At 44.4% G+C, this 115,343-nt stretch carries 102 protein-coding genes and 2 tRNA genes (1 of these 104 only partly in view); 67 read left to right on the top strand and 37 right to left on the bottom strand.

Features of this window, described 5'->3' with window-relative positions:
• Window positions 1-984 carry the final stretch of a TonB-dependent receptor gene (locus tag D1614_RS07780; protein ID WP_119437320.1) on the top strand. Its footprint begins 1,389 nt before the window's first position, so only the last 984 of its 2,373 coding nucleotides appear in the window; its start codon lies off the left edge, out of view; the stop codon is at window positions 982-984.
• Between the two features lie 231 nt (window positions 985-1,215).
• Here the strand turns inward: D1614_RS07780 and D1614_RS07775 are convergent, their stop codons facing one another.
• Window positions 1,216-3,543, bottom strand: coding sequence for a TonB-dependent receptor (locus D1614_RS07775; protein ID WP_119437319.1), 2,328 nt, complete (start codon window positions 3,541-3,543; stop codon window positions 1,216-1,218).
• Between the two features lie 179 nt (window positions 3,544-3,722).
• Here D1614_RS07775 and D1614_RS07770 point away from each other — a divergent pair, with 179 nt between their 5' ends.
• The gene (locus tag D1614_RS07770) at window positions 3,723-4,622 is read left to right on the top strand and encodes a DUF8429 coiled-coil domain-containing protein (RefSeq protein WP_119437318.1); all 900 of its coding nucleotides are present in this window, start codon (window positions 3,723-3,725) and stop codon (window positions 4,620-4,622) included.
• A gap of 35 nt (window positions 4,623-4,657) precedes the next feature.
• Window positions 4,658-5,437, top strand: coding sequence for a radical SAM protein (locus D1614_RS07765; RefSeq protein ID WP_119437317.1), 780 nt, complete (start codon window positions 4,658-4,660; stop codon window positions 5,435-5,437).
• 67 nt (window positions 5,438-5,504) lie between these two features.
• On the opposite strand, the gene D1614_RS07760 is transcribed toward D1614_RS07765, so the two are convergent.
• Window positions 5,505-5,948 (bottom strand): DUF2147 domain-containing protein, encoded by a 444-nt coding sequence (locus D1614_RS07760; RefSeq protein WP_119437316.1) that lies wholly within the window; start codon window positions 5,946-5,948, stop codon window positions 5,505-5,507.
• 223 nt (window positions 5,949-6,171) lie between these two features.
• Between D1614_RS07760 and D1614_RS07755 the strand changes: the two genes are divergently transcribed.
• From D1614_RS07755 to D1614_RS07710, 10 genes are all read left to right on the top strand, one after another.
• Window positions 6,172-8,568 (top strand): penicillin acylase family protein, encoded by a 2,397-nt coding sequence (locus D1614_RS07755; RefSeq protein ID WP_119437315.1) that lies wholly within the window; start codon window positions 6,172-6,174, stop codon window positions 8,566-8,568.
• Window positions 8,569-8,788: 220 nt separating this feature from the next.
• Window positions 8,789-9,664 (top strand): pyruvate, water dikinase regulatory protein, encoded by an 876-nt coding sequence (locus D1614_RS07750; protein WP_119437314.1) that lies wholly within the window; start codon window positions 8,789-8,791, stop codon window positions 9,662-9,664.
• Window positions 9,665-9,727: 63 nt separating this feature from the next.
• Window positions 9,728-10,540, top strand: coding sequence for a DUF4405 domain-containing protein (locus D1614_RS07745; RefSeq protein WP_119437313.1), 813 nt, complete (start codon window positions 9,728-9,730; stop codon window positions 10,538-10,540).
• A 39-nt stretch (window positions 10,541-10,579) separates the two neighbouring features.
• Complete coding sequence (locus tag D1614_RS07740; protein ID WP_119437312.1) at window positions 10,580-11,161, top strand: RNA polymerase sigma factor; 582 nt, start codon at window positions 10,580-10,582, stop codon at window positions 11,159-11,161.
• A 47-nt stretch (window positions 11,162-11,208) separates the two neighbouring features.
• On the top strand, window positions 11,209-11,643 hold the full coding sequence (locus D1614_RS07735; RefSeq protein ID WP_119437311.1) for an anti-sigma factor family protein: 435 nt from the start codon (window positions 11,209-11,211) through the stop codon (window positions 11,641-11,643).
• A gap of 2 nt (window positions 11,644-11,645) precedes the next feature.
• Complete coding sequence (locus tag D1614_RS07730; RefSeq protein WP_119437310.1) at window positions 11,646-12,179, top strand: Spy/CpxP family protein refolding chaperone; 534 nt, start codon at window positions 11,646-11,648, stop codon at window positions 12,177-12,179.
• Window positions 12,180-12,262: 83 nt separating this feature from the next.
• Window positions 12,263-12,769: a Spy/CpxP family protein refolding chaperone gene (locus D1614_RS07725; RefSeq protein WP_119437309.1), complete on the top strand. Its 507-nt coding sequence runs from the start codon at window positions 12,263-12,265 to the stop codon at window positions 12,767-12,769.
• A 55-nt stretch (window positions 12,770-12,824) separates the two neighbouring features.
• The gene (locus D1614_RS07720) at window positions 12,825-13,577 is read left to right on the top strand and encodes a DUF2202 domain-containing protein (protein WP_119437308.1); all 753 of its coding nucleotides are present in this window, start codon (window positions 12,825-12,827) and stop codon (window positions 13,575-13,577) included.
• Window positions 13,578-13,688: 111 nt separating this feature from the next.
• Complete coding sequence (locus tag D1614_RS07715; RefSeq protein ID WP_119437307.1) at window positions 13,689-14,381, top strand: DUF2202 domain-containing protein; 693 nt, start codon at window positions 13,689-13,691, stop codon at window positions 14,379-14,381.
• Between the two features lie 10 nt (window positions 14,382-14,391).
• Window positions 14,392-15,408: an acyltransferase family protein gene (locus D1614_RS07710; RefSeq protein WP_162304446.1), complete on the top strand. Its 1,017-nt coding sequence runs from the start codon at window positions 14,392-14,394 to the stop codon at window positions 15,406-15,408.
• A gap of 3 nt (window positions 15,409-15,411) precedes the next feature.
• Here the strand turns inward: D1614_RS07710 and D1614_RS07705 are convergent, their stop codons facing one another.
• From D1614_RS07705 to D1614_RS07675, 7 genes are all read right to left on the bottom strand, one after another.
• Window positions 15,412-16,203, bottom strand: coding sequence for a T9SS type A sorting domain-containing protein (locus D1614_RS07705; protein ID WP_119437305.1), 792 nt, complete (start codon window positions 16,201-16,203; stop codon window positions 15,412-15,414).
• A 107-nt stretch (window positions 16,204-16,310) separates the two neighbouring features.
• The gene (locus tag D1614_RS07700; protein ID WP_119437304.1) at window positions 16,311-16,937 is read right to left on the bottom strand and encodes a tetratricopeptide repeat protein; all 627 of its coding nucleotides are present in this window, start codon (window positions 16,935-16,937) and stop codon (window positions 16,311-16,313) included.
• Window positions 16,925-18,244, bottom strand: coding sequence for a hypothetical protein (locus D1614_RS07695; RefSeq protein ID WP_119437303.1), 1,320 nt, complete (start codon window positions 18,242-18,244; stop codon window positions 16,925-16,927). Before D1614_RS07695 ends, D1614_RS07700 begins: the two co-directional genes overlap by 13 nt.
• Entirely contained in the window at window positions 18,217-20,448 is a 2,232-nt protein-coding gene (locus D1614_RS07690) for an urea transporter (protein ID WP_119437302.1), read from the bottom strand. Before D1614_RS07690 ends, D1614_RS07695 begins: the two co-directional genes overlap by 28 nt.
• A gap of 6 nt (window positions 20,449-20,454) precedes the next feature.
• Window positions 20,455-21,795 (bottom strand): alanine racemase, encoded by a 1,341-nt coding sequence (locus D1614_RS07685; RefSeq protein ID WP_119437301.1) that lies wholly within the window; start codon window positions 21,793-21,795, stop codon window positions 20,455-20,457.
• A gap of 14 nt (window positions 21,796-21,809) precedes the next feature.
• The gene (locus D1614_RS07680; protein ID WP_119437300.1) at window positions 21,810-22,856 is read right to left on the bottom strand and encodes an ATP-grasp domain-containing protein; all 1,047 of its coding nucleotides are present in this window, start codon (window positions 22,854-22,856) and stop codon (window positions 21,810-21,812) included.
• A 5-nt stretch (window positions 22,857-22,861) separates the two neighbouring features.
• Window positions 22,862-23,125: a PqqD family protein gene (locus D1614_RS07675; protein ID WP_119437299.1), complete on the bottom strand. Its 264-nt coding sequence runs from the start codon at window positions 23,123-23,125 to the stop codon at window positions 22,862-22,864.
• Between the two features lie 389 nt (window positions 23,126-23,514).
• Between D1614_RS07675 and asnS the strand changes: the two genes are divergently transcribed.
• Genes asnS through D1614_RS07660 form a run of 3 tightly spaced genes read left to right on the top strand, consistent with a single transcriptional unit; the run spans window position 23,515 to window position 27,069 of the window.
• The gene (asnS, locus tag D1614_RS07670) at window positions 23,515-24,951 is read left to right on the top strand and encodes an asparagine--tRNA ligase (protein WP_119437298.1); all 1,437 of its coding nucleotides are present in this window, start codon (window positions 23,515-23,517) and stop codon (window positions 24,949-24,951) included.
• A gap of 59 nt (window positions 24,952-25,010) precedes the next feature.
• Window positions 25,011-26,462: an RNA polymerase factor sigma-54 gene (rpoN, locus tag D1614_RS07665; RefSeq protein WP_119437297.1), complete on the top strand. Its 1,452-nt coding sequence runs from the start codon at window positions 25,011-25,013 to the stop codon at window positions 26,460-26,462.
• Window position 26,463: 1 nt separating this feature from the next.
• On the top strand, window positions 26,464-27,069 hold the full coding sequence (locus D1614_RS07660; RefSeq protein WP_119437296.1) for a hypothetical protein: 606 nt from the start codon (window positions 26,464-26,466) through the stop codon (window positions 27,067-27,069).
• A 414-nt stretch (window positions 27,070-27,483) separates the two neighbouring features.
• Here D1614_RS07660 and D1614_RS07655 read toward each other — a convergent pair whose 3' ends face one another.
• Both D1614_RS07655 and D1614_RS07650 read right to left on the bottom strand, forming a co-directional pair.
• Window positions 27,484-28,185, bottom strand: a complete 702-nt coding sequence (locus tag D1614_RS07655; RefSeq protein ID WP_119437295.1) for a response regulator transcription factor — start codon at window positions 28,183-28,185, stop codon at window positions 27,484-27,486.
• Between the two features lie 92 nt (window positions 28,186-28,277).
• Window positions 28,278-29,318, bottom strand: a complete 1,041-nt coding sequence (locus tag D1614_RS07650) for a sensor histidine kinase (protein ID WP_119437442.1) — start codon at window positions 29,316-29,318, stop codon at window positions 28,278-28,280.
• Window positions 29,319-29,929: 611 nt separating this feature from the next.
• On the opposite strand from D1614_RS07650, the gene D1614_RS07645 reads away from it, so the two are divergent.
• The 3 genes from D1614_RS07645 (at window position 29,930) to D1614_RS07635 (ending at window position 35,594) form a co-directional block, all read left to right on the top strand.
• Window positions 29,930-32,206, top strand: a complete 2,277-nt coding sequence (locus D1614_RS07645) for an inorganic phosphate transporter (RefSeq protein ID WP_119437294.1) — start codon at window positions 29,930-29,932, stop codon at window positions 32,204-32,206.
• Window positions 32,207-32,472: 266 nt separating this feature from the next.
• A complete protein-coding gene (locus D1614_RS07640) occupies window positions 32,473-34,743 on the top strand; it encodes an inorganic phosphate transporter (protein WP_119437293.1) in 2,271 nt (756 codons plus the stop codon).
• Window positions 34,744-35,147: 404 nt separating this feature from the next.
• The gene (locus tag D1614_RS07635) at window positions 35,148-35,594 is read left to right on the top strand and encodes a hypothetical protein (protein ID WP_119437292.1); all 447 of its coding nucleotides are present in this window, start codon (window positions 35,148-35,150) and stop codon (window positions 35,592-35,594) included.
• Between the two features lie 38 nt (window positions 35,595-35,632).
• On the opposite strand, the gene D1614_RS07630 is transcribed toward D1614_RS07635, so the two are convergent.
• Window positions 35,633-36,946: a beta-helix domain-containing protein gene (locus D1614_RS07630; RefSeq protein ID WP_119437291.1), complete on the bottom strand. Its 1,314-nt coding sequence runs from the start codon at window positions 36,944-36,946 to the stop codon at window positions 35,633-35,635.
• 11 nt (window positions 36,947-36,957) lie between these two features.
• Complete coding sequence (locus tag D1614_RS07625) at window positions 36,958-37,953, bottom strand: porin (protein ID WP_119437290.1); 996 nt, start codon at window positions 37,951-37,953, stop codon at window positions 36,958-36,960.
• 303 nt (window positions 37,954-38,256) lie between these two features.
• On the opposite strand from D1614_RS07625, the gene phoB reads away from it, so the two are divergent.
• The 6 genes from phoB to D1614_RS07595 all read left to right on the top strand — a co-directional run bounded on the left by phoB (window position 38,257) and on the right by D1614_RS07595 (window position 46,057).
• On the top strand, window positions 38,257-38,934 hold the full coding sequence (phoB, locus tag D1614_RS07620) for a two-component system response regulator PhoB (RefSeq protein ID WP_119437289.1): 678 nt from the start codon (window positions 38,257-38,259) through the stop codon (window positions 38,932-38,934).
• A gap of 15 nt (window positions 38,935-38,949) precedes the next feature.
• Window positions 38,950-40,713, top strand: coding sequence for a sensor histidine kinase (gene phoR, locus D1614_RS07615; protein ID WP_147384103.1), 1,764 nt, complete (start codon window positions 38,950-38,952; stop codon window positions 40,711-40,713).
• A 313-nt stretch (window positions 40,714-41,026) separates the two neighbouring features.
• Entirely contained in the window at window positions 41,027-43,672 is a 2,646-nt protein-coding gene (locus D1614_RS07610; protein WP_206609944.1) for a TonB-dependent receptor, read from the top strand.
• Between the two features lie 51 nt (window positions 43,673-43,723).
• Window positions 43,724-44,842 (top strand): beta-helix domain-containing protein, encoded by a 1,119-nt coding sequence (locus D1614_RS07605; protein WP_119437286.1) that lies wholly within the window; start codon window positions 43,724-43,726, stop codon window positions 44,840-44,842.
• Window positions 44,843-45,084: 242 nt separating this feature from the next.
• On the top strand, window positions 45,085-45,549 hold the full coding sequence (locus tag D1614_RS07600; RefSeq protein WP_162304445.1) for a toxin-antitoxin system YwqK family antitoxin: 465 nt from the start codon (window positions 45,085-45,087) through the stop codon (window positions 45,547-45,549).
• 160 nt (window positions 45,550-45,709) lie between these two features.
• Window positions 45,710-46,057 carry a carboxypeptidase-like regulatory domain-containing protein gene (locus tag D1614_RS07595; RefSeq protein ID WP_119437284.1) on the top strand — a complete coding sequence of 116 codons (348 nt, stop codon included), beginning with the start codon at window positions 45,710-45,712 and terminating at the stop codon, window positions 46,055-46,057.
• A 73-nt stretch (window positions 46,058-46,130) separates the two neighbouring features.
• On the opposite strand, the gene D1614_RS07590 is transcribed toward D1614_RS07595, so the two are convergent.
• Window positions 46,131-47,126, bottom strand: coding sequence for a helix-turn-helix domain-containing protein (locus D1614_RS07590; RefSeq protein WP_162304444.1), 996 nt, complete (start codon window positions 47,124-47,126; stop codon window positions 46,131-46,133).
• A gap of 7 nt (window positions 47,127-47,133) precedes the next feature.
• Window positions 47,134-47,691 (bottom strand): hypothetical protein, encoded by a 558-nt coding sequence (locus tag D1614_RS07585; protein WP_119437282.1) that lies wholly within the window; start codon window positions 47,689-47,691, stop codon window positions 47,134-47,136.
• A gap of 184 nt (window positions 47,692-47,875) precedes the next feature.
• Between D1614_RS07585 and lplA the strand changes: the two genes are divergently transcribed.
• Window positions 47,876-48,823 carry a lipoate--protein ligase gene (lplA, locus tag D1614_RS07580; protein WP_119437281.1) on the top strand — a complete coding sequence of 316 codons (948 nt, stop codon included), beginning with the start codon at window positions 47,876-47,878 and terminating at the stop codon, window positions 48,821-48,823.
• 76 nt (window positions 48,824-48,899) lie between these two features.
• Here lplA and D1614_RS07575 read toward each other — a convergent pair whose 3' ends face one another.
• On the bottom strand, window positions 48,900-50,276 hold the full coding sequence (locus tag D1614_RS07575; protein ID WP_119437280.1) for a TrpB-like pyridoxal phosphate-dependent enzyme: 1,377 nt from the start codon (window positions 50,274-50,276) through the stop codon (window positions 48,900-48,902).
• A 485-nt stretch (window positions 50,277-50,761) separates the two neighbouring features.
• Between D1614_RS07575 and ybaK the strand changes: the two genes are divergently transcribed.
• Window positions 50,762-51,235 (top strand): Cys-tRNA(Pro) deacylase, encoded by a 474-nt coding sequence (gene ybaK, locus D1614_RS07570; protein WP_119437279.1) that lies wholly within the window; start codon window positions 50,762-50,764, stop codon window positions 51,233-51,235.
• Window positions 51,236-51,365: 130 nt separating this feature from the next.
• Window positions 51,366-52,367, top strand: a complete 1,002-nt coding sequence (gene trpS, locus D1614_RS07565; RefSeq protein WP_119437441.1) for a tryptophan--tRNA ligase — start codon at window positions 51,366-51,368, stop codon at window positions 52,365-52,367.
• 61 nt (window positions 52,368-52,428) lie between these two features.
• On the opposite strand, the gene D1614_RS07560 is transcribed toward trpS, so the two are convergent.
• Window positions 52,429-53,439, bottom strand: a complete 1,011-nt coding sequence (locus D1614_RS07560; RefSeq protein ID WP_119437278.1) for a LacI family DNA-binding transcriptional regulator — start codon at window positions 53,437-53,439, stop codon at window positions 52,429-52,431.
• A 272-nt stretch (window positions 53,440-53,711) separates the two neighbouring features.
• Between D1614_RS07560 and rbsK the strand changes: the two genes are divergently transcribed.
• Both rbsK and D1614_RS07550 read left to right on the top strand, forming a co-directional pair.
• Complete coding sequence (gene rbsK, locus D1614_RS07555) at window positions 53,712-54,617, top strand: ribokinase (RefSeq protein WP_119437277.1); 906 nt, start codon at window positions 53,712-53,714, stop codon at window positions 54,615-54,617.
• Window positions 54,618-54,667: 50 nt separating this feature from the next.
• Window positions 54,668-55,669 (top strand): GRP family sugar transporter, encoded by a 1,002-nt coding sequence (locus D1614_RS07550; RefSeq protein WP_119437276.1) that lies wholly within the window; start codon window positions 54,668-54,670, stop codon window positions 55,667-55,669.
• Window positions 55,670-55,741: 72 nt separating this feature from the next.
• Here D1614_RS07550 and D1614_RS07545 read toward each other — a convergent pair whose 3' ends face one another.
• The 3 genes from D1614_RS07545 to D1614_RS07535 all read right to left on the bottom strand — a co-directional run bounded on the left by D1614_RS07545 (window position 55,742) and on the right by D1614_RS07535 (window position 59,442).
• Complete coding sequence (locus tag D1614_RS07545) at window positions 55,742-57,217, bottom strand: glycoside 3-dehydrogenase (RefSeq protein ID WP_119437275.1); 1,476 nt, start codon at window positions 57,215-57,217, stop codon at window positions 55,742-55,744.
• A 199-nt stretch (window positions 57,218-57,416) separates the two neighbouring features.
• On the bottom strand, window positions 57,417-58,040 hold the full coding sequence (locus tag D1614_RS07540) for a fasciclin domain-containing protein (RefSeq protein ID WP_119437274.1): 624 nt from the start codon (window positions 58,038-58,040) through the stop codon (window positions 57,417-57,419).
• Between the two features lie 1,325 nt (window positions 58,041-59,365).
• Window positions 59,366-59,442 (bottom strand) — tRNA-His (locus D1614_RS07535).
• A gap of 177 nt (window positions 59,443-59,619) precedes the next feature.
• Here D1614_RS07535 and D1614_RS07530 point away from each other — a divergent pair.
• From D1614_RS07530 to D1614_RS07505, 6 genes are all read left to right on the top strand, one after another.
• Window positions 59,620-60,174, top strand: a complete 555-nt coding sequence (locus D1614_RS07530) for an RNA polymerase sigma factor (RefSeq protein ID WP_119437273.1) — start codon at window positions 59,620-59,622, stop codon at window positions 60,172-60,174.
• A 10-nt stretch (window positions 60,175-60,184) separates the two neighbouring features.
• On the top strand, window positions 60,185-60,691 hold the full coding sequence (locus tag D1614_RS07525; RefSeq protein WP_147384101.1) for a hypothetical protein: 507 nt from the start codon (window positions 60,185-60,187) through the stop codon (window positions 60,689-60,691).
• Between the two features lie 16 nt (window positions 60,692-60,707).
• Entirely contained in the window at window positions 60,708-61,796 is a 1,089-nt protein-coding gene (locus D1614_RS07520) for a DUF4097 family beta strand repeat-containing protein (protein ID WP_147384099.1), read from the top strand.
• Between the two features lie 145 nt (window positions 61,797-61,941).
• Entirely contained in the window at window positions 61,942-62,661 is a 720-nt protein-coding gene (locus tag D1614_RS07515; protein WP_147384096.1) for a head GIN domain-containing protein, read from the top strand.
• A gap of 4 nt (window positions 62,662-62,665) precedes the next feature.
• A complete protein-coding gene (locus D1614_RS07510) occupies window positions 62,666-63,157 on the top strand; it encodes a hypothetical protein (protein WP_147384093.1) in 492 nt (163 codons plus the stop codon).
• A 98-nt stretch (window positions 63,158-63,255) separates the two neighbouring features.
• The gene (locus tag D1614_RS07505; RefSeq protein ID WP_119437268.1) at window positions 63,256-63,906 is read left to right on the top strand and encodes a hypothetical protein; all 651 of its coding nucleotides are present in this window, start codon (window positions 63,256-63,258) and stop codon (window positions 63,904-63,906) included.
• 44 nt (window positions 63,907-63,950) lie between these two features.
• Here D1614_RS07505 and D1614_RS07500 read toward each other — a convergent pair whose 3' ends face one another.
• Complete coding sequence (locus tag D1614_RS07500; protein ID WP_241558091.1) at window positions 63,951-64,865, bottom strand: sugar phosphate isomerase/epimerase family protein; 915 nt, start codon at window positions 64,863-64,865, stop codon at window positions 63,951-63,953.
• A 123-nt stretch (window positions 64,866-64,988) separates the two neighbouring features.
• Here D1614_RS07500 and D1614_RS07495 point away from each other — a divergent pair, with 123 nt between their 5' ends.
• The 5 genes from D1614_RS07495 to D1614_RS07470 all read left to right on the top strand — a co-directional run bounded on the left by D1614_RS07495 (window position 64,989) and on the right by D1614_RS07470 (window position 68,567).
• Window positions 64,989-65,924, top strand: coding sequence for a DMT family transporter (locus D1614_RS07495; protein ID WP_119437267.1), 936 nt, complete (start codon window positions 64,989-64,991; stop codon window positions 65,922-65,924).
• 39 nt (window positions 65,925-65,963) lie between these two features.
• Complete coding sequence (locus D1614_RS07490) at window positions 65,964-66,467, top strand: YkgJ family cysteine cluster protein (protein WP_119437266.1); 504 nt, start codon at window positions 65,964-65,966, stop codon at window positions 66,465-66,467.
• Between the two features lie 89 nt (window positions 66,468-66,556).
• The gene (locus tag D1614_RS07485; RefSeq protein WP_147384090.1) at window positions 66,557-67,051 is read left to right on the top strand and encodes a hypothetical protein; all 495 of its coding nucleotides are present in this window, start codon (window positions 66,557-66,559) and stop codon (window positions 67,049-67,051) included.
• 125 nt (window positions 67,052-67,176) lie between these two features.
• The gene (locus D1614_RS07480) at window positions 67,177-67,500 is read left to right on the top strand and encodes a hypothetical protein (protein ID WP_119437264.1); all 324 of its coding nucleotides are present in this window, start codon (window positions 67,177-67,179) and stop codon (window positions 67,498-67,500) included.
• Between the two features lie 242 nt (window positions 67,501-67,742).
• Window positions 67,743-68,567, top strand: a complete 825-nt coding sequence (locus D1614_RS07470; protein ID WP_119437262.1) for an alpha/beta hydrolase — start codon at window positions 67,743-67,745, stop codon at window positions 68,565-68,567.
• A gap of 131 nt (window positions 68,568-68,698) precedes the next feature.
• Here the strand turns inward: D1614_RS07470 and D1614_RS07465 are convergent, their stop codons facing one another.
• Window positions 68,699-69,571, bottom strand: a complete 873-nt coding sequence (locus D1614_RS07465; protein ID WP_119437261.1) for a PIG-L deacetylase family protein — start codon at window positions 69,569-69,571, stop codon at window positions 68,699-68,701.
• 515 nt (window positions 69,572-70,086) lie between these two features.
• Here D1614_RS07465 and porQ point away from each other — a divergent pair.
• The 11 genes from porQ to ahpF all read left to right on the top strand — a co-directional run bounded on the left by porQ (window position 70,087) and on the right by ahpF (window position 83,115).
• The gene (gene porQ, locus D1614_RS25950) at window positions 70,087-71,115 is read left to right on the top strand and encodes a type IX secretion system protein PorQ (protein ID WP_119437260.1); all 1,029 of its coding nucleotides are present in this window, start codon (window positions 70,087-70,089) and stop codon (window positions 71,113-71,115) included.
• A 54-nt stretch (window positions 71,116-71,169) separates the two neighbouring features.
• The gene (cmk, locus tag D1614_RS25945) at window positions 71,170-71,865 is read left to right on the top strand and encodes a (d)CMP kinase (RefSeq protein WP_119437259.1); all 696 of its coding nucleotides are present in this window, start codon (window positions 71,170-71,172) and stop codon (window positions 71,863-71,865) included.
• A complete protein-coding gene (locus D1614_RS07450; protein ID WP_119437258.1) occupies window positions 71,862-72,725 on the top strand; it encodes a 4-hydroxy-3-methylbut-2-enyl diphosphate reductase in 864 nt (287 codons plus the stop codon). Before cmk ends, D1614_RS07450 begins: the two co-directional genes overlap by 4 nt.
• Window positions 72,726-72,784: 59 nt before the next feature.
• Window positions 72,785-75,256, top strand: coding sequence for a replication restart helicase PriA (gene priA / locus D1614_RS07445; protein ID WP_119437257.1), 2,472 nt, complete (start codon window positions 72,785-72,787; stop codon window positions 75,254-75,256).
• 139 nt (window positions 75,257-75,395) lie between these two features.
• The gene (locus D1614_RS07440; protein WP_119437439.1) at window positions 75,396-76,346 is read left to right on the top strand and encodes a bifunctional heptose 7-phosphate kinase/heptose 1-phosphate adenyltransferase; all 951 of its coding nucleotides are present in this window, start codon (window positions 75,396-75,398) and stop codon (window positions 76,344-76,346) included.
• A gap of 121 nt (window positions 76,347-76,467) precedes the next feature.
• Window positions 76,468-77,271 carry a ParA family protein gene (locus tag D1614_RS07435; RefSeq protein WP_119437256.1) on the top strand — a complete coding sequence of 268 codons (804 nt, stop codon included), beginning with the start codon at window positions 76,468-76,470 and terminating at the stop codon, window positions 77,269-77,271.
• Between the two features lie 9 nt (window positions 77,272-77,280).
• Window positions 77,281-78,150, top strand: coding sequence for a ParB/RepB/Spo0J family partition protein (locus D1614_RS07430; protein WP_119437255.1), 870 nt, complete (start codon window positions 77,281-77,283; stop codon window positions 78,148-78,150).
• 58 nt (window positions 78,151-78,208) lie between these two features.
• A complete protein-coding gene (locus D1614_RS07425; protein WP_119437254.1) occupies window positions 78,209-78,835 on the top strand; it encodes a DUF5683 domain-containing protein in 627 nt (208 codons plus the stop codon).
• 1 nt (window position 78,836) lies between these two features.
• Window positions 78,837-80,459 carry a lytic transglycosylase domain-containing protein gene (locus tag D1614_RS07420; protein WP_119437253.1) on the top strand — a complete coding sequence of 541 codons (1,623 nt, stop codon included), beginning with the start codon at window positions 78,837-78,839 and terminating at the stop codon, window positions 80,457-80,459.
• Between the two features lie 435 nt (window positions 80,460-80,894).
• Window positions 80,895-81,458 (top strand): alkyl hydroperoxide reductase subunit C, encoded by a 564-nt coding sequence (gene ahpC, locus D1614_RS07415; RefSeq protein ID WP_119437438.1) that lies wholly within the window; start codon window positions 80,895-80,897, stop codon window positions 81,456-81,458.
• Window positions 81,459-81,525: 67 nt separating this feature from the next.
• Window positions 81,526-83,115 carry an alkyl hydroperoxide reductase subunit F gene (gene ahpF, locus D1614_RS07410; protein WP_119437252.1) on the top strand — a complete coding sequence of 530 codons (1,590 nt, stop codon included), beginning with the start codon at window positions 81,526-81,528 and terminating at the stop codon, window positions 83,113-83,115.
• 119 nt (window positions 83,116-83,234) lie between these two features.
• On the opposite strand, the gene D1614_RS07405 is transcribed toward ahpF, so the two are convergent.
• Window positions 83,235-84,029, bottom strand: a complete 795-nt coding sequence (locus D1614_RS07405; protein WP_119437251.1) for a hypothetical protein — start codon at window positions 84,027-84,029, stop codon at window positions 83,235-83,237.
• A 76-nt stretch (window positions 84,030-84,105) separates the two neighbouring features.
• Here D1614_RS07405 and D1614_RS07400 point away from each other — a divergent pair, with 76 nt between their 5' ends.
• The 7 genes from D1614_RS07400 (at window position 84,106) to D1614_RS07370 (ending at window position 89,955) form a co-directional block, all read left to right on the top strand.
• Complete coding sequence (locus D1614_RS07400; RefSeq protein WP_119437250.1) at window positions 84,106-84,621, top strand: TrmH family RNA methyltransferase; 516 nt, start codon at window positions 84,106-84,108, stop codon at window positions 84,619-84,621.
• A 94-nt stretch (window positions 84,622-84,715) separates the two neighbouring features.
• On the top strand, window positions 84,716-85,657 hold the full coding sequence (locus tag D1614_RS07395; protein ID WP_119437249.1) for a LysR substrate-binding domain-containing protein: 942 nt from the start codon (window positions 84,716-84,718) through the stop codon (window positions 85,655-85,657).
• Window positions 85,658-85,787: 130 nt separating this feature from the next.
• Window positions 85,788-85,868, top strand: a tRNA-Leu gene (locus D1614_RS07390).
• A gap of 82 nt (window positions 85,869-85,950) precedes the next feature.
• Window positions 85,951-87,303 (top strand): trigger factor, encoded by a 1,353-nt coding sequence (tig, locus tag D1614_RS07385; protein WP_119437248.1) that lies wholly within the window; start codon window positions 85,951-85,953, stop codon window positions 87,301-87,303.
• A gap of 132 nt (window positions 87,304-87,435) precedes the next feature.
• Window positions 87,436-88,113, top strand: a complete 678-nt coding sequence (gene clpP, locus D1614_RS07380) for an ATP-dependent Clp endopeptidase proteolytic subunit ClpP (RefSeq protein WP_119437247.1) — start codon at window positions 87,436-87,438, stop codon at window positions 88,111-88,113.
• Between the two features lie 17 nt (window positions 88,114-88,130).
• Entirely contained in the window at window positions 88,131-89,345 is a 1,215-nt protein-coding gene (gene clpX, locus D1614_RS07375) for an ATP-dependent Clp protease ATP-binding subunit ClpX (protein WP_119437437.1), read from the top strand.
• Window positions 89,346-89,391: 46 nt separating this feature from the next.
• On the top strand, window positions 89,392-89,955 hold the full coding sequence (locus tag D1614_RS07370; protein ID WP_119437246.1) for a molybdenum cofactor guanylyltransferase: 564 nt from the start codon (window positions 89,392-89,394) through the stop codon (window positions 89,953-89,955).
• An 8-nt stretch (window positions 89,956-89,963) separates the two neighbouring features.
• Here the strand turns inward: D1614_RS07370 and D1614_RS07365 are convergent, their stop codons facing one another.
• Together D1614_RS07365 and D1614_RS07360 are read right to left on the bottom strand one after the other, a co-directional pair.
• A complete protein-coding gene (locus tag D1614_RS07365; RefSeq protein WP_119437245.1) occupies window positions 89,964-92,663 on the bottom strand; it encodes a cytochrome b family protein in 2,700 nt (899 codons plus the stop codon).
• 1 nt (window position 92,664) lies between these two features.
• Entirely contained in the window at window positions 92,665-93,051 is a 387-nt protein-coding gene (locus D1614_RS07360) for a QcrA and Rieske domain-containing protein (RefSeq protein ID WP_119437244.1), read from the bottom strand.
• A gap of 552 nt (window positions 93,052-93,603) precedes the next feature.
• On the opposite strand from D1614_RS07360, the gene D1614_RS07355 reads away from it, so the two are divergent.
• The 7 genes from D1614_RS07355 to D1614_RS07325 all read left to right on the top strand — a co-directional run bounded on the left by D1614_RS07355 (window position 93,604) and on the right by D1614_RS07325 (window position 99,891).
• Entirely contained in the window at window positions 93,604-95,859 is a 2,256-nt protein-coding gene (locus tag D1614_RS07355) for a molybdopterin-containing oxidoreductase family protein (protein WP_119437243.1), read from the top strand.
• The gene (locus tag D1614_RS07350; protein WP_119437242.1) at window positions 95,856-96,389 is read left to right on the top strand and encodes a 4Fe-4S dicluster domain-containing protein; all 534 of its coding nucleotides are present in this window, start codon (window positions 95,856-95,858) and stop codon (window positions 96,387-96,389) included. The genes D1614_RS07355 and D1614_RS07350 overlap by 4 nt, the downstream gene beginning before the upstream one ends.
• A 19-nt stretch (window positions 96,390-96,408) precedes the next feature.
• Complete coding sequence (nrfD, locus tag D1614_RS07345; protein WP_119437241.1) at window positions 96,409-97,350, top strand: NrfD/PsrC family molybdoenzyme membrane anchor subunit; 942 nt, start codon at window positions 96,409-96,411, stop codon at window positions 97,348-97,350.
• Between the two features lie 20 nt (window positions 97,351-97,370).
• A complete protein-coding gene (locus tag D1614_RS07340; protein WP_119437240.1) occupies window positions 97,371-97,907 on the top strand; it encodes a YeeE/YedE thiosulfate transporter family protein in 537 nt (178 codons plus the stop codon).
• 105 nt (window positions 97,908-98,012) lie between these two features.
• The gene (locus tag D1614_RS07335; protein ID WP_119437239.1) at window positions 98,013-98,615 is read left to right on the top strand and encodes a YeeE/YedE thiosulfate transporter family protein; all 603 of its coding nucleotides are present in this window, start codon (window positions 98,013-98,015) and stop codon (window positions 98,613-98,615) included.
• 4 nt (window positions 98,616-98,619) lie between these two features.
• Entirely contained in the window at window positions 98,620-99,231 is a 612-nt protein-coding gene (locus D1614_RS07330; RefSeq protein ID WP_119437238.1) for a rhodanese-like domain-containing protein, read from the top strand.
• Between the two features lie 24 nt (window positions 99,232-99,255).
• On the top strand, window positions 99,256-99,891 hold the full coding sequence (locus D1614_RS07325) for a rhodanese-like domain-containing protein (protein WP_119437237.1): 636 nt from the start codon (window positions 99,256-99,258) through the stop codon (window positions 99,889-99,891).
• Between the two features lie 398 nt (window positions 99,892-100,289).
• Here D1614_RS07325 and D1614_RS07320 read toward each other — a convergent pair whose 3' ends face one another.
• The 6 genes from D1614_RS07320 to D1614_RS07290 all read right to left on the bottom strand — a co-directional run bounded on the left by D1614_RS07320 (window position 100,290) and on the right by D1614_RS07290 (window position 108,165).
• On the bottom strand, window positions 100,290-101,507 hold the full coding sequence (locus D1614_RS07320) for a hypothetical protein (protein ID WP_147384087.1): 1,218 nt from the start codon (window positions 101,505-101,507) through the stop codon (window positions 100,290-100,292).
• A gap of 118 nt (window positions 101,508-101,625) precedes the next feature.
• Entirely contained in the window at window positions 101,626-102,201 is a 576-nt protein-coding gene (locus D1614_RS07310; protein WP_147384084.1) for a hypothetical protein, read from the bottom strand.
• 143 nt (window positions 102,202-102,344) lie between these two features.
• A complete protein-coding gene (locus D1614_RS07305) occupies window positions 102,345-103,250 on the bottom strand; it encodes a TlpA family protein disulfide reductase (protein WP_206609942.1) in 906 nt (301 codons plus the stop codon).
• Between the two features lie 122 nt (window positions 103,251-103,372).
• The gene (locus D1614_RS07300; protein WP_119437232.1) at window positions 103,373-104,674 is read right to left on the bottom strand and encodes an HIT domain-containing protein; all 1,302 of its coding nucleotides are present in this window, start codon (window positions 104,672-104,674) and stop codon (window positions 103,373-103,375) included.
• Between the two features lie 168 nt (window positions 104,675-104,842).
• Window positions 104,843-105,847, bottom strand: coding sequence for a DUF4062 domain-containing protein (locus D1614_RS07295; protein ID WP_119437231.1), 1,005 nt, complete (start codon window positions 105,845-105,847; stop codon window positions 104,843-104,845).
• 1,463 nt (window positions 105,848-107,310) lie between these two features.
• Window positions 107,311-108,165 carry a sulfurtransferase gene (locus D1614_RS07290; RefSeq protein WP_119437230.1) on the bottom strand — a complete coding sequence of 285 codons (855 nt, stop codon included), beginning with the start codon at window positions 108,163-108,165 and terminating at the stop codon, window positions 107,311-107,313.
• A gap of 547 nt (window positions 108,166-108,712) precedes the next feature.
• On the opposite strand from D1614_RS07290, the gene D1614_RS07285 reads away from it, so the two are divergent.
• Window positions 108,713-109,876, top strand: coding sequence for a sigma-54-dependent transcriptional regulator (locus D1614_RS07285; protein WP_119437229.1), 1,164 nt, complete (start codon window positions 108,713-108,715; stop codon window positions 109,874-109,876).
• A 549-nt stretch (window positions 109,877-110,425) separates the two neighbouring features.
• Here D1614_RS07285 and D1614_RS07280 read toward each other — a convergent pair.
• The 6 genes from D1614_RS07280 to rsfS are packed head-to-tail and all read right to left on the bottom strand — an operon-like array spanning window position 110,426 to window position 115,329.
• Complete coding sequence (locus D1614_RS07280; RefSeq protein ID WP_119437228.1) at window positions 110,426-111,172, bottom strand: CDP-alcohol phosphatidyltransferase family protein; 747 nt, start codon at window positions 111,170-111,172, stop codon at window positions 110,426-110,428.
• A 3-nt stretch (window positions 111,173-111,175) separates the two neighbouring features.
• The gene (locus D1614_RS07275; protein ID WP_147384081.1) at window positions 111,176-112,006 is read right to left on the bottom strand and encodes a phosphatidate cytidylyltransferase; all 831 of its coding nucleotides are present in this window, start codon (window positions 112,004-112,006) and stop codon (window positions 111,176-111,178) included.
• On the bottom strand, window positions 111,999-112,211 hold the full coding sequence (locus D1614_RS07270; RefSeq protein WP_119437226.1) for a putative signal transducing protein: 213 nt from the start codon (window positions 112,209-112,211) through the stop codon (window positions 111,999-112,001). Before D1614_RS07270 ends, D1614_RS07275 begins: the two co-directional genes overlap by 8 nt.
• Window positions 112,212-112,256: 45 nt before the next feature.
• Window positions 112,257-112,874: a LutC/YkgG family protein gene (locus D1614_RS07265; protein ID WP_119437225.1), complete on the bottom strand. Its 618-nt coding sequence runs from the start codon at window positions 112,872-112,874 to the stop codon at window positions 112,257-112,259.
• Between the two features lie 2 nt (window positions 112,875-112,876).
• Window positions 112,877-114,952 carry an ATP-dependent zinc metalloprotease FtsH gene (gene ftsH, locus D1614_RS07260; protein ID WP_119437224.1) on the bottom strand — a complete coding sequence of 692 codons (2,076 nt, stop codon included), beginning with the start codon at window positions 114,950-114,952 and terminating at the stop codon, window positions 112,877-112,879.
• A gap of 8 nt (window positions 114,953-114,960) precedes the next feature.
• Window positions 114,961-115,329 (bottom strand): ribosome silencing factor, encoded by a 369-nt coding sequence (rsfS, locus tag D1614_RS07255; protein ID WP_119437223.1) that lies wholly within the window; start codon window positions 115,327-115,329, stop codon window positions 114,961-114,963.
• Between the last annotated feature and the right edge of the window lie 14 nt (window positions 115,330-115,343).

The following is a 115,343-nucleotide window of genomic DNA, read 5'->3' as shown; positions in this document are numbered from 1 at the left end:
CTGGTTGCAGATCAAAAGATAAGCACTAATGCCGGATTTGTGCAGGCAGAGTGGAAAACGAAAAAGGTGGTTTTTAGCACCGGGGTGAGGTACGACCATTATCAGATAAGCGAGAAAACGGGTGAAGGTGATGAAATTTCGGGCAATGTATTTAGTCCCCGGGTGAGCCTCTTGTACAACCTGTCGCATCACTTGCAGTTTCGTACCGGGTTTGCACGTGGATTCCGGGCCCCGCAGATCTTCGACGAAGATTTGCACATTGAGACTTCCGGTTCCAGAAAAGTAATCCATAAAAACGCACCCGGTCTGAAACAGGAGTCGTCCAACAGTATCACGGCCTCGCTTGATTTTAGCCGGGAAATCGGCAAATGGCAGTTCCAGTTGCTGGCAGAAGGTTTTTATACGCACCTCGACAATCCCTTTGCCAACGAATACGGCGTGCCCGATGAAGAGGGAACCGTTATATACACGCGGGTAAATGCCGAAGACGGGGCTACCGTAAAAGGCGTAAATATTGAATTGAATGCATCACCGTCCGGGAAATTCCAGTTTCAATCGGGGTTTACCTTTCAGAAAAGTGAGTTTGAAACACCACAGGAATTTAACGAAAAGCGTTTTCTGCGTACTCCCGATTCCTACGGCTATCTGAGTATGAATTACAGCCCGGTTCCGGTGTTCAACATTGCGGCAACCGGAAATTTCTCAGGGCCTATGCTGGTGCCTTATTTTGGCCCTGCCATTGAGAAACCCGAAGTAGGTGAGTTGCGGAAAAGCAAATCCTTTTTCGACGCGGGAATCAAGTTTAGTTACGATATTAAAGTGGCGGATAATGCACGGGTGCAGTTAAATGCCGGGGTGAAAAACATTTTCAACAGTTATCAAAAAGACTTTGATTCGGGAGTGGATCGCGATCCGGGTTATATGTACGGCCCGCTTACGCCGCGAAGCATTTACTTTGGGCTAAAAATTGGTAATCTGTATTAGATAGTTCTTTTATCTGAACATTGAATATGGAGGGGGCTGTCCCAAAAGTTCTTTTGTGTTAGACTGAACTTACGATTTGTAAGTAACCACTAGGGTTTTCACCCCTAAATCCCCTATAGGGGACCTTAAGCCTCCCCCTTTAGGGGAGGTTTGGAGGGGTAAAATGAAAGCCGATCATAAATTGTAAGTTTCTTTTAAAATAATTTGACTTTTGGGACAGCTTTTTCACTTTTAGTTAAATAACTTAATTCCGAAGTAAAAAGTGCGTGGTTTCGACGGGCCGTAAACAAATCCGCTGTCACGGTTTTTGCCGCTGTCAAAATCATCCTGGTAGTTGTCAAAAAGGTTGCTGAAACCACTAAACAACTGAATGGATGAATCGATGCGCTTGAGCTCGAAGGTGTAAGCTACTTTCAGGTTTGTTTCGAGGAACGAATCCGACTTAAACAGTACGTCCTCTTCGGGCGTGCCGGCATCTCCGGCCAGTCCGTAGTGAGGAACCAGCATGCTTCCGGTGTAAACTCCCGACAACGAAGCGCTGAATCTCTGCCCGGGAGTCCAGCTGAGGGTATAGTAGCCATAGCTTTCCGGTGTGCGCAGGTAATCTTTTATTCCGGGCAGCTCTTCCGACCAGGCAACCGCCTCGTCGTAAGTGCTTTTTTGCAGGGTTAACCCGGCTTCCATTTGCAACTTACGGTCGAAGTTGGCGCGGGCTTCAAGCGTTGCTCCGTAAACCTGGCTGTTACCGCCGTTTCTTTTTTCGAGAATCGAATTTCCTTCTTCATCACTGCCGGTTTCTTCCAAAACAAAGGCATTTTTTAGTTGGGTGTAAAATCCTTCCAAGGTAAATCCAATGATGTGTTTTTGGGTAGGGCGGTCCCAGTTAAGCGAAGCACTCCAGCTTTGCGATGTCTCTTCTTCTAGTTGATCGCCCAATTCAACTTTTTGAATTCCTCCGCCGGCAAAGGCAATGTGCATGTCGGCGTCAAATGCTTGTGGTGCCCTGAATCCGGTGGACCACGACAAACGCAATTGCGTGTTCAGGTTGGGTTTTACCAGCAGCGAAACACGTGGATTGACAATCAGTTTGTCTACAAAATTGTGTTTGTCGGCTCTTACTCCGGCAAGCAGTGTAGTTTTGCGGGTCAGCGACCAGTCGCTTTGTACAAACGTCCCAAAATTGCGGGTGTTCTGATCGATGAGGTAATTGTAGGTCTCAATCTGGTCGTAAACATCGTCGACAACATATTCGGCTCCGAAGGTAAAAATATTCGTCCCTGTATTCAGAAAGTCATTTACGGCATGGTTTAGCTGTGTGCCAAACTGAAAGGTGTGGTTTTTTGAATGCCCGTATGGTGGATTGTTGTTATAGTTGGTCAGTGCCTGTTCTCCGTCGGGAGCTATTCCTGTAAAATGCTTTCGTTTGGTATACTGACCGGCGGTGTACAACACAAAGTTGGTTCGCATGCTCAGGTTGTTCTCGTAATCAAGGCCGCCCATAATAATGTCGTGGGTGCGTTCTTCCGATTGCCGGGCTTTAAATGCGGGGCCGTCAATCATTTCACCTCCGTAACGGTATTCGTGGGTGCTTGAAAAGTTGGCCTCTATTTTTTCGTCTTCGTTTATTTTGAAGAAGGAATTAATGCCAAACGAGTTGTTGCTGATTTCCGGCAGTTCAGAAAAATTATCGTTGTTGTGGTCGTAGGCATCTCTGTTTCGGTGAAAAGCATACATCGCCATCCCGGCGTTTCGTTTTTGCGACAAAGCAGTGAGTGTGGCATTTACGTTGTAATCCAGGGCATCGCCCGAAATAACCTGATTGTTCGAAGTTACTTCGTAAGAGTTTCGCTGCGGGAGTTTGGTAATGATGTTGACTGTTCCGCCAATCGCACTCGAACCATACAGCGCCGAAGCGCCACCTCGTACCACTTCAATACGCTCCACCAGCGCGGTGGGAAGTTGTTCCAGCCCGTAAAGCCCGGTAAGAGGACTAAAAACTGCCCGGCTGTTGATCAGTATCTGGCTGTAAGCACCGCCCAGTCCGTTCATTCGCAACTGGGTGTAGTTACAGGTTTGGCAGTCGGTTTCCATGCGTAACCCGGGTTGAAAACTCAGGGATTCAGAAATGGTTTGCGCCGCCACTTTGTCAATGGTTTTTCCATCCAGCACATTCACGATCACCGCACTTTCGGTTTGGCGTTTGAATGTTTTGGTGCCGGTAATTACCACCTCGTCCATGTGGATAACGTCTTCTTCCAGGTCGAATTTTACTTCCAGCGTTTCACCTGCTTTTAAGATTACTTTTTCCTTTTTCTCTTTGTAACCTACCATTTTGGCCACCAGTGTGTATTCTCCGGTTGGCAGGTCAACCATCATATAATGCCCGGTAACATCGGTGGTGGTTCCGTAGCGGGTACCTTCGAGGTAAATGTTCACAAAGGGAATATGTTCGCCTTTGGAAACGACGTGTCCGGTGATTACCACATCGTTATGGTCTTGTGCTATAGCTGTAACAACAGATAGCAACAGTATGATAAATGCAAGGACTAATTTGTTCATAATATAATTTATTTAAAAAAGGCAAATGTACGGTCTGGGCGCAATATTGCAAATTATTTAGAATAGTTCTAAATAAATTAATGATTTCTTCATAATTTAATTGTATTCTGATCGTTTTTGTTTTGTTTGCCTTAGCTTAAAAGATTACTAAATTTGCCTCTCAATTTATACTTCGAAATATGAGTAATGAAATGAATACCGGTCAGCAAAAGAAGAACCTAAGAAATAATATCATCGTTATTGCGCTTGCTGTCGTTTTGGTGATAGTGATTGGCTTGTTTTTTATGCAGCGGCGCGAACACAGTGCTGTTGTAACGGAGATAAAAGCCGAAAAAGATTCCATTCAGTTTGAGTTAACACAGATCGCGGCCAGCTACGATTCGATGAGAACAGAGAACGACACGCTGAACGAACAGCTTTTTGTGGCACAGGCTAAGGTGAAAGATCTTCTGATAGAAGTGGAACAAACCAAAAAAGTGAGCTATTCAAAAATAGCCGATTACCAAAAACAGGTGACCACTTTGCGGGGCATCATGCGCAATTTTTATGTTCAGATTGATTCTTTAAACAGGAAGAACGAACAATTGATGGCGGAAAACCTGGAGGTAAAACAACAGTACAAACAGGTGGAGCAAAAAAATCAGCAGTTAAGCGAGGAAAAGCAACAGCTGCAACAGAATTTGAAAATAGCGGCAAAACTGGAAGCCAGAGACCTGGTGGCGGAGCCGTTGAATTCGAGAAGCAAGGTGACAAAATTTACCAACCGTACCGAAAAAATACGGATCTATTTTGTGCTAGGGCAAAACCAGGCCACGCCACGAGGCGCCAAAAACGTATATGCGCGTATTATGCGCCCCGACCAGTTGTTGATGACCAAGTCGGAAAAAGACCTGTTTCAGTTTGAAGACCTGAAAATTCAGTATTCGGCCATGCGCGAAGTGGTGTACGAAGGCAAAGACTTGCCCGTAGCCATTTTTTGGGACAACACCAGCGAGCCTGAATTGATGAAAGGTACCTATACCGTCAACCTGTTTGCCGACGGAAACGAAATTGGCGCAACAACTTTTACTCTTCAATAAATCCACTTTCCGGCTTAGAAAACCGGTGATCGTTTATGGCAACTTTTTTATTTGATAAAATAATATTCGGCCCGGTAAAAAGCCGCCGGCTGGGTGTTTCCCTGGGGGTAAACCTGCTGCCTACGCAGACAAAGGTTTGTTCGTTCGACTGTATTTATTGCGAGTGTGGTTTTACACCCAAAGAATACGAAGAGAAAGTATCGCTTCCTGCGCGGGAGGAGGTAAAAGCCCGGTTGGAAACAAAGCTTAGGGAAATGGGTGCCGAAGGACAGTTGCCCGATGTAATTACTTTTGCCGGAAACGGGGAGCCAACGCTTCATCCCGAGTTTGCCGGGATAATCGACGATACCATTGAGCTGCGTAATTCGCTGGCGCCGGAGGCCCGGATCGCGGTACTTTCGAATGCTACCATGATCCACCGGAAACCGGTTTTTGATGCCTTGCTGAAAATCAAAGACAACATCCAAAAGCTGGATTCGGCATTTGAAGAAACGGTAAAAATAATCGACTGTCCCAAAGGTTCTTTCAATTTTCAGCAAACGATTGAGCAGTTGATTGCTTTCAACGGAAAAGTGATCATTCAAACCATGTTTATCCGCGGAAGCTTTAAAGGGCAGGCTTTGGACAACACCACCGAAGCGGAAATTTCGGCATGGCTCGAGTTACTAAAAAAAATCAAACCACGCCAGGTAATGATCTATACCATTGCCCGCGACACCCCGGTTGATACGCTTCAAAAAGTTTCGTTAAAAGAACTGAATGCCATTGCAGAGCGTGCCCGAAATGCCGGACTCGATGTGCAGGTATCGGGGTAAATGAGTTTAGTGTTTAAAGTTCAGAGTATTTCGGAACAACTTTGAACACTGAACACAAAACTTTGAACTATAGCGTAGTCCGATACCATTCCGAGCTTTTGCCCATCCAGCGGATGCCGGCAACAAAACCTTTTAGTTTGAGCAGATTGTCGTTTTCAAACCAGGCATAGCAATCGTAGGTTTTTCCTGACTTCGGATCGTAAATGCGTCCTTCTTTCCACTCTTTGTTATCGGAACTGTACACAAAGCCATCCAGGATCTGAACTCCAACAAGCGGCCGTTCACGAAGGCTTTCTTCCGGGTTTTTATCGTCTTTGGGTGCTTCCCCGTTTTTGTATTTTTCCGGAATCATGTACACGATGGTGCCAATAAACTTTCCGTCTTTCTTTTCGATCTGAATTTTCGAAGTTTTCTCTTCATTCCACCAGATCCCGAGGATCTTATCGGCTTCCTGGGCAAAGCCTGCAAGGGCGTAAGTTGCCAGGAAAAAAAGGATAATTAATTTCTTCATTCGTTTTTGATCTAATTTTAAGGTTGAACGAACTTAGGATTTTTTCATTAAAAATCTGAATTGTCAAATGAAAAAAATCTGAGAGTGAGTGAGTCAAACGGCAAACGGCGCCCGATGCAAAGCTGATTTTTGTAGGTTTTTATTCAAAAATTAGTTTCCTTACGGTGTAAATTTTAAAATTATTCAGGATTCACTTATCAGTCAATAAACTAACTCACTGTTTATGAAAGTCATTAAGCGTGTTTTACTCTCTCTGCTTATTCTGATTGTACTTGCACTTATCGCAGGTGTTTTTTTTGTTCAATACCTAAAAAAGGCAGCAGTTCCCGACTACAATAAAAGTTTTGTTTTGTATGGTTTGCAGTCGGAAGTTGAAATATTGCGCGATGCACACGGGATACCTCATATTTACGCGAAATCGGATTCTGATTTGTACCGTGCAGTTGGGTTTGCCATGGCGCAGGACCGTTTGTGGCAAATGGACCTGTTGCGGCGGGTAACACAGGGGCGTTTGTCCGAAATACTGGGGAAAGACCAGGCTGAAACCGATTTGTTGATGCGTGCTTTGCGGATACAGGAAAAGTCAGCGAAAATTCTGAAAAATTCCGATCCTGAGATTGTATCGGCACTTCAATCTTTTGCCGACGGGGTGAACCAGTACATGGCTCAGTTTCCGCTTCCGCCCGAGTTCAAGGTGTTGGGCTACCAGCCCGAGTGGTGGGAGCCGGTGCATTCCATTAACCTGATCGGTTACATGTCGTGGGACCTGTCGATGGGATGGGGCACTGAATATTTTCTGCACCAGCTCCGGGCCGAGGTGCCTGATTCGATGATCGCAGAAATGATACCCGATCTGGCTCAGCATAAAACAAGTGTTTTTGAAGCATTCGGAAACAACCGGATTGATGCAGCTTCTACCTTGCTTTCAGCTACTCAAAAGTTAAAGGACTTAGGCATTGAAGTATTTAACGGCAGCAACAACTGGGCGGTGGCCGGTAAAAAAAGTAAAACCGGGATGCCTTTGCTGGCCAACGATATGCACCTTGGCCTGTTTGCTCCGGGAATTTGGTACCAAATGCACCAGGTGGTTGACGGCAAGCTGGATGTTAGCGGCGTGGTAGTTCCGGGGCAACCCTTTGTAATTGCGGGCCACAACGACCGGATTGCCTGGGGAATGACCAACGTAATGCTTGACGATCTGGACTTTTACCAGGAAAAATTGAACGAAGACTCAACAAAATACTGGTTCGACGGAGCCTGGAAAGACCTGATCATTCAGCCCGAAACCATAAAAACCAAAGAAGGAGACTCCATTCAAACCGAACTGAAGTTTACCCATCGCGGCCCGATTGTGAACCGCATGAAAAAGGAAAAGGAAATGCCTTTGTCGATTCGTTGGCTGGGGAACGAAATGAGCAACGAAATCCGAACGGTATACCTGGTAAACAGGGCAAAAAACTGGGATGATTTTCGTGCTGCAATGAGCACTTTTATTTCGGTTAGCCAGAATGTGGTGTATGCCGATGTGGATGGAAACATTGGTTTGCAGTGTACTGCCGGAATTCCTGTTCGGGAAGGTTCAGGCATCGAAATTTATCCCGGCGACAGCAGCAAATACGACTGGAAGGGACTGGTTCCTTTTGACGAACTGCCTTTTGAATACAACCCGGAAAGAGGCTACGTTTCTTCGGCCAACAACAAAACCGTTCCCGAAGGATTTCCGCATTACATCAGTCACTGGTTTGCCACGCCAAGCCGCATCGATCGTATTCGCGAGATGCTGGAAGAAAAGGAGAAACTGGGTGTGGAAGATTTCAAAGCCATGCAAGGTGATGTAAAATCGAAAACGGCGGAACGAATGACCCCGGTTTTTCTGACATCCTTGCAAAAGGAAACGACCTGGCCGGCTGCTGAAAAAGCAGCCTTGGATAAATTGCTTTTGTGGAATTTTGAGTTAACACGCGAAAGTCAGGCAGCAACGGTGTTTGAAGTGCTGTACCGGAAAGTGCTGGAGAACCTGGTAAAAGATGAGCTTTCTTCCGAATTGTTTGAAAAGATAAAAGGTGAGCGCATGCTGCTGGAAAACCTGCTGATGAATGTGCTTGCTGACCGGAATTCTGCGTGGATCGATAATAAAAATACCGCTGAGAAAGAAACCCTCGACGATTGTATACAACAGTCGTTTGTTGAAACAGTGCAGGAGCTTTCGGGAGAACTGGGAGCCAATGTGGATGAATGGCAGTGGGGAAAACTGCACACTTTTACCATGAACCATCCGCTGGGAGTGGTAAATGCATTGAACAAGGTATTGAAACTGAACCGCGGACCTTACCCTGTACCGGGAAGTTTTCACACGGTTTGTCCGTATACTTATTCGTACCGAAACCTGTACAAGGCAAACAACGGGGCTTCGGAGCGCCATATTTTTGATGCCGGCAACTGGGATCGTTCTGAAACGATCATCCCAACCGGGACAAGCGGAATTCCGGCCAGCGGCTTTTACCTCGATCAAACAGAGATGTATTTGCAGAATCAGTATCATGCCGATCCTTTCAGCAGAGCAGAAGTAGAAAAAGCAACAAAATTTAAAATGACGCTCAATCCTGATGAATCTCTTTAAAAAAGACCGGAAAGAGAGCCATTTTTGTAAAACACTGCATTGATCTGCGTGTTTTATATGAACAGACAATAAAGCCATGCAACGGACATGAGGATGGAACAGATCCTGCTGGATTTCATTTCACATAAAGCTGAACGATTGACAAAATGTGGAAAGGATTCCGGGAAATGAGGTGGAGATAATTTGATCCGAAGCCGTTGAAATAAAACAATTATAACCGATGAAAAAGAGAAAGAATGCCCCTATTTTTGTGGTTTCCGGTGGTCGCGGGATTGCCGGAAATAATTTGCTCCAATCAATTCTGATACAGTATCCTGATAATAAGATCCCGGTAGAAATTATTGGCGGAGTTAGTACCGAAGACATGGTTTTTGACGTGGTAATGCGCGCCAAGAGCGAAGGTGGACTGATTACACACACCATGGTAAATCCTTTTCTCCGGAAAAGGATCAACGAACTGGCCAGCGAGTTTAACGTGGAAGTGATCGACCTGATGGGCGATTTGGCCCGTTACCTCGACCGGACGCTGAATGTGGAACCCTTGCAGCACCCGGGTTTGTACCGCGAATTAAACCAGCAGTATTTCGACCGGATTGAGTCCATTGAATATACGCTTTCGCACGACGATGGCATGGGACCTCAAAGACTGAGACAGGCCGAAATTGTGCTGACCGGTGTTTCCCGGGCCGGAAAAACGCCGCTGAGTGTTTACCTGGCCATGTATGGATGGAAAGTTGCCAATGTACCGTTGGTGCCCGGTGTTCAGCCGCCGGACGAGCTGTTTGAAATAGATCCGAACCGGGTGTTTGGACTGCACATCGGAGCCGGGCAACTGATTGCCCACCGTATGAAAAGGATACAGGGCTGGAACAACCACCGGAGTGATTCGTACGTTGATCAGAACGCCGTGCGCGAGGAAATACGGAATGCCATGTTTGTGTTCGACAAGGGCGGCTTTACCGTTATCAACGTTTCGAATAAACCCATTGAAAGTACGGCCAACGAAATTTTGAAACTCATGTCGGAGCGATTTATATTCCAGGGAAGAAAGCTTGAATCGCCTTATCACGATCAAAAGAAAGATTCTTCAAAATAAGAACGCAAGTTTTTTGAAGAGCCGGTGTCTTACGATTAATATGAACTTAATCTCAATTGTAAGATGCGAAAATTTAGCTGGCGTGCGTTTATAAGTTTTGGGCTTAGTTACGCAATGATTGTACTCCTTGTTTCAGGAATCATTTTATATGTGGCGCCTCCCGGGCGTTATGCACATTGGGTAAACTGGGCTTTGTGGGGATTTACAAAAGATGAATGGCAATCCATTCATACCATTTTCTCACTGGGATTTATCGTTTTGTCAGTTTTTCATCTTTTCTCGGCCAACTGGAAAGTATTTTTATCTTATTTCCGGTCGAAGGCAACAGGTACTTTTCGCCGAAAACGCGAGTTGTTGCTATCCTCTGCCTTTATGCTGGTGTTCTTTTTCGGAACAGTGTTTTCGCTGCCTCCTTTTCAAAATGTGATGGCATTTGGCGAAACTCTTACCGGCTCGTGGGAAAAAACGGAAGAACGCGCACCTGTGCCACATGCCGAATTGCTTACCCTGGCTGAGTTGTCGGAGCAACTGCAACTGGATTCAGTAGAAGTAATCACCCGAAAACTGAACAACCACAAAATCAGTTTTGAGAATGTTCATTCACAATCGTTACAGGAAATAGCCAGTGCCAATAATGCCACTCCATCAGATATTTACGGGCTCATTTCAAAACCTGCCGGGAATGCCATGCAGGGAGCCGGGGTTGGACGCAAAACACTGGATGAATTTGCTTCGGAACTGGGAAAAAGCACCGATGACATTCTCGAAATTCTGAAACAAAACAACATTGAAGCCGAAAAAGGCCAAACGCTTCGTACGATTGGGGAAAACAACAGTATTCCTCCGCGCGATGTGTACAACTTGATTTCAAAATAAGTCCAACCAACGTTCATTTGTTGTAATTTTCACGTCTTAATGTCGGATCAGGAAATCATAGAACAACTAAAGCAGGGTAGCGAAGCAGCTTTCCGAAAACTGGTTGAAGGCCATCAGAAGTTGGTGGTGAACACCTGTTTCGGGCTGGTCCACAATCGCGAAGATGCCGAAGACATTGCGCAGGATGTTTTTATTGAGGTGTACCGTTCGATTCAGCAATTCAGGGCCGACTCCAAACTTTCTACCTGGTTGTACCGGATTTCGGTGAACCGTTCGCTGAATCACATCCGCGACAATAAAAAACACAAATGGTTTCAGTCGTTTGAAAAAGATGTGGAAGCGCGGAACCGGCAGATCCTCCAGGTTGAATCTTCTCCGACAGATCATCCCGGCTTTGAGATGGAGAACAAACAACGCGCAGCGATATTGCAGGAGGCCATCAACAGTTTGCCCGAAAACCAGAAGGTAGCCTTTAGTTTGAATAAGTACGAAGATCTGTCGTACCAGGAAATTTCAGAGGTGATGGAGATGTCGGTATCATCGGTGGAGTCGCTTTTGTTTCGGGCAAAGAAGAACCTTCAGAAAAAATTATACAAATGCTACAAAAAGAAGTGTATGTAGCGCAAGTTTTTGAGAATGAATGTGTCATATAAACAAATGCTGATAAAATGAAGTGCAAGGCAGTACATAGCAAACTAATTTTCTTTCTCGAAAGAGAGCTTCCGGAGCCGGAGATGAAAGCGGTTCAGGAACACCTGGCTGCTTGTCCGGAGTGTGCTCTTTTTGCGGAAGAAATGAAAAAGACGCTCAGTATTTTGGAAACAGAGAAAGTTTCGGAAGTCAATCCTTATTTCTATACACGCGTAAAAGCAAAACTCGATCGCCAATCAGAAATTCAGCCAAGCGGAATCCGCAGCTCGGTATTGGCTCGGGTGCTTCAGCCCGTGGCTTTTTCCATTATTTTGATTTTGGGAATTTACGGAGGAGTAAAAATGGGAGCTACCGGAGCAAAGACCGCTTCAACATTTACTGCTGAGCAGGAAATGGTGCCTTATCTGAATGATATGGATGTGGAGCCGCTGGAAACCTTTTTAATGGAATAGTTATGAGAAGCAGGAATACATACCGCACGCTTATCTGGATCATCGTGATTCTGGTGGCAACCAATCTTTCCATGGCTGTTTCGTTCTGGTACCACCGGCATCAGGAAACAAAAGCCGCCACAGAAGTTAGCGCGCAGCAGCAGGAAATTCCGTCGGAACAGCGAACAAGGTTTTTCAGGGAACAGCTGAACCTGAGCCCGGATCAGTTGGATGTTTTCCGGGAACTGAACCGCGAATTTAACCGGAGTGCACGCCGGGAGTCGGACGAACTGGAGGAATTGCGTCTTCAAATGGTTGAGGAAATGGGGAAAGATTCGCCTTCTCAGGAACGGCTCGACTCCATTGCTCAGGAAGTTGGAGGGCATCATTCAGAGCTGAAAGAAATTACCATGAACTATTATCTGCAGATGAAAGCAGTGTGCGACAGTGCGCAGCAGGAGAAGCTGAAAGAGATCTTTATGACGGTTTCCAAGTCGAAAGAGGAAATTGCATTGCCGCAGCGCGGACACAGACATCGGGGAGGAAAAGGTCAATAAAATAAATCATATAAAGTATCAATAGCCGTTTCGAAACGACGTAACGGAATCAACAAAAATCATAATTCTTAAATCGTAAAACAATGAAAACGAGCAACTTAAAAAAGATTGCCTGGGTGCTCTTTGCCCTGGCGCTAAGTGCCTCAACTGCATTCGCTCAAGGAGGTAGACAAGGAAACAGGAACGTAAACCAGCAAAAAGGAACCTGTTTGAATTACATTTCGGATTTAACCGAAGATCAACAGTCCCAGATCAACGCTTTGAATGAAAAGCACATGGGAACAATGGATGAGCTGCGGAGTAAACGCCGTTCCACCGCCAATGCTGTTGAAAAAAGCGAGATCAGAACCGAGATGCTTAAAACCGTGGAAGCGCATCGCAACGCGGTAAGGGGGCTTCTTACCGAAGATCAGCAAAAAAGATATGATCAACTGCAGGCCAATGCCGGAACCGGCATAAACCAAAACGTTGGCCGGGGAAACGGCAACGGTGGCAAACGGGGCCGCGGCCAGGGAAACGCCTGTGTTAATGGGCGGTCGAACCGGGGCTGGAACCAGGCCGGGCGCGGAACGTGCCGCTTCAATAACTAAAAACTTACTACCGGATTGATAAATAAATCATTAATCATTTAAAAACGAATTTATTATGAAAGCAAAAAATGCATTTCTGATGGTGGCAGGTTTGGCTTTGATTGCCGGTGCCTGTTCCAAATCGGATGATCCGGTTGAAGAGTTATTGACGCTGGAAAACGAGGTGAAAAGTACGGAAATGGCAGGAGTACTTGGCGACAGCTGTGTATTCACTGCTGATCTGTCGGCTGAAGAAGAAGCCGGTTTACTCTTGATGCGTGAGGAAGAAAAGCTGGCGCACGATGTGTATGTGACTTTCTACGGTAAGTTTGGACACATCGTCTTTAAAAACATCTCCAATAGCGAAAGCGCCCATGCAAATGCCGTTGCCTATTTGTTGGATGGGTTTAATGTGGAGGATCCGGCGCTTGACGGCGTGGGAGAGTTTGCAAATGAAGCATTTCAGACCATGTTCTCCGATCTGGTAGAGAAGGGAAATGTAAGTCTGGCAGAAGCGTTGAAGGTAGGTGCTTTGATCGAAGAAACAGATATTGCCGATTTGCAAAATCTGATTGAGGCGACAGACAACGAAACCATTAAAAGAGTATATGGGAATCTTTTGAGGGGATCCACTTTCCATCTCAAAGCTTTTACCGGAATTCTCAGCCGTTACGGAGTAACTTATGTTCCGACAGTGCTTAGCCAGGAAGATTTTGATGCGATTTTGGCAGGTAGTTCAACCGGAGATGAGGAAGATTCGGGAACTTCAACCGGAACGTTCACACCCGGAACCGGTGTTTGCGACGGAACCGGTCCCAATGCAGGATAAATTTCATACAATTAACAGTTAGTTTCAAAAGCTTCGGGTAGAAATCCGGAGCTTTTTTTTGCACAAGTTTTTCAGAATTAGAGTGTCTAACTCAAAACAAACATTCAGATTATGAAGACAATACTATTCACTTTGGTAAACCTGCTTTTTCTTGTTTTGCAGTTAAGCGGGTATTCACAAAATGTGTCTTTACCGGCTTCGGAGAAAGAAGGGATTTTGCTGATGCGGGAAGAAGAAAAACTGGCACACGATGTTTATACTTTGTTGTACGAGAAATGGCAATTACAACCATTCAGCAATATCTCTGGCAGCGAAAGCAGGCACTTTGAAGCAATGGGCTATTTACTGGAAACTTTTGAGTTGAACGATCCGTCATATCCCAAGGCCGGGAAGTTCAGAAACGGGGAATTAGCTGCGCTTTATGACTCGCTTGTGAGCCGGGGAAGTGAATCCTTGCTGGCAGCACTTGAAGTGGGAGCATACATTGAAGAGGTTGATATTCGAGATCTGAAAGAACTACTCGCAATAAGTTCAAACGATGCCATTTCTTCCGTTTACTCCAATTTGCTGCGCGGATCTGAAAATCACCTGCGTGCCTTTACCCGGCAATTGTCGTGGAGAGAAGTGGAATATGTTCCAAAGATGCTTGATCAGGAAACGTATTCGGCTATTGTGGGTGCTGCGAATCAAAGAGGGAATCGCGGTAATTGTATAAATGCTGCGCCCAATTCAAATAATTGCAAGCAGCAGGGCGGAAGACAATTCCGGAATCGTGGAAATCAAAGCGGATGTCGGAACAATTGATCCTCCAAAAATGAAAAGATTACGCATACCTGATTTGCTGAAAGGCCTGGCCATATTATTTATGATTCAGGTGCACATCATGGAGCTGTTTATCGATTATGCAGGCCGGGAATCGATTGTTGGGAAGGTTTCGCTTTTTTTGGGCGGACCCTTCACTGCTATGGTTTTTATGATCGTGATGGGGTACTTTGTTGCAAAAAGCCAAAAGACCACTATGCGGACTTTATTAAGAGGCGTAAAAATCTTTGTTCTGGGATTCTTTCTGAATATCGGATTGAATTTTCATTTGCTGCTAAAAATCAAATATGCCGGCTGGCCTTACAATCCGTTGGAATACATTTTTGGAGTGGATATTCTTTACCTCGCAGGCCTCAGCATCATTCTCTTATCCTTGCTAAAGCTGATAAAAAAATATCAGGTGATTGTTTCTTTGCTGTTGCTTCTGAGTGTTTTGCTGTTGAGTGGCCCGGTAAATGAAATGCTGACTTTTCCGGAACGAAATTACATTACACCCTTTATTGGCGGGAACTATTCCTGGTCGTATTTTCCTTTGTTTCCATGGCTGGCTTATCCACTGGCTGGTTACTTTTTCTTTTTTGCAGAGGACAGTATCAAACAATTCGTAAGCAGAAAAAAAGAATGGGCAATTTCGGTATTCGTGCTTTTGGTGGCAGCCGTGATCTGTTTCAGTAAAATGGGTTTTAATATTTCGGTTGACTTACCGGCTTACTATCACCACGGCTTTAAATATGGATTTTGGGCCTTGGGATTGCTGATCATCTGGACCACCATTTTTTACCTGCTAGTGAAGAAATTTCGGCTAAGTCGGATCGAACAATTTCTGGCCTGGATGGGCAAAAACATCACCCTCCTTTATGTGGTGCAGTGGCTGATCATCGGGAACATAGCAACCGCCATCTATCAAACACAAGCGCTCAATAGATTTCCACTTTGGTTTTTCGGAATCTTGTTCGTATCGTTGATTTTGAGCTGGTTGCTGGCAAAAACAAAAATTAAACTGGCTTGATTTCTATCGAACAACCAGTTTTTGTGCCGAAGATTTTTGACCTTCCGATTCAATAAAATACATATAAACCCCGCTTGTTAACGAGGAAACGTTTAAATCCAGGTGATCGGAATAACGATCAACAGTAAATTGATTAACCGGGCGTCCCGATTGGTCAACCAGGTGTAAAGTGGCCGAAAATACATTGGTCGGGAGTGAATAAGCCACTTTCACTGTCTCGCTACCCGGATTGGGGTAAGCATTTAGCGACCAGTCTTCGCTTGATTTCAGAACCGACGCATTGAGAACGGGCGCTCCGGGCAGCGAATAAATATTGGTCCAAATCACTTCCGGGAAAGTGGAGAAATTGTAACAATACGAAAAGAGTTTGTACTCGTCTTCACCCGTTTTGTTGATGTAATTGTACAGTGCGCCATCGATGAATACAATTTCGCTGCCGTCTTCGTTGATGATCCGGCTGTCGTACTCGTAATAATCCGATCCCGAATAGTATTTGTAATACGAATAAAGAAACTCAATTCCTGTATCGCTGTCAAAGGTTTTTTCGGAAAGAAATTTAATATCAAACAAGTAGCAGCCCGATGGAACAGAGCATGCAATCGTTTTGTACAAGGAATGATCCATATTGTAAATGCGGCATTCAGCACGCGGAACATCCATTAGGTAGTACTTGTAACCAAGGGTTTCGAATTTCACAACGTTTGCCGAGTAGTTGTACGTGTGATCCAGTGTCACCTGTGCCTGGCTGAAAAAGTAAGCCAATGCAAACGCGAGTAGCAGGATTGATTTTTTCATCTTATTAAAATTGTTTGTTTTCTAAGGTATAAGATGGAACTCGCATGATTTTAATTATCTGCCAATGTGTGAAGAATTTCTCATGCTCGTTTCATTGATTGATATTTTTAGTTGATAAGTTTCAGCCCTTCCTGTGCCGACGCATCGCCGGGATTGTAAAGCTTTACTTTGTTGAACAGCACCTTCGCCTGGTTGTAGTTTCCAAGAAAATACGAAGTCCAGCCCAACATCAGAAGACCATCGTAGCCAAACGGATACAGGTCGACCACCTTTTTAAAGAGCGGATAAGCTTTGTTGTAATCTTTCCGGCCGTAATAAACCAAACCCAGCCGGTACATGGCAACGGTATTGTTTGGGTGGATCTCCAGAATTTTATCGTAGATGCCAATCACCTCATCCCAACGGCCCAGCGCAGCCAATGGTAAAATCAGTCCAAATCGGGTTTCTTCGGCATATGGTTTTAGTTTTTGTGCCTTCGAATAGAAAATAATGGATTCGTCGAAAAGGCCTGCATTGTAATTCAGCCACCCCAATCTCAGATTGATTTCGTACGAGGATTCATCGTAGACCTGCTTTAACGGATCCATCGAAGCGGAGAAATCCCCTGTTTTTTCCAGTGTGTAGCTTTTACCGAACGCAGCTTCAAGAGCTTGCTGGTTGGTTTGGGCAACTATTTGAAGAGCGGTCGCTGAAAAAATCAGCAACGCGAGTAATTTTCTTTTTAAAAGTTCCATGATATTCCTGCTGTAATGGTTTGCTTGATATAACTGTATTCAATGAAATTGTCGGGGATGGCATTGCGGTACACCTGGTATTTCTCGATCACATCCTGGTTCAGGTAGCGCACCACAAACTGGTATTTTTTGGCGAAAGGGAAGTAAATGCTACCCATAAATTTGCGTGTGGATCGTCCGGGAAAATTGGCAATTACATAACCGCCAGATTCCACAAAGTTTTCCATCTCTCCATCGAGGTAGTTGCCGTAAAAATGAAAGGGCCCCAATTGAAATCCACCCGAAAACCCGAAAGTGTTATAGCTGAAACTGTTTTCTGAATCGCCTTTGAAATATACACGCGGAGTGAAGTACAAACGTGTATTTGATAGCGGGTAAAACGTCAGCCATGCTGAAGCCTGGGTAAACTTTTTATCGTTGATGTTGGCGAGGTTTATTTCTGCTCCGGGCGAAAAATTTCCCCAATGTGTCCAGACCGAAGCGGAGAAAATAAAATCAGAATACTTTTTTCTCATTGTGTAAAATGAGCCGGGATCGTAGTTGCCCAGAATCAGGTCGTAGTTTCCCCATACGAAATTTAAAGATGGCGAGAAATACCATTTCCCAAGGGCGAAATTCGGGCTCAGAAAATACTGGTATTGTTGAATGTCCATCGGAAAGTTGTATTCCGATCCCCAGAACAACTGTTCGTCGCGGTTTACGCCAATGTAGGTGAAATTATGATTCAGGTTCAGGCCCGGAGCAAGCCGGTGACTGTAATCGAGCGATCCAAAATGGTAGTTTTTCAGAAAAAATGCCTCACCGTAGTCACTACCTACTGCGGCTTTATTGTGCAACTGACTTGTTTTAAGCTGATCAAAATCGGCATTAAAGCTGAATCCCGCCTCCAATGCCATTCGTAAGGGCTGCATTTTCTGGTAATTGATTTTTTCCTGAAGAGCAACCGTAAAGTCTTTGGCAACTCTCCCGGCTTCGGTCGATCTTCCCGAAAACAGCAGACTGTAATACAGGTATTCCTGCAGCCACTCCATTTGCTGATCGGTTTCCCAGCCTTTCAAAAACCATCTGGTTGATTTCCGATATTTCCCCAGGTTGTAATAAGCAATTCCGGTTCGGGCCTGCAGGTTGAAATAGTCGATCCCGTTTTGACGCGCCGAGTCGTTAAAGGCGATCAACTGTTTCCAGTCCTTCTGGAGAAAAAGCTCATACGATTTCTTGTCCACCTCGGGATAATTCCATTTTTCCTGCGCATTCAGCACATATAAAAAGGACAGAAATATCAGAGTGATTCCAATTCGTTTTGACATGTTAGTTTGATCTTGGCTTCGTTAAAAATTACATTTATTTCAATCTGGCTTTCGGTGTTTATCCGCACACCGATTTCGTAAGAGCGGACCGATTTTCCCAGAATATTTTTATTGACGCTTGCTTCCATTTCCAGGTCGCCCGACGAAAGAATGTCTCCAGCATCTTTCATCGTTAACTGATAGTTGGTATTCAGAAATAAAAAGATGGGGGCGACAAAATCCTGCAAAAATTGTAAAGGACCTGAAAACATCAGATTTACAGGGATAACATCCTGAATCTTGCTGTTGGGAAGAAATCCGGTGGGAACTTTAAAAAGTGCGATAAAAAACCAGTACAGCGGTGAATATTTTGTTCCCGTAAAGTTGGTGAAATAATGGAGCTCGTCGGTGTTGTAGAGGTAAGCAACTCCATCATCCTTTTCACATTGAAGGAAGGTGTTGTTGTATACATCGGTTTGTACCATCCATGCATATTCTCCGGTCATGTTTTTCCATTTGCTTTTGGCTGAATCGACTTCAACCTTCACTTTTATCCGCTGACCCGGAATAAAATGCAGGGCTTTAGCCAGCGTTTCATTTTTGGCGGGATTCACAACGATGGCATCCTTTTCAGGGAAATCAAAACTTTTGAGCGTATAAGCATTGCTTTCTTTCAGAAGGTAGTTGCCAAAGGGATAATCGAGTGTAAGCGAACCAATGTACGGTGTTGCCTGAAACTGGAAGTGCAGGTGTGGATAGGGTGAACGGCCGGAATTTCCGCACCGCCCGAGTATCTGTCCCTTTTTCACCTGGTCGCCCGCTTTTACCTCCAGCGAGTGATATTTTAAATGACTCAATTTGGCATACAGCGTGTCGTTGTGTTGGATGATCACTGTGTTTCCCCAGTTTTCCCGTGTATTTACGTCGCCAATTGTATTGTCTTCCACATGATTCACCGCTTCAACAACGGTTCCGTCAAAAGGGGCGACAACGGCTTTCCCAAAACAGAAATAATCTTCCAGGTAATCGCCGGAGCCTTTGAACTGTTGCCCGTTTCGGTCGGTGATCACAAAATCCCAGGCATGTTTCCATTGTCCTTTGTGGGTGTATTCCCCGCTGTGGCCCTGGCTTACGGTCCATTCGCCAAAAAACGGAAGGCTGGCAGAAACCGGGAAAGCTGCCGGAAAACGTTTCAGGTTACCCGAATACAAGTAGAGATTTTTCTCGGGATTTCCGAGTTGAACGGGTGTTTCCATCAGCTTGCGTGGCCGTTTCTCGCGCAGTTTTAATGCGTACAGGAACATCAGCACCACAATATTGAACGGCAGTGAATAGGCGGAAATTCTCAGCAGTAAAAAGATTTGCTGCGTACTGGTAGTGACCAGCACCACTGCGGGAAGCATCAAAATAATCCAGGCATAACTCACTCGTCCGGGAATCAGGTAATAACCGCCCAACGCAATGGCGGTCAGGATGTAGTTGAACCCGATAAACGTGTAACCCAGCGAGTTGAATTCGATGCCCACAATGTGGTAAAACAGGTAGGCGACGGTAAAACCGAGCAGCGATAAAACAAACGTAATTCGCGAGTAAATCAGTAAGCCAATTGAAATAATAATTCCGGCTAACAAATGGCTCTGAAAGAAAATAGCCCCCAGCGAATGGAAGTAGATTCGGATAAAGGAACTTCGGATGTTGTTTTCAAGGAAATCATAAAAATCGACAAAACTTTGCCCGCCTATCGAATACAGTTCATTGTAAGTGTAAATGCCTCGCTCACTGATGTTCAGCGCCGATAAGTCGCTCCCGGATAGTGCTACGATCCAGATTCCGAACAAAAACGGGATACTCAAAAAAGGCAGGCCGTATTTGTACAATACCCCCTGGAAAACGATGGTAATGAAAAAAGTTACTACCGCCGCAATTCCGATCAGCAAAAACACTTCGGGTGAAGGCTGGTAGAACAGCCCAACTCCCAATCCCACAAGCAAGGCATTGTAGCCGTACAAACCCGTGCTGATGAAGTAGCGGTTGTACCCAAGCCCCCAAGCCAGCGTGTTGGCTACCAGCACCGCCAGTAATCCGCCAATGCCGGCACCGTAATCAAAGAAACTGATGATAATGAGTAGTACAGCCAAAAGTTTCGAACCCGAGAAAAACACCTGCGAATAGCTGTTCAAAACCGAGTTCAGCATTTCTTTTCTGTTGACGACGGAAAGCGGCATGCTTTTTTATCTTTTAGGATTTTGTTCGAAATCTTGCAACGAGGCCAGTTCTTCTTTCTTCCGGATAATGTGTGGTTTTCCGTCCAGATCGATCAGTACTACATTCGGGCGGAAGGTGATGAATTGCATCCACTGTGTCATGTTGTAAGCGCCTACCCGTTCAATCACCAGTTTTTCTCCGGTTTTCACCTGCGGAAAATTAATGGCATCGCGAATTACATCGATGTTCATACACAGCGGCCCGTAGATCGTACTTTCCTCCACATGCGACGACAATTCCCTTGTGGGATAAACACCCAGGTTGTACCAGAAAGAGGTAAACAGCAAATTCACTCCTGCATCGATTACCATGGTCCGGCGTCCGTGAGTGGATCGCTTGTTGGCCAGCACAGTGGTGAGCAGGTAACCTGCATCGTCGATCAGGGCACGGCCGGTTTCGAGGAACAACACGGGCAGGTTTTCATGTGGAATTTCGGATGAAATCAAGGCGTTCGAAATGGCTTCTGCATATTCGTCAAACGACGGACAGGTTTCGGTTCCCGGCATGTACGCACCCTTCAGCGTATTTTTCGACGCAAAACCACCACCCAGATCTACATATTTCAGCCAGTGATCAAATTTGCGGTGAGTGGCCATGTACAGGTTGGCCAGTTTGGAAGCTGCAATCGCATAAGCATTTGCCGACATAATGTAGGTGCCAATGTGCGTGTGCAGCCCGATCAGATCAAGGTTTTCGGCCAGCATGATCCGGTTAATGGCATTCCAGGCTTCTCCGTTTTCGTAGTTAAAGCCAAAACGGTCCCAGATCGGATAAATGCCCGCATCGAGGTTAATACGGATGGCCACGCGTGCTTTTTTATTGAGTTCGCGTGTAACTTTTATCAGCAAATACAGTTCGTCGAAATGATCGATGTGAATACAGGCATTGTGGTTAATCGCCAGTTTCAAATCGTCAGCTGATTTTTCGGGACCGTTAAAAATAATGTTCGATCCGTTAACCCCAAGCGAAAGTGCCTTTTCAAACTCAAAAGCCGAAACCACTTCGGCCCACGAGCCCTCGTCGTGGAAAATGCTGCAAACCGCATCGAGGTAATTGGTTTTGTACGACCAGGCAAACTGCACTTTCGGATAGCGCGTTTCAAACGCTTGCTTGGCATCGGCATAAGTTTCGCGAATGGTTTTTTCGGAAATAACAAACACCGGAGAACCGTAGTCTTCCATGAGTTTTTCAACAGCGATGCCATCAATGGCTGAAATGGTTTTTAGTTTGGTCGGCAATCCGAATTTATTGGGAACGCCAGCAGTTATTTTACTGATAACGGGTTTTTCGTAGACTATTTTTTCCATGTTCTTTTCTGTTTTTAAATTTCCTTGTTCATTGAAATGGCGGCAAACTTTTCCAGGTCTACAATGGCATCGTAGGAGTAGCGCACAAACATTTTTCCGATTTTGTATTCTGTCATCGGCTCTACTTTTTGCCCAAGCGCCAGTTTTACCAACGCTTCCGGGATGTTTTGCCCGGCGCCCACGGCGAGATAGACCCAGGCCGGAATTCGCGGATTTATTTCAATGAGGTAATATTCGCTTTTGTTGGTTTTGATGAGTTCGAGTTCCATGCCGCCCCTCCATTTGGTTTTTTGGATGAGGTTGCGGGTAAGTTCCATCATTTTATCGTCGGCCAGGGTAATGCCGCCCCAGGCTTTTCCTTTGTCGGTAATATATTGTTTGCGCATCGGAACGGCAGCAACGGTGTTTCCTTTTCCGTCGCCCAAGGCAATCACGTTTACTTCGGTTCCGCGTACAAATTCCTGGGCAATAACAGGGAAACCCCATTTGGCCGAGATTTTATGAAAGGCTTGTTTTACCTGCTCTTCGTTTTGTGCCACATAGGCATCGTAAAACTGGCCTTTGATCATTACCGGGTAATCGAATTTGTCCTCCAGATCCGAAATTTGCGAGAGGCTTCCCATATTCAGGCTTCCCGGAACTTTTACTCCGTATTTTTTGCCGAACTCTTCGAGTTTGTCCTTTTCCCGTTCCTGGAATTGTTTGAGCCCCGGAAGAAAAGTGTGGATGCCCTGTTTTGCCAGCCGCTCTTCATTTTTCATAAAAGAAAAGAGCTCGGCATCGAAATTCGGAATCAGTACGTCTATCTTTTCCGAACGGTGAATGGCTTCAATCCGCTCGATCAGTTCGTCGGAACCTGACGACGGATAGGGAATTTGGAAAATGCGGTCGCACAATCCTTCCATATAAATACCGGGTTCCAGGTTCTCGTAAACCAGGCCAATAATGCGGGCCTCGAACACGGCCGACTCCTTGATTCCGCGAATTACCGGAACGCCCGGTCCGGGGTTGTCCGTGTTGTTCAGACCCGTTACCGCTATCGTAATTTTTTGTTTGTCCATGGCGTTTAGTTGAAATCAAGCGGATCGTCCTGCGAAATGATTTGATGATGCTTTAGCAAGGCGCAGAATTCGTAAAAATCTTTTTCAAATGTCAGGTCGTCAATGTCGAATCGGTCGAGTACTTCATTTTTTATCTGGTCGAAGTCTTTGCCTGATTCAATATTCTTCAGCAATTCAAGGCCAAAAGGATTGAGATTGAACGAATCTCCGGTCCTTGAATTGAAAACAAAACCATTGTCGCTGATTTTTATTTCTCCCGTAATTTTCATTGCTTTTTGTCTGTATTATTATGTAATGCTTTGAGTTGTGCCCACTTTTGGAACCTACTTTGTTTTAAACATGTGTTTGACACACTTGCAGGAAAAAACTTGTGGATGTCAGTTGTTTTTTACTCAAAAAAGAGGAATAGGTTCCAGTTTAAACAGGACAAATGTTTAAAAACAGTATGTTGAAAGTTCGGAGAGATATGCGGTCATATTTAGTCATTATTAAAAGATGCCTGAAAATTTCGTGTGGACTCCGATTATTTCCAATAAAAATTAAATTTGTAGGCTCAAATTTTAACAGGCAGGTACAGTCTGAATTCTTTGAAAAAGAAGAAGAAGGATAACAAGAGGAAAGACTGCATCCCTGCTTCTTGAATGTAAAAAGAAACATCATGGCACGTTTGAAAATTAAAGACATTTTAAAAAGTGGAAAAGCAGGCGACGAAGTGGTTGCCAAAGGTTGGGTAAGAACAAAGCGGGGAAGTAAAAATGTAAATTTCATTGCTTTAAATGACGGTTCCACAATCAATAATCTTCAAATTGTGGTGGATGTTGAGAGTTTCGACGAAGCAGTGTTGCGCGACATTAACACCGGCGCTTCGCTGGCAGTTACCGGAACTTTGGTTGAATCGGCCGGAAGCGGACAGAACATCGAACTGAATGCCCGCGAAATTAAGGTGCTGGGAAAAGCTGATCCGGAGAAATTCCCGATTCAGTCGAAAAAACACTCGCTGGAGTTTTTGCGCGAAAATGCGCACCTGCGTTTCCGTACCAATACGTTTGGCGCCATTTTCCGTATTCGTCACGCCATGGCATTTGCCATTCATAAATATTTCAACGAAAAAGGATTTAACTACCTGCACACCCCGATTATTACTGCGAGTGATGCCGAAGGTGCAGGGCAGATGTTCCGGGTTTCAACACTCGATGCCAAAAATCCTCCGTTAACAGAAGAAGGAGCCATCGATTATTCTCAGGACTTTTTTGGCCGCGCCACCAACCTCACGGTTTCCGGGCAGCTGGAAGGAGAATTGGGAGCTTTGGCGCTGGGTGAAATTTATACGTTCGGACCTACTTTCCGGGCCGAGAATTCAAATACAACCCGCCACCTGGCTGAGTTCTGGATGATTGAGCCTGAAATGGCTTTTTACGATCTGAAAGACAACATGGACCTGGCGGAGGAATTCCTGAAATCGTGTATCAAATATGCGCTGGATAACTGCATGGACGATCTGAAGTTTCTGGCACAACGCCTGGAGCAGGAAGAAAAGAACAAACCGCAGGATCAGCGCTCGATGCCCTTGATCGAAAAACTGCAGTTTGTACTCGACAACGATTTTATCCGCCTCACGTATACCGAGGCCATCGATATTCTGAGAAATTCAAAACCGTTTAAAAAGAACCAGTTCCAGTTTCCGGTTGAATGGGGAATTGACCTGCAGAGCGAACACGAACGCTACCTGGTGGAGAAACACTTCAAATGCCCGGTTATTCTGACGGATTACCCGAAAGACATCAAGGCTTTCTACATGAAACAGAACGACGACAACAAAACCGTTCGGGCAATGGACGTGTTGTTCCCGCAGATTGGTGAGATCATTGGTGGTTCACAGCGTGAAGAAGACCTGACAAAACTGGAAAACCGCATGAAGGAGATGGATATTCCTGTAGACGAAATGTGGTGGTACCTCGATACCCGTCGTTTTGGTTCGGTTGTACACAGTGGTTTTGGGCTGGGATTTGAACGTTTCATATTGTTTGTCACAGGAATGGGGAACATTCGCGACGTGATCGCCTTCCCGAGGACGCCAAAAAATGCTGAGTTCTGATGTTTGTAGAGGTGCTGCTCCAAAAAAAGTATTAAATTTAGCGCAACTAATTTTGGGATATGGAGCAAAGACTTACACTACAGCAAAAGCTTCTCCAAAAGTTGTCACCTCAACAAATACAGGTGATCAAGCTTTTGGAAATCCCTACTATGCAGCTCGAGCAGCGCATCAAAAAAGAGTTGGAGGAGAACCCGGTACTGGAACTTGAGTCTGACAACCAGTCGCTTGATGAAGGATCGGACCTGCAGGATCAGGAGGATAACCGGGATGTGGACAACGAGGAATTCACGATCGATGACTATTACGAAGATGATGAGATTCCGACCTACAAGCTCAATACCAACAATTATTCGAAAGACGATAAGTACATTGATGTGCCGTTTTCGGTCGGAACATCGTTTCACGAATCGCTGACAGAACAGCTGTCTCTCTCCGATCTTTCGGAACGGCAGCAGCAGCTGGCCGAGTACATTATCGGAAACATTGACGACGATGGCTACCTGCGCCGCGACCTGATGTCGATCAGCGATGACCTGGCTTTCAATATGAACCTGGATGTTCCGGAAGAAGAACTGGAGGAAATTCTGACCGTGATTCACGATTTTGACCCGCCCGGAGTGGGAGCGCGTGATTTGCGTGAGTGCCTGCTGTTGCAGCTCGACCGGAAGGAAGACGGAGATTATGACCTGGCGAAAACCATTGTAAGGGATTTCTTTACCGAATTCACCAAAAAGCATTACGACAAAATAAAAGCCCGTTTGGAGCTGAGCGATGATGAATTAAAGTTTGGCATCGACCATGTTTTAAAGTTGAATCCGAAACCGGGCAGTTCGTACAGCAATCCGTTAAATAAGGCGAATCAGCACATTGTTCCCGATTTTATCCTCGACAACGTGGATGGTGAACTCAGTTTGTCGCTGAACCAGCGAAATGTGCCGGAGCTGACCATCAACGAAACCTACCAGGAGATGCTCAGAAACATGAGCGAGAGCCAGAAGGCGAAGAAAAACGACAAAGAGGCCTTGCTGTTTGTGAAACAGAAGATCGATTCGGCCAAATGGTTTATCGATGCCATTCAGCAGCGGCAAACAACCTTGTTGCTTACCATGTCGGAAATCATCAGCTTCCAGCGCGAGTTTTTCCAGGATGGCGACGAGACCAAGCTCAAACCTATGATTCTGAAAGACATTGCCGAGCGGACAAATCTCGATATTTCAACCATTTCAAGGGTTTCAAACAGTAAGTACATTCAAACGCATTTTGGTATTTATCCGCTGAAATATTTCTTTTCCGAAGGGATGCAGAAAGACGACGGGGAAGAAGTTTCGACCCGTGAAATCAAGAAAATACTGCAAGAGTGCATTGAAAACGAAGACAAGCGCAGGCCTTTGACCGACGAAAAGCTGGCCGCCATCCTCAAGGAAAAATCATACAACATTGCGCGCAGAACAGTAGCAAAATACCGTGAACAGCTGGATATTCCGGTGGCTCGTTTGCGAAAAGAACTCTGATATGCATCCAAAATTAGCCAAAGTAGTTTCCATCCTGTTTCACCCCGTTCTTATTCCTACGCTCGGAATTCTTTTGTTGCTGAATTCGAGTTTTTACTTTTCCATGTTGTCGTGGGAAGCCAAGCGTTTTATTCTTTTGGTAGTGTTTTTTACCAGTTGCATTTTACCCATGCTCATGGTGTCGCTGCTGGCGCTAAATACAAAGTTCGACATTAACATGCCCAAAAGTACCGACCGTGTGCTGCCGCTTTTGGCTGCTGCGGTGTTTTATTACCTGGGCTTTGTTTTGCTGGGACGAATATCGGTGTTTCCGGTGCTGAAAATGTACATGCTGGCCAGTGTGCTGGTAATTGTGGCCTTGCTCATTATTTCGCTGAAATGGAAAATTAGCAATCATATGGCGGCTTTGGGCGGTCTTGCCGGGATGTTTTTTGCCCTGTCGTTCCGCTACGGACTAAACCCGGTTTATTCGTTGCTGGGCATTATTTTGGTATCGGGCATTGTGGGAACCGCTCGTCTGGCACTGGAGCGGCACAACATCTGGCAGATTATTGCCGGTTATTCCCTTGGATTCTGTGTACTTTACCTCGTGGTTTATTTTGTTTGATCCTGTTGAAAAGCATCGCTTTTAGTTTTTCGTTTTAAGCATTACGCATCTCTTTCAAAAAAGCACAGCATCTTTTTAGAAAAAAGAAGCGTCTTTTTTAAAAAAAGACCTTAGGTTTTTCCAAAAATGTAGTGTGTTTTTTAGGTGCTGTTGAAACGCCCTGTTTTCAAGGCTTTCAAAACATGTGTTTTGGCTGATAAAATCAGGTTCCCGCAAAGAGGTGAAAGAAGTGCAAAGCCCGCAGATCATGCCTTCTTTCATTAGCGGCCTCCTAAGAATTCTTAGCGTGCTTAGCGTGAAAACAAATAAGACACGACAGTCGATGAGGTATCGGTTACCTGTCATAAAAAACCCCGTCCGGGCAGGACAGGGTAGTTATCATTATAAGGTTGAATTTCTTATTCTGACGGGAGGCTAATCTACAAACTTATAGCCAATTCCTTTCAGTGTTTTGATGTGGCTGTTGCCAATCTTTTCCCTCAGTTTGCGAATGTGCACATCGATGGTACGGTCGCCCACCACAACGTTTTCGCCCCAAACCGAGGAATAGATTTCTTCGCGGGTAAATACTTTCCCGGGTTTCGAAACCAGTAGCGAAAGCAGCTCAAATTCTTTTCTTGGAAGGATCATCTCGTTGTCGCCAATGCGAATCAGGTAACGTTCCTTGTCAATCAGCAGGTTCCCAATGGTAATGGTGTTCGAATCCACCACTTCAACGGGCGCCTGCGTGGCTTCGCCGGTTCTTTTTAACAGGGCTTTTACGCGGCTTACCAGTACTTTTGGGCGAACGGGCTTGGTAATGTAATCGTCGGCACCGGCCTCAAAACCAGCAATCTGCGAGTAGTCTTCGCCACGGGCTGTCAGGAAGGCAATAACGGTACTGCCAAGCGCAGGCATTTTACGCAGTTCTTCGCAGGCTGCAATTCCGTCCATCTCGGGCATCATCACGTCCAGGATAATCAGGTGAGGAATTTCTTTTTCAGCTATTTCCAGCGCTTCAACACCGTTTTTGGCGGTATACACAATGTAACCTTCTTTCTCGAGGTTGTAGCTCAGAAATTCAAGGATATCGAGTTCGTCATCGACCAACAGAACTTTAAACTGATTTTCGCTCATAACAAGTAAAATTTGAATTGTAAAGGTAAGCACCCACTGTTAATAAACGATTAACGTTTGTTTACACTATCAATAAGCACAAAGTTAGGTTATTATTTGGCTTTTTCAAGTGTAAAGTTGAAGGTGGTGCCTTTGTCGAGTACGCTTCTTACATTGATCGACTGGTTATGTGCTTCAATAATGTGTTTTACAATGGAAAGCCCCAGCCCGGTTCCGCCCTGCTCGCGCGAACGCGATTTGTCGACCCGGTAAAAACGCTCAAAAATACGCGGCAGGTCTTTTTTCTCGATCCCGATGCCGTCGTCGGCCACTTCTACAATTATGTTGTCTTCCAGATCGTAGAACGAAATGTTCACGTTGCCTTTTTTCTTGCCGTATTTTATGCCGTTAACAATCAGGTTGGTCACCACTTCGAGTATTCGCTTTTTATCGGCTTTTACATAAATGGGGCGGTCGGGTTTGTTGACGATTTGTACCGAAATTTTGCTTTCTGTAGCCTGCCAGTGTTCCATTTCAAGCACTTCTTCTACGGTTTTAACAATGTCGAAACGGGTAATATTCAGCTTTAATTCTCCCGACTCAAGCTTGGTGATCGACTCCAGGTCTTCCACAATCGAAACCATGCGGTCGATGCTTTTTTCGGTACGTTTCAGGTAAAGCTTGTTGATTTTCGGATCATCCAGCCCGCCTTCCAACAGTGTAAGTACATAGCCCTGGATGTTGAAAATCGGTGTTTTCAGTTCGTGCGAAACATTGCCCACAAAATCTTTGCGGTATTTTTCGAGCTCTTTCAAGCGTTCAATCTCCTTCATCTGTGTTTTGGCCCATTCTTCCACTTCAAACTTTACGTTTAGCAGCAGGCTGTTGGGGTCGAGCATCTTTTCGTCCATCTTTTTACCACTTAGCGGAAGGTCGCGAATGGTATTGTAAATGGGTTTTATACGGTCGGTCACATATTTCCGGATGATAAACAGGATGGAATAATAGGTAGCCACAAAAAACAGGATCACGGGTATAATAACAACCAGGAGGTGCTTCCCGTAATGGTATACCAACAAGGCAATTGCCAGCGCCAAAATCGTAAGTACCGACGAAACAATGGCCGAAAGGAATTTTGATGAATAGGTCTTCATATGCAGTGTAAAACTTTGATTATCGAATTTGCGCGCTAAGCTATTATTAAAATCAGGATCATAAAGGTAAAAAAAACGCGCTACCAATTGATTAACAGTAATTTTAAGCTTAGTTAATGTTTTGTTAATGCAAAGCATTGGTTTGCTTCGTACTAGCCTTTTTATATTTGCTAGCCAGTGGTAAAGCCGGAAATGCGATTTCTCCGTCAGGTTTGGGAAGTTTAAACCTCTTTTCGATCTCCGGGGGCTTCCGGTTTTTTTAGGAAATTGAATAAAAGGATTTTTTTTCCTGTATGACAGGAATAATTCGCTTGGAAATTTTGTATCCGGGTGGAAGTCATTAAATTTAAAACATCGTTATTGCTACACAAAAGATGATATGGCAGTAGAGGACCGATATCAAAACCCTGGCTTGATGTTTAATAACGGCTCGTTCTGTTTTTATGGCGCGGTTGTTTTTGGTGATCTTCAGCAAATTGAAGGGAGGAAAGGCGAAGTTGTTTGTCATCCGGGAGCCACTTGTTTTTGGAAGGAATGAAGAGAGAATAAGTTCGGGAAGCAGAAACAGATAGAACAGATAGTTAAAAGAAGCCGTGATTAAATAGATTGTAATGGAAAATTTTTACTTAGTACTGGTAGTAGTATTATTTGCTTTGGCAATTTCAGACTTGATTGTCGGAGTGAGTAACGATGCTGTTAACTTCCTGAATTCCGCCATTGGCTCAAAGGCGGCGCCCAAGTGGGTGATTTTTCTAATGGCCAGTTTGGGAGTGCTGGTGGGGGCAACTTTCTCCAACGGAATGATGGAAGTGGCCCGGAAAGGGATCTTTCATCCCGAAATGTTTATGTTCTCCGAGATCATGATCATTTTCCTGGCAGTGATGATCACAGACGTTATCCTGCTTGATTTGTTCAACACCTTTGGAATGCCGACCTCCACCACCGTATCCATTGTTTTTGAATTGCTGGGCTCGGCAGTGGCGGTTTCAGCTGTTAAAATAAAAATGGCCGGGGGCTCCATTGTAATGGAGTTGTCGCAGTATATTAATTCGAGTAAGGCACTGGCCATTATTTCGGGAATATTGGTTTCGGTCTTTATAGCATTTACGGTGGGAGCCATTGTGCAATACATTTCGCGCCTGGTATTCTCGTTCAAATACCGGCCAGTGATGAACTACATGGGAGCCATTTTCGGAGGCATGGCCATTACTGCCATCACTTATTTTATGCTGATCAAGGGAATGAAGGGTTCTTCGTTTGCTGATATTCAGCTTGATTCGGGAGTCACCCTTCAGGAATGGCTGAATAACAACACGATCCGGATAATGATCTATGGATTCTTTTGCTGGGCTTTGTTGTTGCAGTTACTGCGTTGGATCTTCAAAGTTAAAATACTAAAGCTGGTGGTGCTGGTCGGAACCTTTGCCCTGGCCATGGCATTTGCCGGAAACGATTTGGTGAATTTTATCGGGGTTCCCCTGGCCGGATATAATTCCTTTAAAGCCTGGGTAGCATCGGGGGCTACTTCGCCCGATAGTTTTGGTATGGGCATGCTGGCCGGGAAAGTAGGAACGCCCACCTACATGCTGGTTATTGCCGGTTTGGTGATGATCCTTACCTTAATCCTTTCCAAAAAAGCACGTTCGGTGGTGGCAACAACAGTTGATTTGTCGCGGCAAAGCGAAGGCGAATCCGAACGTTTTGACTCTTCCATGGCGGCCCGTTTCCTGGTTCGTTCATCTACGCGTTTTAATAGGAATTTACTCAGGGTTATGCCCGCAGGGCTTACAAATGCTGTTCGTTCGAGGTTTGAACCGCATTCGTATTACAGCGCCGAAGACCCTGATGCACCGGCATTTGATAAACTACGGGCGGCAGTAAACCTGGTGGTTGCCAGTATTCTGATTGCCATCGGAACTTCGCTAAAACTGCCGCTTTCTACCACCTACGTTACTTTTATGGTGGCAATGGGTACCTCGCTGGCCGACCGGGCCTGGGACCGCGAAACGGCTGTTTACCGCGTTTCCGGGGTGTTTTCGGTAATCGGGGGCTGGTTTCTTACCGCAATAATCGCTTTTACCATATCGTGTTTTATTGCCTTTTTGATTTCGGTTAGCGGAACCTTTATGATTTTTGTGTTTGTCGCAGTGGCTATTTTTATAGTGATACGTACTCAACTGTTTTTTAGCAAACGTGCCCAAAAACTGGCTGCCGAGGAAGACGAAGACATTGTAGATGAAGATGCAAAAGAGCAGATTATTGAAAAAAGCTCGAAGCAGGTGGTGAAGACAATTGTGGCCAGCAACCAGGTGCTTACCATGGGAATTGAAGGCTTTCTGCACGAAGATCTTCAGGCACTTAAAAAAGCCCAGGAAGCTTGCCAGGAATTTTCAAAAAAGGCAAAACGCAACAAAGACAAAGTTTATACAACCATTAATAAGATAGCAGGTGACACGCTCGAAACCGGGCATTTCTATGTGCAAATGGTCGAGCATCAGCGCGAAATGGCTCACGCCGTTCATTTTATGCTGGAGCCCATGGTGAAACACGTTCAAAACAACCACAAACCGTTTGTTGCCGACCAGGTTAGCCAGCTGGGTGCTTTGTCGGGGCGGGTGGATACATTCTTTAATTATGTGTTGCACGTGGTGAAAGAAGAAAACTTTGATGACCTGGATGCCCTGATCAAAGAACGCGACGCCATTCTGGATGCTTTGGGGAAAATTGAGAAGTCGCAGATCAAGCGAATCAAGAACAAGATGGTGAATACCCGCAACTCGCAGTTGTTCTTTAAAATCATTACCGAAACGGAACATTTGCTCTTGCATTCGGTGAACCTGGTAAAAGCTCAGCGCGACTTTATTAAATTCACACGACAAACAAAATAAACCATACCCTCATTTTTTGGGATAAAGCCGGATGTTAAATTCCGGCTTTTTTTTGTTACATTTAGTTAAGATTCTTTGAAGTGTTTATTGTTCTTGATTTCAGTGTGTTAAGTGTTGGTGTGCATGATAAAGTAATATAAATGTAATAAAAGTGTAATCGTTTTGTAATACCAATCCTTCAATTTTGTTTCGTGAAAAAATCATTGACATCAACTAGTTAGTGGGTTGTTTTACAATGAATTAAATACGTCATTAAATACTGAATAATGGAAAACTTTTACCTGGTTCTGGTAGTCATTTTGTTTGCACTTGCCATTTCCGACCTGATTGTAGGCGTTAGTAACGACGCCGTAAACTTTCTGAATTCTGCGGTGGGCTCCAAAGCGGCCCCCAAATGGGTTATTTTTTTAATGGCCAGTTTGGGAGTGTTGATCGGCGCTGCTTTCTCCAACGGAATGATGGAGGTGGCCAGAAAAGGAATCTTTCACCCCGATCAGTTCTATTTCTCTGAGATTATGGTGATCTTTCTGGCGGTAATGATTACCGACGTCATCCTGCTGGACATGTTCAATACCTTCGGGATGCCGACTTCCACCACTGTTTCCATCGTTTTTGAGTTACTGGGGGCGGCTGTTGCCACTGCCATCGTAAAAATCAAAATGGCTGGTGGAACCGTTTTACTCGAACTTTCGAACTACATTAACTCGGGGCAGGCGCTCGGAATTATATCCGGAATTCTGCTCTCCGTGTTTGTGGCCTTCACGGTGGGGGCCATCGTTATGTATTTCGCCCGTATGTTGTTTTCGTTTGAATACGGAAAATCGATCAAATACTTTGGTTCTGCCTTTGGAGGTCTGGCCATTACAGCCATTACCTATTTTATGTTGATCAAAGGGATCAAAGGTTCGGCTTTTGCCGATATTCCCCTGCCATCAGGCGAAAGTCTTAGCAACTGGATCAAGCACCATACTTTTACGGTGTTGCTGCTTAGTTTTGCCGGCTGGACCGTGTTGATACAGTTGCTGACCTGGATTTTCAAGATAGATATTCTGAAAGTGGTGGTTTTGGCCGGAACCTTTGCACTGGCCATGGCCTTTGCCGGTAACGACCTTGTAAACTTTATCGGGGTGCCCATTGCCGGTTTTAAATCGTTTGAGGCCTGGCGCGCTGCAGGAGGAATAGCTCCGGATGCCTTTTCGATGGAAGTACTGCAAGAGAAGAGTGTTACGCCGGTTTATATGTTGCTGATCTCGGGACTTATTATGGTGGCCACACTAATTTTGTCGAAAAAAGCGCAGGCGGTTACCGAAACCGAGGTAAACCTGGGGCGCCAGACAGAAGGGATGGAACGTTTTGGTTCTTCTCTTGTCGCACGTTTGATGGTGCGCCACACCATTCGGTTTAATAAATCAGTGGGGAAAGTGATTCCCGCCACGCTTACCAACCAGATTCAAAAAAGGTTTGTCCCGGTTTCTTTGGGGCCGGCTGACGATCCGCGAACTCCGGCTTTCGACAAGGTGCGTGCCTCGGTAAACCTGGTAGTCGCCAGTATCCTTATCGCGCTTGCCACTTCAATGAAATTGCCTCTCTCTACCACTTATGTAACCTTTATGGTGGCTATGGGAAGTTCGCTTTCCGACCGTGCCTGGGACCGCGAAAGCGCTGTTTACAGGGTGTCGGGTGTGTTTGCCGTCATTGGCGGTTGGTTTTTAACCGCACTGATTGCTTTTACCGTTTCGGCCATTATTGCCACCATAATTTCGGTGGGTGGAAAAATAATGATATTCGTATTTATTTCGATTGCAGTGTTTTTAGTGATTCGCACACAGCTTCTTTTCAAAAAACGCAGTGCTAAAAAACTGGCAGAAGAAGTGGAAGCTTTCGAAGAAAAAGACGGTGTGGAAAAGGTTATTCAGAAGTGTCGCAAACACTGTGTGAATGCCATTGAAACCAGCAACAAGATATTCTCGGTAGGTGTAGGTGGCTTTTTGGCAGAAGACCGTGCCCAGTTACGGGAGGCACTTCAGTTGAAAAACGAATTAAACGTCAAGTCTAAAAAAGTAAAGGCGAAGATCTTCTCCACCTTGTCGAAAATTGAAGATCAAGCGGATTACGGACATCATTATGTGCAGGTGGTCGATTACCAGCGAGAAATTGCCAACTCCCTGAATTTCCTGGTGCAACCACTTTTTGAACACATGGAGAATCAGCACAAGCCATTTACCGACGAACAGGCCGGTGAATTGCGAAAATTGATAAACAACATTGATAAGTACCTGGCTCTGGCACTTCTGGTGGTTACGAAGAATAAGTTTGATGAAATCGACCATTTAACTTCGATGCGCGATAGCATTATCGAACAGCTTCAGAAAACGGAGAAGGCTCAGATCAAACGCATCAAAACCAAGGAAGTAAATACGCGTAATTCGGTATTGTACTTCAACGTAAACAGCGAAACAAAAAATGTGTTGCTGCGAACCATTAGCATGGTAAAAGCATACCGCGATTTTGTCCAGGTCACGCAAACAAAAAAATAAAGTTTCCGTGCAATAACTTATAGAAAGCCATCTGTCAACTGACGGATGGCTTTTTTGATGCCGTGTGTGCGGTCAAAGCCTTTTTATGCAAATGCTTTTTATTTCACGCAGATTGCTCAGATTTCCGCAAATTTTATTTTACTCCAATGGGTGAAATCATTTTCTGCGTAAATCTGCGTGCCGTTAAATCAGAGAGACTCTGATGCAGAGCCATCGGGAGCTGATGGGGTTTATTCTCTGTGTCTTGGAGCGAATGAATAGATATCGTGAACCTTTGCTGGCTTGTCCAGGTTGAGTGTTTCTTGGGGTGTTTTGTTTAACCATTTATTAACGGGCATTTAATCATTACACAACCTGCTGTAAGCTCTTTTGGGCTAACTTGGCTGAAGTTAACTGAGAGAATTATGAAAGACAAAGCACGACTGATTTACAAAACCAGCAATACATGTTTCCCCGAATACCTTCCGGTGTATTTTTATGGGCTGCCCAATCAGAAAATGTTGGTTCTTTATACCCGTGAGCGGCAAAACGATCTGGTTCGCAAGTCGTTGGAATGGGTGGTGGCTGCTCATCTCGAATTTCGTTACGATTATCAATCGAACGTTATACTCGACCACGAGAATCAGTCGTACGATTTCGAGGAATTTAAAGAGTACATCGATCAGATGCAGCAACGAACAAAGCCGTTGCAAACGTATGGTACCTTCCGCGATTGGGCGGAAGCGGAGCAGTTTTACAACAGCAATGCTTCTCAAATGCTGCATAATCCAGGATTTACTGCAAAAACGATGAGTCCTTTAACCCACGGAATTTGGACTAAGGGCCAACATGGTCAGCAGGTGAAAGTCTGAAATTTGCGGAAAAGCACCGTAAACGGGATTGTTTTCTGCTATTGCTGAGACAATAGCGTCCATCCCTCGATCCAGTTGTCTTCGCCAAAAGCGCCCTTAAAATCAACTACCTGGAACCAGGGTAGAGGATAATCCAGCAGATCGCCCTTTATTTTTTCTTCCGGAACAAAGTCACCTGAAGCACTATTGATTTTAGGATCGCCAATCTCGTTTTTGGATGTGTTGAAAGCAGCTGCCCATTCATTGGCCATTTCCGGGGAATAGAGGCCTGATAATTTGAAGATACTTTCGGGAGTGGAAGAGGCTACATCGTAAAACAGGTTGGTTTTGATCGACAGCTTGCCGTTTTTCCACTGGTTGTAGCTGTCGTGTTGTTGGTCGGTTACTTCAATCGAAATGCCTTTGTCTTTGTTCACAAAAACCGAATTGGCAATGGTTCCACCCGCATTCTTTTCAAAACTGATGCAGGTTCCGGTACTCGATTTTCCACTTCCGACCAGGGTGAGGTTAAAGAGGTTGGGAAGCGAATTTGGTATTCCGTAGATCGGATCTACGCCGCCACCGGCCTCAATAAGGTTGTCGCCCGGAAGGTCTTCCTGCACTCCCAGCCAGAACTGTCCATTGCCCGACCATCCCAGGTCGTAGTCAAACAAATCGTCGCCACAACCCGAAACCACCATGTGTTTCAGGCTAACCGTACCGCCAAAAATCTCCACACCATCGTCTTCGTTCGAAATAACTTCTACGTAATCGATTTGGGTTTGATTGCCCACCCCGCCCAGTGTCAGGCCGTTGATTTCGTTTCCGTCGCCAATATTGGTACCTCCGTGACGGATTGAAATATATTTTAGTATCCCTGAATTGTCGTTCTCGTCGATTCCGCCGTAAAGACCTCGTGGTTCTGCCAGCGGAATTCCTTCGATGGAAGCCTCGCCGCCGCTTAAGTTAATGGGGGCGTTGCCCAAAATGATCAGCCCGCCCCATTGCCCCCGGATATCCCGTGCTACGGAACCTTTCAGATCGTCGTTTTCCGAAGTAAAAATAATGGGTTCCGATTCTGTTCCTTCGGCAATTATCTTTCCGCCACGGGCCACAATCAATGCGCTTGCATTTTCTGCCTGCCCGCTTTTAAAACGAATCACGGTTCCCTGTTCGATGGTCAGCACCTGGCCATCGTTTACAAAAATAAAGCCTTCCAGCACGTATTCTTTGTCTTTTGTCCAGGTAACGGTACCGGTACCAAGGCCATTGTCGGTGATGGTTTCGCTGTTTCCTTCCAGTAGATAGTCGCTTTTACGGCACGCAAAAACTGTTACCGCTAAAAGCAGAAATATGATTATCCGGTTTTTCATGGTTGCAGATTTTACAGTTTAACTTCCAGGTCGAGAAAAATAAAGGCCTTGGTTTTTCCATTCGCTGCCGTGGGGACCCAGTCGTGGTAGTTGAGCGCCATTTTTATTTTTTTTATGGGCTCGTACTGAATGCCGGCTACCAGGGCTGTTCCGTCGTTGGCAAGGTTCCACGGGTTTTCTTCGCCGCTGAGCTTGTTGGAAGCCATTTGATCGAAGCGGGCGAATAACTGGTATTTTGCGGTGATGTTGTACTTGGCAAAAATCGAGTAACCATAACGGTCACGCCCGTCTTTCCATTTTTCGTTGGTGCGGTAAAGCGCTTCTCCGGCTATGTTTGCTTTTTTCTTAAAATCGTAAGAAAGAAAAATGTGGTAAGTAGATTGCAAAAGATCGTTGTTGGTAAAATCGTAGTACAAACGGGTGGTAAAGTTTTTTACGGGCACAATGGTGGTGGCCAGCGAATATTTAAAAATACCGTCGGTTTGGACGTTGTTGTACCCTTCGCCGTTCATAACGGTAAAGTCTATTTCCCAGGAATCAGAGAAGGTATAATTAATATTCATCCCCAGGTCGGCTGAAGGGCCTATGGAATATTCATCGGCGAGTGTTTTCATCAGGTAGCGGCGTTCCCAAACTTTCTCCATTAACTTGTATTGCCGTAAACTGATCAATCCGAACTCCACTTCCAGCTTGTTTTCGGTGTAGCGCAAAAAGGCATTTTTGAAGTAAGCATAACGGCGGGCTTTGGCATATTCCGAAAGGTCTTCGGGACTACCAATATCGAGGTTGACTTTTGCATAAAATTCGGGGCTGAACTGATATTGGTACCCAATGTACCCACGTACCAGTTCAAAAGCTGACTCGTCGGCGGCGCTGCTTGTCAGTCCCTGGTGGTAGTTGGCAAAAATGGTGGCAAAGGCCGTGCCCGAGGGACGAAAGGTACTCTCCTGTGAAAAAACAGGTAGTACCCAAATAAGCATAAGTAGCTGTAGCAGTGTCTTCTTCATTTCAATCGTTCGTTTAGCAATTCGCGGCAAAAATAGAAGTTAATCGTTTTGTAATGAATCCTTAACCGGAATGAAATTACTTTTATCTATAAATGTAATGGATTTGTAACAGAAATGTAATAGAACTGTAACGGATAGATAACCTTTTGCTAACATACGAAATACAATGGCTGACTGCAAGTTGAATCTGATGAATCGTTCGGGCATAATCTGACTTATTTTAATTAATTTCGTCGTTGTATATCAAAGTGCTGATTACTTCTTTGATTGTTCAGGGAAATATCGAAGCCGAAAATTGCATCTATGGAAGAAGAATACAAGATACTCATTGTTGATGATGAGAAAGACCTGTGTGAAATCTTGCAGTTTAACCTCGAAAGCGAAGGTTTTGTGATCGAGATTGCCCACTCGGGCGAAGAAGCCTTGAAAAAGAATATCCAGGATTTTGATCTTCTGTTACTGGATGTAATGATGGAAGGCGTTTCGGGCTATAAAGTGGCCAATGTGATCCGGAAAGAGATGCAGCTGACGGTCCCCATTATTTTTCTGACGGCAAAAGTAGAAGAAAACGATGTGCTGACCGGCTTTAACGTTGGCGGCGATGATTATATCTCAAAACCTTTTTCGATTAAAGAAGTAGTGGCGCGTATCAAGGCCATTCTGAAAAGAGGAAGCCGTGTGGGAAGTGATTCCAATGTGATCAGCTTCAAAGAAATGAAGATTGATTTGAGAAAGAAGATCACCACCATTGAAGGAGAACCCGTTAACCTGACCCGGAAAGAATACGAAATTCTTTCGCTGCTGGCTAAAAACATGGGACAATACATAAGCCGCGACGAAATTCTAAAGCGTATCTGGCAGGACGATGTGATTGTTACCGAGCGAAATGTGGATGTCAACATTGCGCGTTTGCGTAAAAAAATTGGCGAATACGGAGCTTACATAAAAGGCAAATCGGGTTACGGATACTGTTTTCAATAGCTAATTTTCTGAACAGTGAAAAGATCATTCAGGGGCGAAATATTTTTCTACTACATCCTGGTATTTGTCTTGTTCACCATTACGGTTTTGGCATTCCAGTACCAGCGCGAAAAAAGCTACAAGCGGGCGCGGCTCGAAAACACACTGGACAACATTACCGAAATCACGGATAAATTTATTCGGGAAAACCATTTACTGGAAGATAATCATGTCAGCGATTTGGCTGATCTGATCAGTATTCTTCCCGAAACCAATCCGCGTATTACGGTTATCAGCAAAGAAGGGAAGGTGCTGTACGATAGTTTTGTGAAAGACTATTCGTCGATGGAGAACCACTACAACCGACCCGAAATAATGAGGGCGCGTGCCAACGGGAGTGGTGCCAACATTCGTACCTCGGCTACCACCAGCCAGGAGTTCTACTACTATGCACGGCTTTTTCCACATTATTACATTCGTGCCGCCCTTGTTTTCGATGTTACCGTAAAAGATTTCCTGAAAACCAGTACACAGTTCATCACTTTTATGGTGGTTCTTTTTCTGGTTATTGGGTTGATCCTGGTGCTTGTAACCATTAAGCTTTCGTACACCATTACCAAGCTGAAGGATTTTGCGGTGCGCGCCGGAAGCAACGAACTGGTGGCTTTCGATACAAAGTTCCCGGCCAACGAACTGGGCATTATCAGCGGGCAGATTATTCAGATATACAACAACCTTAAAAAGACGAAGGATGACCTTTCCACGGAAAAGGAAAAGCTGTTTAATCACCTCGATGCGCTGGATGAAGGAATTGCCTTTTTCTCGCCTCAAAAGGTAATGACGCTTTCGAACGGGAAGTTTATTGAAATGGTGAACCTGTTTTCGAAAAAGGAAGTGGTTTCGGCTACCGAGATGCTGGAGAGTTCGTCGTTTAAAAAGCTGCATTCATTTTTGTCGGCTTACCTGGAAACCGATGCGGTTGACCTGGAAAGTAGAGTACCCAAGCTCGATTACACGGTTTCGAAGGAAGAAAAGTATTTCAGGATCTACTCCATCATTTTTGCCGACCGCAGTTTTGAGGTGGTTGTGACAGATGTTACCCGATTGGAAAAGAGGCGCCTGATGAAGCAGCAGCTTACATCGAACATTGCCCACGAGCTAAAAACACCGCTTTCGTCCATCCGGGGCTACCTGGAGACGATTCTTGAGAACTGGCCGATCCCGGAAGAAAAGCAAAAGTATTTCCTGGAGAAAGCATTTTTTCAATCCGAGCGACTAACGGCACTGATCAATGATATTTCGCTGATCAACAATATTGAAGATGCGGGCGAGCTGTTCGAGATGAAACAGGTGGATATTAAAAAGATCACCAACGATGTTTACGAATACTTTTCGAGTAAGATCGAGCACAATAAAATTGAATTTATCGACGAGGTGAAGCTGAATACGGTGATAAACGGAAACGAATCGCTCCTGTTTTCCGTGTTTCAGAACCTGGTGGAGAATTCGATTAATTATGGCGGGCAGGGAATCCGCATCCACATTAAATGCTACCACCGCGACGAACGGTATTTTTATTTTTCTTATTCCGATACGGGCGGCGGGATTCCAAAAGAACATCTGCCGCGTATTTTTGAGCGTTTTTACCGGGTTGACAAAGGGCGCTCGCGTGTTACCGGTGGCACCGGACTGGGCCTGGCGATTGTTAAAAATGCCATCCATCTTCACAACGGCCGGGTGTCGGTGAAAAATCGTCCCAAAGGCGGGGTGGAATTCCTTTTTTCGCTTTCCATTAAATAAATACCTTTTTGTATTCCCCTTTCTGTTAATAAATAATTGATTTGTCAGCGGGCCAAAGCGGAAGCTGAAAAGCTGGGTTTTGCTGGGTTTGTGTGTGCATGGTGCCTGTTATCAGTGTTTTGTGTGAGGTGGTGAAGATGTTGCAATTCTGTTAAGCAAATGTAATAATAGTTTAAAGGGGCATTAATCGCCCTGTAATATTATTGGTCTTGCTTTGCTCCCGGAAATAATAATAGACATTAACACTGCACATTTTTAGAGTATGAACAGAATTGTTATTAGCATCTTACTGCTAATTCAAGCGATTTCAGCTATGGCACAAACCGGTTCGGTAAAAGGAACCGTGATCGATGCAAAAACCAAAGAAACATTAATAGGAACTACGGTAATGTTAAAAGAGACCTCGCAAGGTACCATTACCGATTTCGACGGGAATTTTCTGGTTCAGAAAGTTCAGGCCGGAAAATATACTTTACTGATCTCTTTTATCTCGTACGATTCGCAGGAATTGAATATTGAGGTAAAACCAAATGAAGAAGTAACATTAAATGTAGCGCTGTCGCCGGCCACTCTTGAGTTGGAAGGCGTTCAGGTAGTGGCCAAGGCCAACCGCGAGTCGGAAAGTATGTTGCTGGCAGAGCAGAAAAATGCCGTTGTTGCAACACAAGCCATTGGTGCCCAGGAAATATCCCGGAAAGGGGCCAGCGATGCGGAGGCTGCTGTTACCAAAGTCTCGGGTATTGCCAAGCAGGAAGGCGTGAAGAATGTTTTCGTTCGTGGCTTGGGCGACCGCTTTAACGCCACCACTTTAAACGGATTTCCGGTTCCGTCAGAAGATCCGGAGTACAAAAACATTTCACTTGATTTCTTTTCGTCCGACATGATTAAGGCTGTTGGCGTAAACAAGGTATTTAGTGCCCAAATGACTGGCGATGTAGCTGGTGCCGAGATTAACATCAGTTCGAAAGAGCTGCTGGGAGATTCGGAGTTTGGGATTGATCTTTCGGCGGGCGTCAATACACAGACTCTTGGGAAAGAGTTTATGCTTAGCGACGGCGTGAACGCCTTGGGTTTTGCACAAAGCAAAACGGCTCCTACCAACGAAGCTGTTTACAGTTTTGGCAATTCTCTAAATCCCACAAGCCAGAATCTTCAGCTAAACAGGGCGCTTAGTTTTGCCGGTGGAAAACGTTACAAAACAGGCACAGGCAAAGATATGCTGAGCTTTTATGTGATTGGCAGTTATGACGCAGACTACAGCTATGTGAACGGAATTGTACGCAACACCACAACTTCGGGTACTGTTTTTCGCGATCAAATGTCGGATGAGTTTGAGCTAAAAACTACCCACCTGTTAATGGGGAACCTGGAATACGGTTTTAATGATTACGAGCTGAGCTACAACGCTATGGTGATACATTCGAACACCCGGTCGATGCTGGATTACAACGGGATGCATTCGAATTTCGAAGATGTGGATGATTACAAGGGGTTAATCCGTCGTCAGCAAATTAACGACAATACCCTGATTGTAAATCAGCTGCGATTGAACCGTCAGTTCAACAGCCGGCTGAGTGCCAACACCGGAGCATCGTTTAACTACACGATGGGAAGTGAGCCCGACCGTCGCATTAATTATCTCTCCGATCTGGGGAACAGAAAATACCATCTGCTTAAGGGAACCGGGCGTCAGCAGCGTTTTTTCTCCGATTTAAACGTTGCAGATATCAACGTTCAACTTGAAATGAGTTATAAACTCACCGACGATGAAGAAAATGTATCGCTAGTAAAAGCTGGGTATAAGGGACGTTTTGCGGTGGATGATTTTCAAGGTATTGAGTGGGACAACCAGCGTGTTACCCAACCTGAAATCGATCAAAACAATATTGACCTTGATGGGCTGTTTAATCAATCGGCACTCGATAACGGCGACTTTATCAACTCTGAATTTGAGAGTTCGTACAGTGTAGATAAATACATCAACTCGGGATATGCCGAACTGATGTATCAACTCAATCCGTCGCTGATTCTGAATGCCGGACTGCGGGCCGATCTGGTTTACCTGGATGTTGCCTACGATGTAAACCGGGGGTCGAGCGTTGGTAATACTACGAAAGACTATTTCTACCTGTTGCCAAGTCTTAATCTGAAATACAGTCTCAATAAAGATAACGTGTTGCGCCTGGGTGCCAGCCGCACTTACACTTTGCCTCAGTCAAAAGAAATTTCACCCTACCGCTATGTGGGGCGAAACTGGAGCTCGCAAGGTAATCCCGACCTTATTCCATCCACTAACTACAACCTGGATTTGAAGTGGGATTACTTTTTAAGTCGTGACGAGCTGTTTTCTGTGGCCGTATTTGGAAAATACATTCAGGATCCGATTTCAAGAATTGAAAAAGCCAGTGCCGGAGGTTTTCTTACTTACGAAAACATTGCCGACAACGCCATCATAGGCGGGGTGGAGGTGGAAGTACGCAAGAATCTGTTCTCTACTCAGAAAGATAATGCAGGTACCTACAGTAAACTAAGTATGGGAGTGAATGCTTCGTATCTGAAAACCGATGTGGAGGTGAAGGGAGGACTGAATTTTACAAACAAGAAAACGGAATTGGAAGGTGCCGCACCCTTTCTTGTGAATGCGGATCTAAGCTACCAGTTTCATAAAACCGATCTTGATTTTACCGCATCACTGGTGAAAAACTATTTCAGTGAGCGTATTTATACCGTTGGCGCGGGTGGCTATCAGGACATTGTGGAAAATGGTGTTCCAACACTCGATTTTGTGTCTTCATTAAAGTATAAAAAACATTGGGGATTGAGTCTTAAGGCTCGCAACCTGCTTGATCCGTCATTCAAACTTACCCGCAAGCCAAACGCTGCCGGAGCTGATCCGATCGTACTGAGCGATTACAAAAAAGGCATGAGTTTTAACCTTGGAGTATCCTATAATTTCTAGACAGGAAAGAAAATAACGATTAATAATCACAACTCTTTAAAAATCTTAAAAATGAAAAAAGTATTATTTGCACTTACAGTTGTAGCAATGTTGTTCTCAGCATGCTCTAGCGACGAGGAGGATGTAAACTTCTTCGATGGAAACGAACTGAAAGGTGATATTGTTGAAGACGTATCGCTTAGTGCCACAATTGAGTACAAACTGACAGGAACCCTGAGTATCAAGGACGGTGGAATCCTTCGTATTCCTGCCGGAACTGTAATAAAGGCCAACAAAGGTTTTGCAAACTATGTAATTGTAGAGCAAGGCGGTCAGATATTCGCTGAAGGAACTTCCGGCAAACCGGTAAAATTTACTTCCGGAGCAAGTTCACCTGCCGCTGCTGACTGGGGTGGCCTGATCATTAATGGTTATGCTCCTATCTCAGGTGCCACTTCGGGTACTGAAGGACAGACAGAGGTGAACGAAGACCTGCCTTACGGAGGAAACGTAGTTGCTGATAATTCAGGAGTTCTTACTTATGTGATTCTGGAATATACAGGTGCCCGTTCAAACGAAGATGTTGAGCATAACGGACTTACCCTGAATGGCGTAGGTAACGGAACCCGAATTGAAAATATTTACATTCCCAATGGAGCGGACGATGGTGTCGAGTTTTTCGGCGGATCGGTTAACGTGAAAAATCTATTGGTTGTAAATCCGGATGACGACATGTTTGATGTTACACAGGGCTGGACCGGTACCTTAGACAACTGTTACGGAGTTTGGGAATCGGGTTATACTTCTACCGAATCAGACCCGCGTGGAGTAGAGGCTGACGGTAACCTCGACGGAAAAGGCGAGGACCATGTTGATCAGTCCAACTTCAAGATCAAGAACATGACCATTGTTAACGAGTCAGCTTACGAAATGAATGACGTGATCAAGATTCGTCGTGGAGCTACAGCTACCATCACCAATGCATTGGCCATTGGCGGAACTACGGGTGATATGGTTGACCTGACCGATAGCAGGGGTGGTGCCAATGCTGCTACTTCTATCAGTTTAACTGTTCAGGATGTAACCGGAAACCAGTTGAAAGAAGATGGAAACGGAGGTAACGTTTCATTTGCTACGGGTAATACCGGAGCTACAACTTCAGTATTCGACTGGACAAGTTATGGTTTCTAGAAAAGGGGCATGCGAAGACGCATAAATGAAAAAAACATAAAGCCTACGCAGTGTTTAATGGCAGGAAGGTTGTAGAATCTTCCTTGGAGCCTCGGGTTTGCCCGGGGCTCTTTTTTTTGGGGGAAGTGCCTGTTTCATTTGTGTTGCAAAAATGTTACAGAAGCATTAAGTCGTGTATCTTTTTTGTTAACTTTGCGTTAACTAGAATGACGTTAACACAATTATCAAGAAAGGAGGCTATCATGAAAAAGCTAGCATTTTTTGTTGGAATTTTGTTGATAGTGTTTTCAGTAAATGCTCAGAATCTGACTGAAATTGACGGTATTTATTACCAGGATTCTGAACTTTACACCGGTAAGTACACCACTTACTTCGACAACGGCCAGGTGAAAATGGAAACCAGTTTCATCAAAGGCATGAAAGACGGCGAATGTAAGTTGTATTTTGAAGATGGTCAGGTTAACGAAGTTCGTTCTTACAAAAAAAATGAGATGCATGGAATCTGGTTGACTTTCAACCTGAAAGGCACCAAAGTAGCACAGGCATCTTACAAAGACGGTAAGAAAGACGGAAACTGGTACGTTTGGGATGAAGACGGCCATTTGAAGTATGAACTTTGTTACAAAGACGGTGAAAAAACCGGGACATGGAAAAGCTACAACGAAATGGGTGTGGTAATCAACGAAAGAGACTACACCGGGATTTAAAACCTGATGTCATTAAAACACTGCATAGAACGTCTGCCTTTTGAAGGCAGACGTTTTTTTTGCGCCGGCTTCTAAAACCTTTAATCATTTTGTAATAAAATCGCAATTCGGATGTAATGAATGAGCTATACTTTTGCTTTCGTTATCGAATCGCATTTCAATGAAAACTCTTTTAAGTATTATTCTGGTTTTTACCTTTTTCCTGACGGTTTCAGCCGACGAGAAAGAACATAAAGTACTTAACGCTGAAGTAGCCAGCGTTTCCATTTCGGGTACAGTAAGCGACGATAAAACCGGGGAAACACTGGTGGGAGTAGAAGTAAAACTGGAGGGGACCGATAAAAAATGTTACACTGGTTTCGACGGGGAATTCTCTTTCGACGATGTGAAACCCGGGAATTACGACATTACGGCCAGTTATATTTCGTACGAGAAGTGCGAACTCCAAAAGCAAAATATCGATATTTTCTCAACCCAGTTGGAAGTTAAGCTGAAGCCTGTTCTTTAAAGTTGACAGGTTTATAATATTCGTATGGGACCGTCTGCAAGCACGCAGACGGTCCTGTTTGTTTTCCGAAAGATTAAATGTCCAAAACTTCTTTTCTCGATTTGATACTAAGCTTTGAGAAGATGCTGTTAATATGCGATTTTACGGTGCTTAAGCTGATATTCAGTTCTTCCGAAATTTCCTTGTTTGATTTTCCCTTTTGAAGCAGTGCAAAAATATTTCTTTCCTGAATGGTAAGTTCCTGAAGTATATTTTTTGATGGTGTTTTCATTTGTCTGGAGATAATACCCATTAACAAAACTCCAATAAGTAGTCCCAAAATGCCAAATAGTAGCGGGTAATAGTTGGTCGTTTTCTTTATCGAAACCTTCTTTCTGAATTCATTGAAGTAGGGCGATCGTTCTTTTTCCCACTTTTTCAGAAAGTGAATATAGTAGCCTGGGTTGGTTTCAATATGAGATTCAAAATTGCTTTTGTAAAGGGCATAAAGTGCTACCAAAGGGTAGGAACAGGTATCGGCGAATTGTCGGAGCTTCTCATCCATCGCATTTTGAAGTAATTCCCGTTTTAGAGAGCTGTCATATAAACTTGCAGTGTCCTGGTAGGCCAGCATACTGTTGATTTCATTCAAGAGTCGGCTTTGAGGTGAATTTTCTATGTTCACATTCCCAAACAGGGTTTCTGAACGCTTGCAGTTAAAGTAAATATCGGACTCACTGTTGGCGATGAAGAAAATGTGGTTTTCATCTTTTCCTCCAATAATTAGCGAAGCCGGAGGATCTCCTTTTTTGGAAAGATGCAGCCGGTACAAATGATTTTCCTTAGGGAGATAATCGGTAGAAAAAGAAAACTGATCTTTGTTAATATCAGATATATCAATGATCATCTGTTTTGACATCGAATTCATTTGGTCCAGGTTTCCGATCAATGAAATATACATGACTGAGTTCCACGTTGTGTCTGCCTGAATACTTCCCCCAATACGATGAGTTGCATTTGAATGGAAAAATAGTAGCAAGTTTGCCAGTAATAACAATGAATTCCCTTTTAGGTAGCTTTTGTAATTCATTGAAAGATTATTTTGAGGATAATATTTGTCTTGTGTTGATGATAATGTATCCATTGGCATTAGTTGGGGTAAATTTTATTACCCAGTCTCCGAGCATTGGATTTTTTATTGATTTAGATGTTGTACCGGAAACAAATTCATCTAACTCATTTTTCTGGGTGGAATTATCAATGTTTTTTTTATTGATTGGTTGCATTTTTTTAGGTTTTGTTTTCCCATAGATAAAATCGTTAATGGTAGTTTTATCCATATCATTCGATTGGGTGTTTATTTGGCAACCTACCGAAAAACTGCCTTGTTTTTTCCCTGCAGGATCATAAACCTCAACGTCAAGTTTTCCATTATTGACTGCACTTTTTATCTCAAAATCAAACATACAATTCTGCATATTCACCTTTATTGTCAGTTCCTCTTTTTCTGAAGCATTGGAAAACTCTATTGTTCGTTGCATTAGGAAGCGGGTTTCTTCCTTAATAGTAAAATCCGGTACAGTTTGCGCCTTCAAATGAGTGATAAAGAGCATGGTGATTACAAGGAAAGTTGAGGCAAGAATTAACTTTTTCATGATTATTTTTTTAATGATTTGATTGGACAAATCTATTTCAAATAGAAAATTTATGTAAATAAACCAGGTTTGAAATAAGAACGAAGAAAGTTGGGAAAAGTGATGAGGAACGTGGGTATTTAGATTTTATGTGAATATTATGGGGCATTTCCGATCATTCATTTACAAATTGTAAATTAGCAGCATGATCTGCATTCATTTAAAAAACACCAATCCCTTTTATTGCCTGGCGGCTGAAGAGTACCTGTTAAAGAATTTCGACGATGATATTTTTATGCTTTGGCAAAGCAAAGACACTGTAGTGTTGGGGAAACACCAGAACGCACTGGCAGAAATCAATTATCCGTTTGTGCGCGCGAACAATGTCACGGTTGCACGGCGGATTTCCGGTGGAGGTACCGTTTTTCACGATGCCGGCAATGTAAATTTTGCCTTTATCAAAAATGTGAAAAGCCCGGCCGAAATCAGTTTCAAGCAATTTACACAACCGGTGGTGGAGGCTCTGGCTTTACTGGGTATTGAAGCCACTTCATCGGGGCGAAACGATTTGCTGATTGAAGGGCTGAAAATTTCGGGCAATGCAGAGCATGTTTTTAAAAACCGTGTGTTGCACCACGGAACGCTGCTTTTTAATTCGGACCTGGAAAACCTGGGGCAGTCGATAAAAGTGGTAACGGGGAAATACGAAAGCAAAGCCGTTCAGTCGAACCGAAGCAAAGTGGCCAATATTTCTTCTTTTTTGAAAGAGGTAATGTCCATTCAGGAGTTTATCGGTTTTCTGCTGGATGTTCAGCTAAAAAAAGAAGGGAATACTTTTTATGAACTGACGAGCGCGGATGAGACTGTAGTGCAGGAACTGGCCGATCAGAAATTTGTAACCTGGGACTGGCGCTACGGTTATTCGCCGCGGTATGTTTTTACGAACAAAGTTGAAATCGAAGGCAAAGAACTTCTGATTCGTCTGGAGGTAAAAAAAGGAATCATCAACAGTGCGGAACTGGGAGGTACTTTTTTCGAGGCGGAGGAAGCAGCCGGTCTTTCAGAAAAACTGGCAGGTGTTCGTCATTTTTATGAAGACATTGCATCGGCGCTTTCAACGCAGGACGAACAGTTGATCTATGCTTTTTTTTGATGTACGCATAAAAGAAAAGCGTGCCGAAAATACAGCACGCTCTTCTGATATTCAAGATTCCAATATTCTAATCTTCCTATTTCGGTAGCGGGTAACCTTCCAGTTTTTTCAGGTTTTCCGCAATCTCTGATTCCGGGTATTCATAATCGTTCAGGGCACCGGCCATGTATTTGTTGTACCCAACAAGGTCCATCAAACCGTGTCCGCTGAAATTGAACAGAATCACTTTCTCTTTTCCTTCTTCTTTGGCTTTTTTCGCCTCGCGGATGGTGGCTGCAATGGCATGGGTAGTTTCCGGTGCCGGAATAATACCTTCGGTTTTTGAAAACAACAAACCGGCCTCGAAACATTCGCTTTGGTGAATGGCAACCGCGTCCATTAAGCCATCGCGCAGGGCAGCACTTACCAGCGGCGCCATACCGTGGTAACGCAAACCACCGGCGTGAATAGGAGCGGGAACAAAATTGTGTCCCAGGCTGTGCATTGCCAACAGCGGAGTCATTTGAGCCACATCGCCGTTGTCGTATATAAACGGTGCTTTTGTCAGCGTCGGGCAGCTGAAGGGTTCTGCGCCAATCACCTGAATGTCGGCTCCATTGATTTTATCGTACATAAACGGGAACGAAATACCGGCGAAGTTACTTCCTCCACCGCAGCAGCCGATCACGATATCCGGTTTGTCGATGCCCACTTTTGCCAGCTGTTTTTTGGCTTCCAAGCCAATCACCGTTTGGTGCAGCATTACGTGGTTAAGCACCGAACCCAGCGAATAACGGGTTTCTCCTTTAGGGTCGCTTACGGCAGCTTCCACCGCTTCCGAAATGGCAATACCCAAACTTCCGGGAGTGTCGGGGAACTGGGCCAGAATATCGCGGCCTGCCTTTGTTTCGGTACTCGGACTGGCAACACAGTTCCCACCCCAGGTTTCCATCATCATTTTACGGAATGGTTTCTGATCGAAACTTACGCGTACCATAAAAACTTTACACTCGATGCCTCCAATTTGAGCACAGGCGTACGACAAGGCTGAACCCCATTGCCCGGCACCGGTTTCGGTAGTCAGTTTCTTGATGCCGAATTGTTTGTTGTACCAGGCTTGCGCCACGGCTGTATTGGGCTTGTGACTTCCGGCGGGCGAAACGCCTTCGTTTTTATAGTAAATCTTGGCAGGAGTTCCCAAAGCAGCTTCCAGTTCGTAGGCACGAATCAGCGGGCTTGGGCGCCACTGCATCAATATTTGGCGGATTTCTTCAGGAATGTCGATCCAACGTTGCTGGCTCACTTCCTGCTCTATCAGGTTCATCGGGAAAACAGGAGCCAGCATCTCCGGCGTAAGCGGTTTCCCGTCGGGGCCGAGCGGCGGATTTAACGGTGTTGGCAGATCGGGTGCCAGGTTGTACCATTGTTTGGGAAATTCCGATTCATCAAGATAGATCTTCTTTTGTCTGGTCATGATTGTTTATTTTTTTGTTGTTAATTTATTGTTGTAATGAGTACAGCGTATTGAGTCATGAGACAGGCGAAATTGAAACGACAATCTCAAAAAAACGAACTTGATTTTCTCACTACTCATATCTCATAATCTATTTGTCTAAAAAATAAAAAAAGGGATCTGTTGATGGCACAACAAATCCCTTTTCCCGGTTTTCACCGCAAATTCATATCGTTATCTCGCGCTTCCATTTTAACGTTGCGCCAGCTCCATTCTTTTCCGTATAAAGGCTGTTTGTACATTCTGTCTTTTTGAATGAAGCGTAAAGCTAGTTATTATTTTTTTCTGAGAAAATATTTCAGTTTTTAAAATGAGGCTCTCTTTTCATGATGCTTTATTTAAGCAGCACTCAGATGCCCGGAAAAATCGATTCGCAACATTTGTTTGGAATGATTTGCATGAATTGTATGGGATAATTTTCAATTTTACAGCAAAATAAATTCAGCATGAAGAAAACGAACGCCGCGCGTATGCTCGATAGCCACAAGGTGAGCTACGATATGGTGGAATACAAAGTGGATGAGGCCGATTTAAGCGCGGTGCATGTGGCTGCTTCGCTGGGGCAAAATGTTGAGCAGGTTTTTAAAACACTGGTGTTGAGAGGAAATGCAAACGGTGTTTTTGTGTGTATCGTTCCCGGAGATGCCGAGGTGAATTTGAAAAAGGCAGCAAAAGTTTCGGGGAATAAAAATGCTGAAATGGTGCCAATGAAAGAGCTGCTGGGGTTGACCGGGTATATTCGCGGTGCGTGTTCTCCGCTTGGCATGAAAAAAACGTACCCGATGTATATTCACGAAACGTGTCAGCATTTCGATTTTATTTTTGTAAGTGCCGGAAAGCGTGGTATGCAACTACAGGTTCATCCCAACGATTTGGTTGCGATTACCGGTGCCGTTGTGTGCGATTTAATTGATCTTTGATTTTTAGGGAAGTTGTTTTGAGCACCCATGGTTATGCCGGGATTAAATTTCCCGAACTGCCTTCGTTTTTAGCTTTTTACTTTCGGGCTGAATGCCTATTTTTGCAGCTACTTTTAATCAGAAATTTGTAATGGAGAAACCGACAGTTGTAAGCGGGATAAGACCCACGGGCTATTTACACCTCGGAAATTATTTTGGGGCTGTACAGAATTTTATCAGAATGCAGGATGATTTCAACTGCTATTTTTTTATTGCTGATATTCACTCGTTAACCACGCACCCAACGCCTGAGAACTTGCAGTCGGGTGTGCGCCAGGTTTTGGCAGAATACCTTGCCTGTGGAATCGACCCGGAGAAAGCCACCATTTTTATTCAGAGCGATGTCCCCGAAGTTTCGGAGTTGTACACGCTGTTGAATATGAACGCTTATTTGGGCGAACTGGAGCGTACAACGTCGTTTAAAGATAAGGCACGTCAGAACCCCGACAACGTAAACGCGGGTTTGCTTACTTACCCGGTTCTGATGGCGGCTGACATTATCATTCACAAAGCTCATTTTGTTCCGGTTGGAAAAGACCAGGAGCAAAACCTGGAGATGGGGCGGAAGTTTGCCAAGCGTTTCAACCGCATGTACAAAGCCGATATTTTCCCGATCCCGCGTCCGTTTACTTTTGATGGGAAAGACATGATTAAAGTGCCCGGATTGGACGGAAGTGGTAAAATGGGAAAATCGGAAGGCAATGCGATTAACCTTTACGAAGACCCGAAATCGATTCGGAAGAAAGTAATGCGTGCGGTTACCGACACGGGCCCAACGGAAATGAACCAGGAAAAACCAGAGGTTATTCAAAACCTGTTTACGCTGCTTGACATTGTTTCAACACCCGATACAGTGGCACATTTCGACGAACTGTACAACAAATGCGAGATTCGTTACGGCGATCTGAAAAAGCAGTTGGCAGAAGACATTATTAAGTACACGGCTCCGATTCGCGAACGGATCATCGACATTCTGGAAGATGATGCTTACCTGGCCAAAGTAGCTAAAATGGGAGCAGAGAAAGCAAGGGAGTCGGCTCAGAAAACACTACATGAAGTAAAAAGTGTGATTGGCTTTAAAAAGCTGTTTTAGATCCACGATTTTCGAAAAGATACGAGCCGGGCTGTTAAGTCCGGCTTTTTTTGTGGTCGTACTAGTTGATTTTCCGGATGGAGTCCCTCAGTTTCATGCTGGGTTTAAGCAGCACCTGGCTGGTGTTAATGTCCTTGTTTTGAATTTTTGAGAGCAGAAACTTAACGGCAATTTTGCTGATGTCGCTTACCGGCTGTGCAATGCAGGAGAGTGGGGTGGATAGGTAATCGAGGTAAGGATGATCGTCAAAGGTTATCAGTGAAATGTCGTTCGGTACATGAATGTTCTCTTCTTTTAGCGCTTTCATACAACCCATTGCAATGGTGTTGCTAAGTGTAAATATGGCTGTTGGTCGTTGTTTTTGCTGAAGCAAAAGCTTGGTTTCCAGGTAGCCGTTTTGAAAGGTAAAATCGTCGCCAACGATGTTGATTTCTTTGTGCCCGGCTTCTCTCATGGCATCGGTAAATCCCTTAACCCGCAGGCGGTTGGGCGTGGAAGTTTGTACTCCCTGGATACAGGTGATTTTGGAGTGTCCGTTTTCGATCAGGTATTGCGTGGCTTTGTTGGCACCTTCGTAGTTGTCGGTAGAAATATAAGGGATGTCCAGATGTTCAAAATAGCGGTCGATGCAAACTACCGGAATTCTCTGGTCCTGGATTTCCTTTATGTGTTGCCACTGGTCGCCGCACGGAACAATGATCAGCCCCTCGATGTTTCGGGCCGTCATTTGCAGGAGTTCCATTTTTTCAATTTCAACATTCTCGTCACTGTCGCTAATGATGGTGATGTAATTAAATTTCCGGAGCTCTGTATTTATCTCACTGGCAATTCCGGCAAAGAAGGGGTTGTTAAGTGATGGGATAATCAAGGCTAAAGTGTTGCTTTTCCCGGTTCTCAGGTTGGCTGCAAAATGGTTGGGAACATAATGTAGCTTTTGGGCAGCTTCCCTTACTTTTTCCTGCGATTTCTTTCCAATGCGATATTGTTCGGCCTTTCCGCTCAAAACCCTTGATACGGTAGTAATGGAAAGTCCGGTTATTTCTGCGATATCGGTAATGCTTGTTTTCTGCATAAAGTTTATATCTGTGTACAAACGTTTGTTTGTTCTAAAATAGCTGATGCAAAGGTAGTAAAATTGGAAGAGAGGGGGAAGCCATATTCTATGATGGTTTATTGGTTATGCATTCGTTGTTAAGATAATCCTTGTTTCATAGTTGTTTACACATATTGAAAGGTTTTGGGAAACACGGAAATAAATTTTGCACAAACGTTTGTACAAAATTATTTTTGTTTATATGTTTGTGTGCGTTCACCAACGTTTCTTGAGATGTTAAACAAGTAATTATGAATAATAAAATCGTTGTGGTCGGTAGTTCTAATACCGACATGGTGGTGAGAACCAGTAATTTTCCGATGCCTGGGGAAACAATTATCGGAGGAGAGTTTTTGATGAATCCCGGAGGAAAGGGTGCCAACCAGGCGGTTGCTGCCCGTCGTTTGGGAGGAGATGTTGTTTTTGTCGGGAAAACCGGGAATGATATTTTTGGCAAACAGGCTGTTAAGCTTTTGGCTGCCGAGGGAATAAACATTGATAAAGTTCTGGTGGATGATACAAGTCCGAGTGGTGTGGCATTGATAACCGTTGATAGCAAAGGTGAAAATTCCATTGTCGTGGCACCCGGTGCGAATGGTACACTCGTTCCGGAGGACCTCCAGGATATCGAAGAAATATTAAAGGAGTCAGCAATGGTTGTTTTGCAGCTGGAAATTCCGCTGGAAACTGTTGCTTATGTGGCTGGCTTAGCAATTGGTTTGCAGAAAAATGTGATCCTCAATCCGGCGCCCGCACAGGCATTGCCCGATTCTTTGTTGAAAGGACTTTACCTGATCACTCCTAACGAGACCGAGGCCGGGCAGTTAACCGGAATTGAAGTGAAAGACATTGAGTCAGCTCAGAAGGCTGCAGAATTGCTGGTTGAAAAAGGTGTGCAGAATGTTATAATAACAATGGGATCGGCCGGTGCCTATGTTTTTAGTCCTGAATATACCGGATTAGTGGAAGCGCCCAAAGTAAAGGCGGTTGATACCACTGCTGCAGGAGATACTTTCAACGGAGCCTTGGCTGTTTTTCTTTCTGAAGGAAAGAGAATGGAAGAAGCTGCACGTTTGGCTTGTGTGGCTGCATCGGTATCGGTTACCCGAAACGGTGCTCAGGCTTCTGTCCCTTTCCGAAGTGAACTAGAAGGATAAAATGCGTAATCAACTAAACCAATTAAAAACAATCCATAAAACTTACAACCATGTATATAGTAACGAGTTATCCGTTTGCGATATTTCTTTGTTTTATCACAATGCTTTGCTGGGGATCGTGGGGAAATACCCAGAAACTGGCCGGGAAGACCTGGCGATACGAGCTTTTTTACTGGGACTATGTCCTCGGAGTACTTCTACTGTCGCTGATTTTTGCATTTACGCTTGGTAGTTCGGGAGACGCCGGGCGTGGTTTTGTGGAAGACCTGAAGCAGGCCGACCTGGGTAATATTGGCAGTGCGTTTTTAGGTGGAATTATTTTTAACGCAGCCAATATTCTTCTTTCCACCGCGATTGCCATTGCCGGAATGTCGGTGGCTTTCCCGGTTGGAATTGGCCTTGCGCTAGTTTTGGGCGTGATCATCAATTACATGGGATCCCAAAAAGGCGATCCGGTTTTTCTTTTCCTGGGTGTTGGTCTTATTACCATCGCAATTGTATTGAATGCAGTGGCCTTTAAGCGGGCATCTTCCGGAAATCAAAAGGTAACGACAAAAGGAATTCTTATTTCCATTCTTGCCGGTGTGCTGATGTCCTTCTTTTATCGCTTTGTGGCAGCATCGATGGACCTGGATAATTTTGTTAATCCGGCCCAGGGAATGATGACGCCCTATACGGCGGTAGTTATCTTCTCGCTGGGGGTTTTCTTAAGCAATTTCCTCTTCAATACTATTCTGATGAAGAAACCTTTGAGTGGCGAACCAACCAATTACAAGGCCTATTTTAAAGGCAAACTGCCAATTCATTTGGTAGGCGTATTGGGCGGAATCATTTGGGGGATTGGAAACTCTCTCAACCTGATTGCTGCAGGTAAAGCCGGTGCCGCTATTTCTTACGGATTAGGGCAGGGAGCCACTTTGGTGGCCGCCTTGTGGGGCGTTTTTATCTGGCGCGAGTTTAAAAACTCACCCAAGGGAACCAGCCCAATGCTGGCGCTCATGTTTATCTTATTTGCTGCCGGAATTGTTTCCATCATTTACGCCGGGGCATAAAAGCAAAACGGCACAGAATTCCATTCGAACATTTATTTCATAACGATAGGGAATGGGTTTAAGCACTGATGCTTAAATCTGTTCCCATCCTTTTCTGTAGGTATGCCTGATCCATTCTTCGGCAGTTACTTTTGCCGGAAGTTTCACATATTCTTTGTTGAAACGGGGATCACCGTTTACCACTTCAAAATCGTTTTTCGATAAAATACGCAGGTTGTCACTGTCCGAAATATTTTTGAAGCGCATGTTCGGGCCATCCCACTGTAGCTTTCGTTCCAGGCTTTGAAGTCGCACTGCCAGTACTCCCATCACCACCATTTCGTTTAACGGGCCGGCATAGGCAAAGTTTGACGAAGCTTCCACGCGCGTATCTTTATTTTCTTTACATGCCCGTATCCAGTCTTGTTCGTGGCCTCCTTCCATGGCATTCGAAATTCTGCGGATCGACATTACAGGTGGTTCAAAATGTGCCATTTCTGATGTGGGTAACAGTGTTGGGTTGGCTCCGTAAGTTCCGCACATTATTTTCCCCCGGGTGCCGTAAAAAATACAACCGCCGCCATCGTCGCCCATTTGTTCGCCGTCTTTTAATTCATCGGGGCGGGGAGGCATAAAGCCGCCATCGTACCAGCTAACGGTAACTTCGGGCATGGCTACTTTGGGTAAATTATCTCTTCGCGGAAACTCATAGCGAATCACCTCGGCATTGGGAGCCGAATCGTTGTTAAAAGGTGTGGAACTTGCTTCCACTGAACTCGGGTATTGCAGGTTTAGTGCTTTGAACACGGGATCGATAATGTGACAGCCCATATCGCCTAAAGCGCCGGTTCCAAAATCCCACCAGCCGCGCCAGTTCCATGGGTGATATACCGGGTTGTATTCGCGAAACTGCGCCGGGCCGATAAACAGATCCCAATCCAGTTCTTTGGGAACGCGTTTCCCTTTTTCAGGCCGGGTAAGTCCCTGCGGCCAGATTGGCCGGTTGGTCCAGGTGTCAACATGGGTGACTTCGCCAATGGTTCCGGCCCATATCCATTCGCAAATTTGCCGGATACCGTCCGCCGAATTTCCCTGGTTCCCCATTTGAGTGGCCACACCGTACCGTTGGGCAGTTTCGGTCATGATCCGCGATTCGTATACAGAATGCGTCAGCGGTTTTTGCAGATACACGTGAATTCCCTGGCGCATGGCTATCAACGCCGGAAGCGCGTGCGAATGATCGGGCGTGGCAATCATAACAGCATCAATGTCTTTCTGCTCTTCCAGCATTACGCGGTAGTCCTTGTATTGCCGGGCACGGTACCAGCGCCGGAATGAATTTCTGCCGGCATATTCCGAATCCACATCGCACAATGCCACAATGTTTTCGGTTTCCATGTGCAAGAGGTTGGTATAACCCATTCCGCCCACACCGATTCCGGCAATGTTTAGTTTGTCGCTGGGAGCCTTGTGTCCAAGTCCTGCGATAACGTTTGAAGGTACGAGGGTTACCCCTGCAAATCCGGCAGCTGCCGTTCCGATAAATTTTCTGCGTGATACTGTTCCCATGTTTTGCCGTTCAAAAGTGCCGGAAAAATAGGAAAAATATAAGCATCAGCCTATTATTTTATTTTTTTGAAAGGCTTTTAACAAAATTTAGGTTTGAGATGACATGGGGACGTTTTCAGGTAGAATGTTGGTCGTAAAAAGAAAAAAGGGTGACCTGCAAAAGATCACCCCTGTTCCCCGAATATTTTGTTGAATTGTTTTACAACGAAATTGGCAGAATTACATTGTCAATTACATGGATAATGCCATTGGAGGCTGATACATTTGCGGTTACGATGGTCGCCTGGTTGCCTACTGCCCAAATCATGCCATCGGAATCAACCATGAAAGTGGCACCTTCAAGCAATGTTTCAATGGTTCGCGGGCTGTTCTTCGGAACCACACTGTTGGCAGCACGGCGTCCTTCGGTAACGTGGTAGAGCAAAACGTTCAATACCGTTTGCGGATCTACTTCGGTGATTCCCCCTACGCCTAATACTTCATACAGAGCTTCAAATGCAGCATCGGTTGGCGCAAATACCGTGTATTGGTCTGTTCCGTTCAAAAACATATCAACCAGACCGGTCCCCAGTTCGGTGTCGACGAAAACCAGCGCCGAAACCAGTTCGTCAAACTCTCCGTCATCTGCCAGGGCAATTTCGGCAATGCTTAGGTCACCTTTTTTAACTGCTTTTCCTGCTTTCAAATCGCCTTCTTCATACGAAGCAGGTGCAAGGTCGTCCGTTTCTTTTTCGCAACTGATGGTAAAAAACGCCATGACCAGTATGCCGGCAAATGCTAAAACTCTCAGGTTTAATTTCTTTTTCAGACTCAGTGTTTTCATATTCTAATTGTTTTAATGATTTAACTTCAGCATTAATAACTTTATTCAAATATAAATTGTTTATGTAATTGGTAGAAAAAATAAACAAAATATTCATAGTGCTTATGTATTGCCTGTTTTTATTGGGTTTCCATGTAGTTGTTAATAAAAGTTAAAAACCATTTAGTTTCTAGTGGAGTTTGCAAGAGGTGAATCTGCTTTGTGTTTAGGAGGATGCTTTTGATACAATTCTCGGTACCGCGAAGTCTGAAATTGAATTGGTGCGTTATGTGTGGATGAATATTGATACAATGGAGAGGGTATAAAAAAAGCTCCGAATTTTTTCGAAGCTTTTTGGGGTGGAAGATCCCGAGTACTCGGGACGACCGTTGGAAGAGAACACAAGATATTTTGGTTGGAGCCATTACTGGTGTCATTGTCAGATGGGTTTCTTTTCTTTTAGCGGAATGAATTTGATTTTAGTCATTTTCCTGTCAGCTGCAGCTTTTTTGAAAACTTTTTCAATCCCGCGTAGTTGGGAGAAAAAGTATTTCTCGCCAGGAAAGATTTGAATCAGTTGAATTCAGGAATAAGAATCTTCAGTATTGTCAATTGATTCCTAATGTTTAGAAATAGAGAAAATTGCGGTTGGGACCTGTAGGTATAAAAAAAGCTCCGAATTTCTTCGAAGCTTTTTGGGGTGGAAGATCCCGAGCACTCGGGACAACCTTCTTGGAAAGAGAGCATAAAATATTTTGGTTGGAGCTATTACTGGAGGCATTGTTATATGGGTTTCTTCTCTTTTAACCGAATGAATTTGATTTTAGTCATTTTCCTGTCAGCGGCGGCTTTTTTGTAACCTTTTTGAATCCCAGGTAGTCGGGAGAAAAAGTAATTCCCGCGAGGAGGTTTGAGTCAGCTGAGTTCAGGAGTAAGAATCTTCAGGATTGTCAATTGATTCCTAATGTTTAGAAATAGAGAAAATTGCGGTTGGGATCTGTAGGTATAAAAAAAGCTCCGAATTTCTTCGAAGCTTTTTGGGGTGGAAGATCCCGAGCACTCGGGACGACCTTTGGAAGAGAACACAAGATATTTTGGTTGGAGCCATTACTGGCGTCATTGTCAGATGGGTTTCTTTTCTTTTAATGGAATGAATTTGATTTTAGCCATTTTCCTGTCAGCGGTGGCTTTTTTGAAGACTTATTCAGTCCCAGTTAGTCGGGAGAAAAAGTATTTCCTGCGAGGAGGTTTGAGTTCTCTGAATTCAGGAATAAGAATCTTCAGGATTGTCAATTGATTTCTAATGTTTAGAAATAAAAAAAGCTCCGAATTTCTTCGAAGCTTTTTGGGGTGGAAGACCGGACTTGAACCGGCGACCTTCGGAACCACAATCCGACGTTCTAACCAACTGAACTACATCCACCATTTTGATTGCGGGTGCAAATATAAATATTTTATTGTTTCTGCAATTGAAATTGAATAAAAATCGAATTGATTTCTGAAGGAACAGTAATATCCTGAAAAAATAGATACAAATTACTTGTAGTTTCTTGCAACCCCTCCCAAATTATTTTGTCATTAAAAACGGAAAGAAAAGCAATTGGTACCAAAACAGCACATACACAAAAACATAATAGAGGCGTGTAAAGAAGGGAAAGAGAGTGCCCGTTATGAATTGTATCAATTGTATGCAAGGGCTATGTTCAACGTTAGTTACCGGATGATGAACAACCGCGAGGAGGCGGAGGATATGTTGCAGGAATCGTTTACTTTGGCATTTATAAAAATCGATTCGTATCGCTTCGAGTCGAGTTTCGGAGCCTGGCTGAAACGCATCGTAATAAACACCTGCATCAATTCCATCAACAAACGAAAAGTTGAGCTGAGCTATTGCGAAGAAATCTATGAGCATGATCGGGCTGAGGAAAACGAGGAGGCGGAGCCGGAATATACCGTGGAAAACATTACCCGCGCGATGGAACAGCTCCCCGAAGGAGGCCGGATGGTTTTTTCGCTGTACCTGCTGGAAGGATACGATCATGTTGAAATTGCGCAAATACTGGGGATTAACGAATCTACTTCGAAAAGCCAGTACATGAGGGCTCGGAAAAGGATAGCCGAGGTATTAAGAAGTCAGAAAATGAGTGGATTTTAAAATGAAAAAAATGAAGAGGGATAGTTTAGAGGATTTTGTAAAAGCCAATCGCGAGGACTTTGATTTCAGAGAGCCGTCGCCGGAGGTTTGGAACAGGATTGCCCAAAGCAGCAAGCCTCACAAAGTGATATTCCTTCGTACGTATTTATTGAGAGTGGCTGCGGTGCTTGCCATCGCCATTGTGAGCTCGGTTTTAGTGTTGAAAACTGAAGTGCTGGTACCAAACCGGCTGGTGAAAAATGCCGACCCCGAATTGCTGGAACTAATGGAAACTGAAGCTTTTTACTCGCACCAGGTAGATAAAAAGATGAAAGAAATTCAAAAATGTTATTTTACCGATCCTGAGTTAAAGGATGATATTGAATCGGATTTAAACGAACTGGAAGGCATGTACAAAGTGCTGAAAAGCGAGCTGGACGAAAACATCTCGAACAAAAGTGTGATTGAAGCGATGATCGAGAACAACCGTTTCCGTCTGAAGCTTTGCGACGATGTGCTGGCGCAAATAAAATGTTAACCAGAGAACAATGAGAATGATGAAATTAGGTGGATTTATAATAATAATCGCTTGCCTGTTGCCTTTTTGGGCGGACGCACAGTATTCTGAAACAAAAGAAATCAGGAGAGGCTTTTCGGTGCTGCCTGCTACACAGGTGGAGATTGCAAACAAATACGGAAAGATCGACATTAAAACCTGGCAAAAAGATTCAGTGGTTTTTGAGATCAAGATCCGTGTTGAAGAGAAAAAGCAATCGAAACTGGATGAACTATTGCGCGACATCGATTTCGATTTTACTGCAAGCGACCATTACCTGATCGTTTCTACCAAGGTTCAGCAGAACAAAAGTGCGCTCGGAAAGGAAATACTGAAGTTTAAGGAAACCTTGCTGAACTCGGACGGAAATATCCAGATCGATTACACCGTTTGGATGCCTAACACCAACCGGCTGAAAGTGGAGAATAAATTTGGCGACGTTTTTATTGGCGATTACAAAGGGGACGTGTGGCTGAATGTATCAAACGGCAACCTAAAAGCCTATGACTTTTTCGGCGATCTTGACCTGACCCTCAATTTTGCCGATGCCACCATCAATTCCATTCAAAAGGGGAGGCTCGACTGTAATTTTAGCAAGCTGTATTTGAAAAAGGCCGAGTCGGTGCGAATTCAGAGTAAATCAACCGAATTCGAGCTGGAAGAAGTGAAAGACATCAACGCTCAGTCAAGAAGGGACAAATTCAGAATACAGTTGGCCGACCTGATCGACGCACAGGGAAGTTTCTCGACGTTTCGTGTGCGTGAACTTTCCGACCGGATCAACATTCGGGCCGATTATGGTGGAGTGGAAGTGGAAAAAATTGCTCCCGATTTTGGCAACATTATTATTCAGTCGAAATCAACCGATATCGACCTGTATTTTGAGCGCGAAACAAGTTTTAACTTCGAAATTAATCACACAAAATCTACCTTAAATCTCAGTTCAGAGATGCAGGTAGATGATGAAAAATGGAGCGACGATGGCAAAACTTCGCAGGTTGTCGGACACAATGGCGAAAAAGCAAAAGGTGCTGCAAGGCTGAGTATTACAGCCGATTCGGGCGAGATTAATATCCGTACCCAATAATTTTTTTGATTTTTTTGTTGGAGTTTGCAACCCTTCCAAAATTACGTTGTCATTAAGATTACAGAAACAGAAAACATACAGGATTAATCTCCGGATTAACAAACAGAAAACAAACAATTCTTCCATTAACAGAAAGCAAAAAGTCATGAAAACAATTACTTTTTTTACCCTTGGTGTGGCATTTTTACTGGTAAGCGCTGTGAGCTGCATCAACGATTTAGACATAAGCGGGAACGGCATTCAGGCAAGTGAATCCCGCACTGTGTCTACCTTCTCGAAGGTTAATTCGTACGGATCGTTCTTGGTACATATTTCCAACGGCGAAGAATACAGCGTGGTGCTTAGTGCCGATGCAAACCTGCTGCAGCACATCGATACCTGGGTTTCGGACGGAAAACTAAACATTGAAATGGACAAGATACACAGCGTTCGTACTATTGTTCCCATGGAAGTTTTTATTACCATGCCGCGCCTGAACGGGATTTACCAGGGTGGCTCGGGCCTTATCGAGTTCGATCATTTTCAGGATGATTACGTTGAAATGATTTTATCAGGGTCGGGGCGAATCGAAGGTTCTTTTGCCACCCAAAAAGCCAAAATTCTTCTTTCAGGTTCAGGCCGAATCGATCTTTCAGGCTATGCCAACGAAGCAGATATTATCATCAGTGGCTCGGGCCGGATCAGCGGTTCAGATTTTGAAATTGCTGAATGTACTACTTTAACCAGCGGTTCGGGCGATATGTGGCTTTCCGTCGGCGAGGATCTCGATAGCCGGATTTCGGGAAGCGGCAATGTTTTTTACTACGGAAATCCTTCGATCCGAACCCATATTTCAGGATCAGGCAATGTTTATCATCAAGACTAAGGTTATGAAGAAAGGACTACTACTATTACTGGCTTTGTTTCCCCTGTTTGCTTTTGCGCAAACATTTAACCAGGCGGTTGGCATCAGGGCCGGGTTAACATCGGGGTTTGAGTACCGCGTTTATACCAACGATGCCAATTCGTACAAGTTTCTGCTGGGAACCCGCGACGAAGGAGTTCAGTTGCATGCCATGAAAGAGTTTCACCAGTTCGACTTGTTCCGCCAAACCGATCAGCTGATTTTCTTTTACGGCGCCGGTTTTCATGTGGGGTACGAACAGTGGCAAAAACGTTACACCGGCTACAATGCCGAATGGTACAAGACCCGCACTGCATTTTTGGCCGGGCTCGATGGCTTGGTGGGGCTCGAATACATTTTTTACGAAGTTCCCATTTCGATGGGGCTCGAAGCAAAGCCTTATTTCGACTTATTCGGCAGCCAAATGTTCAATATTGAATTGTTCGACATAGGCTTTACGGTAAAGTATCATTTTTAAACAATTAAACATATTCAGAAAGTAGACGAGTTCGATGCCGGCATTTGAGTACAAACTGGTTCTATCTGACTCTTTTAAACTCATTCAATTTTAATACCATGAGACAATTAAGCATTATTTTAGTATTGGTGCTTGGGGCGATCTATGCCAAAGCACAGGAAGAATACCGGGACGACCAGGTTCAGACACTTTTCTCGAGGCAGCCCAACAATGGCTGGTACGGCGCTTTTTCGATGGGATATTCAGAAATCGACGGGCGTGATGCCCTGATTACGGGAGCACGCGGAATGTTTGTTTTCGACCAGACGCTGGCCATTGGGTTGGGAGGCTACGGTTTTGTGAATAACCTCGATTACCACAACAATATTTACGATAGCCCCGACCGCCGTTTTATGCTGGCAGGTGGCTACGGTGGTTTGATTGTAGAGCCGATTTTGGGCGGACGCAAGGCTGTTCATCTTTCGTTCCCGCTTTTGATTGGGATGGGCGGTGTTGCCTTGCTGGAAAACGATCGTTGGGGATGGGACTGGGACATGGATTCCTACCACCCGGGGCACGAAGTGGACAACGATGTGTTTTTTGTGCTGGAACCTTCGGTAGAACTGGAATTTAACCTTACGCGTTGGTTCAGGACAGCGGCCTACGCCAGTTACCGATTTACGTCGGATATTGAGATTTATCAAAAAGACGCAGATGTGCTGGATGGTTTCAACTTTGGGATGACCTTTAAATTCGGTAAGCTGAATTAGAGGGGTAAAAAAAGCCGGAATGAATGGTTCCGGCTTTTCTTTTTCTATTCGTATAAATCGATGTAATCCTGGGCTTTCAGGTATTCGATACTTTTTTTGCAGCTTTCAAGTGGCTCGTAATCGTAGCGTTCCACTTCCACCACTCCGTATTGGCAACCTGCTTTCTCGCGCTGAGCGAAAACAGAGGCGAAATCCATTTTGCCGCTGGCTCCTAATTCTTTTTCATCTTTTATGTGCCACAATTCAAAACGGCCGGGGTATTTGTCAAAATAATCCAATGCGTTTTTACCTCCTTCAACGATCCAGTACAAATCGAGTTGGAACATTACTTTTGCCGGATCGGTAAGTTCCAGCATCCAATCGTAAACCGGTTTGCCTTCCAGTTCGGTACTAAATTCCTTGTCGTGGTTGTGGTAGCCAAAACGAATACCGGCAGCGTTGCATTTTTCACCTACCGCGTTAAAGTACTCGCAGTATCTTTTTAATCCGTCCAGGCTTTCGTAACCGGTGGAGCCCATCCAGGGCTGAACGATCCATTTTACGCCGGCGGCTTTGTGCGCTGCAATGCAGGTGTCCCACCAGGCCATGGTTTCTGCCCATTTTTCCTCGGTCGGAACATCTTGCCCGGTGTGTGCTCCCAGGTATTTTAAACCGTTGCTTTCACACAGGTTTTTGAATGCTTCGGGCTCCATGCCGTACATTTTTCCGTCGCCGTAACCGGCACTTTCCACAAACTTGTAGCCCATTTCGCCAACGGCTTTGAGCGTTGCCGCAGCATCTTTGCCCATGTCGTCGCGAACCGACCACAACTGAAGTCCGATGAACTTTTCAGCTTTGGCTGATTTTTGCTCTTCGGTAGATTTTTTGCCGGTCGATTGACAGGCTGAAAAAGTTAAGGACATTCCTGCCAATACAATCAGCAGCATGTAAAATTTAAAAGTGATTCTTTTCGAATGCATAATTAATTGGTATTAGGTAATCTTACAAGATTTTACTTGTGTATCACAAAGATGTGGCTTTTATTTAATTTGAAAACCATGTTCACAGTTTAATCACTAATTTCGACGCTTCAAAATCAAGGAATGAAGAACAAGGATTTTCTGGCATATGCCTCAGCTTTGGGAGCTGCTTTTTTCTGGAGTTTCTCATTTATCTGGTTCAAAATTGCTTACCAGGGATACGGCCCCATTACTGTGGTTATTTTCAGGTTGGCCATCTCGGCGGTGTTGATCACGGCCATTGCGCTTCTTATGAAACGCCTGCAAAAGCCCGAAAAAAAGGATATCTGGCTGTTTATTTTGATGGCTTTTTTTGAGCCCTTCCTGTATTTTATTGGCGAAAGTTATGGGCTTATCTATATTTCTTCCACCGTGGCGGCGGTAATTGTGGCCACCATTCCACTGTTTTCGCCTGTGGCAGCCTGGTTCTTTTTTCGTGAAAAAGTCAGGTGGATGAATGCCCTGGGTTTACTGTTTTCGTTTTTGGGAGTGGGGCTGGTGGTGCTAAACGGTGCTTTCCAATTCGATGCCTCGCCTTTGGGTGTTGGACTGGAATTTATGGCAGTTTTTGCGGCCATTGCCTATTCCATTGTGTTGCGGAAACTGGTGGGTAAATACAACACTTTAACCATTCTTGCCTATCAGAATGTAATTGGAGTGGTTTTTTTTCTGCCGGTGTGGCTCTCGCTCGAAGTGAAGGATTTTGTGCATCAGCCGTTTCACGAAGAGGCATTTCGCGCCATCATCTTTTTAGCGGTTTTTGCATCAACCCTGGCCTTTGTTTTCTTTACGCAAAGCATCCGGCATTTGGGCGTGAACCGTTCCAATACCTTTATCAACCTTATCCCGGTGTTTGTGGCCATCCTTTCGTTTTTTATTCTGAAAGACAGTTTGGGTGTGCAGCAGGTGGTTGGAATTGTGATTGTGGTAAGCGGTCTTTTCCTGGCCCAGATTAGAAGAAAGCGAAAACGAAACCCAGAGTTGGAACCGATTGAAATTACCACACAGCGAAAAGGATAGACAGCGATCAGTTTTCAGTTGCAGTAATCAGAAAACAGTATGAGAAAAGTTGAGTACAAAACGCCGGAAGAACTAAAGCTCCTCACTGACAAAACACGGGGAGAAACGGCGGCATTTCTGAAAAAACTCAAAAAGAAAAAGCCCAAAGACCTGGATGATTTTGTACAGGGGCTGCACATTGATGCTTTTGCGCAGTTTAATTGCCTCGATTGTGCCAACTGCTGTAAAACCATTGGTCCGCGGCTCATCGATAAGGATGTGGAACGTTTGGCAAAACACCTGAAAATGAAAGCTTCGGATTTTATGGAGCAGTACATCCGGGTAGACGAAGACGGCGACATGGTTTTTCGCGACAATCCCTGTCCGTTTCTTATGCCCGACAATTACTGCATGGTGTACGAAAACCGTCCGCGTGCCTGCCGCGAATACCCGCACACCGACCGCAAGCGGTTTTACCAGATTCTGCAACTGTCGCATCTGAATTGCGAAACTTGCCCGGTGGTGTATGAAATCATTGAGGAGCTAAAGCAAAAACAGCGCTAGATTTTTTTGATCTGTGTGGCTTTACGGTATGAAAGATCTTTTATTGGGAAAGATTATATTTGATCAGACTAATAGTTGAAAAAGGATACATGAAATTGTGCAATTGTACATTACTCAGCTTTTTGCTGATGTTTTTTATCGCAGAGTCATGCTCAAAATCAGAAAATGAAGAAGTAGCTCCGAAGTATGTCGGAACCTGGGAAAGAACCTGGCACGATGACGAACTGGATGCCAATCTCAAGCAAGTTCTGATTCTTGAAGCACAGACATTCAATTCGGAAATTTCGGTACAGTTGGGCGATTCCTATGTTTTGAACAAGAAATTCAGCGGAACGCTAGCCGTTGTCGACAACACCCTGGAAGCCCAAATAAAAAAGCTGGCCGTATTTAGCGAGAATGAAATAGTGCTGAACTCCCGCGAGGGCGACAGTAATTTTGGAGAGGATGTTTTCGCTCATTTATCCATTCATCCCGTTTTTATTGGAGCTTGGTTTTTTGTGCCGGGCGAGTTAACCTTGCGCCTTGATATGGACGGCGATGGTTCAGTACGCGGCGACGAGGGATTGTTTGTTTTTCAGAAATAACAAACTCTTTTCTCCTTTAATTGAAAGCGGGAAACAAGTCATAAAACCTGCTTTACAGTATATTAAGATGCCGGAGGAGGTAACGAAAAAATGGTAACTTTAAGCATCTTTCAAATACTGCGATCATGGGATACCACGGAATGGGCATGCAACGCTGGATTACCACAATGAAGCCCAAGAAGTTTTTAGGGAAAAAGAGCAAAACCGATGGCGGTGGCGGTGGAAATATAAATGACCGAAGCGCCACCGAATACTATCACCTCAAAAACCGAAAGCTCGACAACCTTCAGAAAAAGAAATACCCCCGCGAATACAAGGCAAAGCTTCGTTTGCAACTGATCCGGGAAAACAGGGGGCGTTACATCTTGCTTGTAGTAAGTTTAGTGGTTGCAGTGCTTGCTTTGTGGCTTTTTGTCAATTACCTCAATTATAAATTGCACTGGTTTTAAATAAACGAGATGACGATTTTGAAAGCAAAATCATTTAGTTGAAATCCTGCCGGTAAAGTCAGGCGGGAATCCGAACATAAAAGCGGGCCTTTGGGAGCAATTTCCCCATTTTGATGAGGCCAAATAATATCAGATATTTCATTGAGATACCTTGCTGGCTTGTTGTCAGTAAGTTTATAGGAATTGTGCAGATAAAAAACCATCAATATCTCTCAGCTAACTCAACCCATTAATGAAATAGAATGAAAAACAAACTGGTATTTTTTGTGGCAATACTTTTAAGTATTCCGGGCACCCTGTTTGCCCAATTGAATAACGAAATCCCAATTACGCAAATAGTCGCGTACGATTCGGAGCTTTACGGAGAAAGCAGAAAACTGTACATAAGCCTGCCAATGGACTATCAGGATACAAAAAAGGACTATCCCGTTTTGTATGTATTGTTTCCGGAGTCGAATTATTTTCGGGCAAAGTCAGCTGCCTGGCATGTGGAAGGCAGCAATGGAATCCCTGAGTTTATTGTAGTCGGAATCAGCAATAAAGACAGTTGGAACGAAGTTTTCCCGTTTAAATTGGCCCGGAGACCTACTTCGGGAGGAGCCGATACGTTTTTGGAATCGATAAGTGCGGAAGTGATCCCTTTTATCGAGTCGAATTACAGGGCCGATTCGCTTCGCATCCTGGCCGGGTTTTCCAATAGCGCCATGTTTGCCTGTCATGTCCTGGTGAAAAAGCCGGAGCTTTTTAAATCCTACATTTTAAGCAGCCCAATGCTCGCTTATGGGAACGGTTATGTGCTGAAAGAAACAGTTGAATTCTTTGGTAACATCGAAAGTCTTGATAAAACTTTGTATGTAATATACGGCGAGAATGATTATCAAAATGTATTGAAAGCCATGCCTCATTTTGAGACTTTGCTAAAAGAAAAGTCTCCCGAGAATTTAAAATGGAAGGTTGATCTGTTGGAAAATGAACATCATGTTCCCTATGTGGATGTTTACAACGGTTTGGTCTTTACATTTGAAAAGCTGAATGAAGAAAAGACGACTTCTGCGGAGGAGAAATAATTCAACGTTAGAGGATATTAAAAGAAGGAGCCACAAGCGTGAAGAATAACTCCAGTTAGAGTTTGTCGACCTGCGCCTGTGGCTCCTTGTATATGGCTAAAAGCCCGGAAGTACAGCTTCCGGAAACCTGTTTATTTCCCCATCATCGGAAACAGGCGTCTGATTTCGTCTTCCGACGGGCGACGTCCAAATTCACAAATTTCGAACGATTCTGCCACTTTTACCTGTTCTCCTTTTTCCGCGCCGTACCATTTCACCAGCGACTGACGCAGCTCATCACCAATGGGGGAGATCCGAAACCCTGCCAGCCATTTAACGCGTTGTTCGTCGGTGGCCGGAACCTGATCCAAGGTACCGTTAAGCCACGGAAGCCACTCAAAAAACTGGGATTCGTGCGCGGCCATCCCGTAAATTTTTTGCTCAACAACATCGGTAATGTCCACTGCTATGTCGGGTTTAAACGGAGAAGGCTTTTGGAAGCTATCGTGCGAGTACAGGAAAACCGGGTTTCTCTTTAAAGCCGGCACATCGGAAACAACGTTGGGCACCACCACCAAAAAGGCAGCGTCCTGAACCAGAAGTGCGGCATTGCGATGATCAGGATGATAGTCGTAAGGACGATGGCTGATCACAACATCCGCTTTCCATTCACGAATGATACGAATAATTTCATGGCGGTTTTCCAGTGTGGGCATCAGCTCTGCATCGTGATTGTCAAGAACGAGATAGCTTACACCCAGCCGTTTGCCGGCTTCCTGTGCTTCCGCGCGTCTGATCCGGGCCAGTGCGCCTCCGCCTTTTTCGTGGTGCCCGGCATCGCCGTTGGTCAGGGAAACAAACAGTACCCGATGCCCCATTTGGGCATACTTCAGCGCCGTTCCTCCCGCGTCGATATCACAATCGTCGGGGTGTGCACCAATAACAACTACATTAATTTTTTCTTGTGAATAGGCTGCAAATAAAAAAGTAAAAATGCTGATGGAAAGGATGATAATTTTTTTCATAGGGTCTACTTGGGATTGGTTTATTGCCCGGATAAAGCTACTGATCTTTTCCCGGATATCGAATCCATTTTTTTGAATTTTGATTCAGAAGAAAAAAGGATGGGCGGGCTCTCTTTTGGGGCTACTCTTTATCTTCATAATATGAATCAGAAAAAATAAGAAATAAAAAATAAGGAACAACGAATAAAAAAATGTCGGAAACTGAATATTTGAGCCAATATTTCCTGATTCTTTATTCCTTATTCCATATTTCTTATTAAAGTCGTTTGTGTTTTCTTCAAATTCAGAAAATGACGTGTATAAAGAATCGATTAGGGTAGACAGAAGTTCTTGTGGAAAGCTGAGGATTAGAAGCGATAGGGAAGCAGAATATGTTGCTGCCACCTAAAACATTGAGCCGGACAGCTATAAAATGACGAATTTGTATTCTGCTTCAGAAGTAAATCAGTGATTTGAAAGTTTCAAATTATACTAATTAATTACCTTTGGCGTTTTACTGAAAATTAAAATCGCGGATGAAGCGAAAAGTTTACCTCATTTTATTACTCGGATTTTTGGTGTTAACCGGTCGTGCACAGATCGGGGGAGAAAATACGTACCAGTTTCTGGAGCTTACCAACTCGGCACGTATCGCTGCTTTGGGTGGCACCCAGATTGCGGTTCCCGATTCCGGCGACCTGAATCTTCCGTACCACAACCCATCGCAGTTGTCGCCTTATATGAGCAACAAGCTGCTGGTGAATTATGTAAATTACCTGGCCGATGTAAATTACGGCTATGCGTCGTATGCAAAGTCGTACGAAGGCGTCGGTAATTTTGCGGTGGGGGTTCATTACATCAACTACGGAGAGTTTGACGAGGCCACCGAAGGGGGAGAACTAACGGGTGCCACCTTTAATGCTGCTGAATATGCTCTGAACCTGATTTATTCAAATCAATACAAACGGCTGAAATACGGCGTGATTGTGAAACCCATTCTTTCGTCGTTCGAAACCTACCAGTCGCTGGGAATAGCTGCCGATGTGGGGCTTAATTTTACCAGCAAATCGGGTTATACCACTTTTGCGCTGGTAGCGCGGAACATGGGAACGCAGCTGACTACCTATTACGAAAACGGAAAACGGGAAAGCATTCCTTTTAATTTGCAGGCGGGCATCAGCCAAAAATTGCAACATGCCCCGGTGGTGTTGATGGCAACGCTTCAGAATTTAAACCACTGGAAACTTTATACGCCCCAAGAAGATCCCGATTTTACCACCGAAAATATTTACGAGCGCGACGAGAGTTTCACCAAACAGTTTATGCGGCACCTGGTGCTGGGAGTGGAACTTATGCCATCGCCTAATTTTACCTTGCGGGCCGGTTACAACTACCAGCGGAGGCAGGAACTTAAGTTCGACGACAAAGCTTCTACTGTGGGGTTTTCGGCTGGTTTTGGGCTGAAGATTAAACGTTTCAGACTCGACTACGGCATCTCGCGTTTTCACCTGGCAGGCTCCTCGAACCTGTTCTCGGTAGCCATTAATCTGAACGACAATTTCTGAGAAAAGGACAAGAATATCTTAAATAATTCCCATCTTTGCTGATGCGAAATCGTTATGAGTACTAAAAAAATCATCATTGCCATCGACGGACATTCTTCCTGCGGGAAAAGTACCATGGCAAAAGCCCTTGCAAAAGAGCTGGGCTATGTTTACATCGATTCCGGCGCCATGTATCGCGTAGTAACGCTGGTGGCCCTTCGAAATGGCTGGATTGAAAACAAGGTTCCCAGCAAGGAAAAAATTCTGGAGGGACTGAAAGACATTCGCATTACGTTTAAGTGGGACGAGGAAAAGGGGATGAACACCACTTTTCTGAACGGAGAGAATGTAGAGGACGAGATTCGCCAACTGGAAGTGTCGGAAAATGTAAGCCCGATCAGCACCATTGCCGAGGTGCGCGAAGAAATGGTGCACCAGCAACGCGAAAACGGGCGGAACAAAGGCATTGTAATGGATGGCCGCGATATTGGAACAGTGGTTTTTCCGGATGCGGAGCTGAAAATTTTTATGACGGCTTCTCCTGAGATCAGGGCGCAACGCCGCTACCTCGAGTTAACAGAAAAAGGACAGGAGGTAAATTTTGAGGAGATTCTGGCCAACGTGGAAGGACGGGATAAAATCGATTCCACGCGCGCAGTAAGTCCGTTAAAAAAGGCCGATGATGCGGTAGTACTCGACAACAGCCATTTGAGCCGCAAAGAGCAGCTGGAGTGGACGATAAACAAAGTAAAGGAGATTATTGAAGCATGATTGTTGAGATTGACAGAGGTTCGGGATTTTGTTTTGGGGTAATTAATGCCATCAAGGCGGCAGAAAAAGAATTGCAACACGAAGACAAACTTTATTGTCTGGGTGACATTGTGCACAACGGAAAGGAAGTGGAGCGGCTCGAAAACATGGGGTTGAAATCCATTACCAAAGATGAATATTTTACACTGAGCAACTGCAAGGTGCTGATCCGTGCACATGGCGAACCTCCGGAAACTTACGAGTATGCTGAGAAGAATAACATCGAACTGATCGATGCCACTTGTCCTGTGGTGCTGACGCTGCAGGAAAAAGTAAAAGGATCGTACCTGCAAAACAAATCGCAGGAAGGCCAGCTGGTGATTTACGGGAAAAAAGGCCATGCCGAAATTATTGGCCTCGACGGGCAAACCAATAACAACGCCATTGTGGTGGAAAGTGTGGCCGACGTGGATAAGATTGATATGAGCCGCCCTGTTTCGCTGTATTCTCAAACCACCAAGCGTATCGAGGATTTCCACGAGATTGCCGATGCCGTTAAATCAAAAGTACAGCCCGGAGTTCCGCTTCAGATCAAGGATACGATTTGCCGGCAGGTATCAAACAGGGTTCCCAACCTAAAGAAATTTGCCATTAAATACGACCTGGTTCTTTTTATTGCCGGCGTAAAAAGCTCAAACGGGAAATATCTTTTTACCATTTGCGAAGAAGTTAACCCGAATTCAAAAAAAATTACGGGCATCGAAGAGATCGATCGCGAGTGGTTCCAAGGTGTTAACTCAGTGGGCATTTGTGGTGCAACTTCCACTCCCAACTGGCTGATGGAAGACGTTGCCGGCTGGGTACGCGAGAATTTCGCGTAGTCGTTGGCTTTCCCCCTGAAAACTTTTTTGCGTACTTTTAGGCAAGGTAAATTCTATACATGCCACAGCTTTTTGCACAAGTTATATTGCCTCTTTCTTTGCACGATGCCTACACGTATCGCATCCCGCCGTCGATGGAGCAGGATGTGGCGCCGGGCAAGCGTGTGATCGTACAATTCGGGCAACGGAAATTTTATGCTGCTTTGGTTAGCTCGGTTTCTACGGAAAAACCGGAGGACATTGAGGTAAAGGAAATTCAGCAGGTGCTCGACGAGCATCCGGTGGTGTTGCCAAAAAACTTTGAAATGTGGCACTGGATCGCCAAATACTATTGCTGCACCTTGGGCGATGTATTTCGCGCAGCGTTGCCTACGGGTCTGAAGCTGGAAAGCAAATCCAAAATATTTCTTACCGGGTCGGAAGAAGAATTTCTGTTGACAGATGTTGAGCAAGGTCTGATGCTGGAAATTGAGAAAGGCACCAATGTTCTGGCAGAACTGGAGCGCAAATTAAAGGACCGGTTTTCTTATCCGGCGTTAAAGGCCCTGATGCAGAAAGAGCTCGTTTATGTAGAGGAAAAGGTGCACGAAAAGTACCGCCCCAAAACAGAGGCGTTTGTAAAGCTGCATCCCGATATTACTTCAGAAGAGGTGTTGAATAAGAAGGCAGGAGAAATAAAACGCGCCAAAAAACAGGAGGCCTTGTTGTGGCATTTTTGTTCAGCCATCAACGCTTTTGAGAAGGGTGCACTTTCTGAAATTGCGAGAAAAGACCTGTTTGAAGGGACAAATTTCACCACGTCAATTTTAAAGGGCTTGGTCGACAAGGAGGTACTGATCCAGTATCAGAAACAGGTTTCCCGCATTGAAGGAGAAAAAACCGGGCAGGTGAGTATGAACCTGCTGAACAAGTACCAGGCAAAAGCGCTGGAAGAGATCCGGGAATCGTACGAATCGAAGCAGGTAACACTTATTCATGGGATTACTGCCAGCGGAAAAACCGAGATTTATATTCATCTGATTGATGAGGCGATAAAAACCGGAAAACAGGCTTTGTACCTGGTTCCCGAAATTGCGCTGACCACTCAGATCGTTCAGCGTTTAAAGAATGTTTTTGGTCACAAAGTGGGGATCTACCATTCGCGGCTGAATAGTTCGGAGCGGGTGGAAATCTGGGAAAAGACACTTCTGTTTCAGGGAAAACCAGGTGAGGGCTACCAGGTGATACTGGGTGCACGTTCAGCTGTTTTTCTGCCGTTCTGCAATTTGGGATTGATAGTGGTGGATGAAGAGCATGAAAATTCATTCAAACAATTTGATCCGGCGCCGCGCTACAATGCACGCGACATGGCCGTCGTTCTTGGATTTCAGCACCATGCAAAAGTGTTGCTCGGGTCAGCAACGCCATCTTACGAATCATATCACAATGCCTTAACAGGAAAATACGGTCTGGTAAATCTTACCCGGCGCCACTCCGAAATGGAGCTCCCCGAGATTTTGGTAGCCGATGTTAAACGGGCCTACAAGCGAAAGGAGATGCATTCGATTCTTTCCCCGCAGCTATACAACCTGGTAGAAGATGCGCTGGAAAAGAAAGAGCAGGTCATTCTTTTCCAAAACCGGCGGGGGTATTCGCCTTTTGTGGAATGCTTTACCTGCGGGCACATTCCGAAGTGTACCCGGTGCGATGTAAGTCTTACCTATCATAAATACAAAAAGCGGCTTAGCTGCCATTATTGCGGCTATTCGTATCTCTTGCCCGACCGTTGCGACGAGTGTGGATCTCCCGAGCTCAAAACGCGCGGTTTCGGAACCGAGAAAATTGAAGACGAAATCAAGCAGTTGTTTCGCAATGCCCGAATCGACCGGATGGACCTGGATTCAACCAAAACAAAAAATGCCTTTGAGAAGATTGTGCGAAACCTGGAGGACGGGAAAACCGATATTTTGATCGGAACTCAAATGGTAACCAAAGGTCTTGATTTTGAACATGTGAGCGTAGTTGGGATTCTGAATGCAGATAACCTGATCAACTTTCCCGATTTCAGAGCACACGAGCGGGCTTACCAGCTTATTTCGCAGGTTGCCGGGCGGGCCGGTCGGAAACACCGTCGCGGAACCGTAGTGATCCAGACTTCGCAACCCGATCATCCGCTTATTCAACTCATTCAGGAGCAGGATTACCAAAAAGTGCTGAAGCAGCAGTTCGAAGAGCGGCAGCTCTTTAAGTATCCGCCGTTTTTCCGGCTGGTGAAAATTGTGGTGAAACACAAAAACATCGATACTGTAGACAGAGCCGCGCAGGAACTGGCCAACGGTCTTCGAAAAAACAAGGAGCTGGTGATTCTTGGGCCTGAGTTCCCGTTGATCAGCCGAATTCAGTTGTGGCACCACAAAGAAATATGGATCAAAATTGACCGGAGGCTTCACCTGGACCAGGTAAAAGAGGGAATTATGGCGGCTGTAAAAAAGGTGAGATCAATGCCTTCGCTTAGCAATTGTATTTTTAATATCGATGCCGACCCGATGTAAATCCGGATTGTTGATTCACGGTTGACTTTTTATGGCATCTGACATTTTTCCTGCATCGTTTTTTTTATAGATTTGTAGCGTTTAAGACCTTTTTGTGAATAGTAAAGAAGTAAATCAAATCTTTGAGCAGTTTGCCCAAATGCGAGTAATCGTAATTGGAGATGCTATGCTTGATACGTATCTCTGGGGAAAAGTAGAGCGTTTGTCGCCGGAAGCACCGGTGCCGATTGTGTCGGTTACCAAGCGGGAAAACCGTTTGGGCGGGGCTGCCAACGTATCCCGAAACCTGCAGGCCCTAGGAGCAACTCCGGTGTTGTTCTCGGTGGTTGGAGAAGACGATAACGGAAAGGAATTCTTAAGCCTGCTGGAAAAGCGGGAGCTTACCCGGAAGGGAATCTTTGTTGATCCCAGCCGGAATACAACGGTTAAAAACCGAATCATTAGTGGAGGAAAGCAGATTGTTCGGGTAGATGAAGAATCAACCAGTTCTATTTCTGTTGCGATGGAGAAAATTTTGGTAAATGCAATCTTGAAGGAGCTGGATGAAAATCCGGTGAATGTGATTGTTTTTGTGGACTACGACAAGGGAGTTGTAACACCGTCGTTGTTCAATGCAATTAATAAGGTGGCTCTTGAACGAAAAATTCCGACGGCTGTTGACCCTAAGAAACGGAATTTCAGGAATTACCGGGATGTGACACTTTTCAAACCCAACTTTAAAGAGTTTGTGGAAGGCACAGGGTTGCAGATTGCCAAAGATGATTTGGAGGCACTAAAAGCTTGCGCTGACAGATTCAAGAAAGAGCAAAACCTGAAGCTGATTTTTATTACACTTTCTGAGTTGGGTGTTTTTATCAGTAACGGGGTAAAAGAGCAATATTACCCGGTGGTAATTCGCGATATTGCTGATGTTTCAGGAGCCGGAGATACCGTTATCAGCGTGGCAAGCCTGGCAATGGCGGCCGGTCTGCCTCCCAAAATCATGGCGCTGATGTCGAACCTGGCAGGCGGCCTTGTTTGCGAAAAACTGGGCGTTGTGCCGGTTGATGCAGAGCAGTTGCGAAAAGAAATGAAATCCAAGAAATTTTAATACACGATTTTAGTCCCCAATCGTTAATAGCCTAGTGATAACACGTTGATAAAAAATGTGAGCAGGTTAGGGGTAAATTGTTACCTTTGAAATCACTCTAAAAAAAGAAAAAGACGCGTAAATGGGAAAAATAATTTCATTGGCAAACCAAAAAGGAGGGGTAGGAAAAACTACCACAACGATCAATCTGGCGGCTAGTTTGGCAGTGTTGGAGCAGAAGGTTTTGGTGATTGATGCCGATCCGCAGGCGAATGCAACCTCGGGATTGGGTTTGGACGTGAACAATGTACAGTCGAGCATTTACGAATGTATCGTAGATGAAATTGAAGCTTCCAAAGTAATTCTGAAAACTCAGATTGAAAACCTGGATATTATTCCTTCGCACATTGATTTGGTTGGAGCTGAAATTGAGATGTTGAATTTGCCCAACCGGGAAAAGGTGTTGAAAAATGCCATTGAGCAGTTAAAAGAGGACTATGATTTTATTTTTATCGACTGTTCTCCGTCTTTGGGATTGATTACCGTAAACGCGCTTACCGCGTCCGATTCTGTGATTATCCCGGTTCAGTGTGAGTATTTCGCTTTGGAAGGTTTGGGAAAACTGCTGAATACCATTAAAATTATTCAGAGCCGTTTAAATCCGGAATTGTCGATCGAAGGCTTTTTGCTGACGATGTACGACGGGCGCCTGAATCTTTCGAACCAGGTGTACGAAGAAGTAAAGCATCACTTCCAGGAAATGGTATTTGAAACCGTTATTCAGCGAAATGTAAAGCTGAGTGAAGCGCCGAGTTACGGAAAGCCCGTAGTATTGTACGATGCCAGTTCGCGCGGAGCAATCAACCATATGAACCTGGCCCGTGAAATACTTCAGCGAAACGAGATGACCCAAATGTCAAAAGAAAAGAATGTTGTTATAAATTAGAATATTGTTATGATGGTTAAAAGGAACGCACTGGGAAGAGGGCTTGGAGCACTGATCGACGATGCTGAGAAAATTCAGAAAGGTGCCGGTATCAGTGAAATTGATTTAAGTAAAATTGAAGCAAATCCTTTTCAGCCGCGTACCAAATTCGATGAGGATGCACTTCAGGAACTGGCTACTTCCATCAAGGAAATTGGCTTGGTGCAGCCGATCACTTTACGGAAAATTGCAGAAGACAAATACCAGATCATTGCCGGAGAGCGCCGTTTTAGGGCCTCGCAACTGGCCGGCATGACAAGTATCCCGGCTTACGTTCGAAAAGCCAAAGACGATGGCATGCTCGAAATGGCCCTGGTTGAAAATATCCAGCGCGAAGACCTGGATGCGATCGAGATTGGTCTTAGCTACCAGCGCTTGATGGAAGAACTGGGATACACGCAGGAAGAGCTTAGCTCGAGAGTGGGTAAAAAACGTTCTACGATTGCCAACTACATGCGTTTGCTGAAACTTCCGGCTGTGATTCAAAAAGGCCTGATCGACAAGGAAATTTCGATGGGACACGCCCGCGCCATTATCAACATTGAAGATGCCGATACTCAGATCATGATTTTTGAACAGATTGTGAAGCATGGTTTTTCGGTGCGCAAAGTCGAAGAAATCGTTCGCGACCTGAACAATGGCGGAGAAAAGGACGCGGCGAAAGTGGTGAAAGAGAAGTTTCCCAAAGCGTTCGAAACGGTTAAACATCAGCTTACAAGTATTTTCAATTCCCGTGTCGGGTTTTCGATGGACGAGAAGGGAAAAGGGAAAATTACGATTCCTTTTAAGTCGGAAAAAGACCTGGAGAGAATTGTTAAAATAATTGAAAATCAAAAATAAAGCAAAACGAGTCTTCCATAACCTGTCGTATTTTCTATTTTTGCGCAAAATTAATCGAGTGAACGCAGGTAGTCTGATTTCAAAAATAGTAGTTGTTGTAACCCTGGTTTTCCTTGGTTTTGGTGCTGCTGCCCAAAAACTTGAGGTCGACTCTACCCGTGTTATGCACATCGATGAAGAGAAAGCCGAGGTAAAACACTCGCCAACCAAAGCAACGATTTACTCTGCCATACTTCCTGGTTTGGGGCAGGCTTACAATAAAAAATACTGGAAAATTCCGCTTGTGTATGCCGGCTTGGGTACGATCGGTTATTTTGTTCACTGGAATAACGACAACTACAAGGTAATGAAACTGGCTTACCGCGATTTTACCGACACCGATCCGAATACAAATTCGTACCTCGATTTAAACGGTGCACAGTATTACGATCTGGAAAACAGTGAAACGGATAAGGCTAACTTTAAAACCAACCTAACGCGGCAGCAGGATTATTACCGGCGAAACCGCGATCTTCTTATCATTAGTTTTGTTGGCTTTTACGGACTGAATATTATCGATGCCAGTGTAGATGCTCACTTTTTTGATTTCGATATAAGTGAAGACCTGACCATGAACTGGCAGCCTACCATGAGTTCTTTTAACAATGTGCCTCTCTACGGCGTAAACCTATCATTTACATTCTAGCATGTTCCGATACATTATTACCAGCGCAATCATTATCCTGTATTTTTCTGTTGGTGCATTCGCGCAGGAACCCGACTCGCTGATCGTTGATTTTGACCTGGCGGCTGATACAACGCTGGTTGATTCGATGGCTTCCGACTCGATGCTAAAGGAAGAGATGAAGCTGGAGGACGATTTAAATGAGATTTTCTCCGAGCGTATGGACAGCCTGTTAAATTCGGCTGAGTTCAGAATGCGTTTTCATTTTGACAGTACGGAAGTACACTTTACGGATCAGTTTCCGACCAATATTCCCGATTCAGTATACATTCGCCGCCTGCAGGATGTGGAAATGGCCATTGATCTTTCCTATAACGATGTGGTGAAAAAGTACATCCAGATGTACACCGAACGAAAGCGGGGCCTGGTGGAAGTCATGCTGGGCCTTTCTGCCTATTATTTCCCGATGTTTGAAGAGACGCTCGATAAATACGATATGCCGCTGGAGCTAAAATACCTGGCTATTATTGAGTCGGCGCTGAATCCAACAGCACGGTCGCGTGCAGGGGCTGTTGGTTTGTGGCAGTTTATGTACGGAACCGCCAAAAGTATGAAACTGGAGGTTACGTCGTTTGTGGACGAGCGAAGCGACCCGGTGAAAGCAACAGATGCAGCAGCACGCTATCTGAAACGCTTGTACGACATTTATGGCGACTGGTACCTGGCCATTGCAGCGTACAACTGTGGCCCGGGAAACGTAAACAAGGCAATTCGCCGCTCGGGCGGGAAAACAGATTACTGGGAGATTTATTACCGGCTTCCGCGCGAAACGCGAGGTTATGTACCGGCTTTTATTGCAGCCACTTATGCGTTTGAATATTACAAGGAACATAACCTGATTCCGCAATATCCCAACTTTTCGCTTTCGGTGGATACCGTAATGGTGAACGATTACCTCCATTTTGACCAGGTAGTGGCTTCGCTTGAAATGGATAAAGAAGAGTTGGCGGCTTTGAACCCGATGTACCGTCGCAATGTAATCCCTGCCAAAGAAGATAAACCGTACCCGCTTATTCTTCCCAACAATAAACTGATGGCGTTTATCGATAAAGATACCGCTGTTTTTGCCTACAATCGTGAAAAGTATTTTCCGAACAATACTTTGGTAAATCCTACCACCAGCAGTGGCAGTCATTTTACCCCGGTTGATATAAAAGGGAAAGACAAAGTGGTTTATACTGTTAAGTCGGGAGACAATGTGGGGTATATTTCATCGTGGTTTAAAGTGCGATCGTCTGATCTGCGGTATTGGAACAACATTCACCGCGATATGATTCGCGTGGGGCAAAAACTGGCTGTTTATGTTCCGCAGGGGCAAAAGGAAAAATACGACAAAATAAATACCATGTCGTTCGCCGAAAAACAGCAGTCTGTTGGGAAAAGTGTGCAGGTAGCCGAGAAAAAAACGGAGACTCCGCTTGATCCGGGTTATGTTTACCACACAGTCAGAAACGGGGATACGCTTTGGGAGATTGCGCAGAAATATGCCGGTATCAGTGCCGACGACATCATGCAGCTAAACAAGCTTTCCAACGATCGTGGGCTGTATGTTGGGCAAAAACTGAAGATCAAACGTAAGAGCTAAGCTCAAGTCAGGCTTCGTTTGGGAATGATTAATATGTACAATAAACATTCCGGGGCGATTGTATTTTATCCTTTTTTCATTTTAGATTTGGTTTTGACATCAACCCGCTTTTTGTGTTGTTTATTTCAAGCATAATTTCCTTTCGTTAAAATTATTTTATGAGAATTAGCTTTCTCAGTCACCTGTTTTCCTCCCGGAAATGATGACTTCCGGTAAACCTTAATTGTTCAAGTGTCATCTTTTATCTGTATTGGAAATCAGTTGATTGCACTTATGGTTAAATTGCGATAATTGATGTGATTTTCGATATCGATAGTTCCTCTCTATAAATATCCTCTATTCCGAATAGAAATTATCTGTTTGATTGGTACCAAACGGCTTTCTATGTTTGTGCCCGAATTAAAGAAAAAACAAACAACACTAAAAAGAATAATTATGTCACAGATTGGAAAACAAGTAGTAGATTTTAAAGTACAGGCTTTCGAAAACGGAAACTTCAAAGAAGTAAAAAAAGAGGATGTTTTGGGTAAATGGTCTGTTTTCTTCTTTTATCCGGCCGACTTTACTTTTGTCTGCCCTACTGAATTGGAAGACCTGGCTAATTTGTACGAGGAATTCAAAGCAAGAAATTGCGAAATCTATTCGGTTTCAACCGATACACACTTTGTTCACAAAGCATGGCACGATACTTCCAACACCATCAAGAAGATCAAATACCCGATGTTGGCCGACCCAACAGGTGTTTTGTCAAGAGGTTTTGATGTGATGATCGAAGAAGCCGGTTTGGCAGAACGCGGAACATTCATCGTAAATCCTGAGGGAGAAATTGCAGCTTACGAAGTAGTAGCCGGAAACATTGGCCGTAATGCAGAAGAATTGCTGCGCCGCCTGAAAGCACTACAGTTTGTTGCCGAAAATCCGTCGGAAGTTTGTCCTGCTAAATGGAACGAAGGAAGCGAAACTCTGAAACCAAGCATCGACCTGGTTGGAGTGATTTAATGACAAGATTTTAATTTATCATAGGGGAGGGCAGCTCAATGTGTTCCTCCCCTTTTTTTAAAACGCCATGTTAGAACAAGCCTTAAAAGACCAGGTAAAAGGGATTTTTTCCGGTCTGAAAAACAATTATACATTTAATATTGAAGCAGCTCCCGCTCATCCGGCGCGCACCGAAATGGTGGAACTTTTAACGGACGTTGCTTCGTGTTCAGAAAAACTCAATGTTCAGATTTCAGAAAGCGAAGGACTCTCATTTTCCATCCTTCAAAACGGCGGGAAGGTAAATTCGATTGTATTCCGGGCAGTACCGAACGGACACGAGTTTACAACTTTGCTGCTGGCTGTTTTAAACATGGATGGCATTGGTAAAAACCTGCCGGATGCGACGATGATCAACCGTATAAAAGCCTTGAAAAATCCGGTGACGGTAAAAAGTTACATTTCGCTTACCTGCACCAATTGTCCCGAAGTAGCGCAGGCACTCAATGTCCTTTCGATTTTTAATCCGATCATTTCGCACGAGATCATCGATGGCGGAATCAACAAAGAGGAAGTTGAAAAGCTGGGGATTCAGGCGGTGCCCACGGTTATGTCCGAAGGCAAAGCGTTGCACGTAGGTCGTTCGTCGCTGGGAGAATTGCTAGGGAAAATAGAAGCATTAAGCGGAACAGAACCGGTTGCGGAATCAATTGTTGAAAAAAGTTATGACGTCATCGTTGCCGGCGGTGGTCCTGCAGGTGTTTCAGCAGCTATTTATTCAGCTCGAAAAGGTTTTTCGGTAGCCATTGTGGCCGAAAAAGTAGGAGGACAGGTTACCGAAACGGTTGCCATCGAAAACATGATTTCGGTACCCAAAACAACGGGTGCCCAATTAACAGCCAACCTGAAGCAACATTTGGGAGATTATCCGATTGATGTTCTGGAAAACCGTTTGATCAAAGAAACCAAGGTGGTTGACGGGATAAAAGTGGTGAAAACCTCGTTGGGAGAAACGTTGAGTGCTCCGGCACTGATTATTGCCACCGGTGCCAGCTGGAGGAAACTGAGTGTGCCCGGCGAAAGTCAGTACATTGGCTCGGGAGTGGCTTTCTGTACGCATTGCGACGGTCCGTTTTACAAGGGTAAAAAAGTAGCTGTGATTGGCGGTGGTAATTCCGGTCTGGAAGCTGCCATTGACCTTGCTGCGATCGCTACAGAAGTGACGGTGCTTGAGTTTATGGATGAACTGAAAGGCGACAAAGTGCTTCAGGATAAACTGGCAGAACTGCCCAATGTGAAAGTGATTACTTCGGCTCAAACCACCGAGGTAATTGGTGACGGAACAAAGGTAACGGGGCTTGATTTCAAAAACAGAAAAACAGAAGAGACAGAAAGATTAACGGTTGACGGTGTTTTTGTTCAGATCGGATTGCTGGCCAACAGCGGTGTTTTTGCCGATGTGGTAGACCGCAACAGGGCAGGTGAAATCGTGATCGATGCACATTGCCGCACTACACAGCCCGGAGTTTACGCTGCCGGCGATGTAACAGAAGTACCGTTTAAACAGATTATAATTGCGATGGGTGAAGGCTCGAAAGCCGCACTCTCAGCTTTTGAAGACAAAATAAAAGGACAACTTCTTGGAGTGGTCCTTGAGGAGGCAGAGTTGAATTCCTGATTCTCTCTGCAGAGAGCGAAGGGTGAAGGTGTTTTGCGTACAGCAAACACCTTTTTTTGTGTTGTGCCGCCGGTACTTTATCTGTTTCGTTTTTCCCGGAAGGAAACTTGAGCTGAAATTTACTGAATATTCAGCTTTTTATGCAAAGCCGAAATTTCTGCTTCGAGCCGGGTGCGTGCTTTGATGGCTTTTGAAAGGGCAAGTGCATCGCGAACCGCTTCCTTGTCGTATTTCTCCAGGATAATGTAGTAGTATTCGTTTCCCAGGAAAACAGCTTTCAGGTTGCGGTCAACATGCTGGGCGATAAATTCGATCACGCCGTTGTCTTTACCGTTGCGGTAAGAAACTTTTTCCCACTTGGCTTCCATAAAATCGCTGCGGTGGTTATCGGGGCTGCCTATCGGGATGGTATCTGTTTTGGCGTCTTCACCACTGTCGTAAACCCTTATTCCTGTATGGTCGAGCCAGTTTTCGCCGTGGTAGTTGCTGCTCAGGTATAAATCGCCCCGTTCGTCGAGGTGAACCTGGATGTATGAACGATCCCAGGCACGCTGGAACGTCTGGCGTTTGTGAATGTATTGGGTGTAGCGGTCAAACTCCGTTTTCTCTGTTACAAAATTCTTTTCCAGTTCGGTAATGCGCACTTTAATGGTATCCAGTTCCGACTCTTTTCTTTGCAGTACTTCAAAACGAACCTCGTTTGCCAGGTTTTTCGCGGCATTGATCGAATACATGGCCTTGGGATACAAACCCGGGATACTGTCCATGGTTTGCAAAGCTTTTGCCGTATCCTGCTGAACCAACAGATTTTTAGCCTGTTCCATTTTTACGCGGGCCAGGTCTTCCTCCGACGGGCCACATGCCGAAACAAAAAATAACAATGCAACGATGATGTATTGAAATACCTGTCTCATACTTACCATTTTTGGCAAATGTAGTATTTTAGCCGCAGTTCGACGAATGATAAAACATTTTTAAGCATACCGGAAGATGAATACCAACGCAGTAGATTTTTTCAAAAATAACCCTGTTGGTAGTGATGGTTCTGATAGAAAACTGATCATTGCTGCATGGCAGTTAAAAAACCCCGACAACATGGGAAAGATAATCAGGCTGGCGCACAACGTGGGGGCCGAAAGGGTATTGTTTATCCAGGGGAACGAGCAGCAGCGTGAATCAAAAATTCGCAGAACAGCCGGTTTTTCCTACGATCAAATGCCCTGGCAGATTATTTCCGAAGAAGAATTTACGACAGAATACCTCAAGAATTATTCGCTGACGGTTTTGGAAACCTGCGAGGGGGCTTCCAATATTTTTACGCAACAAATTCCGGGGAAAACCATTTTACTGGGCGGAAGTGAGTCGCACGGAATTCCCGCACACATCATCGAAAAAAGCGAATGCAAAGTATTTATCCCCATGCATGGCGGCTGTAAATCGATGAATATTTCGAATGCGCTGTCGGTAGCGGCTTTTGAATGGCTTCGACAACAGCACTATAAATAAGCGGATTTAGCATTTACTTTACAATATCCATTTTGGGGCAATGTATTCCCTGATATTATAGATTTTTTCTAATTTTAGCAAAAATCAACGCGCCATGATCACTTTAACTCAGTTGGAATATATAGTTGCAGTAGATACCTACCGGCATTTTGGCAAAGCAGCCGAAGCCTGTTTTATTACGCAGCCAACCCTTTCCATGCAAATTAAAAAGCTCGAAGAAGATATGGAGATCATCATCTTCGACCGAAGTAAGCAACCGTTGATTCCTACAGATGTAGGAGTCAGGATTATTGAACAGGCCCGCGTAGTGCTGAAACAGGCCGACGAAATCAACAACATTGTAAAAGACCATAAAAACCAGGTTTCGGGAATGTTGCGGATCGGTATTATTCCTACACTGGCACCTTATCTTTTGCCTATTTTTATCGGTGCTTACAAGAAAAAATACCCGAATATTTTTATTAAAGTGGTAGAAGCAACCACCGAAAACATCATACAACTCATCAACAAAGACTTAATTGATGTCGGTATTTTGGTTACTCCTTTAAAGGAAGAGAAGATTATTGAAAAACCGGTTTTCTACGAAGAAATGCTGATTTATGCGAATGCCAACCATAAGTTGCATACGCAAAAAGAGATAACCGTAAAAGATATTGCGACGCCCGAGATTTGGCTGCTGAGCGATGGACATTGTTTCCGCGACCAGGTGGTGAATCTTTGCTCGTATCTGGGCACAACCGACAGCCAGTTGCCATTCCATTTTGAGGCTGGATCGCTCGAAACGCTGATGAACATTGTTGACAGGGAAGGAGGGCTTACCTTGATTCCGGAACTGGCAAAAGCAACCATGTCGCAAAAACGGGCTTACAATGTAATGAGCTTTACCAACATGAAACCGCTGCGGGAAGTTAGCCTGGTTTATTCGCGCCATTTTGCCAAGCATAAGTTGATCAACCTGTTGCTGAACGAAATGCGCGAGGTGGTACCTAAAGAGCTGCAAGACCCGTCGCGCGGAACAATTGTGGAATGGAAATAAACAACTTTTGAGAGGCCACCGGATGAAAAGATGTTCAGGGCCAATTTAAAAGTAGAGGGATAAGATTTTTATTAAAAAGCGCAAAAGGTATTGGAAAATAAAATTTTTGTTTACCTTTGCGCCGCTAAATGCGGATGTGGCGGAATTGGTAGACGCGCTAGACTTAGGATCTAGTACCTACGGTGTGGGGGTTCGAGTCCCTTCATCCGCACAAGCTTACCGCCGACCTTCCTGTTTAGGTAAGAGTTGGCGGTTTTAGTTTATAGGAAAGCAATTAATTTAAGTAAGAACAAATGAATATTACCAGGGAAAACATCGACAATGTAAATGCAGTGATCAACATTGCCATTGATAAGGCTGATTACGAAAAGCAAGTGGCGGATGTTTTGAAAGACTATCGTCAAAAAGCTTCCATCCCGGGATTCAGACCAGGAAAAGCACCTAAAGGGCTTATCCAGAAAAGATTTGGTACAGCTGTTTTGGTAGAAGAAGTAAACAAATTGCTTTCTCATAATTTGTCGAAATTCCTGGTGGATGAAAAACTTCCAATCCTGGGAGAACCGCTTCCGAACGAAGAAAAACAGGCTCCTATCAATTGGGAAACGGACGAGAATTTCACTTTTACTTTCGATGTTGCTTTGGCTCCCGAAGTAAATGTTTCGTTAGACAAAGACAACAAACTGAAGTATTATAAGATTGCTGTTTCGGATGAAATGGTTCAGCAACAGGAAGAAATGGCTGCCAATCAGTTGGGCGAAAACGTTCCGGCAGAAGAAGCAAGCGAAACCAGTTCTGTTCGCGGAAACTTTGTTCAGATCGACGCTGAAGGAAGCGACGTGGAAGGTGGCATTGCACCGGAAGGCGTGATCCTGGCGGTGGATAGAATCAAAGACGAAGAGATCAAAAAATCGTTTGTTGGTTGCAAGAAAGACGACATTATTATTTTCGATCCGGTAAAAGCTTTCGACAACCGTCACGAAGTAGGTCACATGCTTAACATCAAGCATGAAGAGGCTGACGAGCTGAACAGCGAATTCAAATTCACAGTAACTGAAGTGCTTCAGTTTCAGAAAGCAGAACTGAACGAAGAGCTTTTCAAAAAGCTTTACGGTGAAGAAACTGAGGTAAAAACGATCGAAGATTTCAGAGCAAGAATCAAAGAAGAGATCGCCAGAAGTTTGGTAAGTTCTTCAGAATATAAATTTGCGATAGATACCCGCGACAGTTTGGTAGAACAGGCTAACCTTGAGTTGCCTGAAGCTTTCCTGAAACGCTGGTTGAAAGAAGTGAACAAAGAATTGACAGAAGAGCAGATTGATCAGGATTTCGACGGTTTTATGAAAGACCTGCAATGGCAGCTGATCAAAGATTCAATTGCCAAAGAAGCTGAAGTAAAAGTAACACCGGAAGAAGCCGAAGATTTTGCGAAAAACATTGCATTGGCGCAGTACCAGCAATACGGTATCTACGATGTTCCGGAAGAACAACTGGAGTCGTTTGCTAAAATGATGCTTGAAAAACCGGAAGAGAACGAGCGCATTTACAAAAAGCTTCACGAAGACAAAGTAATCGCAATCGTAAAAGAAAAGGTTACTGTTGTAGAGGAAGAAATCTCTCAGGAAGAGTTTACAAAAATGATGCAATAGGCGAATACAGCCTGTTTCACATCGAGGAAATATAGCTCCTGCGAAAAGGTAAGAGCAAAGAACTTTTTTATAACTTTGTGAATCGTTTAAAATAACTGATTTGCAAAGTTTTTTTATTAAGTGAATTATACAATGGAAAACCACAACGAATTTAAAAAATATGCAACCGGTCATGCAGGAATAAGCAGCATGACTTTGCACCGGTATACTTCGATGTACGGAGCCTATATCTCTCCAACCATTATTGAAGAACGTCAGTTGAACGTAGCTTCTATGGATGTGTTTTCGCGTTTGATGATGGATCGTATTATCTTTTTGGGTGTTCCGATCGACGATACAGTAGCTAACATTATCCAGGCACAGTTGCTGTTCCTCGAATCAACCGACCCCAGCAAGGATATTCAGATCTACTTTAATTCGCCCGGAGGTTCGGTATATGCCGGTTTGGGTATTTACGATACCATGCAATACATTACAGCCAATGTGGCCACCATTTGTACCGGTATGGCAGCCTCGATGGCAGCAGTGCTAATGACCGCCGGAGCCAAAGGAAAGCGCTCGGCACTGAAACATTCGCGGATCATGATCCACCAGCCGATGGGAGGTGCCCAGGGGCAGGCTTCGGATATTGAGATTACCGCCCGCGAAATCAAAAAGATCAAGAATGAACTGTACTCTATTATTGCAGAACATTCGGGACAAACTTTTGAACAAATTGAAAAAGATTCGGATCGTGATTACTGGATGACTGCCGAAGAGGCCGTTGAATACGGTATGATCGACGAAATTTTGGTACGTAACAGGAAATAATGTCAAATAGTAAAAATATGGACAAGTGCTCGTTTTGCGGACGGGAGAAGAATGAGGTGAATTTACTCATTGCTGGGATCGACGGGCATATTTGTGACCGGTGTGCTGATCAGGCGCACTCCATTATTCTGGAAGAACTCAAAAGCAACGACAGCTTCGACCTGGATGGGATTCAGCTGATGAAGCCAAAGGAAATCAAGGAATTTCTGGATCAGTATGTGATTGGACAGGACCGCGCCAAGAAAATTCTTTCAGTTTCGGTGTACAACCACTACAAACGGTTGACACAGCACGTTAGTGACGACGATACAGAGATTGAAAAATCCAACATCATTTTGGTTGGTGAAACCGGTACCGGGAAAACCCTGCTGGCGCGAACCATTGCCCGGATGTTGCATGTTCCCTTCACCATTGTTGATGCCACGGTTTTAACCGAAGCCGGTTACGTGGGCGAAGACATAGAAAGTTTGCTAACCCGTTTGCTGCAAGCGGCGGATTACAATGTGGAAGCGGCCGAGCGCGGAATTGTATTTGTAGATGAAATCGATAAAATCGCCCGTAAATCAGATAATCCTTCGATCACGCGTGATGTGTCAGGCGAAGGTGTTCAGCAAGGTTTGCTGAAGCTGTTGGAAGGTTCGATCGTAAACGTTCCGCCACAGGGAGGAAGGAAACATCCGGAGCAGAAACTGATTCCGGTGGATACCAAAAACATCCTCTTTATTTGCGGTGGCGCTTTCGACGGGATTGAGCGCAAAATCGCAAACCGTTTGAATACAAAAGTGATTGGATATAGTGCTGCCAAGGAAACCGACCGCATCGAACGTGAAAACCTGTTGCAGTATGTTTCGCCGCAGGACTTGAAATCGTTTGGTATGATTCCTGAGATTATCGGCCGTTTGCCGGTGTTGGCTTACCTCGATCCGCTGGATAAAGAGACACTAAGGAACATCCTTACCGAGCCCAAAAATTCGATCATTAAGCAGTACAAAAAGTTGTTTGAGATCGACGGTATTAAAATTGAATTTGAGCCGGATGCCCTGGATTACATCGTAGAAAAGGCCATCGAGTTTAAATTGGGTGCCCGCGGACTTCGTTCCATTTGCGAGAACATCATGAACGATGCGATGTTCGACATGCCTTCGGAAGAAGTGGAGCACTTCGTGATCACAAAAGAATATGCAGCAGATAAGCTGGATAAATCGAGTTTACAGCGATTAAAAGCTAGTTAATATACGCAGCCCTGGCACTTCTGTCAGGGCTTTTTGTTTTTAAAGGATGCAAATCACAGCCATCATTCTTACCGGGGGAAAAAGCAGCCGTATGGGAGCCGACAAAGCACTGCTTGAGTTAGACGGCAAAACACTTTTGTCCCGTGCTGTTGATTTGTGCTCGAAGCTCTGTGATGAAATCCTGATCAGTTCTGATGCGGAAAAGCACCGGGTTGGATCGCATCGACTGGTCGCTGACGAGGTAAAAGATTGTGGCCCCATGGGAGGCATTTATTCCTGCCTAAAAGAATCGGGCAATGAATGGAATTTTGTGTTAAGTGTGGACGCTCCTTTTGTTGCTGCTGATTTTATCGAATTTCTAAAACAAGAAACCAGTGATTTTGATGCCGTTGTTCCTCTCCACGATGGGAAGAAAGAACCTTTGATTGCCTTTTACCGCAAGAGTATTCTTCCGCAAATCGAGGCCAAAATCGGAGAGGGTAATTACAAATTGCATTTTCTGCTACAGGAAATCAACACCCATTTTGTTGAATCGGACAAATGGGTAAAAAAATATCCTGAGTTGTTCCGAAACCTGAATTACCCGGAGGATTTGAACTCAGGAAAATAATCCAAAGTTTATTTCCATTCCGGAAGGATGCACTGCTGAGTCCTGGTTTTGAGAAGTTCTTCGAAATGATTCAGGCTTTGTTGCATTACTTCCGAGTTTTCGTCGTGGCAGGTAAGGCAGGCTCCCACGGTAAGGATGCGCTGCTGTTGTTGCTCGTCAAAGGGGAAAAGATCGGAGCGGGTGGCCACTTTTTCAGTACGGGTTTTCAGAAAATCGATCCAGGCATCGGCCGGTAGTCCGTCGTGCGGATCGGCTGCATATTGCGAACTGAATTCCCAGGTTCCTTTTCCGTTTGCAATAACATAGTTAAGCTCGCCTTCTCCGTAGCCCAGCGCCACCGGGTTGTTGTGGCAACTTACGCAACTTCTTCCCTTGGCGGAGGTGGTGTGCGGCGAAGTGGGGGCATACAACCGATGAAAAATTTCGGGATCGTTTTCGTTGCCGGTGTACGATTTCATGTCAATGGTCATAATCATTCCCGGAATAACCGGAACGACTTCTGTTTTATCTTTTGATTTCCGAATGCCCAGTGTTGGCGGTTTAGCCTCGTACTGCCCGATGTATTCCACCCACGTACCTTTCTGTTCGCGGTTTTCAATCATGTTGTATCCGCGCTCATTGGCATCGTAAGCATTGTGGCAGCCAATACAGGTAGGTGCCCACGAGGTGTGGCAGCTGGAGCAGGAGAGGCTGGAATGTGCCTCGTTTCGCGAACAAACGGCTGCCGGTGCCCGCATGGTCATTTTTTTACCACTGTTTTTGGTGATGAAATACACCGAGTCGTTTTCGACATAAGTGTTGATCAAGGCGCGTTTGTGTTTTTCGGTCAGCAATAGTTTTTTGCCTGCAATATTGCCAAAACGAAGCGCCGCAATAATGGCCGATTCATTGTCAAGGTCTTCAGCTGCAATGGTTCGGGGTTCGCCGTCGATGTGGCAATCCGAGCACTGAACATCCTGCTGGTTTTCCTGGTGCGCGTAATGATTGCCATCGCCCATCAGCTCGTATGAATGATGACAGTCGATGCATTCCAGTCCGAGTTTGTGGTGTACATCTTCCTGCTTTTTCACAAACACCCGTTCACCTTCAATAAGCCGGTAATGGGCCGAGTCGGGCATTTCTTTTTTTGTCAGTGTTGTTTCGTGCCAGCCTTCGTAGTTGGTCGAAATCCGGCCCGAACGGCTGTGGCAGCCAAAGCAGTGGTTGTTTGTAACTTTCAGACTTACTTCGGGATGTGCCCGCATAATTTCTCCTTTGTTTTCCGCCAGTTCTTTTTCGGCCTCCGGACTGTAGTTTAAATGACAGGTCAGGCATCCTCCGCCACGGCTGAACTCGTTTACAGGGCCCGGTTCGGTTTTGGGGTTTCCCAGGTGGCAGCGAACACACAAATTCTGAAGATGTTCGTCGGCAGCTGAATTCCCCAACTGGGTGACATGTGCACGCTCATCGGGAGTATCCTGTTCATTAAAAACAAAACGATTTACGCTGATCATACCGCTTAAAGTGGCCATTAGTCCGGTAGGAACGCGCTCCGTAATTTGCGGATGACACTGTGTGGTGCCACACGATTGCTGGGCGTTTGCCAGGTTCCCTGGAATAAGGATCATGTTGCGGTGTGACTGTTCTTTTGCGGTGGCAAAAGGATTGCCCGAATGACAGGAAATACAGCCGACTGCTTCGGCCCGGTGTGAATCTGTAAAACCGTGTGTCCCGGTGTGGCAGGCCAGGCAACTTTCTTTTCTTCCCTGAATAACCGGAGATGCAAGCGCTTCATTCAGTTCAAATTCGGGCGAAAAATTAACGGCGGGTGTCCGGAAGTTATGAAGGACTTCAGATTTATATTCCTGGCTCCACGGTGTTGTCCATTTCCAGTTTTGCCCCCTGAAAAACAGCCCGACAATGGTGAGCACAGAATACAAACCCACAAAAATGAGCAGCGAGCGTTTGCTGAGGAACATGGTTTTGCCTTTTGCGGAATTGGCAAGGTAAACCAGTATAAGAACCGCCAAAAACATAAACAGCGACCACTCGGGATGCTTGAGCCAATGCAGTATTTCCTGGAATCCGACAAAATACCAGGGGCCTTTTACCGCGGGATTCAGGTTGTCGTGCAGGGGGGCACTCAGAAAGTAACTGAAAATAAGAAGCCCTGCTGAAGATGCCACGAAATCGAGTGCCGGAGGCCAGAATTTCCGGCCGTGTTCTACCATGGCAATGGCAATGAAAACCGTGAAAGTGGCAATGTGGTGTACATAAATCAGCTGGTAGCTTTCGGGGGCACCTAAAAGCGAAAAGGCCAGCGATTGCCCTATTAGTGGAAGGCGTTCGGTGAGCGTTTGCAATATTTGCCGGGCCTGCTGACTGTCGGCGTCTCCTTTCAGAAGAAAACCAGTGATCATGGCCAGGAAAATGATCAGGACCGCCAGGCTCAAACGAAAAGAAAGGCCTTTTTTAAGTCCGATCTTTCCCTTGTAGTGGTAATGTTCGTAAAGATGTATAAGGCTGAAAATAAGGAAAAACTGGGAGCTCCAGTAATGATAATTGCGGATAAACGAAGCCCACGGATTTACGACCATCATGTTGCTGATGCTCAGATACGGATCTTTTACATCAAAAGGAATGGCCAACGCAACACCCGAAAGAACCACCAGCCAAAACATGGCCAGCGACAAGGTTCCAAAGGTTGTTTTGTTTTTCTTCTTGCTCATTTCAGGCTCCGATTATTATGTTTTGTCCATCGTCAGATAACTGCGAAGGAAGTACTTCCAGGTTTTTGTAAGCTGGGCCCTTTATCACATTCCCCTGCAGGTCGTATTCTGAGCCGTGGCAGGGACACACCAGGCGGTCGCCCTCGGTTTTGTCAATTTTGCATCCGAGGTGGGTGCAATGAGCCGAAAAAACAGTGGTAGCGTTGTTCTTCGTAACAATAATGTACTGATCGGCAAAAAACACTTCCTTGTTTTTCGTAAACGGAACCGTGGTTCTTTGCTGCTTGGTGGTTTTCAGGTGGTAGAGGGTTAGCTTGTTCCAGATGAACACAAAAAAAGCAACAATTCCGGCCAATGCGATTTTCAAGAATGTTCTCCTGTCGTTCATCTGTTACGATTTTTTTGTCGGTTATTTCCTGCTTTTCTTTCAGCTAGATTATGCCATCGGTTTGGCAAATATGAGATAATTTGGAATAATTTGAAACCGACATTTCTTTTTTATGTTATCTAATATTCTTTCCGGAAGGCTACTGTCTCTTTACCATTGGGCATTTGGATGCATTTTTCAGTGAACTTATGTCGGTTGTAGTTTTTATTTAGACTCTGTATTTAATGTATCATTTGTTCTCAATTAATACTAAAAAGTATTTTATTTAGATAGGCTAAAATCCATTAATGTATTTTTTATTTATTTGTTGTTCAGTTGATTGTTGTGTATTTTATAATCATATGTGTTTTATAGCATTCTTTCTTGTAGCTGTTCTAATTTACTTATTTTTAATGTTTTCAAATTGACAATTGACAGCTTTCTAATACGAAAACCTTTTTATATTTGCCATCATATCTAGAAATGCAACTATTTAGATATTGATATTAGATAATTGATGAAATAGATGAAAGGCAAGCATGTTTGCCTTCTTACCATAAAAATGTTTCACGCATGAAGACAAGACGGGATTTTATCAGAATTTCAGCAGTTGGAACCGGAGCTGCGGCTCTTAGCATAAAGGCTTTTGGTTCGAACGGATTTGGTCTGTTCAAATCGGAAACCGAAGGGCCGGTGAGCGACGAAGATCTGACTCCTTATCCAACCTATTGTGAAGTGTGTTTCTGGAAATGTGCAGCCTGGGCATATGTTGACAAAAGCGGCCGCATCCGGAAAGTGATCGGAAACAAGAACGATCCGCACTGCAACGGTCGTTTGTGTCCGCGTGGCACAGGCGGAGTTGGAATGGTTTACGATGAGGACCGTCTGAAGACGCCGCTGATCCGGGAAACAAAAAAAGACGGCAGTCAGTATTTCCGGGAAGCAAGCTGGGAAGAAGCGCTGGATTTGGTAGCCGGGAAAATGAAAGAAGTAAAGGAAAAGTACGGCCCGGAAGCGTTTGGCTTGTTCAATCACGGAACTCCGGGGGGGCATTTTCACCATCTTTTGCGTGCCTATGGTTCTGAAACCAATGCAGAACCGGCCTTTGCCAATTGCCGCGGACCGCGTTCGTCAGCTTATTTTTCCACTTTTGGCGCCTACATTGGTTCGCCTGAGTCGACTGACATTCGCGATACTCGCTGCCTGGTACTGATCGGGTCGCACCTGGGTGAGAACATGCATAACTCGCAGGTGCAGGAGATGTCGGATGCAATTGATAACGGTGCAGCTATTATTACTGTCGATCCCCGGTTTTCAACCGCTGCAGCACATTCCAGTTACTGGCTTCCGATTAAGCCGGCTACGGATATTGCCCTGCTGATGGCCTGGATTCATGTGTTGATTTATGAAGGACTTTACAACAAGGAATTTGTTGAGAAATATACGTTTGGCTTTGAATACCTGAAAGAGCATGTTAAAAACATGACTCCGGAATGGGCTTACGGAATTACCACCATTGAGCCGGAGCAGATTCGCAAAACGGCCCGTGAAATGGCAGGTGCAGCACCGGCGGTAGTGATTCACCCCGGAAGGCATGTGGTTTGGTACGGCGACGATACCCAACGCGAAAGGGCAATGGCGATACTTACCGCACTGCTGGGAGCATGGGGGAAACGAGGTGGCTTGTACTTGCCTGAAGGAATTTCGGTTCCGCATTTCCCGCAACCCGAATATCCGGAGCCGGAATGGACCTGGAAAGACCTGAATTATGGGAAATATCCTCTGGCAACCATGGGGATTACCACCGAATTGCTGAAAGCATCGATTCCGAGATACAACTACGAACACCAGGTAAAAGCCTGGCTGGTAGCCGGAACAAACCTGCCGCTGTCGATGCCGGATAAGCCTTTGTTTAAAGAAGCAGCAGCTTCGGTAGAATTTATCGCGGTGATGGACACCATGCCGATGGACATCACGGGGTATGCTGATGTGATACTTCCGGAAGCTACTTACCTGGAGCGCTACGATGCTATTCGTTCGGCGCCCAACCGGGAACCCAACATTGCGTTGCGTATGCCGGCCATTGAGCCAAAATACGATACCAAACCGGGATGGTGGATTGCCAAACACATCGGCGAACGCCTGGGCTTGCACGATTACTTTAACTACGATGATTATGCAGAAGTGATCGACTGGCAGCTGAAAAAGATGGGAACTTCGCTCGAAGAGATGAAAAAAATCGGGCTGAAGAAATTCCCAAGAAAGAGCGGTCCGCTTTACCTTGGCGACGGAGAAGATTTTACTTTCAATACAAATACGGGAAAGGTGGAATTATACTCTACCGATTTTGCCGACCACGGGTTCGACGCGCTTCCAAAATATACCAAACATCCGGAACCACCGCAGAATTTCTATCGACTGATTTACGGCCGTGCTCCGATGCATACTTTTAGCCGTACGTCGAATAACCCGAATCTCTCGGATTTAATGAGTGAAAACAGTGTTTGGGTGAACCCCAAAGTAGCTGACTTGTGGGGACTGAAAAAAGGCCAGGAGGTTTGGTTGAAAAACCAGGACGGGCACATTACCTCGTTCCCGGTTAAGGTTCGTGTAACCGAAAGAATTCGCTGGGATTCGGTTTACATGGTCCACGGTTTTGGACACAATAACAAAAAACTGTCGCGGGCATTCGGGCGTGGAGCCAGCGATACCGAAATGATTACCAACGTGGCGGTTGACCCGATAATGGGCGGAACCGGCATGAGAGGAAACTTTATAACTTTTTTAACAGAAGATCCTGCACTGGAAGGAAAGGAGGTTAAAGCATGAGATATGCAATGGCAATTGACACAAAAAAATGTGTCGGGTGTGGCGACTGTGTAGTGGCCTGTCAAACAGAAAATAATGTGCCTCACGGCTACTGTCGCGACTGGATTGTTGAAAGCGTTGACGGAACTTATCCGAGCCTTAGCCTGGAATTCCGTTCCGAGCGGTGTAACCATTGCGATAACGCTCCCTGTGTGCGTTGTTGCCCAACGGGGGCGAGCCACATTGAAGAAGGTGGAATTGTTGCGGTAACCCACGATAAATGCATCGGTTGCGGAGCCTGTATTCAATCGTGTCCCTACGATGCACGGTACTCGCATCCGGAAGGGTATGTGGATAAATGTACATTCTGTTTGCATCGTGTGCAGAAAGGTCAGAGTCCGGCCTGTGTGGATGTTTGTCCGACCAGATGCCTGCACTTTGGCAACCTGGATGATCCGAACAGCGATGTTTCACTGGCTATCAAAGACCGCAAATGGAAAGTGCTGGCGCCGGAAGCCGGTACAAAACCTCAATTGTATTTTCTTACCTAATCCATAAAATTGACAAAACATGAAGGAAGAATTATTTGTAAGTGGACGTAATATTCCGAATATTGATCCTTACCTCAATATCTGGCATTGGCAAATTCCTCTTTATTTGTTTTTAGGAGGTTTGGCGGCCGGTATTCTTTTCTTTGCCGGATTTTATGTGGTTCGTGGAAAGGAAAAGCAGATGCAGGCTACCGTAAAATGGGCGCCTATTATTGCTCCCATCGCGCTGGTGCTGGGATTATTTGCCTTGTTTCTCGACTTAAAGCATAAACTGTTTTTCTGGCAGTTGTATACAACCGTGAGGCTGGAATCTCCCATGAGCTGGGGAGCCTGGACCCTCATGATTATTTCACCTCTTTCTTTTATCTGGGTGGCCAGTTACATGAAAGAACTGGTTCCCGGCTGGAACTGGAAGTTCAATTTTCTGGAACGGTTTGAAGCCTGGGTGATCAAAAACCGGGAGTATTTTGCCTGGGCAATGATGATCTATGCCATTATTCTTGGGGTGTATACCGGTATTTTGTTGTCGGCCTTTAACGCCCGCCCGCTGTGGAATACCTCTATTCTGGGGCCTTTGTTCCTGGTGTCAGGGTTTTCAACGGGTTTGGCAACCATCATCTGGATAAGCAAAGACGAAAAAGAACGCAAGAAACTGAGCCGTATCGATTTGATCTTGATTGTGATCGAGCTCTTTTTGATCGTCCATCTTTTTATGGGCTTCAAAGCCGGCTCGCAAACTGCCATCGAAGCGGCCAACCTGTTTTTGGGCGGACCGTTTACCGTAAGTTTTTGGGTGTTTGTGGTGATCCTGGGGCTAATTTTCCCTGCCGTATTGGAAGTGCTTGAACTCCGCGGATTTCATGTGCCCAAATGGTTGCCGCCGGTAATGATCCTGGTGGGCGGATTGATGTTCCGTTTTATCATGGTGGAAGCCGGTCAGATCACTCGTTATTTGTACTAAATCAAAAAAATAGCATACGCATGAACGTAAATAATACCATCGATAATCAACCCAAATACATCAACCCGTACCTGGGGGGTGTTTTGCTGGGCTTGTTGATTCTTTTAACGGTTTACATAACCGGTAGAGGACTGGGAGCCAGTGGCGCTGTAAAGAGTGCGGTAGTAACTACTTCGAACACGATTGCACCATCGGCCACAAAAGCCAATAATTACATGAGCCAGTTTGTGAGCGACGACCATTCGCCCATGTACACCTGGCTGGTGTTTGAAACGCTTGGCGTGTTGGTGGGCGGTTTGCTGTCGGGCCTGCTTTTCGGACGCGTTAAAAAGTTCAGAACCGATCACGGGCCGAACATTACCAGCAGAAAACGTTTGATATGGGCCCTCATTGGCGGTGCCTTGTTTGGGCTGGGCAGCCAGTTTGGACGAGGATGTACCAGCGGTGCCGCTTTAAGCGGAACGGCAACTTTCGCCCTGGGAGGGGTGATCGTGATGTTCTCGATTTTTGGAACCGGGTACATCATCGCTTACTTCTTTAGAAAATTATGGATATAGAAGAAAGTTGGCAGTCGCAGTTGGCAGTTCTCAGTGTCGAAATTCCTGAGACTGAAAACTGAGACTGAAAACTAAATAAAAACAGAACATTCAAAAAATTAAAATATGGGACCATTAATTCCTAACGGTATAATAGGCGGAGGCTGGGATTTCGTAATCGCTCTTTTGATCGGGATCGCTTTCGGGTTCATTCTTGAAGCAGCAGGGTTTTCGTCGTCAAGAAACCTCGCCGGTGTGTTTTATGGCTATAACTTTGTGGTGCTTCGCGTATTTTTTACGGCACTGATTGTTGCCATGGTTGGCATTATGTATTTCGATTGCCTGGGCTGGCTCGACCTGTCCAAAATATTTATACTTCCCACCTACCTGGGCCCCATGATTGTTGGGGGAGTTATCATGGGTTTTGGCTTTATTCTGGGAGGCTATTGTCCCGGAACCAGTTTTACCGGTTTGGCAATCGGTAAACTCGATGCCTTGTTTTTTACCATTGGCCTGTACCTGGGTATTTTGGTTTTCTCGGTGGCTTTCCCGCTTTTCGAAGACTTTTACAGCAGCGGCTCGCTCGGAAATGTAACACTTACCGATGTTACCGGAATCCCGGCATCGTACTTTGCCCTGGCATTTACGGTGGTGGCCCTGGCCGCTTTCTGGGGAACCATGCTGATTGAAAAACGTGTTCGTAAGAATATGAAACAATATAAATTCTAGGAAAATGAACAGAAATTATATTTTTCTTACCCTGCTGATGCTTGTACTTGCTGCCGGAACGGTGTTTCTGACAATGGATGACGAGCCCAACCAGGTTGATCCCGAAATCCTCTTACAGGAAATTATTCAGCCAACCCGGTATGTAAGTACCGACCAGGTGGCAAAAATGATCATCCAGGGAGACCCTTCCCTGATGCTGATCGATGTTCGGAGTGAAGATGATTTTCAGGGTTATTCCTTGCCGCGCTCCGTTAATATTCCGCTGGATAGCTTGCTGACAGCCGACAATCTTTCGTATCTCGGGATTCCGGGAACCAAAGTGGTGTTTGTTTCCGACGACGACATCAGGGCCGACCAAATGTGGGTACTGACCAAACGGCTGGGCTACAAGGGAACCTACGTAATGCGCGGCGGGCTGAACTGCTGGATGCAGACCATTATTGAGCCGGAGCAGCCCTCTGACGATGCATCGTATGCCGACATGGAAACCTACTCGTTCAGAAAAGGAGCCCAGATTTACTTTACGGGTGCCGAAGAAGAAACTTCGGACGGTGCGAAAGTGGAAGTACAGGTGCAAAAAAGAGAGAAGACCAATGTAGCCTTAGGGGGTTGTTAATTAAAACCGTAAAAAACTATTACCATGCATATACATGAATTAAATCCGTGGAGAACGCTTATTGCTCTTTCTGCTTTTGTGGTTCTTCTGGTCGTCGGTTTCCTAACCATGCAGAAGCCCTTAATGGCTTACCAGTTAACGATGGACGAAAGCATCAAGGAACTCACCGAGTCTGAGCTGTATTTCTATCCCTGGGACCTGGAGGCTGTGATCGCCAAGGAAACCGATACGATCATTCTTTTTGATATTCGCGACCGGTTTGTTTTTGGACAGGGACATATTCCGGGAGCCGAAAACCTGTCGGCCAACGACCTGACCAAAGAGGAAAACATTGCGCGTTTGGAAGAGCTAAAGGAAAAGGGGTTTACGGTGGTGCTGTACGGAGAGGATGAACTGCAGGGCAACGGCCCGCTTATGCTGTTCCGCCAGGTAGGATTCAGCAACGTGAAGTTATTGCTGGGAGGATACAATTATTACTTTCAGCACAAAGACGATCTCTATTCTACGGTTGATGACGATGGGTATTTGAAAGGATTTGCACGTTTTGATTATGCTGATATGGCTGCCCCTAAAGAAGGCGCTCTTAACAGTGGTGCAGAAAAGAAAGAAGTTCAGGTGCAGCGCCGCGAAAAAACAAACGTGGCTGCCGGAGGTTGCTAAAAAACCATACAAGTATATATTTTCGGAAAGTCCCGGTGAGTTTTTTACCGGGATTTTTTTGATTAAGCTGAAAAGAAATTGCGCGCTGATTATACCCCGCTGGTTCCGATTTGCAATCGGGACCTTTTTGTTACAAGCAAGAATCGCTGTTATATCTTTTTTCAGCCTTGCAGGCCGGGGCACGATTTACAAAATCGCGCCAGCAGAAAGAAATTGCCCGCAGATTACGCAGATTAACGCTGAATGATTCCAAAGTTTAAAACTTTGGGAAAGATGATAAATGCCCCGCTTCCACGCAATTTTATCGCGTGTTTTTAATGATCGGAACAAGATGAAATAGTGCTCAAGCGGGGTGAAAATTATAAATCGATGTCTGCATCATACGAACAGTGCCCTGGTTATTCCAGTAGACAATATTTCAGAAAATTATCGGCTATACTCCTATGTTCCTTTTCTTCTTCTTCAAGGAAATTAACTGCCTTACTGAATAACCCGCTACATCCTGCATTCCTGAAAATCAATTGCAGTTCCTCGTTTTCTTCCATATCGGTTTTTTGAAACGTGCTTAGCCGGTCGATATTCCAGTATTTCATATCTATTTTCGATAGTCCGGTTAAATCTTTTAGTTTTTCACCCTCGGGAGTTGCCTGATTGGTAAGAAGCAAGAATGTTTTTATCAACAAAACATTGTCTGCTATTTCGACCAATAAATAGCCCAATTTGGTTTGGGCATATACATAATCAACAAGTATTTTTCCCCGAAAGAATGTAATAACCGGGTTTTGAAAAGAAAGATATACATACAGCTCCACACAATCGCGACTGAGTGTATCTATCCGTTCTCTTAGCCTGTTTATGGCGTGCGTTTGAATGTAAACAGGAATATCGATATTATTAAATGCCGTTGGCTTTTCGAACAATGAACGCTTAACAGACACCCATTCAGGATGAATCATGTAATAAGCATAAGAACCAACCCGGAATGCAGGCCGGGTATGTCCATCAATCCGAAATTTCTTTTGCTCACAGGGATATGCGTTAAGTTCAAACTCCAGTCCTTTTATACGTCCCGAGTTGTCGCTGATAATTTGCGGTTTTACATGTGACTGAAACTTATTCAGCTCCGATGCCATCATCGAAAAAGTACTGCAAAAAGCAAATAAGTGCGATCTGAAATCAGTTTCTGCCTGTACAATATCCAACCGCTCTTTCATAAGGGTATAAGCCTCCTGCATTTCCGGTTCTTCCTGCTCGGCAAGCCAAGTCTGCAAAACATGCAAACTCAGTCCGTAAGTATAAAACTCTTTTATCGACATGGTATAGTCGCCCTTTTTTATAGTTACTTTGGTTTGCTGTGCTTCCTTATCAATCGTCTGTTTTAGTAGTTTTATGTCGCTGTTGCTTAAACACGAGCAATTACCCTGGCGTATTTTTAACGAGCTGTCTTTAATAGAATATAATGCTTGCATAACCGTTGGTGTGAGCACGCGGTAAACCTGCCCGCAACCACTTTCAATAAAAATATGTTGTATATGCCTGAGAAAATGATTTCGTTTTTCAGCCTCCAGTTGTTTCCTGTTGCAGTTTGTTTTTTTCTTTTTTCGGTTTCGGCTCATGGGGTCGGGTTTGAGTTTTATTACTATTTGGGTGACTCGGGAGTCGTGCTATATTTTGTTTATGAGGGGAACGCGATGAAATCGCGCACCAGTGAGGGCTAAAACCCCGCCTGACATATTACGATTTGTTGGCAACCGTTTTTATTAATCCCATATTTTTAAAAATTCTTACAAGTGCTCCTTTTGTTCCATCGTGCACAGTTCTCTCAACAGGAGGAGGATTCATGTAAGAGTTTCCTTTTAAAGTATTGTGTTTTGTGTTGTACAATAATCTTCCATTTTTATCAAAAAGTTTCATTTCAACTTCTGTGTCCCAGTTGTGACTTACCGGAACAAAATAAATAGCTTGGGTGGCATATATGAATTTTAGTTTAGAAACCAAAAGTGCATCTAAATTGTATTGAGAACATATCTCTTTAATTTTTTCTATATCCGGTGTCTGGTAAGTTATATTCTCATCTAGGGATTTATAGTTATCTAGGCTGTATTCCTTTAATGTTTCAATAATTGTCGAGTCAAAAATATTGTTTGTGAAAGGATATATTTTAGCAAGAATGGTATCGCCGTCAAGGGAATTATACCCCAATGAACTAATATCAACTTTCTCATCCGTTTTATAGAGAGTCTTTGTGCCAACTGCCGCGCAAGAGCACAAAAGAGTTGAAATGATAATGAATTTAATAATTGTTCTCATCCGTTTAATTTCTTTTTTCAAATAATTTCCAATGAGTTGGTACATGTTGTCGGGGAACTGCGAAACGATCCCGAAGCCCCGGGACGCAGTTGGCATACCACCGAATCCCGCCCCGCAAAATGTAATTTGTTGTGCATATCTTTTTATTTCGATGGCGATGGCGGAGGTGGTGGCGGAGCTGCTGCTGAAGCTGGCGGTGGTGGCGGTGGTAATTTCTTGCCGGTTGCTTTCTTCCCATTTTCAAGAAACGAAATCATTTCCGAAGCTTTATTTCCTACTTTTAATATGATCCCATTTTTATCCACTATTAGATGAGTTGGATATAGTTGTAAATTTAGCTTTGTTTCAATAAACTCTTTTTGGTTGGGAACTACCTGGTATTCAAAATCCGTTTTCTTTAAAAAGTTCTTTAGTTCATCTTTAGTGTCTCTTGCTAAACTCAAAAAAATCAGATCATTTCTATGTTTGTTTTTCTCGACAAATTCATTTAGTTCCGGGAATTCCGCAACACAAGCTTCGCAGTTAATAAACCAGGTTTTTAGAACGATCGTTTTCCCTTTTGTGCTTTCGTTGGTGTAGATGTTCCCGTTCAAGTCGGTCAAGTTAAATTCAGGAAGTGGTAATCCTTCCATATTAAAATATTTGAGGTCTGTCAGCGATTTATTTTTTATGGTGCTTCCAATGTTTTTGTCTGCATTCGAATCCAGCTTAAAAAGTTTATATGTTTCGACTTTATCGTCAGACTTTAACTTTAAAGGGATGTAATTGCCGGTAATTAATTTTTCCAAGAATTGTTTTTTGGGAATCGTGTCTGATAGTTCGTTAAGCCCCTTGAAATCTGATGATAAAGAAATGTTATAGGATTGGTAAGCCCACCATTTCAGGTAATCAGAAGTAAGTTCACTGATATTGACTTTAGGTTCCAGCGCTTCAACTTTTTCTATCAGTTGAGCTTTTTTTGATTCTTCGGCGCAGGAAAAAACAAAAATTGATAGCAGTAAAATCGTGATTAATTGGAATGTTTTCATTTTCGTTAAAGTTATGCCCATGCTCCTGTGCTATTTTATCGCGTGTTTTTAATGAAGGGAACGCGATGAAATCGCGCAGACAAGAGGGTTTTCGGGGCGCGTTCGTATTCTCCGAAGAAAATACTGGCGCGAGAACAATAGCCTCACAAGCTATTGAATCCCAGTTGTTTTGTGTAGGATGCAGTGCACGGTGCTTTTTTTGAATTATAATTTTTAAATCTATTAATTGTTTCATCCATTAAATTAAGCTTGGGATATTCTTTCCAATTCCAAGTCCTTGAATTTCCATTGATTTCTGAAATAAGACGTCTTAAATACTGAGATTCGATTTGGTCTCCATTGATAACCTTCAAGTAGTTGTCTCCATCAGATGTCTCATAATATAGATACTCATTGCCTTTTGAATATCTATTTATTTCTTCAATCTCGACATTTTTATAGTTCCATTCAAAATCAATTGTAGAAGTTTTTTGGATGTAGTTTTGTGTGGAGCTAGGGAAAGCATGGAGATGAGCATGTTCTGTTGAACAAAGAGTCCTTTTCGTTTTTTTTGAGTTTCCATGCTCAAAGAAGTGTATTGGTTCATTAAAAATATCAGTCATTTTTTCATGTACTTCTTTTTTGAAAGTTTTAAGTTGATTAAAATATTCATCACTTAATGCAGCCATACTTATAAAGTGGTCTCTTGGGCAAATTAATATGTGTCCTACCATTAACGGTCCAATACTTGGGATAAGGGAGAAGTATTGATTCTCATACAAAACAGTTCTCTTATATAAATACTTCGGTTTCTTGCTCAGAATGTGTATCAAGTCATTATCAATCTGGCCTTTAATCTGGCCGCATAAATAGCATTTTTTGTTTTTGCAATTTATTTCTCCATTCTTTTTATATTTTTCATATTTCTCTTCTCCATTTGATAATTCAGATAATATTCGGTGTTCTCGTTCAATTAAATCGTTTATTTCTCTTGGATATACAAAATCATTAAACTGGTCGGGTTTATATTCTGCTTCTTGCTCAGAAACAAATCTAAAAATCCTTAAATGACGAGCGAGTATTCCAACTTCCTCTCTTAAGTCAGAGTTCAAAATGTCTCCTGAGTTGGATTGAATTATCTGTTCAATTTCTTTCCCGACTTGAACTATCTCAGAAATTAATTTCTTATCAGATTCAGTAAGTTCATCTCTTTTACTAATTAAATACCGAAGTGCTCTAAAATCAGTCGGTTTGTCTTTTGCTAAAACCTCTCTTAACATCTTACTTGTTGTAAACGCCTGTAAAATTGGTCTATGAAAAGAATTTAGCATTTTTTCATACATTTTACGTTTTTCTCTTCTTTTGCTTATCTGGTCATTACCCCAAATTGTAACGTAAATTGCCAAAGCAATTGTCATAAGAGAAACTGCTAATTTTGCGATGTCTATCCAATTAAAGTTTTCCATTCAGTTACGTTATTTTGTCTAGATTGTATTGTGCGCAACTATGGTGGGATGAGGTCGTGGCGGTCACGACGGGAATCTAAGTGTCCGGCCTAAGCTGATGTCGGCACCAGGTTCGATCGTGCCAAATAGTGCTAATCCTGCCATGACTTATACCACGCTTAGCAATAGTTATTTTTTTACGCTTCTTAAATTTATCATTAGATTTTCTCCTTTTGGTGTTAAATACCAAAATAAAGCCATCCCACCTTTAGTCGTTTGTGTGTATTTTATGTCTGTTAAGCCCAATGCTTTAAAATGTATTTTAATAGTTTGGAATTCTTGGTCATCGATAGTTGCTGTTCCAGAAGTTCTTGCATCAGGAACAGTTGCATGAATAACAGTGCTTAATATTGATTTTGCATTTACATCATTAGGATGGTCAATTAGATAAGGTGAAAAAAGGCTAAATATCTGTTTCCAAGAAATAGAAATCTTCCAATCTGAAATAATCTCTCTTTTGTTCCATTTATCCCAGATCCGATATTTCCCTGAGATATTTATTTTATCATCTAAATCTGCTAAATCAACTTGGTCACTTTTTACCAAGTTTTGTTGCTCTAATGCAAATTCTTTTAGTTCCTGATTTTGTTTTTGAAGTTCACTCAATTGCTTATATAAATTTGGGTCGGCGATTGAATTAGCCCTTGTCCATCCAATAGCGGGATAAGTTTTAATTGTTTTTGAAAGACTCAGTGCAACCAATCCAGGTAGTTCATCTAATCTATTCCAAAATTTAACCAGTCTATTGGTTGCAACCTTTTTCTTAAATTCTTCAAGTTTCATTCTTAATTCAGAATCTTTTTCTGATTTGCCAAATGAAATCTCGTCCGGATTAGCGTGAATGAAAGCTATTATTTTAGTATTTTTTTGGTTTGCATAATCATATTCTTTTTCAGTATAACTTATTCCATCCTCTGAAAGGGAACCATATCTTCCCCCAATAATCAGTAGATAATAATCACAGTCGTCTATGACTTTTTTTATAAAGTCAAATTGTTCTTCATCAATTGCAGGAAAAATCTCCATTCCTGCGGGAATACAATCTAATTCCATAATTGTCTGAATGACTTTTGCTCTTTCTTCTTTAAGGTCAGCATAAGTGGAACTTACAAAGACTTGATAACGTTTATTCATGGTTTTCTAAGTTATTGCTAATGTACGTATAATGCATCATTTAAGTAATTTACATTTTCTATAGGTACATCAAAATATATCGTTTCCAATGATATACACTTGTAAATAACACTTTTTATGGTTTACTAATTTCTCTCTGTTTTTATGTGATAGAGCGTATTCAACGGTTTTTAATGATTTGCTGCTTAAATATAATCAGAAAATCAACCAAGTCTTTTCTAAACAGGGTGTTATCGGGCATAAACTGCCGGCCGAAGTTCGCGGTTCTAAGTAAAACCCTCGTTAGGCTCGCTTTTTTCTACAGAAGGCTGGTGGAAAGTAAGAACACTCTCACTTTTTAGTCCGGGGTGCTGGCAAAAAGCAAGATTATACCTCGCTCTCTTTCCCGACCTTCTCGTTTTTTGTTAGAAAAGGCTGGCTTTTTTTTAGAACATCCTTGTTCAGGACTAAAACCTTCTTGCAAAAAACAGGGTTACAGGCCGTTTTTTACTCCATGCACGGGGTAAAAAGTTAGCTTGTTTGAGTGTTTTTCATGCTTTTTCTGGTTTTGGTCAAGGGCAATGCATCAAAAAGCCAGGTTGTTGGAGTTAAAAATGAACTTATCGAAGAAAAAAACGGGAAGAAGGAAGTCGGGAGCCGGGTGTTTGTATTCACTTTGCCTGATGGGCTCTAAAAACACAAAACCCGGGCGGTTAAAAGCGAGGTTTTGTTACAATAGTCTCAGTTTGCAGTCACAGTTCTCAGTGCCTGTCCGTCTTTTGAGGGATTCAGTGTTCAGAGTCAAGCTCGTCGCTCGCAGCTTGTAGTTCAGCGTTTAGTGTTCAAAGTTCAGAGTTGCGCTCCATGCTCTTCGCTCCATGCTTCCTGAAAGAGTTGGCTTCGCAAGCTCGCCATGACGTCAACGAGGGGGTGTTCCGGCAGCGGACAGCAGCTGACAATTTCCAGTCACGACACAAGATGTCCGCTGCCAAACGAAAAACAAAAACGGACGTCATTGCGATTCGTCTGTCAGCCGACGGACGGAGAAGCAATCTGAAGGGGATTTGTTGCCGTGTTGCCGTGTTTTCCTTGCCGCTCGCAGCTTGTAGTTCAGGGTTCAGAGTTGCGCTCCATGCTCCATGCTCTTCGCTCCCTGCTTCCTGAAAGAGTTGGCTTCGCAAGCTCGCCATGACGTCAACGAGGGGGTGTTCGGGCAGCGGACAGCAGCTGACAATTTCCAGTCACGACACAAGATGTCCGCTGCCAAACGAAAAACAAAAACGGACGTCATTGCGATTCGTCCGTCAGCTGACGGACGGAGAAGCAATCTGAAGGGGATTTGTTGCCGTATTGCAGTGTTTTGCTCGCCGCTCATGGTTCGCCGCCCCGCGCTTTTATCAACGAAACACGATGTTCCGGCAAAGCAGAAAGAGCATAAAAAAAGCGCCAGGTCTCCACCTGGCGCCGCAAAGACATGTGAAAGGCTATTCTACCGAATTGGATGCGGTAGCCTGCCACTCTAAATACGCTCCATCGTAAACTTTTACTTTCGGGTATTCCAGTGTTTTCAGGGCCGTGTAAAGCACACAGGCACGTACACTGGTTTCGCAGTAAACGATGGCTGTTTTGTCGCTTGTAATACCTTTGTCCTTAAAAATTGATTGCAATTCTTCTTTTGATTTGAGCATTCCCTTGCTGTCGAGAAGCGTTTCGTAGTTGATGTTCGACGCTCCCGGGATGTGGCCTTTGCGAATCTCGGTTTCAGCCGTGCCCGCAAATTCTTCTGCAGTACGGGCATCGATCACAGCATAAGCCGGGTTGCCGATTGCCTTTTTCACTTCATCCATATTGGCGAGCAGGGCCGCGTTGGGTTTGGCATTAAACGTAGTGGCCGCAACTTTCGACGGTGAACCGGTAACCGGTTTTCTTCCGGCTTTCCAGGCTTTAAAGTTGCCGTCGAGTACTTTTACGTTGGGTGCTCCCAGGTATTTGAGCATCCAGTACATCCGGTTGGCGTACTTGCCCGAGCCTTCGTCGTAAACCACAATGGTTTTGTCGGTCGAAACACCTTTTTCTCCCAGTATTTTGGCCATTTCAGCTGTGGGTTTGATCAGGTTACGGATGGGGTCGTTGTTGCAAAGCGAGGTGTGCGGAATGCTAACGGCACCTGTGATGTGTACTTTGTACCCATCTTCATCGCCTGCCCATACTACCACTACATCGCTGTTTTTAGAGATCTTGGCCAGCTCGTTCACCGAAATAAGGTCTTGCGCCTGCGCCGAAATCAATGATGTCAGGAAAAACACGATTCCCAACAGAAGGTATCTACTTTGTTTCATTCGTTTTAAATTTTTGTAATTATTCGTATTTCATCTGGTTCGCAATGTTCATACCAATGGATGGTACACCCGTTGGCTAATTTTACACATTAAAATTTAAGCGTCTGCTTTTTTGCGGGCACTAGCACTAAAATTTAACCTGAAGTTGAACCATTATGCGGTCGTTCTTAATTTCTTTGGCCTGTTCTGCAGCGTATTCATAGTTAACCTGCAAGCGGGTCCAGTCGTTGAAGAAATAATTACCCATGCGTATAAAAGCCCCTGAATTGTGCTCGATTGCGATCTGTTAATAGACGGAGAAGCAAACTTTAAGATTAGCCGGACGCTAGTGATTTTAAACTTTGAAAAAATCAGGCATTTAAGTTTAGTCGGTTAAAGCCAGTAAAAATGCTGCCCGCGAAAAGATCGGTTGGGACTACTTTAAAAACATTTGCGGGCAGTGTATTCCAATTTAATTCAGTAATTTTCCGGACCTGGTGTTGTTTGGAATCATTTTTGATTACGGACAACTACAATTATTTTCACAGTCTCAAAAAATTAAAGCGAAATGTCAAAAATCCTCGTAATTGATGATGAAAGAAGCATCCGGAACACCCTGAAAGATATCCTGGAATATGAAAAATATGAAGTTGATCTGGCGGAAGATGGAAACAAGGGCCTGGAAATGATTCGTGCTGCGGAATACGATATTGTTTTATGCGACATTAAAATGCCCGGACTCGACGGAATAGAAGTTCTGGAACGCATGGTGGTGCTGGCACCCGATACTCCCGTGGTGATGATCTCGGGGCATGGTAACATTGATACAGCTGTTGATTCGATAAAAAAAGGTGCTTACGATTACATCGAAAAACCACTCGATCTGAACCGCCTGCTGATTACGATCCGGAATGCGATGGATAAATCGACGCTGGTAACAGAAACCAAAATTCTAAAGAAAAAGGTCAGTAAAAAATACGAGATTGTTGGCGAATCAAAAGCCATTGCCGAAATTCTGGATATGGCCGACAGGGTGGCACCCACTGATGCTCGTGTGTTGATTACCGGGGCAAATGGTTCGGGGAAAGAGCTGGTGGCGCGTCGTATTCACGAGCAAAGCAACCGCGCTTCCGGCCCGTTTGTGGAAGTGAACTGTGCTGCGATTCCTTCGGAGTTGATCGAGAGCGAATTATTTGGCCACGAGAAAGGGGCTTTTACATCGGCGGTAAAACAACGTAAAGGAAAATTCGAGCAAGCCCACGGCGGTACTTTGTTCCTGGATGAAATCGGCGATATGAGTCTTTCGGCACAGGCAAAAGTTTTGCGTGCCTTGCAGGAAAACGAGATCAGCAGGGTAGGAGGCGACAAGGCAATTAAAGTAGATGTGCGTGTTGTGGCAGCTACCAACAAAAACCTTTCAGCTGAAATCGACAACAACCATTTTCGCGAAGACCTTTATCATCGCCTAAGTGTAATTCTGATCAAGGTCCCGACGCTGAACGAACGACTGGAAGATATCCCGCTGCTGGCGAACCATTTTATTCAGCAAATTTGCAGCGAGTACGGAATGCCTGAAAAGTTAATCAGTGAAAATGCGATTGCGGAATTGCAAAAAATTAACTGGACCGGTAATATCCGCGAGTTCAGGAATGTGATTGAGCGACTGATCATTCTTTGCAACAATGAAATCACGGAAGCCGATGTATTAAAATTTGCCGCTCCGTTGAAATAGAGATCTGTGTTAACTGATTAAAATAATTAGTAAAGAGTAGATTGCTTCTCCCAAGAGATTTGGGATCGCAATGACAATATATTGAAATGATTAGAGGAAGGAAAGGATTTGGTTGGCGGTTTTACCGCCAACCAAATCCTTTCCTTCCAATTTTATAAATCATCTGTCATTGCGAGCTTGGCGAAGCAATCTCACGTTATTTCTTGTCTTCGACGAAAAAAAATCAAATAATTTTAGGAATCACAAACAACTTTCCCCCTTTGTTGTTAACTATGTTACAAGTGTAAAAAATGACACTTGCTAAAGCGTGTTATATAAGATATTAGCCTCTGGTTTCGGAAGTCAATTTGTCATGGCGTATTATTAATCTTTCCCTCGGGAAAATATTTCTTCCGTTTTCAGGGGCTTTTTTCTTTTCTTAAAATCAACCATAATACATTGAATTAAAGCCTCCACGAAAGATTCAGGCAGGGAAAGTATTCCTTAGTACGGGTCTTGAATAGACAAGTATTTTACTTCGGGAAAAACAATACTGATACCAGAGGAAGATCAGAGCTTAACTTTTGCCAGGTAAAAAATCACATTAAGGATAATGTAAAGCAGAATGGTTAAGGCCAGTCCGTAAACATTTAACGTGGCAAGCAGAACGACGGCCAGTAAAACAAAAACATAGCGGTACCAGTTATCACTCCACTTCAGGTTTTTCATTTTGAGCGAAAACATGGGCAGGTTAATCACCATCATTCCGGCCATAAACACGCCGAGAATCACCAGGTTTTTGGTGGAATATATCGTTTCGAAATATTCGTGGTATTTGGGGAATTCCAGCATCAGCCCCAGAGAAGCCCAGAAAATCCCGTTCGAAGGAATGGGCAAACCGCGAAAGAACGGTTCGTCACCCGCAAGTACGTTGAAGCGGGCCAAACGAATGGCACCAAAAATAGGTAGCAACAACGCCGAAAACAGAATTATCCACTGGTACCAGTTGGCACTTATTTCGTAAATGGGTTGGTTTTTCCCGAAAAGTGAGAATTCAAGCAAAGTGAATAAAATAGCCCCGGGCGCCACACCAAAGGAAACAACATCGGATAACGAATCGAGTTCTTTTCCTGTTTCAGAATAAGCCTTTAAAAGCCGCGCGGCAAAACCATCCATAAAATCAAAAACCGATGCCAGGCAGATAAAAATTCCGGCCCAGATCAGGTGACCGTCGATGGCAAAAATGGTGGCAAGTACTCCCGACGAAAGGTTCATCAGGGTGATGAAATTGGGTATTTGACGAATAATTGATCGCATGTCTTAAAATTTTTCTGAAAGCATTAACCAGATAAATACGACGGGAATGGCAAACAGCAGACTGTCGAGACGGTCGAGAAAACCGCCGTGTCCAGGCAGGATATTTCCCGAGTCTTTGGTACCAATTTCCCGCTTGATTTTGGATTCAAAAAGATCGCCCAGCGTACCGAATCCAACGGTCAAAACGGCAATAACAATCCAGCTGAGCATATCCACCGCCTGGAAAAGAACCGCATTTACGATTCCCATCACAATGGCAAACACAGCACCTCCGATCAATCCTTCCCACGATTTGGCGGGTGAAATGCGTGTGCACATTTTGTGTTTTCCAAAACGTGTTCCGATCAGGTAGGCAAACGAATCGTTGGTCCACAAGATGAGGAAAACGCCGGCCATGATCCAGGGATAGTAAACATTGGTTTGCCCGTTTAGCGAACTGTTTACAATAAAATTCATCAGTGCAAACGGGATGGCGATGTAAATAAAGCCAAGTACGGTGAGTCCGCTTCTTTCCAGCGTATTATGGTTTCTGCGAAATAATTCGATAATAAACATTAAAAGAATGATGGGGATACAAATGAGCAGCAAGGATTTGGGAAGCAAGCCGTTGGCAATGCCGGCGCAGATCAGAAAATAGAATACGCCCATTAACGTGCCCGGGAGACGGGAGATCTTATGTCCTGCTACTTCTACCAGCGCATAAAATTCGTATTGGGTAAAAAATAAAAGTGTCCCGAATACCACGGCAAACGCGATGGGATGAAACAAAAGGCCGCCCATCATTACAACTACATAGATCAGGCCCCAGATCGATCGTTTTGTTAAGTTACTCACCTTCCTTTAGATTTTTGAGTAACACAACAGCTTTTTGATAATCGGCTTCCGACACATATAAAATGAATTCCCCGAAGGACTGGTAAGCTGTATCGTGTTGGTTTAAAATAACTGATTTGATGCCGGCATTTGCCAGAATGTCTTTCGCCATTTCAGCTTCGTATTCAGTAGCCGTCATATAAACTTCAGTCCATCCTTTTTCCATGGCGTAAAGTTAAGAAAATATGGCAATGCTGGATAATTGTATCGATTAAACGATAAATACGTGAATAGCACGCGGCCCGTGCGCTCCCATTACCAGTGTCTTTTCGATGTCGGCAGTTCGGCTTGGCCCGGTAATCAGCGCAATGTGCGAAGGAAGAATGTCCTTGTATTTGTTTTGGATAGCAGTGTAAGCTTCATCAAGATAAGCAAGCAGCTGATCTTTTCGGGCGATCACAATATGAACCGGAGGATAAACAAACATTCGACGCCCGCCTTCAATGGCCGAACTAACCATTACCGAGCCGGTGTGTGCGATCAGAAATTCGCAGCTGGTTATACCCGCTTCCAGATCGGAAGGAAGTTCTGAGCCACAGGAAAAGCCGATCCCGTTTTCTTTTAACCCTTGCTGAAGTGGGGTTTCGTTGCAGTAAATCTTTTCCGGAGAGAAGGCTTCAAGAAACTTTTTGAGGCGCTCGTACAAATCGGTTTCAGACTCACATAAAACAACATTCCCGCTTATTTTCTTCAGGTTCTCTTTGAAAGCCAGTTCCAAAGGCTGATCGATGGGAAAATAAACGGGAGTGTCAAAATCGGGTACTTCGTCCGGCTCCGGATGAGTGGCTTGCTGAAGCCTGTTTAATATTTCCTCCCGGGCCGAAGTCATTTTTATTCCGGTAAAACTTCTGTTTCAGTGTCTTGAACGTCCTTTGGTTCGTCAGCGGAAATTTCAGGCATTTTGCTATCGCCGTTGCCATTTTCACCCATCAGGTGCTTTTTCTCCCACGGACGTTTTCCAAAAATCTCTTCCAGGTCTTCGCTAAAGATCACCTCACGTTCGAGCAATAAATTGGCCAGTTTGCTGTGTCCTTCCGCATTGTCGCGCAAAACTTGTTTGGCTCTTTCGTACTGGCTGTCAATCAGAATTTTTACTTCTTCGTCAATCAGTTCAGCGGTTTTCTCGCTGTAAGGCTTGGTGAACGAGTAATCAGATTGCCCGGTAGAATCGTAATAGCTTACATTTCCTACCTTTTCGCTCATCCCGAAAATACTTACCATGGCATAGGCTTGTTTGGTAATTTTCTCGAGGTCGTTTTGTGCGCCCGACGAAATTTTTCCGAAGACAATTTCTTCTGCCGCACGTCCACCCAGTGCAGAGGCCATCTCATCCAAAAGTTGTTCCTTGGTGGTGATGGATCTTTCTTCGGGCAGGTACCAGGCAGCCCCCAGTGCTTTTCCGCGGGGTACGATGGTAACTTTCACCAACGGGTGGGCATATTCGAGCAGCCAGCTAATGGTGGCGTGCCCAGCTTCGTGGTATGCAATGGTTTTTTTCTCTTCCTGCGAAATAATTTTATTCTTTTTCTCCAATCCTCCGATGATCCGGTCAACGGCATCCAGGAAATCCTGTTTGGTAACCGAGTCCTTGTTTTTACGGGCGGCAATCAAAGCTGCTTCGTTGCAAACGTTGGCAATATCGGCACCCGAGAATCCAGGTGTTTGTTTCGACAGGAAATCAACTTTTACGTCTTCACTCAGTTTCAGCGGACGCAAGTGGACTCTGAATATCTCGGTACGCTCGTTCAAATCGGGAAGTTCCACATGTATCTGACGGTCGAAACGTCCGGCACGCATCAACGCGCGGTCGAGGATATCGGCACGGTTGGTAGCTGCCAGGATAATTACCCCGCTGTTGGTGTCAAAACCATCCATCTCGGTCAGCAGCTGGTTCAGTGTATTTTCGCGTTCGTCGTTCGATCCCATGTTGGGGTTCCGTCCACGGGCACGCCCAATGGCATCAATCTCATCAATAAAAACAATACACGGCGCTTTTTCCTTGGCTTGTTTAAACAGGTCGCGCACACGCGATGCTCCAACACCCACGAACATTTCAACAAAGTCGGAACCCGACATCGAGAAGAAAGGTACGTTGGCCTCACCGGCCACTGCTTTGGCAAGTAAGGTTTTCCCGGTTCCGGGAGGGCCTACCAGCAAAGCGCCTTTGGGAATTTTACCTCCCAGCTTGGTGTACTTTGCCGGGTTTTTCAAAAACTCCACAATTTCTTCCACTTCCTGTTTGGCTTCTGCCAGCCCGGCCACATCTTTAAATGTGGTGGAAACACGTTGGTCTTTGTCAAATATTTTTGCCTGCGACTTTCCTACGTTGAAAATACCTCCGGCACCGCCACCGGCGCCACCGCGGCTCATCCGGCGGAAAATCCACCACCAGAGTAAAATGATGATGATAAAAGGCCCAAACGAAAGAAGAATATCGCGGAGCCAGTTATTTTCGTCTTTGTACGAAGGGAGAATCTCATCCGGTTTGCCTTCCTGTGCCTTGGCTAAATCGGTGGCAAATTTCTCAATCGGGCCTGTCTTAAAGGTGAAGTGAGGACCCACTTCGGCAGGCTTTGAAAAATTGCCCTGGAATCGATCTTCGTAGTTTTTTAAATGATCTTTTTTGATGTAAACATTGGCTTCTTTTTCGTTGATCACCTCAAGGCGCTCAACGTCGCCGTTTTCAATCATCTGCTTTACTTCGCCCCAGTTGGTGTCAATGGGGCCATGACTGTAACTGATGTAGTACTGAACCACCAGAAATACGATGGCAATAATCCCGTAGATCCAGTAAGCATTGAATTTTGGCGGTTTTCCATCGCCTTTTCTATTGGGATTAAAACGTCCGAAAGGATTGTCTTTCCCGTTTTGTTGTTTTTGATTGTTATTCTGATTGTTTTCTGCCATGATACGTATTAATCTTCTTCTATTGTTCTTGATTTTGCATCGGCCCAAAGGCCTTCGAGATTGTAAAACTGACGGGGTTCTTCCTGGAAAACATGTACCATAACATCACCGTAATCCAACAAAATCCACATAGCGTTCCGGTATCCGTCTCTGTGCCAAACATCTTCTCCGAGCATTTCCTTAACGGTTGCTTCCACCGAATGTGCAATGGAATCAACATGTGTAGAGGATGTTCCGTGACAAATTATGAAAGAACTGCATTCGGTATGCTTGATGCTCTCTAAATCAATAATTGTGATCTTTTTTCCTTTTAAACGTTGTATCCCTTCCAGGATTGCTTCTGTTAGTTTATCTGTTTCTGCTTTTTTTTGCTTCATAAATTAATCTTGAA

The organism is Maribellus luteus, assembly GCF_003576475.1.
GTDB classification, from domain to species: domain Bacteria; phylum Bacteroidota; class Bacteroidia; order Bacteroidales; family Prolixibacteraceae; genus Draconibacterium; species Draconibacterium luteum.
Note: the sequence above shows the minus strand (reverse complement) of the source record. Positions and strands in the feature narration are given on the sequence as shown.

What these genes read in the sequence shown, in the direction of transcription:
- D1614_RS07775 (WP_119437319.1), bottom strand. Translation starts at nt 3,543, where the DNA reads ATGAACAAATTAGTCCTTGCATTTATCATACTGTTGCTATCTGTTGTT.
- D1614_RS07770 (WP_119437318.1), top strand. Translation starts at nt 3,723, where the DNA reads ATGAGTAATGAAATGAATACCGGTCAGCAAAAGAAGAACCTAAGAAAT.
- D1614_RS07765 (WP_119437317.1), top strand. Translation starts at nt 4,658, where the DNA reads ATGGCAACTTTTTTATTTGATAAAATAATATTCGGCCCGGTAAAAAGC.
- D1614_RS07760 (WP_119437316.1), bottom strand. Translation starts at nt 5,948, where the DNA reads ATGAAGAAATTAATTATCCTTTTTTTCCTGGCAACTTACGCCCTTGCA.
- D1614_RS07755 (WP_119437315.1), top strand. Translation starts at nt 6,172, where the DNA reads ATGAAAGTCATTAAGCGTGTTTTACTCTCTCTGCTTATTCTGATTGTA.
- D1614_RS07750 (WP_119437314.1), top strand. Translation starts at nt 8,789, where the DNA reads ATGAAAAAGAGAAAGAATGCCCCTATTTTTGTGGTTTCCGGTGGTCGC.
- D1614_RS07745 (WP_119437313.1), top strand. Translation starts at nt 9,728, where the DNA reads ATGCGAAAATTTAGCTGGCGTGCGTTTATAAGTTTTGGGCTTAGTTAC.
- D1614_RS07740 (WP_119437312.1), top strand. Translation starts at nt 10,580, where the DNA reads ATGTCGGATCAGGAAATCATAGAACAACTAAAGCAGGGTAGCGAAGCA.
- D1614_RS07735 (WP_119437311.1), top strand. Translation starts at nt 11,209, where the DNA reads ATGAAGTGCAAGGCAGTACATAGCAAACTAATTTTCTTTCTCGAAAGA.
- D1614_RS07730 (WP_119437310.1), top strand. Translation starts at nt 11,646, where the DNA reads ATGAGAAGCAGGAATACATACCGCACGCTTATCTGGATCATCGTGATT.
- D1614_RS07725 (WP_119437309.1), top strand. Translation starts at nt 12,263, where the DNA reads ATGAAAACGAGCAACTTAAAAAAGATTGCCTGGGTGCTCTTTGCCCTG.
- D1614_RS07720 (WP_119437308.1), top strand. Translation starts at nt 12,825, where the DNA reads ATGAAAGCAAAAAATGCATTTCTGATGGTGGCAGGTTTGGCTTTGATT.
- D1614_RS07715 (WP_119437307.1), top strand. Translation starts at nt 13,689, where the DNA reads ATGAAGACAATACTATTCACTTTGGTAAACCTGCTTTTTCTTGTTTTG.
- D1614_RS07710 (WP_162304446.1), top strand. Translation starts at nt 14,392, where the DNA reads ATGAAAAGATTACGCATACCTGATTTGCTGAAAGGCCTGGCCATATTA.
- D1614_RS07705 (WP_119437305.1), bottom strand. Translation starts at nt 16,203, where the DNA reads ATGAAAAAATCAATCCTGCTACTCGCGTTTGCATTGGCTTACTTTTTC.
- D1614_RS07700 (WP_119437304.1), bottom strand. Translation starts at nt 16,937, where the DNA reads ATGGAACTTTTAAAAAGAAAATTACTCGCGTTGCTGATTTTTTCAGCG.
- D1614_RS07695 (WP_119437303.1), bottom strand. Translation starts at nt 18,244, where the DNA reads ATGTCAAAACGAATTGGAATCACTCTGATATTTCTGTCCTTTTTATAT.
- D1614_RS07690 (WP_119437302.1), bottom strand. Translation starts at nt 20,448, where the DNA reads ATGCCGCTTTCCGTCGTCAACAGAAAAGAAATGCTGAACTCGGTTTTG.
- D1614_RS07685 (WP_119437301.1), bottom strand. Translation starts at nt 21,795, where the DNA reads ATGGAAAAAATAGTCTACGAAAAACCCGTTATCAGTAAAATAACTGCT.
- D1614_RS07680 (WP_119437300.1), bottom strand. Translation starts at nt 22,856, where the DNA reads ATGGACAAACAAAAAATTACGATAGCGGTAACGGGTCTGAACAACACG.
- D1614_RS07675 (WP_119437299.1), bottom strand. Translation starts at nt 23,125, where the DNA reads ATGAAAATTACGGGAGAAATAAAAATCAGCGACAATGGTTTTGTTTTC.
- asnS (WP_119437298.1), top strand. Translation starts at nt 23,515, where the DNA reads ATGGCACGTTTGAAAATTAAAGACATTTTAAAAAGTGGAAAAGCAGGC.
- rpoN (WP_119437297.1), top strand. Translation starts at nt 25,011, where the DNA reads ATGGAGCAAAGACTTACACTACAGCAAAAGCTTCTCCAAAAGTTGTCA.
- D1614_RS07660 (WP_119437296.1), top strand. Translation starts at nt 26,464, where the DNA reads ATGCATCCAAAATTAGCCAAAGTAGTTTCCATCCTGTTTCACCCCGTT.
- D1614_RS07655 (WP_119437295.1), bottom strand. Translation starts at nt 28,185, where the DNA reads ATGAGCGAAAATCAGTTTAAAGTTCTGTTGGTCGATGACGAACTCGAT.
- D1614_RS07650 (WP_119437442.1), bottom strand. Translation starts at nt 29,318, where the DNA reads ATGAAGACCTATTCATCAAAATTCCTTTCGGCCATTGTTTCGTCGGTA.
- D1614_RS07645 (WP_119437294.1), top strand. Translation starts at nt 29,930, where the DNA reads ATGGAAAATTTTTACTTAGTACTGGTAGTAGTATTATTTGCTTTGGCA.
- D1614_RS07640 (WP_119437293.1), top strand. Translation starts at nt 32,473, where the DNA reads ATGGAAAACTTTTACCTGGTTCTGGTAGTCATTTTGTTTGCACTTGCC.
- D1614_RS07635 (WP_119437292.1), top strand. Translation starts at nt 35,148, where the DNA reads ATGAAAGACAAAGCACGACTGATTTACAAAACCAGCAATACATGTTTC.
- D1614_RS07630 (WP_119437291.1), bottom strand. Translation starts at nt 36,946, where the DNA reads ATGAAAAACCGGATAATCATATTTCTGCTTTTAGCGGTAACAGTTTTT.
- D1614_RS07625 (WP_119437290.1), bottom strand. Translation starts at nt 37,953, where the DNA reads ATGAAGAAGACACTGCTACAGCTACTTATGCTTATTTGGGTACTACCT.
- phoB (WP_119437289.1), top strand. Translation starts at nt 38,257, where the DNA reads ATGGAAGAAGAATACAAGATACTCATTGTTGATGATGAGAAAGACCTG.
- D1614_RS07610 (WP_206609944.1), top strand. Translation starts at nt 41,027, where the DNA reads ATGGCACAAACCGGTTCGGTAAAAGGAACCGTGATCGATGCAAAAACC.
- D1614_RS07605 (WP_119437286.1), top strand. Translation starts at nt 43,724, where the DNA reads ATGAAAAAAGTATTATTTGCACTTACAGTTGTAGCAATGTTGTTCTCA.
- D1614_RS07600 (WP_162304445.1), top strand. Translation starts at nt 45,085, where the DNA reads ATGAAAAAGCTAGCATTTTTTGTTGGAATTTTGTTGATAGTGTTTTCA.
- D1614_RS07595 (WP_119437284.1), top strand. Translation starts at nt 45,710, where the DNA reads ATGAAAACTCTTTTAAGTATTATTCTGGTTTTTACCTTTTTCCTGACG.
- D1614_RS07590 (WP_162304444.1), bottom strand. Translation starts at nt 47,126, where the DNA reads ATGAATTACAAAAGCTACCTAAAAGGGAATTCATTGTTATTACTGGCA.
- D1614_RS07585 (WP_119437282.1), bottom strand. Translation starts at nt 47,691, where the DNA reads ATGAAAAAGTTAATTCTTGCCTCAACTTTCCTTGTAATCACCATGCTC.
- lplA (WP_119437281.1), top strand. Translation starts at nt 47,876, where the DNA reads ATGATCTGCATTCATTTAAAAAACACCAATCCCTTTTATTGCCTGGCG.
- D1614_RS07575 (WP_119437280.1), bottom strand. Translation starts at nt 50,276, where the DNA reads ATGACCAGACAAAAGAAGATCTATCTTGATGAATCGGAATTTCCCAAA.
- ybaK (WP_119437279.1), top strand. Translation starts at nt 50,762, where the DNA reads ATGAAGAAAACGAACGCCGCGCGTATGCTCGATAGCCACAAGGTGAGC.
- trpS (WP_119437441.1), top strand. Translation starts at nt 51,366, where the DNA reads ATGGAGAAACCGACAGTTGTAAGCGGGATAAGACCCACGGGCTATTTA.
- D1614_RS07560 (WP_119437278.1), bottom strand. Translation starts at nt 53,439, where the DNA reads ATGCAGAAAACAAGCATTACCGATATCGCAGAAATAACCGGACTTTCC.
- rbsK (WP_119437277.1), top strand. Translation starts at nt 53,712, where the DNA reads ATGAATAATAAAATCGTTGTGGTCGGTAGTTCTAATACCGACATGGTG.
- D1614_RS07550 (WP_119437276.1), top strand. Translation starts at nt 54,668, where the DNA reads ATGTATATAGTAACGAGTTATCCGTTTGCGATATTTCTTTGTTTTATC.
- D1614_RS07545 (WP_119437275.1), bottom strand. Translation starts at nt 57,217, where the DNA reads ATGGGAACAGTATCACGCAGAAAATTTATCGGAACGGCAGCTGCCGGA.
- D1614_RS07540 (WP_119437274.1), bottom strand. Translation starts at nt 58,040, where the DNA reads ATGAAAACACTGAGTCTGAAAAAGAAATTAAACCTGAGAGTTTTAGCA.
- D1614_RS07525 (WP_147384101.1), top strand. Translation starts at nt 60,185, where the DNA reads ATGAAGAGGGATAGTTTAGAGGATTTTGTAAAAGCCAATCGCGAGGAC.
- D1614_RS07520 (WP_147384099.1), top strand. Translation starts at nt 60,708, where the DNA reads ATGATGAAATTAGGTGGATTTATAATAATAATCGCTTGCCTGTTGCCT.
- D1614_RS07515 (WP_147384096.1), top strand. Translation starts at nt 61,942, where the DNA reads ATGAAAACAATTACTTTTTTTACCCTTGGTGTGGCATTTTTACTGGTA.
- D1614_RS07510 (WP_147384093.1), top strand. Translation starts at nt 62,666, where the DNA reads ATGAAGAAAGGACTACTACTATTACTGGCTTTGTTTCCCCTGTTTGCT.
- D1614_RS07505 (WP_119437268.1), top strand. Translation starts at nt 63,256, where the DNA reads ATGAGACAATTAAGCATTATTTTAGTATTGGTGCTTGGGGCGATCTAT.
- D1614_RS07500 (WP_241558091.1), bottom strand. Translation starts at nt 64,865, where the DNA reads ATGCATTCGAAAAGAATCACTTTTAAATTTTACATGCTGCTGATTGTA.
- D1614_RS07495 (WP_119437267.1), top strand. Translation starts at nt 64,989, where the DNA reads ATGAAGAACAAGGATTTTCTGGCATATGCCTCAGCTTTGGGAGCTGCT.
- D1614_RS07490 (WP_119437266.1), top strand. Translation starts at nt 65,964, where the DNA reads ATGAGAAAAGTTGAGTACAAAACGCCGGAAGAACTAAAGCTCCTCACT.
- D1614_RS07485 (WP_147384090.1), top strand. Translation starts at nt 66,557, where the DNA reads ATGAAATTGTGCAATTGTACATTACTCAGCTTTTTGCTGATGTTTTTT.
- D1614_RS07480 (WP_119437264.1), top strand. Translation starts at nt 67,177, where the DNA reads ATGGGATACCACGGAATGGGCATGCAACGCTGGATTACCACAATGAAG.
- D1614_RS07470 (WP_119437262.1), top strand. Translation starts at nt 67,743, where the DNA reads ATGAAAAACAAACTGGTATTTTTTGTGGCAATACTTTTAAGTATTCCG.
- D1614_RS07465 (WP_119437261.1), bottom strand. Translation starts at nt 69,571, where the DNA reads ATGAAAAAAATTATCATCCTTTCCATCAGCATTTTTACTTTTTTATTT.
- porQ (WP_119437260.1), top strand. Translation starts at nt 70,087, where the DNA reads ATGAAGCGAAAAGTTTACCTCATTTTATTACTCGGATTTTTGGTGTTA.
- cmk (WP_119437259.1), top strand. Translation starts at nt 71,170, where the DNA reads ATGAGTACTAAAAAAATCATCATTGCCATCGACGGACATTCTTCCTGC.
- D1614_RS07450 (WP_119437258.1), top strand. Translation starts at nt 71,862, where the DNA reads ATGATTGTTGAGATTGACAGAGGTTCGGGATTTTGTTTTGGGGTAATT.
- priA (WP_119437257.1), top strand. Translation starts at nt 72,785, where the DNA reads ATGCCACAGCTTTTTGCACAAGTTATATTGCCTCTTTCTTTGCACGAT.
- D1614_RS07440 (WP_119437439.1), top strand. Translation starts at nt 75,396, where the DNA reads ATGCGAGTAATCGTAATTGGAGATGCTATGCTTGATACGTATCTCTGG.
- D1614_RS07435 (WP_119437256.1), top strand. Translation starts at nt 76,468, where the DNA reads ATGGGAAAAATAATTTCATTGGCAAACCAAAAAGGAGGGGTAGGAAAA.
- D1614_RS07430 (WP_119437255.1), top strand. Translation starts at nt 77,281, where the DNA reads ATGATGGTTAAAAGGAACGCACTGGGAAGAGGGCTTGGAGCACTGATC.
- D1614_RS07420 (WP_119437253.1), top strand. Translation starts at nt 78,837, where the DNA reads ATGTTCCGATACATTATTACCAGCGCAATCATTATCCTGTATTTTTCT.
- ahpC (WP_119437438.1), top strand. Translation starts at nt 80,895, where the DNA reads ATGTCACAGATTGGAAAACAAGTAGTAGATTTTAAAGTACAGGCTTTC.
- ahpF (WP_119437252.1), top strand. Translation starts at nt 81,526, where the DNA reads ATGTTAGAACAAGCCTTAAAAGACCAGGTAAAAGGGATTTTTTCCGGT.
- D1614_RS07405 (WP_119437251.1), bottom strand. Translation starts at nt 84,029, where the DNA reads ATGAGACAGGTATTTCAATACATCATCGTTGCATTGTTATTTTTTGTT.
- D1614_RS07400 (WP_119437250.1), top strand. Translation starts at nt 84,106, where the DNA reads ATGAATACCAACGCAGTAGATTTTTTCAAAAATAACCCTGTTGGTAGT.
- D1614_RS07395 (WP_119437249.1), top strand. Translation starts at nt 84,716, where the DNA reads ATGATCACTTTAACTCAGTTGGAATATATAGTTGCAGTAGATACCTAC.
- tig (WP_119437248.1), top strand. Translation starts at nt 85,951, where the DNA reads ATGAATATTACCAGGGAAAACATCGACAATGTAAATGCAGTGATCAAC.
- clpP (WP_119437247.1), top strand. Translation starts at nt 87,436, where the DNA reads ATGGAAAACCACAACGAATTTAAAAAATATGCAACCGGTCATGCAGGA.
- clpX (WP_119437437.1), top strand. Translation starts at nt 88,131, where the DNA reads ATGGACAAGTGCTCGTTTTGCGGACGGGAGAAGAATGAGGTGAATTTA.
- D1614_RS07370 (WP_119437246.1), top strand. Translation starts at nt 89,392, where the DNA reads ATGCAAATCACAGCCATCATTCTTACCGGGGGAAAAAGCAGCCGTATG.
- D1614_RS07365 (WP_119437245.1), bottom strand. Translation starts at nt 92,663, where the DNA reads ATGAGCAAGAAGAAAAACAAAACAACCTTTGGAACCTTGTCGCTGGCC.
- D1614_RS07360 (WP_119437244.1), bottom strand. Translation starts at nt 93,051, where the DNA reads ATGAACGACAGGAGAACATTCTTGAAAATCGCATTGGCCGGAATTGTT.
- D1614_RS07355 (WP_119437243.1), top strand. Translation starts at nt 93,604, where the DNA reads ATGAAGACAAGACGGGATTTTATCAGAATTTCAGCAGTTGGAACCGGA.
- D1614_RS07350 (WP_119437242.1), top strand. Translation starts at nt 95,856, where the DNA reads ATGAGATATGCAATGGCAATTGACACAAAAAAATGTGTCGGGTGTGGC.
- nrfD (WP_119437241.1), top strand. Translation starts at nt 96,409, where the DNA reads ATGAAGGAAGAATTATTTGTAAGTGGACGTAATATTCCGAATATTGAT.
- D1614_RS07340 (WP_119437240.1), top strand. Translation starts at nt 97,371, where the DNA reads ATGAACGTAAATAATACCATCGATAATCAACCCAAATACATCAACCCG.
- D1614_RS07335 (WP_119437239.1), top strand. Translation starts at nt 98,013, where the DNA reads ATGGGACCATTAATTCCTAACGGTATAATAGGCGGAGGCTGGGATTTC.
- D1614_RS07330 (WP_119437238.1), top strand. Translation starts at nt 98,620, where the DNA reads ATGAACAGAAATTATATTTTTCTTACCCTGCTGATGCTTGTACTTGCT.
- D1614_RS07325 (WP_119437237.1), top strand. Translation starts at nt 99,256, where the DNA reads ATGCATATACATGAATTAAATCCGTGGAGAACGCTTATTGCTCTTTCT.
- D1614_RS07320 (WP_147384087.1), bottom strand. Translation starts at nt 101,507, where the DNA reads ATGAGCCGAAACCGAAAAAAGAAAAAAACAAACTGCAACAGGAAACAA.
- D1614_RS07310 (WP_147384084.1), bottom strand. Translation starts at nt 102,201, where the DNA reads ATGAGAACAATTATTAAATTCATTATCATTTCAACTCTTTTGTGCTCT.
- D1614_RS07305 (WP_206609942.1), bottom strand. Translation starts at nt 103,250, where the DNA reads ATGGGCATAACTTTAACGAAAATGAAAACATTCCAATTAATCACGATT.
- D1614_RS07300 (WP_119437232.1), bottom strand. Translation starts at nt 104,674, where the DNA reads ATGGAAAACTTTAATTGGATAGACATCGCAAAATTAGCAGTTTCTCTT.
- D1614_RS07295 (WP_119437231.1), bottom strand. Translation starts at nt 105,847, where the DNA reads ATGAATAAACGTTATCAAGTCTTTGTAAGTTCCACTTATGCTGACCTT.
- D1614_RS07290 (WP_119437230.1), bottom strand. Translation starts at nt 108,165, where the DNA reads ATGAAACAAAGTAGATACCTTCTGTTGGGAATCGTGTTTTTCCTGACA.
- D1614_RS07285 (WP_119437229.1), top strand. Translation starts at nt 108,713, where the DNA reads ATGTCAAAAATCCTCGTAATTGATGATGAAAGAAGCATCCGGAACACC.
- D1614_RS07280 (WP_119437228.1), bottom strand. Translation starts at nt 111,172, where the DNA reads ATGCGATCAATTATTCGTCAAATACCCAATTTCATCACCCTGATGAAC.
- D1614_RS07270 (WP_119437226.1), bottom strand. Translation starts at nt 112,211, where the DNA reads ATGGAAAAAGGATGGACTGAAGTTTATATGACGGCTACTGAATACGAA.
- D1614_RS07265 (WP_119437225.1), bottom strand. Translation starts at nt 112,874, where the DNA reads ATGACTTCGGCCCGGGAGGAAATATTAAACAGGCTTCAGCAAGCCACT.
- ftsH (WP_119437224.1), bottom strand. Translation starts at nt 114,952, where the DNA reads ATGGCAGAAAACAATCAGAATAACAATCAAAAACAACAAAACGGGAAA.
- rsfS (WP_119437223.1), bottom strand. Translation starts at nt 115,329, where the DNA reads ATGAAGCAAAAAAAAGCAGAAACAGATAAACTAACAGAAGCAATCCTG.